Source organism: Geothrix limicola (assembly GCF_030268085.1).
Lineage (GTDB): Bacteria > Acidobacteriota > Holophagae > Holophagales > Holophagaceae > Geothrix > Geothrix limicola.
The window spans coordinates 225699-326319 of record NZ_BSDE01000005.1; the positions used below are offsets into that span (position 1 = coordinate 225699).

A 100621-nucleotide genomic window follows, 5' to 3' on the forward strand; every position below is an offset into this window, starting at 1 on the left:
GGAAAGCAGGTACTCGCGGTAGAGGAGGTTTTCCAGTTCGCGGATGTTCCCCGGCCAGTGGTACTGGTTCATCCAGGCCAGCGAATCCGGGTGGAGGCTTTTCACCCCCAGGCCAAAGCGCTGGTGGCAGGCATCCAGGAACCAAGCCGACAAGGGCTCCAGATCGCCCCGACGTTCCCGGAGCGGAGCCAGCTCAAGGCAGAGGATCCGCAGTCGGTACAGGAGGTCGGAGCGAAAGGCGCCCCGCTCGGCCAGGAGCGGAAGGCTCGCGTTGCTGGCTGCCAGGATGCGGACATTCCCGTGTTCCACCTGGCGCGCGCCCAGGGGCCTGAATTCCTGATCCTGCAGGAAACGCAAAAGGGTGACCTGGCCCTTCGTAGACAGGGCATCCACCTCGTCCAGGAAGAGGGATCCGCCCTCGGCCAGCGTGACCAGGCCCGGCTGATTTTCCTTGGCATCGGTGAAGGCTCCCTTGCGGTGCCCGAACAACTCGCTTTCGATGAGGGAATCCGGGATGGCCCCGCAGTTGACGGGGATGAAGGGACCATTCTGCCGGGCGCTCTGGTAGTGGATGGCCCGCGCGGCCAGTTCCTTCCCCGTGCCCGTTTCACCCTCGATGAGAACCGGCGCATCGCAAGCCGACATGCGGCTCACGAGTCGCAAAATCTGTCGAAAGACTGGTGACTGACCGATCAATTGAGCCCCCCCCCAGAAGCCTCTTGAAATCCCGTGATTTCTTCAGGGTTCCAGGAGGCAATATAGACCCAATGCATTGATACGCAACCCATCTGTAATGCCTTATTTTTATCAACAAACATCAATGGATACTTATGTATTCGATGCATTGATCATTCATTTCGCCCAACTCATGCCTACCACCTCCCACAAGGGGTTCACGAGTGGGTCAAAACAAACCCATAGCGGGTTACTTTAGGTATCATCCCTTAAAACAAACCTTACAGACACTCATGGCCCTTTTAACTGGGTCAACCATTCCGTGGCCCCAAATGGGATAGGCGTTCACATTCCGTGAACAGGCAGCTACTTGGAACAGCGCTAAGACTTTGGCCCATCGATTGCCATTCCCGAGCTGTGGCCACCTCTGGTGCCGAAATGACCTTCCCTGCCAACTCAGACCCGAGTGAACTATGCCAAGGCATCCTGCGGTACCTGCGCGCGCACCCCGAGGCTGCCGACAGCCTGGAGGGCATCGCCTCCTGGTGGCTGCCCGCCTCGGGCTATTCCGCCACCACCGAAGCGGTCCAATTAGCCCTGACTCAGCTGGTGGCAGAGCACCGCATCGCCCGCATCGATCTGGCGGATGGCCGAACCCTCTACCAAAGCGTGGACAAGGTCTCCGGTTCACACCCGGCCTGGAAACCCCACCCCTAGGAGGTGAGATATGAGCAACGTCCTCGACGAGGCCCTGGCCTTCACACTGGGAAACGAGGGGGGTTACACCAACCACCCGGCGGACCCGGGCGGCGCCACCAATTTCGGCATCATCCAGCGGAACCTCGACGCATGGAACGCCGTCCACTCCGACCTGGGTTTCCCCACCGACGTGAAGGACCTGACCCAAAGCCAGGCCGAGGCCATCTATCGAGCCGACTACTGGCGGTGGGATGCCATCACCGATCCGTCCATCGCCATCAAGCTCTTCGACATCGGCGTGAACTGCGGAACGGGAACCTCCATCAAGCTCCTGCAGAAGGCCGTGAACCTGCTCGTGAACCCGCCCATCGCCGTGGACGGGCAACTCGGGCCGACGACCCTCGGAGCCGCCAACGCTCAGCCCCCGGAGGCCTTGATGCAGGCGATCTGCCAGGTGCAACGGGACTACTACCAGGCGATCGTCACCCGCAATCCCAGCCAGTCCGTCTTCCTGAAAGGCTGGCTCAACCGCGCATCCAGGACCCCGGAGGTACCCCATGGCGTTTGATTGGAAAGGGCTCGTCAAGAGCATCGCCCCCACCATCGGGACCGCCCTCGGGGGCCCGCTCGGTGGCATCGCCGGACTGGCGCTCACCAAGGCCCTGGGGGTCAGCGACGATGCGGCGAAGGACGAGTCCACCATGGCCGCCGCGATCCAGGGGGCGAGCCCCGATCAGTTGCTGGCGCTCAAGAAGGCCGATCAGGATTTCGCCGTCCAGATGCAGAAGCTGGGCTTCGAAAACATCGAGGCCCTGGAGGCCATTGCCGCCGGGGACCGCGCCAACGCCCGCGATCGCGAGGTGAAGGTCAAGGACTGGGTGCCCAAGGCCCTGGCGGTCGCCATCACCCTCGGCTTTTTCACCCTCATCTTCTTCCTGTTGCGCCACGAGCCTCCGGAAAGGTCCCGCGACATCCTCAACATCATGCTCGGCAGCCTGGGTTCCGCCTGGGTCGGGGTGGTGACCTACTACTTCGGATCCAGCGCAGGATCTGATCGAAAGACCGAATTGATGGCTCGCAAGACACAGGGGCAGCCATCGTAAAAAATCAACATTAAACATCGGGCCTCAACCAATGGTAAGGTGTCCGCACCAATGCGGATTTCCAAGCCGAGGACCCCATGAAGATTGCCGTTCCCAGAGAGATCAGGGCGGGCGAGACCCGCGTCGCGCTGGATCCCGAATCCTGCAAGAAACTGATCCAGCTCGGCATCGAGGTGGCCGTCGAAGCCGGCGCGGGCGCTGCCGCGCAATATCCGGACGAGGCCTACCGGGCCGCGGGCGCCACCCTAGCGCCCGATGCGGCCTCACTCCTGGACCAGGCGGACTTCGTGCTGAAGGTGAACGCGCCCCAGGAAAGGACGGACGGAACCCACGAGGTGGATCTGATCCGGCCCGGCGCCATGCTGCTCGCGTCGATCTTCCCCACACGGCACCTCGAGGCCGTGAAGCGGATGGCCGCGCGGCCCCTGACGGCCTTCTCCACCGACTGCATCCCGCGCACCACCCGGGCGCAGGCCATGGACACGCTGTCCAGCCAGGCGAACCTCGTGGGCTACAAGGGCGTGCTCCTCGGCGCCATGGAGCTGCCGAAATACTTCCCCATGTTCATGACCGCCGCCGGCACGACGCTGCCCGCCAAGGTCTTCGTCATCGGCGCGGGCGTAGCCGGCCTGCAGGCCATCGCCACCGCCAAGCGCCTGGGCGCCAGCGTCACCGCCACGGATGTGCGCCCGGAAGTGAAGGAACAGATCGAATCCGTCGGCGGCAAGTACGTGGGCATCGACCTGAAGCAGGGCGCCTCGGCGGGCGGCGGCTACGCCGCCGAGCTGTCGGCGGAAGACAAGGCCCTCCAGGCCAAGATGCTCGCAGATCACTGCGCACAGGTGGATGTCGTCATCACCACGGCCCTCATCGGCGGCGTCTTCGCCCCCAAGCTGCTCGATGAAACCATCGTCCGGTCCATGAAGCCGGGATCGGTCATCGTCGACCTGGGCGCCGACGGCGGCGGCAACTGCACGCTGTCCAAGCTGGGCGAAACGGTGGACGTGGGCGGCGTGAAGATCCTCGCGCCCCTCAACCTGCCCGCCACGCTGGCCACCCACGCCAGCATGCTCTTCTCGCGCAACCTGCTGAACTTCATGACGGCCTTCTGGGACAGGTCGGCCGCGCGCTTCAACCTCGATTGGGCCGACGACATCCTGAAGGGCTGCGCCGTCACCCACGAGGGCCAGGTGGTCCACGGCCCCACGCAGAAGGCACTGAATCAGGCACAGGGAGGAGTGGCGTGATGATGCAGACGGCACATTCCGAGGCGGCAGCCGCAGCGACCGGGGGCGGGCACGGGCAGCTCGACTTCATGGGCGCCCTCTTCGTCTTCATGCTGGCCACCTTCATCGGCCTCATGGTCATCCAGCGCGTGTCGCGCCTGCTGCACACGCCGCTCATGAGCCTCACCAATGCGATCTCGGCCATCGCCGTGGTGGGCGCCCTCATCGTATCGGCCGGTGATGGCCACCCCGGCTACATCACGGCCCTGGGCCTCGTGGCCATCTTCTGTTCCACCACCAACATCGTCAGCGGATTCCTCATCACGGACCGCATGCTGAAGATGTTCAAGAAGCAGGAAAAGGGGGCCAAGTGAGCGCCGAGACCCTCGTCCAGCTTCTCTACCTGGTTTCGACCGCCCTCTTCATCCTCTCGCTGCGGTGGATGAGCGACCCCGAAACCGCCCGCAAGGGCGTCTTCTCCGGCGTGGCGGCGATGACGCTCGCCGTGGCCGGCACCCTCGCGGGTGTCATCGCCACCGGCGGCACGCACTACTGGTGGATCCTCGGCGCCTTCGCCCTGGGCGCCGCCGTGGGCTACCCGCTGGCCCAGGTGCCCCTCACGGCCGTTCCCCAGCGGACCGCGCTGTCGCACGCCTTCGGCGGCCTCGCCGCGGGTCTGGTGGGCACGGCGAAATTCTTCCTCTACTTCGGCCAGCGCAACGAGGCGGCCCTCGCCCCCTTCATCGTCGTGGCCCTGGTGGCCGAGGTGCTCCTGGGCTTCCTCACCTTCACCGGCTCCCTCCTCGCTGCCGGAAAACTGCAAGAGGTGAAGTGGATCCCCCAGCGGCCCGTCACCTATCCCCTGCAGAACGTCAGCAACCTGGCCCTCTTCGCCCTGGCCCTCGGCCTAGGCGTGGCCCTGGTGCTGCATCCGCTGGCGCCCTGGGCGCCCTGGGCCTTCGGCGGCATCAGCGTGCTCTCCCTGGCCTTCGGCGTACTGCTGATCATCCCCATCGGCGGTGCGGACATGCCGACGGTGATCTCCATCCTCAACGCCTACGCGGGTCTTTCGGCCGTGGCCATGGGCTTCGTGCTCAACAACAAGCTGCTCATCACGGCCGGCGCGCTTGACGGCAGCTCGGGCCTGATCCTCTCCGTCATCATGTGCAAGGCCATGAACCGCTCCTTCTTCAACGTGCTTTTCGGAGCCTTCGGCCAGGCCCAGACGAAGGCGGCCGACGATGAGCAGAAGGTCTACAAGGCCGACACGACGGAAAGCGCCGCGCAGATCATGGAACAGGCGAGCCTCGTGGTCATCGTGCCCGGCTACGGCATGGCCGTGGCCCAGGCCCAACACAAGGTCCGCGAGCTGTACGACCTGCTCAAGAAGCGCGGCGTCACGGTGAAGTTCGCCATCCATCCCGTGGCGGGCCGCATGCCTGGCCACATGAACGTGCTGCTAGCGGAGGCCGAGATCCCCTACGACGACCTCGTCGAAATGGACGAGATCAACGGCGACATGCCCCAGGCCGACGTGGCCCTCATCATCGGCGCCAACGACGTGGTGAACCCCGCCGCGCGCGCGGACAAGAGCAGCCCGATCTTCGGCATGCCCATCATCGACGCCGACAAGGCCCGGACCGTCTACGCCATCAAGCGCTCGAAGAATCCGGGATTCGCGGGCATCGACAACGAACTCTACTTCCTCGACAAGACCTTCATGCTCTTCGGCGACGCCAAGGCCGTGGTGGGGGAACTGGCCCGGAAGCTGGCGGGAGAAGGCGGGCATTGAAGGCCTTCCCACACACGACCCTTGAAGACCCGGACCAGGAGCCCTGCATGCCCCGTGTACGTTCGCCGCGCATTTCATCCCGCCCCGCCCTGCTCGCCGCCGGGCTGTTGGCCGGCCTGGCCTCGCTCGGCTGCGGCCACGGCAGCTCGGGCCCGAGGGTGACCGTCGAACCGCCGCCCCCTTTCACCGGCAGCGGACCTGCCTGGTACGGCTACGGGCGGGACGCCCAGCACAGTGCCCAGACCAGCGTCGTCGCCCAGCCTCTCACCCGGATCCACTGGCAGATGCCCGTCGATCTGCACCCCCAGTATTCGACCGGCGAGCTGCTCATCCACTACGGCTCCATGGTCATCACGTCCACCAACACCGCCATCGTCCCCGTCAAGACCGGGGCCACGGACGGGTTCAGGGTCGAGGCCCGCAACGGCGCCTCGGGGGTGCTGCTCTGGCAGGCCGACAGCGATTACGTGCTGCCGCAACACGGCTGGGTGCCCAGCTACGGCCCCGCACTGACCGCCGCCAACCGGGTCTACTTCGCGGGTTCGGGTGGCAAGCTCTTCTACCGCGACACCCCCGATTCCGCGCAGGGCAGCATTCAAACCGCCGTCTTCTACGGATCGGGGGAATATGCCACCGCGAAGACCGCCTACGATGCGGCCGTGAAGGTCACGACGCCTCTCACGGCGGACAGCCAGGGAAACATCTTCTTCGGATTCCAGGTCACCGGCCCCACCCGCGCGAACCTGGCGAGCGGCCTGGCGCGCATGGGCGCGGACGGACAGGGCACCTGGATCAGCGCGCTGAACGCCACGGGCGATGCCGCCATGACCCGGGTCGTGATGAACTGCGCACCGGCCCTCTCCAACGACCAGCACACGGTCTACACCGCCGTCAGCGATGGGGCCAGGGGCTACCTCGTCGCCCTGGACAGCACCACCCTGCAACCCGCGGCCAAGGTGGCGCTGACGGATCCCGCCACGGGGCTCCCCTCGCTGCTTGATGACGACGGCAGCGCTTCCCCCACGGTCGGGCCGGACGGGGATGTCTACTACGGCGTGCTGGAATCCAACATGGGCCAGCATAATTTCCGCGGCTGGCTCCTGCACTTCGACGCGACTCTCGCCCACGCGAAAACGCCCGGATCCTTCGGCTGGGACGACACGGCCTCGCTCGTGCCCGCCAGCATGGTGCCCTCGTATACGGGCACCTCTTCCTACCTGCTGATGACGAAGTACAACAACTACCTCGTACTCGGCTACGGGAACGGCTACAACCAGGTCGCGATCCTGGATCCCAACGCCACGCAGGGTGATCCCTACTCGAACGTGCCCGTGATGAAGGAGGTCCTCACCATCCTCGGCCAGACGCCGGACGATCCCGCCCACCCCGGCAGTGTCCACGAATGGTGCATCAACACGGCCGTGGTGGACCCCGCCTCCAAATCGGTCTTCGTCAACAACGAGGACGGCTACCTGTACCGCTGGGATCTCACCACCAACACCTTCCCCGAGCGGATCCGCCTCACGGGCGGGCTCGGAGAGGCCTACACGCCCACGGTCATGGGCCCGGACGGCCACATCTACGCCATCAACAACGCGACCCTCTTCGCCGTCGGCCGCTGAGCCCTACCAGTACTCCTCCACGTGGATCTGCCCGGGCTCCTGCTTGGTGTGCAGCTTGAAGCCTTCGGCCTCCAGCAGGGGCTTCATGGCCTCGATCATGTCGGGATTCCCGCACAGGAAGACATGGGTATCCGCCGGTGACGGGGCGAAGCCCCAGACCGCGTCCAGCACGCGCTCGCCCCAGAAGGCCTGGAGGCGTCCCGTGTGGCCCTTCCATGGGACGAGTTCGGCGGCGGGCCGCGTGATGACGGGAATGTAGGTGAAGTTCGAGGCGAGGTGCTGGAGGTGGAACAGCTCGGCACGGTAGCCCAGGTCCCAGGAGTTTCTGGCCCCCTGGAGCACGGCGATGCGGCGCGTCTGGCTCGGATTCAGGTGCGTGTGGATCATGCTCATGTAGGGGGCCAGTCCCGTGCCCGTGCTGATGAAGATGAGGTTCTGATCCTCGGGCACCTGTTCCAGCGTGAAGAGGCCCGAGGCCTTCGGTGACAGCCAGACGCGGTCCCCCACCTGCAGGGAGAAGAGCCGGGGCGTGAGCGAGCCGCTCTTCACGTGGGCGATGTAGAACTCCAGATACTCCCGTTCCAACGAGGAGGACGCGATGGAATAGGCCCGCCGGATGAAGGCGTCCGGCGCCGGTGCCGGATCCTCCGGTTCTGAATCCGCGCAGCGAGGTGCCGAAGCGGCGAGCCCCAGAACCGCGAATTGGCCGGGCTTGAAGGCGGGCAGCTCCCAACCGTCGGGGGCCACCCGCAGCACCGCCAGGCCCGGCGCGAAATCGATGCGTTGCGTGATGAAGGCATTGAGATCAGGCATGGGACCTTCCTTTGAGGAGGTTGCTCAGGCTTGCGAGATCTTATCCCTTCAGCGGGCCTTCCACCTACGCTCACTTCCCATGCATGCCCATGTTCAGAGGCCCAATTTTTGAAGCTTCCGATACAGGGTGTTCCTGGCCATCCCCAATTCCTGTGCGGCCCTGGTCATGTTGCCCTTCGAGGCGCGCAGGCAGGTCTGGATCTTTTCCCGCTCCTCCGCCATCAACTGTTCGCGAAGGCTGGCGGGTCCCTGAGTCCTGACCGGGCAGGAGAACCCTGGAACCGCCGCGGGTGAGAGGGATTCCGAAGGATGCAGGATTTCCTCGGGAATCTCGCTCATGGAAAGCGCCGTGCCTTGGACAGAATGAATCATGCGCTCGACGACATTCTGGAATTCCCGGATGTTGCCCGGCCAGGCATAGCCCTGCAGGATGTCGATCACACTCGGATCGATGCGCAGGCCAGAGATGCCCCTTCGGGCGGCGAACTTGTGGACGAATGCTTCCAGGAGCTCAGGAATGTCCTCCGGGTGCTCCCGCAGGGGCGGCAACTTGATCATGGAGACGTTGAGCCGGTAGAAGAGGTCCTGCCGAAAAGTCCCTTTCCGGATGTCCTCCCGCAGATCCTTGTGAGTCGCGCAGATGATCCGCACATCCACGAGGAAGGACCGGTCCCCGCCGAGGCGCGTGATGGTCTTGTCCTGTAGCACCCTGAGCAGCGCGATCTGCTGTTCCAGCGGCATGTCCCCGATCTCGTCGAGGAAGATCGTGCCGCCGCTGGCTAGCTCGAATTTCCCGGGGCGTCCCCCTCGGGCGGCCCCAGTGAAAGCCCCATCCTGATAGCCGAACAATTCGCTGGCGATGAGCTCCCTGGGGATGGCCCCGCAGTTCACGGCCACAAAGGGCCCTTTCCTGCGTTCCGATTGGTTGTGGATGGCGTGGGCGAACATTTCCTTGCCCGTTCCGCTCTCCCCGGTCAACAGCACATTGCTTTCGTTGGCCGAGGCCAGCTGACCCAGCTGGACGGCCCGCTGCAGCACCCCGCCCTGACCGAGGATGTCCTCGAAACGGAAGGTGGCCTGGGCTCCGCTGAAGCGGTTGATGAGCCGTTTGATCCGGTTGATGGGATTCACGAAAAGCACGGCCCCCTTGAGCACACCGCCTTCATCCAGGATGGGCTTGCCGCTGACGATGCACTGGATGGCCCCCCGACCGGATTTCAGCTCCAGTTCCCGATCCAGAAATTCCTGGCCCCATTCCAGCAGCTCGCGAATCGGCCCCAGATCCTGAATCAGGTCGGTCATCCGCTTGCCGGCGGCCTGCGGGCTGGAGATCGCCAGAAGGCGTTCGGCCACAGGATTGATCTGGGTGAGCGCACCGTCGACATCCAACACCAGCACCCCGTCCGTGACGGTGAGGAGGATGCTGGAAAGCCGGTTGTTCAGCAGTGTGAGTTCCTGGTTCTTCTGCCCCAGCTCCAGCTCGTGCTGGATGGCTTCCACGGCGGCCATCACGAGTCCGAGCGTGTGGATGTGGGTCTCATCCACGGGCCCACTCATGTCCAGCAGGCCAATGGTCTTTCCCCTGGGATCCACGATGGGCGCCCCTGAGCAGGTCCACCGGTGGTGTTTCTGGCAGTAGTGCTCCGCTCCCGAAACCTGGAAGGGGCGACCCAGGACCAGCGGTGTACCAGCTCCATTGGTTCCCACTTCTCCTTCGGCCCAGAGCGCGCCCTTGTTCAGGTTCAGATCCTGGGAGGCCAGGATCCGGTCCTGATCCCCGACGGCCTCCAGCAGGTACCCTTGCTCATCGAAAAGCAGAACCACGAAACTGGACCCCGCCACCAGGCTGTACAGGTTCTCCATGAAGGGCTTGGCGACCCGGATGAGATCCTGCTTTCGCTCTGCCAGCGCGGCGAACGCAGCCGACCCCAACGCCAGCGTGGAGCGCCCGGCCAGTGGATCCACACCCGCGGCCTTGCAGCGGCGCCAGGACGCTTCCAACTCGAGTCCCAGGGCTCCTGGTTCAATCTTCCCCTCACGGATGAAGCGATCCCAAATCACCCAGCTTTCCGTGCTGCGGCCAGCTTGGTGCGCCATAGCCCCTCCGAAGGCAGGCTCATGCCTGGAATCGATCCACTCTGTTCCATATCGATACAATTCGGAACAAAAATGATCAATAAGCAACACTTTTGCGCAAATAATCACAACCTTTTTCAATGACGCATTGAAACCATTTGAAAATCCTTTCACGTCTTTTTCTACGCTTCGAGAGAAGGGCAGATCTTCATAGACCCATCTATCAAGAATGAACTCCAAGGGCTTTAGGGCTCGGCACAGCTCCTGCCATGACAAGAGACCAACTCATGGCCTTCAAGGAGAACCCCCATGGACAAGATTCTGCGCGTGAATTTGAACGACCTGACCACCAGGGTCGAGGAGGTGCCCTCGGAGTGGGCCGGTCTCGGCGGCCGTGCCCTCACATCCACGATCGTGGCAAAGGAAGTCCCGCCCACCTGCCACGCCCTCGGACCCAACAACAAGCTGGTCTTCGCGCCGGGGCTGCTCTCAGGCACCGCGTCGTCCAACTCGGGGCGTCTCTCTGCCGGCGCGAAGAGTCCGCTGACAGGGGGCATCAAGGAGAGCAACGTCGGCGGAACCGCCGCCCAGATGTTCGCGCGCCTCCGTATCCATGCCCTGATCATCGAAGGCATGCCCAAAGGCGATGGGTGGTACTCCCTCCGGATCAACAAGGAGGGTGTCTCGATCCAGGAAGAAACGGGGCTTCTGGGCCTGGGCAACTTCGCCGTCATCGATGCCCTCCAGTCCCTGCTCGGCAAGAAGACGGGCGTGATCGTCATCGGCCCGGTGGGTGAAATGAGGCTCTCCTCCGCGAACATCTCGGTGAAGGATCCCTCTGGCAAGATCCGCAGCCACGGCCGCGGCGGGCTTGGCGCCGTCATGGGCTCCAAGCGGATCAAGTTCATCTCCATCGATGACGAGGGCGCCCCGGGCATCCAGATCGCCGATCCGGAAAAATTCAAGGCGGCCTCCCGCGTCTTCACCAAGGCCCTGATGGACCATCCCGTGAGCGGCCAGGGCCTTCCCACCTACGGCACGAATGTGCTCGTCAACATCCTCCACGAGGCGGGCGGCCTGCCCACCCGGAACTTCACCTATGGCCAGTTCGACGGGCATGAGCAGATCTGCGGCGAAACGATGCACGACACCATCGTGGCGCGTGGCGGCAAGCCCAGGCACGGCTGCCATGCGGGCTGCGTCATCCAGTGCTCCCAGGTCTACAACGACAAGGACGGTCAGTACCTGACCTCCGGATTCGAGTACGAAACCATCTGGGGCCTGGGCGCCAACTGCCTCATCAAGGAACTGGACGACATCGCCCAGGCGGACAGCGTCATGGATGACCTGGGCATCGATTCCATCGAAACGGCCGTGGCCTTCGGTGTGGCCATGGAGGCGGGCCTCCTGCCCTGGGGTGACGGGAAGGAGGTGGTCCGCATCCTGCGCGACGAGATCGGCAAGGGCACGGCCCTGGGTCGCGTGATCGGTTCCGGCGCGGGGGCCGTGGGGCGTACTTACGGCGTCACGCGAGTCCCCGTGGTGAAGAACCAGGCGATCCCGGCCTACGATCCCCGTTCCGTGAAGGGCATCGGCATCACCTATTGCACCAGCCCCATGGGTGCGGATCACACGGCGGGTTACACCATCGCCACCAACATCCTCAACGTGGGCGGCCAGGTGGATCCGTTGAAAAAGGATGGGCAGATCGAACTCTCAAGAAACCTGCAGATCGCCACTGCCGCCATCGATTCCACGGGCATGTGCATTTTCATCGCCTTCCCGGCCCTCGATATCCCCGAGTGCCTGCCGGCCCTCATCGACATGATCAACGCCCGGTTCGGCGCCAGCCTGACGGGGGATGACGTGGTGAACCTGGGCAAGACCATCCTGAAAACCGAGCGGGCCTTCAACCTGGCCGCGGGACTGACCGCTGCCGACGACCGCCTGCCTGAATTCTTCAAATCCGATCCGGTCGCGCCGCACCAGGCCGTGTGGGATTTCACGAACGAGGAAATCGACGCATTCTGGGATTTCTGACATGGAGCAGATTCACGTCACCATCAAGCTCTTCGCCCATTTCCGGAACGGGCGGTTCAAGGAAGCCAACCATCCGTTCGCCCCAGGTGTGGACTGCCGCCAGATCATTCTCGGGCTGGGCCTCGGGTTGGGCGAAGTGGGCATCGTGATGGTGAATGGCCAGCATGCCTCCCTCGACCAGCGGTTGAAGGAACAAGACACCCTCGCCCTCTTCCCCCTGGTGGGTGGAGGGTGAGGCCGGCAACAAACCCATAACGTTACCTTTCGATGAACCGCGCGAACTCGGACACGGGCGCCCGCTCGGTCACCAGGCTGTTTTCCACGGCCGCGGGATCCGCATAGCCCAGGGCCATGCCGCACACGAGCATCTGATCGGGCCTGAAGCTCAGCTCTTCAGCGATGACGCGGTGAAACTGCGTGAAGGCCGCCTGGGGGCAGGTGTGCAGGCCCCGCGCCCGGGCGGCGATCATGATGTTCTGCAGGAACATGCCGTAGTCCAGCCAACTCCCCAGCTGCAGGGCCCGATCGATGCTGAAGATCAGGCCCACGGGCGCATCGAAGAAGGCGTAGTTCCGCCCGTGCTGACGGTGCATGCCCGCCTTGTCCGTCTTGGCGATGCCCAGCAGGCCATAGAGATCCCAACCCACCTTGCGGCGACGGTCGACATAGGGTGAAAACCATTCCTTCGGGTAGTAGTCGTACTCGCGCTCCTGCAGGGCCAGTTCGGCGGGATCGTCGTAGATGGCGGCGATGCGCTCCGAGAGCCGTTGCTTGGCGGCGCCCGTCAGGACGTGGACCTGCCAGGGTTGCGTGTTCGTGCCCGATGGCGCCCTGGAAGCCACGCGCAGGATGGCCTCCACCGTGTCCCGCGGCACGGGCGTCGGGAGGAAGGCCCGGATCGAACGGCGGCTCGTGATGGCGGCGTCGACGGCCGATGTCTGCGCTTCGGTGGGCTGGTTGAACGGGGTCACGCCATGGCTCCTTCAATCCGGAGGGTGCCTGGATTCCGGAGGCATCCGGATCCAGGGTATCCAGTCTGCCTCTGCGCCCTTCAACGCCGGCATCGAAGCCAAGCACCTTGCCCATGAGGACCTAGGCCCCGACCAGGACCAGAAATACCTGGACAAGGGCCTTTCAATGACGTCATAGTCAGCTCTTCTTTTTCACATTCATCTCGTGCGCCCATCGCACCCTTACGCGAGAGTGGACTTTTCATGTCCAGCATCCAATCCATCACCCATCGCAGGATCCTGAACTCCCATGCGGACTTCACCACGGAGTTCCAGATCGAGTTCGAGGACGGTTCCACGGGGCGTGGCGCCTCGCCCAAGGGTGAAACCATCAGCATCTACGAGGATCAGAACCTCGCCATCAACCCGCAGATCATCCTCGATCAGATGGATCAGGACGGATGCTTCCACAGGCCCTTCGATCAGGAGACCTTCGACGCCTACCTGGCCGGACGGATCGATCGCTTCGGAAGGAACAACGCCTTCAGCCTGTCCCTGGCCTTCTTCAAGGCCACGGAAGCCACTCGCTCTCCCTTCGATCTCTTCGGACGGCAGCCCGGGAAGCTCCAGGCGCCCCGGCTCTGCCTCAACATCCTGAACGGCGGATGGCACGCCTACACCAACCCCGTCCTCAGCGATTTCAGCGAGTTCATGCTCGTCGCCACCGACTCCGATCTGGCCACGGTCCTCGCCAGCCACCAGGCGATCCAGCGCGTGGTCAAGGAAAGGCTGCGCACCCTGGACACCACGGTGATCTCGGGAAACCGCGTGCACACCTTCGCCGCCGCCGACAACCGCGCCGTCATCGAATTCCTGCTTTCGATCCGCGAGGGGCTCGGGTTGACCAAGCAGTTCGATCTGATGATCGACGCCTCGGCCTCCGACCTGTGGAAGGAGGGCCGCTACCGCCTCGCCCTCACGGATGGCTCGGCGCATACGAGCGACAGCTTCCGCGACTACTGGCAGGGCCTCATCCGCGACTACGGCCTCGTCTACCTCGAGGATCCCTTCCATGAAAACGATGAGGCGGCCTGGCGCGCGCTGACGGCGGCCCAGACGACCTGCCGGATCATCGGCGACAATTTCTACTCCTCCGATGCCGAACGAATCGACCGGGGCGCCCAGGCGGCCTGCACCCATGGGGCCATCGTGAAGCCGAACCAGGCGGGTTCAGTCACCGCCGTGCGCCGAGCCATCGATGCGGCCCGCCGCCACGGACAGATCATCATCTCGTCGCACCGGTCCATCAGCACCGAAGAGACCTTCCTCTCGCTCCTGACCTGCATGGAAGGCGTGCCCTACATCAAGATCGGCCCCCTGGAGACGGACTACTCCTCCGTGGTCCGGCTCAACGAGATCGTCCGCCTGACAACTCAAAGCGAAGGACGCGCCTGATGACGAAGACCAGCATCAGCACCCTGCGTCACGCCCGGACGACCTACAACGCGGAGAAGCGCTACGCCGGATCCATCGATGTGCCGCTGTCCGAGCAGGGTCGGCGCGAGGCCGAAGAGGCCGCCACGAAGATGAAGGGCCTCCGCTACGACGCCATCGTCACTTCGCGCCTGCGCCGGGCCCGCGATACCGCCCAGTGCTTCCTCACCGAAGGCATGCCCTTCGTCCAGACCCGCCTCTGCAACGAGCGCTGCTTCGGCATCATGGAAGGTCTCACCTGGGACGATGTCCAGACCCTCGATCCGCCGGTGCTCATGATCTCCGTGGGGGGTGACCTGCACACGGTGAACCCGCTCCATGGCGAGCCCTTCGAGGAGGTCTGGGAGCGGGCCCGCAGGTTCCGCCGCCTGCTCTTTCGCCGCTTCCCGGGCCAGAAGGTGCTCGTCATTTCGCACGGCGTCTTCCTCCAGATGTTCCACGGCGTGCTTCGCGGGTCGAACTGCATCGAATCCCTGGCCCTCTTCCCCGCCAACCTGGAACTGCGTCGCTTCGAGTTCTCGGGAGAGCACCTGATCGAAGAATCCGCCGTCAAGCTGAGCGATGTGAACGAGGTGGCCTGGTGACGGAGACCCGACCCCTGGCCTCCCGCTTTCGGGAGAGCCTGTACCGAGGCACAGGCCTGGCCTCGCTGCATGCCTACATCCGCAAGTGGGAGCCGCCGCCCTACCTGTATCCCATGCTCTACCGCCTCTCTCCAGTCCTGCTGGCCAAGATCCGCTACCGGATCGAGGGCGGGGGCTGGCTCGCGCTCGACCGCCCCCGCACCTTCGACGAGAAGCTGTTCTGGCTCATGCTCTACTGGCGCCATCCCCTGAAGACCCAGTGCGCCGACAAGTTCGAGATGAGGCCCTACGTCGAGAGCCTCGGCTATGGGCGCCTGCTCGTGCCCCTCCTCGGCGTCTACGAACGCAGCTCCGACATCGACTTCGGTGCGCTGCCGGATCAATTCGTCCTGAAGTGCACCCACGGATGCGGCTTCAACCTCATCTGCCGGGACAAGAAGGATCTGGATATCGAGGCCACCCGCCGCCAGCTGGATGCCTGGATGAAGGTGGACTACGCCAAGGTGAATGGGGAGGTCCAGTACGCCCAGATCCAGCCGCGCATCACCTGCGAGCGCTTCCTGGACGGCGGCAACGGCAGCCTGCCCGCCGACTTCAAGCTGCACTGCTTCCATGGGCACCTCCAGTTCACGACGGTCTGCACGGGCCGCGGCGCGGATGGCCACGGGGCCGCCTATGACCACTACGACCGGGATTGGCAGAAGCAGGCGGCGATCTCGCGATCCGGCGTCCATCCGGAACGCTGGAGCGGCCCGCCGGACTGCTATGCGGAGATGCTCGAGGCCGCGGAGGCGCTGTCCCGGCCCTTCCCCTACGTCCGAATGGATTTCTACGCGGTCCGCGGTCAGGCCCTGCTGGGCGAGATGACCTTCACGCCCGCCGGGTGCATCGATACGGGCTACACGGACGAGGCCCAGGCCTACCTGGGGGGGCTCATCCAGCTGCCCGAGCGCTTGACCCGCCCCTAGCGAAGCCCGTGCTGGACCTTGAATCCGGCCCAGCCCTGCTTGGCCTTCAGGAAGGCCTCCACATCCGGACACAGCAGGAAGGGGTTGGTGAGCTTCTCCCAGGCCACGGTGGAACTGGGCCGGGCGCCGTAATCGTGGCCCGGCCAGATCGTGGTGTGCGGCGGCCATTCCTTCATCAACCGCTGGAGGCTGGCCCATTCCGTGCGGCCGTCCGCCTCGCTTTGCGTGCCCCCCACCTTGCCCACGAAGAGCAGGTCGCCGGTGAGGGCCGCGTCCTGTCCTTCCACGAGGAAGGCCAGGTGATCGTGGTAGTGGCCCGGCACGTGCCACACGCGGAGCGCGTAGGCGCCGAAGGGAATCCGGTCGCCGTCGTGCAGGGTGAGATCCACCGGCCCGGGATGCCCGGGGCCGCCCGCCACGCGCGCGCCTGTGAGCGCCTTCGCGGCCTCGTTGCCGTTGGTGTGGTCGGGGTGGCCGTGGGTGTTGAGGATGTGCGAGACCTTCAGACCTTGAACCCGGGCCCGCTCCACCAGCGCCTCGGGCGAGAACGAGGGATCGATCAGCAGGCCCACGCCCACCTCGCGGTCGCCCAGCAGGTAGCCGAAGTTGCGATCACCCCCGACCCGGATCTGCTCGAAGATGAACCGCATGGATCCTCCTGCGCGAGGACGGCCCTGACCCTGGCCGGATCCATTATCGCTTGCGCGCCTACCTCTTGCGAGCGGCGGGACAGCCGCCGGAGCTGCACTTCCCGCAGCTGCTGCCCGAGGAGGCGCTCAGATCCTGATAGGCCCCCCGCAGGAAGTAGAGGGCCGCGAGCCCAGCGGAAGATACGGCGAGAATGCTCTGGAAAGTCATGGCTGCCTCACGCGAATCCAAAGGCGCGGCCCACGGCAACGGTCACCCAGGCCAGCCCCCAGCCGAGCGCCAGTCCGTAGCCCACCGTGAAAGCCGCCCAGCCCCAGCTGCCGGCCTCGCGGCGGATCATCGCGATGGTGCCGAGACAGGGCGTGTAGATGAGGGTGAAGACCATGAAGGCCAGGGCCGTCAGCGGCGTCAGGCCCGATCCGTCACGCAAAGCCACCTGGAGCGGGCTGAGCCGCTCGCCTTCCTTGGGCTCCTCACTGGCCTGGTGGATGACGGCCATGGTCGAGACGACGATCTCCTTGGCAACGAAGCCCGCCGTGAGCGCGATGACGTCCTTCCAGGCCTCGGCGCGCTTGTGATCCGGATCCAGGATGGGGCGGAGGACGGGTTCGACCTTCTGACCCAGCTTGGCGGCGAGGCTCGTGTTCACGATGCGGCTTTCATGGGCGAGCTGGAGGGCCTTGAGGCGATCTTCGGATTCGGCCGCCGGCAGGTTCAGCGCGGCCACGGCCTGACGCTGCTGCTGGTACTCGAGCGTCCACTGGCGGTTGGCGATGCCCGGATAGCGCGACAGGAACCACACCAGCGTCGCGCCCGCGAAGATGGTCGTGCCCGCGCGGGTGAGGAAGATCGAGCCCTTCTCCCACATGTGGATGAGCGTGGCCTTCAGCATGGGCAGGCGGTAGGGCGGCAGCTCCATCACGAAGGGCGAGCTGGGCCCGCTGAACAAAGCGCTGCGCAGGAGCCGGCCCATGAGCACCGCCAGGCCCAGGCCCAGGAAGTGCATGGCGATGATGGCGAGGGCTGCCTTGAAGGGTGTGAAGAAGGTTCCGGCGATGACGATGTAGACCTGCAGGCGCGCCGAGCAGCTCACCAGGGGCGTCACCAGCATGGTGATGAGGCGGTCCTGGGGGCTTTCGATGGTGCGCGCCGCCTGGATGGCCGGCACGTTGCAGCCGCTGCCCATGATGAGGGGGATGAAGCTCTTCCCGTGCAGGCCCATGACGTGCATGAGGCGGTCCATGATGAAGGCCGCCCGGGCCATGTAGCCCGTGTCCTCCAGGAACGCGATGCAGCCCATGAGGATCATGATCACGGGCACGAAGACGATCACCGCGCTCACGCCGGGGATGACGCCATCCACCAGCAGGCTGGTCAGCTCGCCCGCGGGCAGGCGTGATCCCACGAAGGTCGACAGGGCCTTGAACCCGTCGGCGATCCAATCCTGCGGGATCTTCCCGAGGATGAAGGAGAGCGAGTACACCAGGGCCAGGATGCCGACGAAGATGGGGATGCCCAGCCAGCGGTGCGTGAGGATCGCATCCAGCTTGGCCGTGGGCGTCGTCTTCTCGTCGGGCGCCGTGGCCACTTCCTTCACCAGGCCGTGGGCAAATCCGTAGCGCCGCTCGGCCACCAGGGTGGCACCGTCGGCGCCGAGATGCGGTTCGAGGAAGGCGAAACTCTTGGACAGCTGATGTCGAATGGCCTCACTGGCATGGCTTTCGGCCACTAGACGCTTGGCCTCGGCATTGTTCTCCAGCAGCTGCAGGGCCAGCCAGCGCGGCGGCATGGTGGCTTCCAGCTTCTCGTCCCGGCAGATCTCCGTGTGCAGCTTGGCCAGCTCGCCTTCGATATCGTGGCCGTAGTCCACCGTGATGCGGCGGCAGCGGTTGGATTCGCCCAGGGCCATGGAGGCCAGCAGCGTCTTCAGCTCGGTGATGCCCTGCTCCCGGTTGCCTACGGTGGGGATCACCGGGCCGCCCAGCAGCAGCTCCAGGGCGGGCACGTCGATACGGACGCCGCGGTTCTCTGCGTCATCGACCATGTTCAGCACGAAGGCCACGGGCTTGCCCAGCTCCAGCAGCTGGGTGCTGAGGTAGAGGTTGCGCTCCAGGTTCGACGCGTCGAGCACGTTCAGGACCAGGTCCACTTCGGGCGAAGCCAGGAAGGACGCGGCCACCTTCTCGTCTTCGCTGCGGGCGGAGAGCGAGTAGGTGCCGGGAAGGTCGACCACCTCCATGGTGGTGCCGCCATGCTCGAAGGTGCCGCTGCGGCGTTCCACCGTGACGCCGGGCCAGTTACCGACGTGGTGGCGCGCCCCAGTGAGCGCGTTGAACAGCGTGGTCTTCCCGCAGTTGGGGTTGCCTGCGAGGGCAATGGTCAGAGTCATCAGGCCACCGGCTGTACGAGGATGCAGGAGCTTTCCTCGCGCCGGAGCGAGAGGTGGTACCCCTTGATCACGAGTTCCATGGGATCACCCAGCGGCGCAAGCTTCTCCACCCTCAGGCGGGCCCCGCGGATGAAGCCCATCTCCAACAACCGCTGGCGGACCTGCCCCTGAGCCTGCACCTGGATGACCTCCCCCTGATCCCCGGGTTGGAGTTGACTTAAAGGGATCGGAAGATTTTGAGTCATAGTCTCAACTCCATGAACCAGTCTATCTCACACCCAGCATGGAACAAGGTGCGGGTCAGAGGATGTGATCTCCGTCTAAACTGAAGGCAATGAATGCCTCCAGTCCCATCACTCTGCCCAATGCGCTGACCTTGCTGCGGATCCTTGCGATCCCCTTTTTCGCCATTGCGGTCTGGTACGGCCACTACTGGCAGGCCTGCATCCTCTTTGCCGCCGCCGGCTTCACGGATTTGCTGGACGGACTCATCGCCCGCACCTTCAACCAGCGTTCGGACCTCGGCGCCATCCTCGACCCGGCCGCTGACAAGATGCTGATGACCACGGCCTTCATCCTGATGGCCTGGCGCACCCAGGGCATGACGGCGCCGATCCCCGTCTGGGTGGCCATCCTCGCCATCATGCGGGATCTGCTGATCTCCTTCTACGCCTTCGCCTCCGTCGACCGGCTCAGCGACAGCAAGTTCCATCCGAGCCTGCTGGGAAAGCTCAGCACCGCCATGCAGCTCATCGCCCTTTCGCTGGGCCTGCTCTTCAATGCCCTGGGCTACCGCCCTTGGATGGCGTTCCTCCTGCCCCAGATGTACTGGCTGGTGGCCGCGCTGGCGCTCGCGTCGGGCATCCACTATTTCCTGCGGGCCACGCGGACCTCGGCGGCCTGATAGACTGGGTCATCCGCGTCGGGAGACGCCGAAGGAGCCGCCATGAGGAAATTCACCCCGAAGGGGTCAGGATCTGCGTCCACCACCAAGAAGGCCACGCCCGGCCGGTCCTCCGCTCGTCCCGCGGAACGGTTTGAAGCGCGCCCCGCGCGTCGATCTGCGAGCCCTGCCACGGGTCGCCCTGAAACCCGTTCCGAGGAGCGCCCCGTGCGCCGCCCGGCCGCCCGTCCCGAGGAGCGCCCGGACCGCCGCCGGATGGATCCCGCTTCGGCCCGTCCCGCGCGCCGGCCCGCGGATCGCCCGAGTGATCGTCCAGGCACACCTGCGAAGCCCCGGTCCGCTGCCCCGGCAGGCCCCCGCAAGACCGGTCCACGGCCCGGCGGCCCCGGCCAGGAGCGCCTGCAGAAGATCCTCGCCGCCGCGGGCATCGACAGTCGCCGCGCCTGCGAGCAGATCATCCTCGACGGCCGCGTCCAGGTGAACGGCGTCACGGTCACGGAACTCGGCAGCTGCGCGAACCCCCGCCGGGACGAGATCACCGTCGACCTCATCCCCATCCACAAGGAAGATCCGGTCTACATCCTCATGAACAAGCCCAAGGGCTACGTCACCACCGTGAAGGATGACCAGGGCCGCCCGACCGTCATGGCCTTGTTGAAGGGCGTGCCCGGGCGCCTCTACCCCGTGGGCCGCCTCGATTTCAACTCCGAGGGGCTGCTGCTCATGACCAATGACGGCGCCCTGGCCCAGGTGCTGACGGGGCCCGAGCACGAGATCCCCAAGGTCTACCTCGTGAAGGTCCACCGCAATCCGCGCCCCGAGCTGCTGAAGGAATTCCAGGAGGGCTTCCTCCTCAGCGGGCGCCGCCTGAAGCCCTGCCACATCGAGGTCGCCGAGAAGGGCGACAATCCCTGGCTGAAGGTCACCCTCACCGAAGGCAAGAACCAGCAGATCCGCCGCATGTTCGCCGCCGTGGGCCACCCCGTCAGCAAGCTGCGCCGCGTGCAGTTCGGCCCCCTGGCCGATCCCCTGCTGAAGCCCGGCGCCTGGCGCTTCCTGAGCCCCCAGGAGATCGCGGCGATCAAGAGTCTCTGATGTTCTCCGGGGGTTCCTCGCTCCGCTTCGCTGCGCGAATACCCCCGGACCCCCACGCTTAGCCCGGCAAAGCCGTGCTTCGCTGAAAGCCCAGAACCTAGACGAGGTCGAGGCTCCGCAGCCTCTAGTGATCTCCGGGGGTTCCTCGCTCCGCTTCGCTGCGCGAATACCCCCGGACCCCCACGCTTAGCCCGGCAAAGCCGTGCTTCGCTGAAAGCTCAGAACCTGGACGGGGTCGAGGCTCCGCAGCCTCTAATGATCTCCGGGGTTCCTCGCTCCGCTTCGCTGCGCGAATACCCCCGGACCTCCACGCTCAGCCCGGCAAAGCCGTGCTTCGCTGAAAGCCCAGAACCTAGACGAGGTCGAGGCTTCGCACCGCGAGGAAGATCTCCCGCAGGAAGGTCACGAGGGCCGTCACGAAGGCGGCCATGGCCAGGATGAACAGCGAGGCTACGGCCATGGCCACGCCCGCCTTCAGGAGGGCCCCGAGGAACACCGTGGCGATGCTGATGCAGACCAGCAGCGCCGCGATGGTCCCGGCCGTGATGGCCATGTTCACGAGGTGGCGCCGCTGAGAAAGGGTGTGCATCTCCGCGTGGATGAGCGCGGCCTTGGCCTCGCCGGCCATCTCGAGCCGGTCGCTCAGGGCGCGGGCGCGATCCACGATGCGCGCCAACCGCGTGGAAAGTACGCCGAGGATGGTGCCGATGGAGGTGAGCAGGAAGACCGGCGCCACCGACAACTGGATGACGTGGGAGATGTCGTAGATGGTCTGATCAGAGACGGGCGCGTTCATGCTTCACGTTATCAGCCGAGGCCAGACCCCGGTCAAGCCTTGGCCTTTGGCGCCTAGCTTGAGCGAGGATCGGGCTCGGCCCGAGCCGAGCGAGGGGGTCCGGGGGGAGGCTCCGGGTCCACGCGCCAAGAGGCGCGTGGGAGCAACGCATGGCGTTGCGATAGGCGGAGGCGCGCAGCGCGGGACCCCCGGGGAGCATTAGAGCGCCTCTTCCTCGAAATCCAGCATGTGGCCGCTCTTGCGGGCCTTGGTCTTCAGGTAGCGCAGGTTGTGCGGGTTGGAGGCCAGCTGGTGGCGCTCCCGCTCCACCTCGATGCCCGCGGATTCCAGCGCGCCGATCTTGCGGGGATTGTTGGTGAGCAGCTTCACCTTGGTGATGCCGAAGAACTTCAGCATCTCCACGGCGCAGTCGTAGGTGCGCAGATCGTCCGGGAAGCCCAGCGAGTGGTTGGCCTCCACCGTATCCAGCCCCTGCTCCTGCAGGGCGTAGGCCTTGAGCTTGTTCAGCAGGCCGATGCCGCGGCCCTCCTGGCGGAGGTAAAGCACCATGCCGCCGTGCTCGGCCACGTGGCGCAGGCCCTCCTCCAGCTGCTGGCGGCAGTCGCATTTGAGGCTGCCCAGCACGTCGCCGGTCCAGCACTCCGAGTGCACGCGCACGGGGATGCGGCGCCGGGCGTCAATTTCCCCGGCCACGATGGCGAGGTGCTCCTTGCCGGTGGCGTGTTCCAGGAAGCCGTAGACGGTGAACTTCCCGAAGATGGAGGGCACGTTCGCCTTGGCGATGAAGGGCACCTTCTCCGCCTGGAGCTTGCAGAAGAGTTCGAGCTTGGGGGCGCTGCTGGGTTCTTTGGGCGACATGGGTTTCCGGAAAGAGGCGGTCACCTGATTGGATGCCGCTCGAGGAACAAAAAGTCTGAGGCCTGGACCACGTCCGGGCAACCCTTCGGTGCCCGGCATACAACCTAGGCCATATCTTGCCTTATCTGTGCAATGACGCCGGCTTCCACCGCGGCGATGAAGGATTCCAGGGGCTGGGCGGCCTTCGCGCCCGAAGCCAGCCGGTGGCCCCCGCCGCCGAACTGGCGGCAGACCGCGTTCACATCCACCCGCTCGCGGGAGCGCAGACTCACCTTGGCGCGGCCGTCCGCGGCCTCGGAGAACAGGGCCGCTACTTCGACGCCCTTCAGCTTGCGGGGTTCCTCCACCAACTCGTCCAGATCCTCGTGGGTGGCGCCGCAGGCCTCGAGATCCGCCTTCGTCACCGCCACATAGGCGAAGCGGCCCCCTTCGCGCAGCTGCAGACCCCCCATGGCCCGTCCGAAAAGCTTCAGCTTGGCGGGTGTGGCGGTCTGATAGAGGGCGTTGAAGGTGCGCGCCGGATGGACCCCCTGCGCGATGAGATCGGCGGCGGCGTGATGGATCTTCGGCGTGGTGTTGGAGTGCCGGAAGTTGCCCGTGTCGCTCACGAGCCCGGCGTAGATGGCCTGGGCCATAACGGGCGGCAGGTCCCCGCCCACCCGCGGCCGCACCAGGTCGTAGACCAGCTCGGCGCTGGCGCTGGCGGTGGGATCCGTGAACTCGTCGTCGAACCCCTTGGGCTCGTCCTTCAGGTGATGGTCGAGGCAGGCGCGCTCGGCCTGGGTGCCTTCGAAGGCCGCGTACAGCGCGCCCATGCGGTGAGGCTCCGAGGCGTCGATGAGCAGCCACGCATCCGGCCAGGCCGCTAGATCCCTGTGGGCGCCCGCAGGTTCGTAGGCCTCGATCCAACCCTCGGGATCCAGGAATCGCAGGTTTTCGGGCAATGCCGGCGTCACGACGATGCGGGCCGCTTTGCCTGCGCCCTTCAGATGGGCGGCCAGAGCAATGGCGGCGCCCACGCCATCCCCATCCGGGTTTTCATGCGTGGTGAGGAGCACCTTGGCGTGTTGGTCGAGAAAGACGGCGAATCGATCCAGCATGAATCCTGACCTCGACAGTCAGGATATCAGAGCTGTTCCTTTTTACTTTCCAGGCTGCCGGGTTTGAAGGCCTTCAGCTCGTGCACCACTTCCGCCAGCAGGGCGCGCTTGAGGGCGTAGGGCAGGAAGGCGCTCTTGAAGCCCATGATGATGACTTCCTTGATCTCTTCGAGGTTGAAGCCCAGCTCCTCGTGGATGACCTGGAATTCCTTGCTGACGGTCGTATTGGTCACCATGCGGTTGTCCGTGTTCACGGTGACGCGCAGGCCCAGGTCGTAGAAGAGGCGGATGGGATGATCGGCCATCTTCTTCACGGCTTTGGTCTGCACGTTGCTCGAAGGGCAGCATTCCAGCGGGATGCGGTGGTCGTTCACGTAGTTCAGCAGGTCGCCGTCTTCGATGAGCCGCACGCCGTGGCCGATGCGGTGCGCGCCGCAAAGGTGGATGGCCTGGTGGATGCTCTCAGGCCCGTAGGCCTCGCCCGCATGCAGGGTGCAGTTGATGTTGTTCTGGAGCACGCGGCCGAAGGCATCCTTATGGCGCTTGGCGGGGAAGTTCTCCTCCGCGCCCGCCAGATCGAAGCCCACCACGCCCTTGTTCTTGAAGGCCACGGTGAGGTCCGCCAGGCGCAGCGAGATGTCGGGTGAGATGTGGCGCATGCCGCAGAGGATCACGCCGGTCTTGATGTTGTACTGGCGCTCGGCCTGGGCCAAACCCTCGAGCACGGCCTGCACGATGGCGTGGAGCGTGAGGCCCTTCTGCTGATGGAGGATGGGGCTGTAGCGCACCTCCATGTAGCGGACGTTCTCCTTGGCCGCGTCTTCGGCCAGCTCGAAGGCCGTGCGGACCAGACTCTCGTAGGTCTGCATCACGGACAGCGTCACGTCGAAGGCGCGCAGATACTCCACCAGCGACTTGCAGTCATCGCCCACTTCCACGAAGGGGCGCAACCCCTCCGCGGTGTCCGCGGGCAGCTTCACCTTCTGCTCCTCCGCCAGCTGGAGGATGGTCGGGATGCGGAGGCTGCCATCCAGATGCACATGCAGATCCGTCTTCGGAAGACGCTGGAGATCCTGAATCGTCAATTTGGCCATGGCCAAGCCTAGCGCCGTCCCCCTCGGTCCGCTATGGCATGGAAAGCCCCCACCGCAGACCACCAAGGGAGGGACAGAATCAGGAGCGGGTACAAGCGAAAGCCCGGCTCCGCCGGGTTTCTGCGCGGGGGCCCGGGGGGAGGCTCCATGTCCACGAGCCTAGGGCGAGTGGGAGCAACGCAGAGCGTTGCGTCACATGGAGGCGCGCAGCGCGGAACCCCCGGAGAATATTAGGTATTGAGCTGGCTCAGACGGTGGGCGAGGACCGAATCATCCGTCGTCTTGCCCTGGCAGGCCTGGCAGAGGCCGAAGATCTGATGGCTGTGGTGCATCGGCTTGAAGTTGAACTCACGGCAGATCTGCTCCTGGAGGGCCTCCAGATCGGCGCGGAAGAACTCGATGATGGCGTCGCAGTTCAGGCAGATCAGGTGATCGTGATGTTCGTCGCTGCGCACCGCTTCGTAGTGGGCGTACTGATCGCCGAAGCTGCTCTTCCGCACCAGCCCGCACTGCACGAGCAGGTCCAGGGTGCGGTAGACCGTGGCCCGGCTGATGGCCTTGCCCTTCTGCTTGAGGGCCATGTGCAGCTGATCCGCGTCGAAGTGGTGAGGCTGGCCGAACACCTCCTCCACCAGTTCCAGCCGCTCGCCGGTCAGCTTCAGCTGACGGGAGCGCAGAAAGGTCTCGAAGCGCTGCTGTTCCTCAGGCCGTTCGATCTTCGTCTTGCGCATAGGAACCTCGAAGAGTGTGCACGAATGATAATTAAATCAGAAATTTACAAATCCATATTCCAGGTGTAGTATAGCTCTTCCGTATACATATTGGAGTGCCCATGGCCATTGTCGTTATCGAAACTCCCAGTCTTACAGCAGATCAGAAATCCAGAATCGGAGAACGTGTCATCACAGCGCTTCAGCACGAGGGCATGGCTCCTGGTTCGGTGGTTGTGCTCTTCCAGCCCGAACGCGGGGACATCTACCTGGACGGCCTGCTCGTCCAGGCCCAAATGACCGCCCCCCAGGCCGCTGCACCCACCGCCCCCGCCCCCAAGCCGCATGTGCCCATGGTCGAGCAGGAGATGGCTCCGGCCTTCAAGACCAAGGCCCGCCGCTCCAAGCCTGAACTGGAGGATATGAAGGGCCAGCTGATGCGCGCCCTGCAGGACAAGGGATCCCTCAGCAGCTTCGAGGCCCAGGTCGCCCTGGACCTCAAGGATTGCGACTGGGCCCCCGCCACGCTCCGCCGCCTGTTCACCGAACTCGAGGATGCCAAGCTCATCGTCAAGAACGGTCAGAAGCGCGGCACCCGCTATGTCTGGAAGGGCATCGTGAACACCCCCCAGGCCTCGCCGACCGTGAAGCTCGTCAAGGCCGAGAACGAGGAAGGCTGAGGATCCTCGATCCGCATGAAGAAGCCCGGCATGGCCGGGCTTCTTCATGTCTGGGCTTCTTCATGTCTGGGCATCGTTCCGTCCGGCTTTTCCATCGTCGTCCGCGCTCTGCCACACTTTCCCCATGGACTGGTTCATCCGCGATTTCGATCACCCCGCCTACTTCACCATCTACGCAGACAAGGCGGCGGATGCGGCGCATGAAGGCCCGGCTCTGGCGACTCTGCTGGACCTGCCGCCCGGAAGCCGGGTGCTGGATCTCCCCTGCGGCTGGGGCCGCCTGCATCCCTACCTGCGCGCCAGAGGGCTGAAGGTCGCCGGCGGAGACCTGAGCCCCCTGAACCTGGCCAAGCATCGCGCGATCCATCCCGCGCCCCTGGTGCGCCTGGATTTCCGCGCCCTGCCCTTCCGCGCGGCCTGCACGGATGCCGTCTTCTGCGCCTTCACGAGCTGGGGCTATTTCGCGACCGAGGCCGAGAACCTGCGCCAGCTGACGGAATTCGCCCGGGTGATCCGCCCCGGCGGCGTGCTGCTGCTCGATCTCGCGGGCCGCACCTTCCTTCAGTCCGCGATGGTCGGCGTGGAGGGCGAGTGGATGGAGTTCCCGGAAGAGGGCTACCAGGAACGCGCCATGTGGAATCCCGACGGACGGCGGATCCTCACCGAGCGCGTCTGCCAGGGCGAAGCCTTCTGCCACGACATCTGGATCCCCACCGATGCCGAAGTGCGCGCGTGCCTCGATCAGGCCGGGTTCGACGTGGCCCAGGCCTACGGTGGGCTGGACGGGCGTCCCTGGGATGAACGCGAAGAGCGGTGGATCTACCGGTGCATCAGGCGGTGAATCCCCGCGCCGCGAACAGGTAACCGCCGAAGACCAGGCCACACAACCCCAGAGCCACCGGCAGACCCAGGCCCTGCACCAGGAAGCCTCCTACGAGGGGCCCGATCATCAGGCCCACGGAATAGGCTAGGTTGAGGATGGAAAAGGCCGACGCGAAACTCTGGCTGCCCTGGCGTTCCACCTGGTCCGCCACCGCAGGGCTGCAGGGGCTCATGATGAAGCTCGCCGTGCTGCCCAGGCCCATCATCGCCAGCACCACCCACCAGGGCCCCGGCAACAGCGCCGGCAGGGGCAGCAGCACCAGGGCCAACACCAGGCCCATGCGCAGCACCTTCACGCGGCCGATGCGGTCCGACAGCCGGCCCATGAGTGGCGAGGTGAATGTGTGCGCCAGGGCCGAGGCCGCGAAGCACCATCCAATCTGGGACGCGTTGAGCCCAAGCCGCCCGTCCATGTCCAGCGGCAGGGTGGATTCGAGCAGCGCCCAGAGCCCCGATCCCAGGGCCATGGCGCCTGCAAAGAGACGAATGATGGGATTGGACAGTAGTTGTCGAAAGGGCAGGCGAGGCCCACGCTCCGCTTCCACCTCCGGCAGCAGGAAGGCCCGGCCCAAGGCATCGAGCCCCACCAGACCCGCGCCGAAGAGGAAGGGCGCCGAGGGCCCGGCATGCAGGTCGAGAAATCCCGATAACGGCGGGCCGATGAGCACGCCCAGGTTGGCGGCGGCGAAGGCCGTGCCCATGGCCTTCCCCCGAGATTCCGAAGGGAAGTGGTCCGCCAGCAGGGCCATGCCCGGTAGCCAGGTGGCCGCGCCGGCAATGCCCTGGAAGAACCGGGCCAGCACGAGCAGCCAATACTGCTTCGAGACCGCGAACACGAGGGTCGTGAGGGCCAGGCCCGCCAAACCCCAAAGCATGGGGGCCCGGCGCCCGAACCGGTCCGTGAGGATCGCCACGGGGAAGGTCGCCAGCAGCAGCGCGACGGCGTAGCTTCCGAAGAGGATGCCCACCTTCACGGGATTCAGGCCCAGCTCCCGCGCGTACCGCGGCAGCAGCGGCACGAGCAGGTAGTAGAGGAGCATGTCCACGTGGAAGGCGAGGGCCGTCACGAGCAGGGCGGCGGTCTGGGGCGAAGGGCGGCGCATGCTCCATGGAACCACGTGTCGGAACCATGCGCCGCCTGTGGATTCATCGATTCATCCGCGGGCCATCTCCACCTTGGGATAGGCCGCCCGGAAGCCGCAGCATTCGTAGGAGCGCTGACTGGCCGTTCCCGGAGCCGTGGAGGCGCAGGCGATCTCGGCGCCGCGTGACCGGGCCAGGCCGAGCCGCGCCCGGATGAGCGCCTGCTGGAGCCCCCTGCCCCGAAATCGCGGCAGCACGCTCGTACCCGAAAGCAGGGCGATACCGTCCACTAATCCCAACATGCCCCCACCGGCGGGCTGCCCCTCCATGAAGACGAGGAAGCCCCATGCATCTTCCACCTGGAGGGAGGTCCGGAACGGCGGCTCCAGATCCTGCCAGTCATCGCGTTCGAGGAACCCAGCGCAGACAATCCTGTTGTACAGCTCCGCTTCTCCGGCCCCTGCGATCCGGATCTCCGGAGAAAGGCCGGTGGCGTCCTGATCCGTGAGGGCGCGAGTCCAGAGCTGCTGGAACTGATGCAGCCGGTAGCCACGTTGCGCCAACAGCGACCACCACCCTGGATCGGCGCCAGGGCTCAGTTCCAGCACCGTGGGGACGCCGAGGAAGGCTTCGACGGCGACGAGCTCGGCCTCGTCCACGGGCTCGATAAGTCCCAGGGCCTGATTGAGCGGGTGGGCCTCGCCCCGGAAGTGCGCGAAACCGCCGCCCACGGGTAGGCTGCGGCCTCCCGCGGCCTGATTGAATCGTTCGTTCTGCAACGCCTGGGCCCGCTCAAGGCGGCGCGCCAGGGCCTGGATGTCCTGCGCCATGGTGGCTCCGAAGTGTGTGGTGCATTGGCCTGCCTGGCGGATCGCCAGGATCTCTAACCGCGCGCCCATCCGGACGCGCCCATCCCCGCGCCAAGTCCAGGCGCAAGACAGCAAGGTTGGGTCAGAGACGTCAGAGGCCTACTCGGAGAACGGATCCCAGCCTAACCGAAGACAGCGAGGTGGAACAGCAAGCGGAAGCCCGGGGGTATGCGCGCAGCGCGGAACCCCCGGAGAACATAAGCGCGGCCCCTTCGCGGGGGCCGTGGTGGGAGGCTCCATCTCCGCGCGCCGAAGGCGAGTGGGAGCCGTGCACCGCACGGCGATAGATGGAGGGTAAGCCGGCCCGGCTCCGAACCCAGCGCGGCCCCCTTGCGGGGGCCGTGGTGGATCGGTAAGCCGGGTTCTGTCGTGGAGCGTCATTCCTCTGGGATGGATGTCGCCACCCACCTCGTGCGACCTACCCGCCGACTCGGTCGGGTCAACCCTCGCCGCTTGCGCGGTGCGTCGGCCTATTTGGTCTTGCTCCCTGGGGGGTTTGCCGTGCCCGTCCTGTTGCCAGTCCGGCGGTGGGCTCTTACCCCACCGTTTCGCCCTTACCTGATCCGGTCGTGTTTCCACGGGCCGGCCATCGGCGGTTTGTTTTCTGTTGCACTTTCCGTCGGGTCACCCCGCCCTGGTGTTACCAGGCCCAGCACCCTGTGGAGCCCGGACTTTCCTCTGCCCTCGCGGACAGCGACGCCCTGATCCACAAGGGCCAAGCGTAGCACGGTCCTAGGATGCCCCCGCGGTCACCGCCACCCGGGTATCCGGGCAGCGCCCCTTGATTTCATCCAGCACGCGCGTTGGCGCGCTCAGCGGAAGGTCCGGATGCAGCTTCAGCAGGATGCGCTCTGGACGTTGATTGAGGGCCGCGGCCAGGGAGGCCCCGGGCTGTCCCACTACCTCCAGCCCGCCATCGCCCCTCAGGATCAGGCGCAGCAGAGGCACGGAAGGCCCGCCCTGTCCCTGGCCCGGCAGGGCCGCGGAAAGCACCCGAGGAATCGCCGGAACCAGCGTGATGAAGACGATGAGCAGGACGAGAACGATGTCGACGAGGGGTGTGACGTTGATGTCACTGCGCAGCTTGGTGGCCATCACGTCCTCACCTCAGCGCGAACTTCAGGGTGAGGCGGAAGGCGGCGGCCACGGGACGGCCATCCAGGCGCGCGGGCTCGAAGCGCCACTGGCGGGCGGCCTGCAGGGCCGCTTCATGGAAGGCCGGATGCCCTTCCAGCACCTGCACCTGGATGGGCCGACCACCTTCATCCACCGTCATCAGCAGCACCACGGGCCCCTGGATGCGGGCGCGCCGGGCGAACTCGGGATAGACCGGATCCACCCGGTGCAGCACGGTGAGCCCCACCATCGAGAAATCCTGGACGACGCCCGTGCCGGCCCCCACGGAGGGATTGCCTGGAGGCAGTGCGGGGTTGCCACCGATGGCAGGGTTGGCCAGTCCCGGGATCTCGCCGCTTCGATCGGTGGGCGTACCCGCGGAGGCTTCGTCCGGATCCGCCTGATGCGCCGCGCCAGCATTGACGATCTGTGTGGCATCGCCGCTGCCCATGCCGCCTGTGGCGGCCGTGACGCGCTCCACGGGCCGCGGGAGCTGCAGTCTATCGAACACGACGATCCGGTCGGGCACTGTGGGTTGGACCGGCGGTGCGAGGCTCACCGGTGGCGCGAAGGACGCGATGGTCAGGGCCGAGGCTCCGAGCAGGAGGTAGATCAATCCCGACAGGGCCGCGGCACGCACGCGGTCCGAAGGCGGGGCGGAAGCCGCGACGGCACAGGGTTGAAGGGTGGGCGGCAGGTCCGCGTAGGCAGGCCCCCGGCCGCGCGAGAACGCGACATGAAACATAGGATCTCCTGTGAGTGGCGGTCGCTGGCCTTCTACAGCCCGGCCCCCGCCGCAGGCGGAAGCTGGTTGGTGGCGGTCCCGGGCCCTGGATCACACACCGTCTGGGAAGGTCCAAAGATCGCTTGAAACAGGTATCGGCGAGGCTTCACGTCTGTCAACCCTGGTCGAACGAATTTAACTTCAAAGATATGTCACAGATATCTCACGCATGCCCGTGCAGCGGCAGCGGCATCAGCCAGCCCGCCCGCTGCAGGTCATCGAGAATGGCCCAGGCGGCACGATAGGGATCCCCCGTGCAGCCGCCCAGAACCTCGTCGCGCATGCGTACCTGGTAGGGCACGAGCTCCGGGTGGAAGGCGCCCGCGAGGTGGGCATCCGATTGGAACAACCGCAGCAGCAGGGCATCCGGATGCGCGTGACCGATGTCGACGGCGCAGAGAGCCGCCCCTCCGGGACCTTCGATGGCTCCGGCCTGGATCAGCCGATCGCGCATGGGCCCCAGCACCGCCGGGTCGGCTCCCAGGCCGAGGCAGCGCAACGGCAAGGGCGCGGGCAGCCTCTCTTCCACGCCGCTGTCCCCCAGCCATGGGCTGGGCGGACGAGGTCCCTCATAGGGCAGCCAGGACAGGAAGGATTCATGCGGATCGTGACTGCCGATCCACGCATGGGCCAGGCGCATGCACGGGCTCTGGATCCCCCCGCCCTCGCCGGGTCCCAGCCAGATCAACCCCTGGATCCGCGCCTCGACGGGCGCCGCGTCCCGGTAGGCGTGATCCCACAATTCGGGTTCCAGCATCAGTTCGAGCCTGAGTCCCGCCAGGAATCCCGGCAGGCCCGGATAGGGGTGGGGCAGCCGGATGCGCGCGCCTTCCGGCGAAATGCGCAGATCCAGATCCGGGAAGCAGGCCGAGAGCGCGCTTTCCTTGAGCAGGGCCAGCAGGGCCAAACGGTGGCTTTCCGTTCTCAGGGAAGCCATCAGGCTCAGATCCCAGAAACGGCCCGAGGCGTCGCAGGTCCAGCGTTCCAGGGCCGACGGTTCGGGATTGTGCAGCGCATCCTGTCCGAGCAGAAGGAGCCGCAGGCCCCCATTCGGATCCCGGTGGCCCATGGGCGGCAGGAGTCCACCCCCCTCGCCCACCCTGCGCCGGCGCCGCTGGGCGCGGGCCCAGGCCACGCCATTCCATGTGGATTCAGCCGACTCGGCTTCGTCCAGCAGGTGGGGCAACCCCTCCGAGGTCACCTGCTGATAGGCATCCGCCCTGCGAATGGCCTGATGCCGCGCGAGGATATCCCAGATCTCATCGATGTTCTGCTGGCTGATGCGCGAGAGTCCTTCGCCCACATCCGCCAGGCGCGTCCCGAGCCGGGAAAGGCGTTCCCGTTCGGGGCCGATCTTGGCCTCCACCCCCCACTGCCTCACATGGGCTGATTCCAGCGCCATGGCCCGTTCCCCAACCTCATGCAGGGAAAGCTCCGCGCGCTCGGAGGTCTGGCGCACGTGATCCACCAGGCCCAGGTGGGTTTCCAGGACGCGCTCCAGGTCATAGCCCTGCTGGTCCAGATGCCCGGCGGTCCTCAGCAGGTCGTGCACATCCGAAAGCAGGTTCTGCGTGACCTCCTGCAGATCCCATAGGCCGGCCGTTTCCCGCTCCAGACCCCGCTGATATTCATCCAGCATCCGCTCCAGCCCCGACACGCCTCCGGCCGTCTGGTCCGAAAGGATGCGCAGGCGTCCCCCGATGGCCGACAGTCCCGGACTGCCGCCATCCTGCTGGGCGAGGATGGCCGCGTTCACCGCCAGCAACCCGGTCTGCTGGGCCACATGATCGATGTCCTTCAGGTTGCCCTGCGCTCCGCCAAAGTAGTGGATGCGGGACTGGGCCTCTTCGCGAAACGTGTCGAGCCGCCGCGCCAGGGCCTCCGTCTTGTCGCGGACGCCATCGGCGGTCTGACGCAGACGGCGCAGCCATTCCATCCGCGCCTGGGTACCATCCATGAGCCGGGGCGTGTGGGCCACGAGCCCCTTCACGGACAGCGTCAACCGCGATCCCTGCCGAAGGCCCGCGTCCGCCAGGCGCCCGAGGGCATCTTCCTCCCGGCGCAGCCTCGGAAAGGAATCCTGCAACTCCTCCAACAGGTTTTCGAACTGGTCCAGCCCCGCCCGCAGCTGCTCGAGCGTGCCCTGGAAGGCCTGGCCCTGCAGGCGGAACTGGTCCGCCCTCAGGCGATGGTTCAACTCGATCTGATCGAAGCGCAGGGTGCCCTCGATGGCGGCCTTCAGATCCTGGCCGAGGGACTTCAATCGGGCCCCGCCCTGGGCGCGGATCTCGGCTTCGGCCGCATGGTGCTCCTGGATTGATGCCAGCAGCGTATCCAGCTCCCGCCATTCACGGGAGCTGGCCTGCCGGAGCTCCGCCAGGGCCGTGCGTCCGTTTTGGATGTCTTCGAGGACCGCGTTCATGGCCGCAGCCATCAGCGCGTCCCGCCTCCGCAGACCTTCCGGAACCACCATGGGGTGGCGCTCCCCCTGGAGGATGCGCTGCACCCAATCCAGCAGGGGTCCTTCATGGCCGAGCTCACGGTGCCAGTCCCACCAGCGGAAGATCACCCAGTGGAACCCGGCCGCCGCCATGATGAGCAGGGCCCCTTCGGCCGGCCCGACGGTGGCCCCGTAGCGGAACAGCAGGTAGGCCACGACCCCCAGCAACGGGATCCCGGCCAGATCCCTCGGGATCCTGGATCCCGACACCCATCTCCATAAGGACTTCCCGAGTCCCATCCCTTCAGCTTCGATCATGAAATCCCATCGGACGGTCCCCGTGGCGAGGCAAGAATTAGCGTTCCACCCCATCTTGCCCGCTTGCCTTCAGACGGTCCGCCAGAGCACGTCGTAGCTCTTCAGGCCCCCGCCCAGCTCCTGAAGCAGCCGGGCCCGGAGGAGGGCGGTGACCGCCACCTGGGCTTCGTCGGCCGGGTCCAGGCGGGGCGCGACCTCGGCACCTCCCGTCCTCAGGCGCCTGAGGTACTCGCGGCTTCCCGGAGGAAGGGCCTCCACGGGGTCCGCGGGCGTGCAGGAGGCACAGCACCAGCCTTGCTCCGGGCTGAGCAGGACCAGGGGCGCCACGTCGTTGCCGCAACGGCCGCAGACCCTGGGGTGGGGCAGCAGCCCCATGCAATGGAGCAACCAGTGCTCGGCATAGGCCAGGATGCCGAGGGCGTTGCCGGGGTCGGCTTTCAGGGCCCGCCCGCAGGCGCTGAGCAGACGGTAGAGCCGATCATCCTCCACCCCTTCCCGGGCCACCCGGTCGAAGAGATCCGCCAGGCAGGCCATCACCAGGCTGGATTCCAGATGGCCCAGGGTGAGGGGGCTGAAACTCAGTTCGCAGCGCGTGACCCGCTTCAGGTCGGTGTGTTCTTTCCCGAAGAAGCTCACCTTCACCATGCCCATGGGTTCGAAGGCGGCCACCCACTTGGCCGTGGGTTTCTTCACCCCCTTGGCCACGCCGGACAGTCGCTCGCCGTGTTCGCTCAGAAAGGAAACCACCGCCGCCCCCTCGGCATAGGGCGTGGCTTTCAGGACGATGGCCGAGTAGGTGCGGATCACCCATCTAGTCTGCCCGCATTCAACCGCATGTCCCAATCCGGGTCTCAAGAGGTGAGGCAGAAAACAGCCCATCAGGAGTCGCCATGAAATCCCTGCTCCGCTCCACCCTGATCCTGGCCCTCGCGGCGCTGCCCCTGGCCGCCCAGGGTTACCCCGAAGGCCGCCACCGCGCCCAGCGGATCGCCCGGGTCCTCAACCTGACCGACGTTCAGAAGAACAGCATCAAGACCATCCACGAAAAGCACCGCCCCGACATGCTCGTGCGCCGCGACGCCGTGAGGCAGGCCCAGACCGCCCTCCGAGCCGCCATGCAGGATGCCAGCACCTCCGAAGCCCAGCTGCGCACCCTGCACGACAAGGCTTCCTCGGCCCGGTTCGACATGATGCTGGCCCGCCGCGCCGTGCGCCAGGAGGTCCTGGCGGTGCTCACCCCCGAGCAGCGCGCGAAGGCCGCCGAGCTGCGGACCCGGACTCAGGAACGGATGCGCGACCGCATGCACCATCTGCGCCTGGCCGCAGGCCTGGCCCGCTGATTGGATGGCTCGCCGATAGACTGGGGGGATGCGCGCATCCCCCCTTTTCCTGCTCCTGCTCACGGGCCTTTCCCTGCTGGGTCAGACGGCTGAAACCCACACCTTCCGTCAATGGCTGGGTGGCCAGGAAGTGGGCGGTTCCAGCACGGAGACCACGCAGCGCGGAACCACCCGCGAGATCGCCACCCGCGAATGGATGGTGCTCTCCCGCCTGGGTCAGGAGATCCGCCAGGAGATCCGGCAGAGCGCGCAGAAGGCGCCCGATGGCCGTCTCACCTTCACCTGGCGCCTGCAGCTCTCCGCTGAACCTTTCGAGGGAAGGGCCGAGTGGTCCCCCCGGGATCCCGACGGTCTCTCCATCCAGCCGGCGAACGGTCCCGCGGTGCGCAAGACCGTGCCGACGGGCGCCATCCTTTGGCCCGAGGAGCTGGATGCCAAGTTGATGGAAGCCGCGAGAACGCGGCGATCCGTTCAGGCCGTCACCTTCTCCTTTCCCATCCAGCAGTGGAGCTCCATCGAGCTGGAGCCCAAGGGCGCCGCGCCCCTGCCCGGATTCCCCGATGCCGTGCGATTCGCCGGACAGGAGAGCGAAGGCGCGGCCACGGCCACGGTCGAAGTCTGGATCTCCCCCACCGCCGGGGAACTGCGCCACCGCACGGAGCTGGGCGGCCTGGAAGTCCTGACGCAAAGGTCTGAACTGCCCGCACCCGTGCCTTCGAAGGAGGCAGGCGCCGGATTCTTCGAACAGACGCTCCAGAAGCTGCCACCCCATCCCTTTCAGCCCTGGATGCCCGAATGGACCCTGCGCGCCGAGGGGGCCCGGCCGGAGCTTCCCGAGGATGCCCAGCAGAGCCAGGTCGCCAAGGGCCGCTGGCGTTTCAAGCGGGCCGCGCCACCCACAGCATCCGAAGCGGCCCAGCCTCCGGTGACGGGAATACCGGGCACCGACGAGGCCCGCTTCCTGGCCCCGACGCCCCTCGTGCCCTTTCGGGATCCGGCCTTCGACGGGCTCCTCCGCCGCCTGGGCCTGCCGCCGGGTCTGTCGCGCTGGGACATCGCCCGGCGGGTGAACGCTTTCGTCTTCGACTGGATCACCGAGAAGGATTTCACCGTCGGTTTCGCCTCGGCCCTGGAGGTCGCCCACCATCCGCGGGGCGACTGCACGGAGCACGGCGTGCTGGCGGTGGCCCTGCTCCGGCGCCTGGGCGTACCCGCCCGCGGCGTCACGGGCTGGGTGGGCCTCGGCGAGATGCTCGGCCTTCATTTCTGGGTGGAGGTGCGCCTGCGGGATCGCTGGGTGCCCATCGATCCCACCTTCGACCAGGCACCGGCCTCCGCCCTGCGCATCAAGTTGGGCGACACGGATCTGGCCGATCTGGGAAGCGTGGGCTGGGACACCGCCGCCACAGCGCTTTCGGGTGTGCAGTGGATCCTGGACCAGGAAGCGCCCCTTCACATCCAAGGCGACGTGGTGTCAGGCCCTGGGGGCCTCCGCCTGCGGGCCAGGGACGGCCGCTGGAGCCTGCATCAGGGCGTGCTGCAGCTGCGCCGCGCCTCGGGCGGCCCCTGGCGCCTACAGGCCGTCACACGACCCAGCGAGGCCCAGCTCAAGGGCGCCTCGCACCTCGCCGGTCCGCGCACCCTCCGCCAGGGTTGGTGGCAACCGGGCTCCCGCCTCTTGTGGATGGACCTCGGCGAAGGCCGGTGGGTCCAGCTGGAAGATGTGTCCGAATCCGAAGCCTACGATCTGCTGGATCAGCTGGCGACGCCTGCAGGAACGTCCTGACAGACTTCCTGCTGGACGCAATGCTCGCGCAGCCGCTCCAGGCTGTGGCCCATGGCCAGGCATTCGTCCTCGCTGCAGCAGCTGGTGAGGCGCGTGGCCATGGCCTGAACGGGCTCGTCCAGCCGTTCCATGAGGCGGCGTCCCTTGGGTGTGAGCACCACTCGACTCACGCGGCGGTCCTTGGGATCGGCCACGCGCTTGAGCAGGCCCTGCACTTCCAGCCGGTCCACCAGGCGCGTCACGTTGGCGAAGCGGTAGATCATGCGCCGTTCGATCTCGTAGATCGGGTGCCCTTTGACGGGGCCGCCGCGCACGATGCGCAGCACGTTGTACTGCTGGATCGTCAGGCCATGGTTTTCGAACAACCGCTCCTGCACACGCACGACGGCTTCGCGCGTCAGCATGAGCTGCAGCATGAGCTGCACGCCCGGCGCGGGTAACTTGGACATTTGGAGTTCTTCCTGAAGGGTCATGGGAGCCTCGGATGACTTTCGGGGCAAGGATCAACCCATCCATGGGATTCTGGAAGGTCCGAGGAGCCATTCTTGCCGTCCATCGCCCTGAGTTTGATCAATGTCACGAAACGTTATGGCGCGACAGCCATCTTGGATGGACTGAGTTTCGGTCTCTTTCAGGGCGAGAAGGTCGGCCTCATCGGCCGCAACGGCGCAGGGAAAAGCACGCTTTTCCGTCTGCTCACCGGCGACGAGATTCCCGATTCAGGCGAGGTCGTCATCACCCAGGGCCTGCGCATCGCCCGGCTCAGCCAGGAGCCGCACTTCACGCCGGGTGCCAGCGTGCGTCAGGCCCTCGAAGCCGCCCTGGCGGATCATGCGGCCCTGCTGGCACGGCATCAGGAGATCCACGATCGGCTTCACGGCTCGAACGCCGAGGCCGAGGCGCGCCTCTTTGACGAACTGCAAACCATCGAACACCTCCTCGATCACTGGGGCTGGGACCTCAGCCCGCGCCTCAAGGCCGCCGCCACGGTCTGGGGCCTGGCGGATCTCGATGTGGAGGTGGAATCGCTTTCCGGTGGATGGCGCAAGCGCGTGGCCCTGGCCCAGGCTTGGCTCAAGGAACCGGACGTGCTCGTGCTGGACGAGCCCACCAACCACCTCGACCCCGAACAGGTGGAACGCCTTGAAGCCTGGCTGCAGGGATATGAAGGCGCCCTCCTCCTCATCACCCATGACCGCCACCTGCTGGATGCCGTGGTCACGCGGATGCTGGAGCTGGAGGACGGCGCACTGCGCAGCTACGAGGGCGGCTACAGCGACTACCTGCTCGAGAAATCCGATCGCGAATTCCGCGAGGCCCGCCTGACGGAACACATGCAGAATCGGTTGCGCCGGGAGATGGCATGGCTGCGCCGCGGCGCCAAGGCCCGCACCCGCAAATCCAAGCTCCGCATCCAGGAGGTGCTGGACCTCAAGGGCAGCGTGGAGGACCGCACGCGCCTGGAGGTCCGCCAGGGACTGACCTTCGCGAAGGGCGGCAACCGCAGCGATGCGCTGATCCGCGCCGAGGGCCTGCACTTCGCCTACCCCGGCGGCGCGGAACTGATGGGCAACCTGGATCTCAGCCTCCAGCGCGGCATGCGCATCGCCCTGCTGGGGCCCAACGGCTGCGGGAAATCCACCCTCTTGAAGGTGCTGCTCGGCGAATTGGAGCCCACCGCCGGCGAGGTGGTCCGCCATCCCAAATTCGCCGTCACCGCCATTTCCCAGGGACGGGGCGAACTGGACGGCGCGCGCACGATCCTCGACAACCTCGCGGATCGCGCGGCCATCGTCGATACGGGCAACGGCACCGTGCTCGCTCACGTCTACCTCACGCGGTTCGGCTTCCCCGTGGATCAGCAGAACCGCCCGGCCTCGACCCTCAGCGGCGGCGAGCGCAATCGCCTGCTCCTGGCCAAGGCCATGCTCAGTCCCGCGGACCTGCTGGTGCTGGACGAACCCACCAACGATCTGGACATCCCCACCCTCCAGAACCTCGAAGAGGCCCTGATCGGCTTCGGCGGCACCCTCGTCCTCGTGAGCCACGACCGATTCTTCCTCGACCAGGTGGCCACCCACACCCTGGCCTGGAACGGAACCGGGTCGCCCCGATGGGAACTCTACGAAGGACCGCCCTCCACTGTGGGAAGCCTCCGCGAGGCCCGCGCCCAGACCGCGCAACCGACAAAGGCCGAGCCGACCAAGGGGGCCACCCGCGCTGAAACGCCCAAACCGCGGAAGCCCGGACTCTCCCAGAAGGAGCAGCGCCGGCTCGCCGAAGTCGAGCAGGCCCTGGCCGACCTTCACGCACGCATCGCCGGGCAGGACGCCATCCTGGCGGATCCCGCCGCCTTCCTCCGCTCCGACAGCCCGGGGCATCTGGCCATGCGGGAGCGGGAGGCCCATCAGACCGAGCTGGATCTCCTGGAACTGGAATGGCTTGAACTCGAAGAGAAAAGGACCGGTGATTGATCCGGTCACAATTCGGCAAGGGGCCATCCCCCTCCCTGGCCTTTTCGCTACCCTGGAGCCTTGACCTTTCTGGAGTGCCCATGCGCCCGATGCCCTTCATGCTCTTTTCCGCCGTGGCCCTGGTTGCCCAGGCGCCCGCGAACGTCGACCTCGCCCAGAGGTTCAATCAGGAACTTCCCGGCATCACCCAGATGCTGAAGGAGCTCAAGGCCCAGGAAGCCCTCACCAAGGTCCAGGCACTGATCCCGGCCGAGCGCCCCGTCTTCGACGCCTCTTCGCCTAAGGCCATTGGCCAGAGCCTGGACAACGCCCAGGGCCTGATGTCCTTGTACCGCCTCTACGCCAATGTGGCTGCCGAGGCAGGCCAGTGGGAAAAGGCCACTGAGATCCACGAGAAGCGCGCCCAGGCCGCCCGCGCCACCCTGGCCGACCTCGACAAGGCCCAAGCTCCTATTGTCGCCCAGTGGAAGAAGGCGTCCGAGGATTCGGCGGCCTACATCGCCAAGAACACGCCTCGCCAGCAGGAGCTGCAGCTCTTCCTGCAGACCCTGAAGGATGACGTGGCGGCCGTGAACTCCAAGCAGAAGAAGCTCGAAGCCAAAGAGATGGACGAACTCAAGGCGCGCATCGCCCAGGCCCCGGCCAACGAGCAGGAACTCGCCCAGATCAACGCGGCCCTGCCCGTGCACAAGCAGAACCTGGCCAATGCCCCCAAGGTCACCAAGACACTGGGCGACAACCGCAAGGAAGTCGAAGGCATGATCAAGTCCGCTGACGAGGCCGTCACCAAGGCCAAGAAGACCGTGGCAGATCAGAATCAGGAGATCACCGACTTCAACACGCAGCAGACGATCAAGAAGGTGAAGGTCGTTGGAAAGAAGAACTGGGTGGATGCCGTGATGCGGGCCCCTGAAAACATCACCAAGCTCGGCACCCCTCAGGCCCAGGTGGCTTTCCTGAACCGCCTACTGGTGCTGGACCCCGGCAACAAGCTCGCCCAGAAGGCCCTGGACAACCTGCTGGCTGGCAAGGATGCCTTTGCCAAGCCCGCAAAAAAGGGCGGCGCGAAAAAGAAGTAGGATCATTCCATTCCCGAATGACTGAAGGAGCCTCATGACCCGCTTCGGATTCCTGCTTGCCTGCGCCCTGGTCACCAGCCTCGGCGCCCAGAGCCTCACCGACCGCTTCAAGGAAGTCCGCGGCCCCTGGGAACTCCAGCTGGAGCGGGGAGAGGCCACTACCGTCCGCAAGGGCGTAGAGGCCCTGCTCGGCCGCGAGGGGCTCACGGTGAACCCATCCGACTACAACGACATGCATGCCCTCGTGGCACTGCGCGGCCTGGCTGCGCGCGCCTGTCTTGCGGAGGGCAGCTGGGAAGAAGCCATCGCGCACTTCCAGAAGGCCCAGTCGGCCGCCGAGGAGAACCTCGCCACCGCCGAACCCTTCCTCGCCAAGACGCGGATGGAGCATGAGCTGAAGCTCAAGGAATGCCGGGAGGCCGTCACCAAGCAGGCCCCCCGTCTCAAGGAACTCGAAGAGGCTCCCGGGCTTTCCCAGGAGCAGATGAAAATCCGCCAGCAGCTGAAGATCTTCATGGACGAGCAGCAGGCGGCCATCACGCACAGCGAGCGGTCCCTGAAGGACATCGAAAGCATCCTCGTCCGGCTGCGCCAGGCCAAGGAAACGACCGCCAAGACTGCGGCCGACTGGCAGGCCTTCCTCGTCACCGAGAAGGCCGAGATCTCCGAAGCCGGCGGAACCGCACCCTTCGTGGCCGCCAAGCTCGAGCAGGTGAAGGCCAACGACACGCACCCGAAACAGGAACGCCTCATCTACGCGCGCCGGCTGCAGAAGCTCGATCCGACCAACAAGGATGTCGTCCGCTTCCTTACTCTCCTGCTGGGCAAGGAGGACGAACCCGAGCCCGTGAAGCCGAAGAAGAAGGCGAAGGCGGCCCCCAAGAAGAAAGCCTGATCAAGGTCCCACCCCATCAGAAACGGCCCCTCGCGGGGCCGTTTCTGTCGTGGCAGGCCTGCTTAGAACACGAATCCAAACCCCAGCTTCACGTAGTCGGAACTGGGAGGATCTCCGGCGTCGACGTTGTTCCCCGTGAGGGTCTTGTGGAAGGTGCCTTCGAGGGTGAAACGCATTCCCGAATCGTACCCGAAGCTGTGGCCGAGACCGACCGTGCCGCCCAGGCGGCTCTTGTGCGTGGTGTCCACCGGATAGTCGTTGTAGTAACCGTAGGTGATGTCGCCATAGCTGCGGTCGAACTGCTCGAAATCCGCCGAGAGCCCCACGACGAAGTAGAGGCCGCGGTGACGGAAGGCCGTGCCGTTGGGGAAGATCTGCAGGTCGCCACCCACGTTGAACTCGGAATGCCTCAGGTTGATGGTGTCTTCCCCGTAGGCGCGGTTCGTGCCGCTCTCGGAGGAGCCGCCCAGGTTCAACCGGATCGCAAGGTTGCGATCCACGGGGAAGCTGACCGTGAAACTCCCCCCAAGGCCCACATCGTAGGTTTCCTTCTGGGGAGGAATGATGCGGCCTGCGCTGGTGCTGAAGTACTCGGGGTAGGTCTTGCTGGCGAATTCCCCGGTCGGGGCCAGGAGGTTCAGGCTAAAGCCCAGATGCGGTGTCTGGGCCATGAGGGCGGGCCCTGAAGCCAGGATCAGGGGCAGTGCGAACAGGGATGCGGAGCGGCGCATGGGGCCTCCAGGTTGGATGATGGGGATACGAGCGAAGGGTGTGCCAGCTTACGCCAAACGCCGTCAATCCTTGGATCCGCGAGGAAAGTCCAGGGTTGAAGCCGGACAACCCGCGGCGTTTTGCCTCAGTTTATGTGTGGGATTGCAACGGCGGGCTTTGGGCATCGCCGCGGATGGCCTACTCTGGACAAGACGAGGATGGTTCATGGCCTGGAAGCAGGATCTGGCAAAACTGAAACAGCAATTGGATCCGGAGCCCGCCGCGGCCCCCAAGCCACCCCCCAAACCAGCGCCGAAACCGGCCACGCCGGTGGTGCTGGATGACGAAGACGCGGTCTTCCTGTCCGCCATGGGCCTGAAGCGCAGCGCACCAAAGCCGGCCCAGGCCGCGAGCCTGCCTGCAGCTCAGGGACCGATATCCGAAGCTCCAGCCGCGGTTGAACCGACGGCCCCGGAGACTTTCCAGGAAGCCCTCAAGGATCTGAAGGGCCTCAAGCCGCTGTCGAAGGGCCTTCCGGATCGCGCGGCGTCTACCCCTGCCCGCGCCGTCGCTGTCCCCAAGCCCTCGCCGGCCCCGGTACCCGTGCCCGTGCAGGCATCCAAGCCCGCGACCCCCACGCTCCCTGAGCCTGAATCTTCGGCTCATCCTGTCGTGCCCCTGCGCTTCCAGCTGGCCGCCGGGATGGCCATCGAGGTGGACGCCTCCCTCGATCTCCGGGGACATTCTCTCGCCGATGCCATTGAACGATTGAAGGATCGCCTGGGGGACGGCTTGGTCCTCGGCTGGCGCAGCCTCCAGGTGACCCTCGGACCGGACCCGACCCTACACGAAGGTCTGCTCGCCCTGCTGGCCTCTGGACAGGCGCCGATGGTGGCCCGCTACGCCCAGGCCCCGGTGCCCATGGGCGGAACCCAGGCCTGGTTGCTGTATTTCGGACCGCCGCCCGCCCAGCCCTGATTTTCGAACATGGAGCCCTGAATATGAGTCTTCTGGTAGTCGGAAGCGTGGCCTTCGATGACCTCGAAACCCCCTTCGGCACGAGAGAGCACGCCCTCGGCGGATCAGCCACCTACTTCTCGCTGAGCGCAAGCCGGTTTCATCCCGTGCGGATCGTGGCCGTGGTCGGAGAGGATTTCGGCCCCGAGCAGATGCGCGTCTTCGATCAGCGCCCCATCGACCTTTCCGGCCTTTCCAAGGTGAAGGGTCTGAGCTTCCACTGGAAGGGCGCCTACGGCTATGACCTGAACGAGGCCAAGACCCTCGCGACGGATCTGAACGTGTTCGCGGACTTCAAGCCGGACCTTCCTCCCACCTACAGGGAATCGCCCTACCTCTTCCTCGGAAACATCGACCCCACCCTCCAGCTCGATGTCGTGCGCCAGATGACCACGCGTCCCAAGTGGATCGCCCTGGACACGATGAACTACTGGATTCGCGGGGCGCGCCCCGCCCTGGAGGCCGTGCTGAAGGAGGTCGACATCCTCCTGGTCAACGATGCGGAAGTGCGCGAACTGACCCAGGAACACAGCCTCATCAAGGCCTACCGGAAGATCCAGGCCCTCGGTCCCAGGATCCTGGTGGTGAAGCGCGGCGAATACGGCGTGGCCCTCTTCACCCCGGAAGGCATCTTCGCCGCGCCGGCCTATCCGCTCGAGAACGTGTTCGATCCCACGGGCGCAGGAGACACCTTCGCGGGTGGTTTCCTGGGCTACCTGGCCTGGATCGAGCGCATGGATGTGACGGCTTTGAAGCACGCCACGTTGGTGGGTTCGGTCATGGCCAGTTTCACCGTGGAGCAGTTCTCTACGGAACGGCTGGAGCAGATCAGCCAGGATGAAGTTCGCAACCGACTGTCATTATTTTCAGATATGATTCGCGTCGAAGATCTATAATCACCGCTATCCAATCCTGACTGGGGGTTCCTGATGCACCAGCCCACTCGCCTGCATGTCGGCCGGATGCCCCACTTTGCGGTGGCATCTGGGCTCTTCGCAGCACTGGCGCTCGCGGTACCTGGCCTGAAGGCCCAGGAAACGACTTCCGCCGAGGCCCTGAAAGTCGAGGCCCATACGTCCAAATGGGACTATCCCAAGGAACTCAAGGTTCCCGAAGGATCCAGGACCCATCTGGTCCAGAAGGGCGACACCCTCTGGGATCTGGCTGGAAAATATCTTGGCAATCCCTACGCCTGGCCCCAGATCTGGGAACTGAACCAATGGGTGAAGGATCCTCACTGGATCTACCCAGGGGATCCCCTCGTCATCGACCTGGCCCGGGCCGTGGCCACGGCGGGTTCGGTGCCCGAGGCCGTCACCAACCTGCAGCCCGATCAGCAGCGCCGAATCGATTCCTCGGTCGTTCGCCGTCCCGAGCTTGGATTCTCCTTCCAGGACTTCATCCAACTTCCCTTCTTCGCCCCCCAGGGCGCCGAAGCCTACTACAAGAGCCAGGGCGCCTTCACCATCACCTCGAACAAGCGTGAAGACCGCCAGTATCTCGGCGAAGGCGAAGTGGTCTATCTCAACGGAGGTGTTGACCAGGGCGTGAAGGTCAATGACCGCTTCCTCATCCTGAAGACCGTGGCCCGCAAGCAGATGCATCCCACCGTTGCCAAGAAGGCGCTGGGTGACGTGATCCAGCAGGTGGGCGTCGTGCGCGTGATCACGACTCAGTCCAAGGGGTCGGTGGCCATCATCGAACGCTCCCTTGATGCCGTGGAAATCGGGGATCATCTGGTGAAGTTCATCGAGCCCGCGAACATCCCCACCCAGCTGCGGACGGACACCGCCGAGCCTGTCAAGATCGCCCCGAACGCCGGCGTGGTGGTCTACACCCGCGATGCCAAGCTTCATGCGGGCGGCGGGGACATGGTCCTCATCGACCGCGGGGCCAACGACGGCCTCAAGGTCGGCGAAGTGCTCCTGGTGTCCCGCCTCCGGAACTACCCCGTGGGCTCGGACACCGACAAGCATCCGTCCACGGAAAGCACCACCTACTACCTCGGGCAGGCGCTCGTCGTGAGGACGGACGCCCAGACCGCCACCTGCCGCGTGCTTCGCTCCACGGAGGAAATCCGCAGCGGAGACACGGTTACGCCCTGATCGGCACCGTAGCCAAACAAGGGCCCCCATCCGGGGGCTTTTGTTTGGTCCTCAGGCGCCGGGTGAATCCGGCTTGAGCGCCACCACCACCCGCTGGCCCCGTGTCGGCAATGAATAGGGGTGGGGTGTGGCCGTCCATCCGGAGGGAACGCGCTCTTCGGCCCAGTCCGGCCCCTTCAGCGCGAAGAAGGGGCTTCCAGGCCGCCCGTGCCGAGCCCACCAGCCCAGCAGCATGTCAAGGGAACCCAGAGCTTTGGCCGTGCCCCAGTCGGCCTCCAGGGCCGGAAGGTCCTCCATGCGTCCGTGAAGCGGTTTCAGGTTGGGAATGGACAGTTCCAAAGCCACCTGACGCAGGAAGGCCATCTTCTTGCTGGAGGCGTCCACACCGAACACCTCCAGGTCGGGCCGTGCCAGGGCCAGCACCACGGCCGGAGAGCCCATGCCCGTGCCGAGATCGGCCACTCTCGAACCCGGCGGCAGTGGGGCGAGAAAAGGAAGCAGAGCCGCCGCATCCTGAAGCAGCTCTTCCCGACGTGCCCCGGGAGGCAGGGCCGTCAGGGCGTGGGTCCGGTTCCATTTGTCCAGGAGGACCAGGTACCGGCCCAGGGCGGGATTGAGTTCGGAAGGAAGGCGAGGCTCCATCCATCCAGAATGGCAGGGCCGCCCCTTTCAGACCTGCATTTCCTTCATGTGCAATGCTTGTCTTTTTATTTTCAACACTTCAAGCATATATTGAATAACTATAAATTCACCCTGAATCTATCGGCTTCACGTCGAACACCGATACAATTATTGCAACTAGAACTGAGACATTGACAAATGCCTCAAAACGAAACACAATAGGCCCTCTTTGATTGATCTTGTGGAAGGAATCGGCCATGGCACAGACTCGCCCCCCTTTCATGATCGATTGGTCCAGCCGCAGCAAAATGCGGGGCCCAGGCGAACAGTCGCTTGGCAAACTGCTTCATGATCTGAGAGATCGGCTCGCGCCAGATGCTCAGGGCATCTCTCTGACCTATGTCGATGATCGCGGCATGAGAAAACTCAATCGTGAACATCGCGGAAAAAACATGACAACCGACGTGCTCAGTTTTCCGTCAAGCGCGGAAAAGGGAGCGTTTCCGCATCTCGGCGACATCGTCATAAGCCTTCCCACCGCGGAAAAAATGGCCAAGAAATTCGGCGTGAGCCGGCGCCGTGAAGTCGAGACACTCGTCATCCACGGATTCCTTCATCTCTGCGGCCATGACCACGAGGTGGACCGCGGAGAAATGATGGCCTTGCAGGCCCAGCTAGAGCGGGAGCTGCTCGATGAGGAACCGCTGGCCATGAGCCTCAAGCGGGGACGCAAACCCGGGAGCAAGGTCAAGAAGCTGAAGGACGGCTCCCGCGTGGTCGTGACCGGGCGCGCGGCCGCCGCGCTGGTCCGCCGCGAACGCGTAAAGAAGGACAAGAAGGTCAAGGTCCGCAAGGTCGTGAAGGCGAAGGACCCCCTTCCCAAGCGCGGGCCAGGACGTCCCCGGAAGGAAGCCACTTCCCCCGCGCCGCCCCGGCGCATCGTGCGTCGCCGCCGCCCGAGCCCTTCGCGCAGCGGCGTGATCGGATAGACAAACCTCCACATGGCAAATGGGGCCGAAGGCCGATAAAATGGCCCTTTGGCCCGGCTTCGGGCCGTGCCATCCGGAGTTTCCGTGATCAACCTCCTCCTCGGCCTGGGCGCTGCCCTTGCCGTGATCCTGCTCTCCAGCCTGCTGCGGATCAGCCTGTGGATCAGCGTCCCCATCGGCATCCTCGCGGGCGGCGCCCTCTTCATCTGGCAGGGCCGCAAGGTGCAGCAGGAACTGGAGAAGATCTTCGGCCGCGCCGGTGAACTTCTTAAAAAGCAGCAGTTCGAAAAAGCCATCGAGGCCATGAAGGAGGGTTACCGGTTCTCCTCCCGCCAGTTCCTCGTGAAGGGCAGCATCGACGGCCAGATCGGCGTGGTGCAATACCTCCGCAAGAAGAACGACGAGGCCGAGCCTCTGCTCGCTTCCGCCTCCATGCAGCACTACATCGCCAAGGCCATGCTCGGCATCCTCCAGTGGAAGCGCGGCGAGAAGAAGAAGGCCAAGGAGACCTTCGACCTGGCCCTCAAGACGGGCAAGAAGGAGAGCCTTCTCTACGCTGTCTACGCCTACACCCTGGTGGAGATGGGAGAGCGCGACAAGGCCATCGAGATCCTCAACAAGGGCCTGGGTGTCTGCAAGGGGGATGAGCGCCTCATCACCAACCGCAACCTGCTGCAGAACGGCAAGCCGCTCAAGATGAAGGTCTACGGCGAACAGTGGTACCAGTTCCTGCTGGAGCGCCCCATGATCCGCCAGGAGGCGCCGCCCTTCGCCCGGATCTCCCGCCGCGCCCTGCGCGGCTGAACCGACTCGAACCCATCCCTACCGTTATTTCTGGAGCAAGCCATGTCAGGCCACAATAAATGGTCCACCATCAAGCACAAGAAGGGCGCCGCGGATGCCAAGCGGGGCAAGCTCTTCACCAAGATCCTGAAGGAAATCACCGTGGCGGCCCGCCTGGGTGGCGGCGACATCGGCAGCAACCCCCGCCTCCGCCTGGCCGTGGATCAGGCCAAGGGCAGCAACATGCCCAAGGACAACTGGGAACGTGCCATCAAGAAGGGCACCGGCGAACTCGAGGGCGTGACCTATGAGGAAGTCGTCTACGAGGGCTACGGCCCCGGCGGCGTCGCCATCCTCATCGAGGCCATGACCGACAACAAGAACCGCACCACGCCCGAGGTCCGCAGCTACTTCGCCAAGTTCGGCGGCGACCTCGGCGCCCAGGGCTCCGTGGCCTACCTGTTCAGCAAGCAGGGCCAGATTGTGGTGGAACCCGAGGTCTCCGAAGACAAGATCATGGAAGTGGCCCTGGAAGCCGGCGCCGACGACGTGATCAACGAGGGCGAAGCCTGGGTCATCAAGACCAGCCCCGAGGCCTACCAGGCCGTGAAGGATGCCGTGGACGCCGCCAAGCTCCCCGTCCTCGAAGCCAAGCTCATCATGGACCCCAGCACCAGCACCGCCCTCGAAGGCAGCAAGCTCACCAGCTTCCTCAAGCTCGTGGATCTGCTCGAGGACAACGACGACGTGCAGAACGTGTGGCACAACGGCGACTACGAGGAACCCGAAGACTGAGGTCCCGTGCCACACGCCCTCCGGCCGCACGCGTTTCTGGCTGCCCCCGATCGCACGCCGCACTGCGGCGCGCTCCCACTCCCCGCTGCGCGGGCTCGCGGAGGGGGGCCCCCGGCACAACGGCGACTACGAGGAACCCGAAGACTGAGGTCCCACTCAATCCTCTTGGCAAGCTCAGGGCGCCTTTCGGCGCCCTGAGTTATTCCTGCGCCTTGGGTTCGGGCCGGGTCGTAACCAAGGCTGCCACGGATTCCCCACGCCCCAGGGCCAGGATGGGGAACCTGGGCGGCTCGCCCCACATGCCGTCGCCCCGGATGAGGGCGCTGTGGAAGACCCCCCAGAAGACGAGGCTGTCCGTGCTGCGCGGATCCAACAGGTAGAAGGCCAGACGGCCGAGGGGCTGGTCGAGGGGGATGTAGAGTGCCTGGTCCAGGTCCGCGGAGGTCCAAGGCATCTGCATCTTCTTCGAGGGGGGTTCGGCTTTCCAGGCGCCCTGCAGTTCGAGCGTGAACACGCCCTGGTAGGCGGAGGGCGATACCTTGCGGTTCGTCTCCTGGAAGTTCAGGATCGCGAGGCTGCGCGGCCGGGCGCTGCCCTTCATCACCTTCAGGCCATGAGCCTGGAGCCTAGGCAGCACGGTGGGTGCGAAGGCCGGATCCACAAGGTACCCCGCCGGAGCCTCCACAAAATCCTGCCCCTCGAAGCCCACGAAACTCGGCAGGTTCAGGTGGGTGCGACTCTTCTCGCTGACGAGGCGCCCCTTCTCATCCCGGATCGGATCCACCCAGTCGAAGGCGGCCCGCTCGACCTCCTTCAGCTTCGCTGAAAGGGGCAGAAATACGGGGCCATGGTTCCATCCCGTGGTCCAGCGGGTCTGGGCATCGCGGATCTGGCTGCGGATCTCGACACGGTGCTCCGCCATCCAGGCGAGGCAGCTCAGCACAAAGCGACGGGTGTCCGAGATGCGGTCGGGCCAGCTGCGGTAGACGTAGCTTTCCGAAAGCACCGCCAGGCGGTTGCGCAGCGCCGGGTAATTGGTCAGCAGCCGCGGATGGGCGTCGTAGGTTTCCCAGGCCGTGGGCGGCTTTTCCGGCGTGGGCTTGTAGGGCACGAAGTTGCCGTAGTCGTACGTGGGCATGCCCTCGGCCTTCAGCCGCTCGCGGATGTCCACCAGCATCTTGCGGTTGAAGGCGAGCAGAGCTTCGTCGGCGCCCAGGGTGCAGGCGGGGCCGTGGGTGAGGTGGAAGCCGTGCGTGCTGCCGTTGGTCGTGTGCAGATCCAGCACCGCCGCGGGATCGAAATCGCCGAGCATGGCGAGCAGCCAGCGCGTGTTGGGCGCCGCCACCTTCATGAGGTCGCGGTTGAGGTCGAGGCCCAGCGCGTTCTCGCGCCGTCCCACGCCGCTTTCCGATGGATTGGGCTGCCAGGGCCGGATGGCCGGGTCCAACGCATCGGTGCCGTCGGCGTTGTAGGCGGGCATCACCACCAGATCGAGGTTCCTTCGCAGCAGCGGGTACTTCCCCTGCAACAGTTCCCGCAGGACCTGCTGGATCGCCTCCTTGCCTTCGACTTCGCCCGCGTGGATGTTGGCGTTCACGTAGACGCGCAGCGGGTCCGGGCCCGTACCCTTCAGGCGCCAGGCCAGCAGCGGCTTGCCCGTTTCCGTGGCGCGCGGCGCGCCCTTGGGCTGGTAGGGCTCCAGGCCTGGGGCCTCTTTGCGCAGGGCCTCCATGAAGGCGCGGACCTCGGCCACGGTCGAGGTCCGCCGAAGGTCCGTGCGTTCAGGCGTGGTTTGTGGCCACCCGGCGAAGAGGGAACTCCCCGCCAGGAACAGCGCGAGCGCACGCATGGATCAGTGGGTCTGGGAGGTGACCACGGCCGCGGCGGGAAGCTCCGGAGTGGTCTTCAGGCGGCTGCCGAACAGGCCCTTGTTGTAGACCGTGAAACTGGCGGCGAGGAAGAGCACCAGGGCCAGCAAGGCCGAACCGCGCTTGCCCGCGGCGAGGGCCTTGGGGGTCATTTCAGACAGGCCCACGAGCACGAAGACCAACAGCAGTTTGATGTGGAAATAATGGCCGTTCTTCAGGGGATTCTGACCGCCCTGAATGAGCATCACCAACAGCACGATGCCGACGATGAGCGCGAGCCGGAAGGGCCAGGCCACGAACTTCGCCCAGACCGTCGCCGCGAGGCCCCTGAGTTCCTCCTTGCCTTCCTCGAAGCCCGACAGCAGAAGGGCCACCACGGCAGCGCCACCTCCCGCTGCCAGGACGACGAAGTGCAGCCAGCGAAGGACATTCACAGCTTCGAGCTTCAGATTCATGATCACCTCGGGAAGAAGGCTTCAGGGTATCAGAGCGTCTGATCGGAATGAGTGGGGAGACCGCCCACTCGTCTTCGCTCGCGCTTCGTCCCCCCTTTGACCCCCACGTGAGGCCTGGGCCGAGCCCAGACCTCACGTCTGATAGGCTGGGTCTGTCAGGAGGATGTCATGTCCAAGCTTCGCGTGGCCGTCGTCGGTGTGGGGCATTTGGGCCAACACCATGCCCGGATCGCCGCCTCGGCCCCCGACGCCATCCTGAGGGCCGTGGTGGATCCCGATCCCGCGCGCGGCCCGGAGATCGCCGCCAAGTTCGATGCGCCCTGGGCCGCCTCCCTGGATCAGGTGCTGGCCGAGGTGGACGCGGTGCAGATCGCCGCGCCGACGGGCTTCCACCATGCCCTCGGGCTCCAGGCCCTGAAGGCCGGCAAGCACGTGCTGATGGAAAAGCCCCTCGCCGCCACCCTCGACGAAGGCGTCGCCCTGCTGAAGGCCCTGGCCGAAACCCGCGCCACCAAGCCCGGCCTCGTGGCACAGGTGGGCCATCTGGAACGCTTCAACCCGGCGGTCGCCGCCCTACGCAGCCGCGGCTTCAAGCCCCGCTTCCTCGAGGCGGTCCGCGTCTCGCCCTTCCCCGCCCGCAGCCTCGAAGTCGACGTGGTGATGGACGTGATGATCCACGACCTGGACCTGCTGCGCGCCCTCGTCGGCCGCCCGGTCATCGATGTGGAAGCCGTGGGCATCCCGGTGCTCACGCCCTACGCCGATCTCGTGAACGCGCGCCTGAAGTTCGAAGGCGGCGCCTTCGCGACGGTCACCGCCAGCCGGGTGGCGCGCAAGAAGGAGCGCACGCTGCGTGCCTTCGGCGACAAGGAATACGCCAGCCTCGATTTCGCGGCCCAGAAGCTCGAACTGCTGCGCCTCGTCATGGGCCCGGACGGCCCCCAGGTGCAGCCAGAGACCGCCGACATCGAGGAGGGCGAACCCCTGCGCCTGGAAATCGAGGCCTTCCACGCCGCCTGCCTCGGCCGCAGCCAGGAGGGCGTCACCTGGGAAGAAGGCCAGGAGGCCATGCGCGTGGCGGATCAGGTGCAGAAGGCCGTCGCCAAAAGCCTGGCGGACATCGGCAGGTCGTGAGCTGGTTCTACGACCTCGCCTCGCTCACCAAGCCCCTGGTGACGGCGCCGCTGGCGCTGGCCTTCCTGGATCTGGAGGCCGATCGGCGCTGGGCCCTCGGCTTCCATGACCGCGAGGCACCGCTCACCGTCCGGCAGTTGCTTTCGCATAGCTCGGGCCTGCCGCCCTGGCGGCCCTTCACGGGTGAACCCGTGGCCGAACAGCTGCGCCGCGATGTGCCCGAACACGCGCTCCTGCGCCCCGCCACACCGGGCCTCGCGACCTATTCGGACCTGAACTACCGCCTGCTGGCCGAACTGCTGGAAGCGGAGAGCGGGCTTCCCTTCGCGCGGCTCGGCACGACCAGCGGCCTCAACCCTGCGCCCTGGTCGGCGGCTCCCATCGAGGTTCCGGATGGACCTGACGCCGCAGCCTGGGCCCTGGCCACCAACGAGCCGCTTCCGCCCCGAAGGCCCGACCTGCCCCATGACGCCAATGCCCGCGCGGGCATGCGCGGCCACGCGGGGTTCGGCACCACCGCCGATCAGCTTCGCGTCGCCCTGGCTCGCTGGGTCGCTGCGGGCTGGCCCGCACACATGGCCGTGGAAGAAGCCGAAGGGGAGGGCGGCACCCGGTGGGGCCTGGGCCTCCAGGTGGCCTTCAAGGGCGGGGGAAGATTTGGACAGTTGTTGTCGAGAATTCCTGCTGGCTCCGGAATCCATGTCCTGGAGGATTCCACCCAGGACGCGCCGCCCGAGGCCCCGCCCCTCGAAGCGGAAGCCGGACCGCCCTCAGGGTGGTGGTTCCACCTGGGCTACACGGGGCCGGCCCTCTTCTTCCGTCCGGATGGATGCTGCCTGGCCTTGCTCTGCCATCGGCTGGGCCCGGGAGGCAGCCTGCTGGATGCCGAATCCCTCCGCCGTCGGCGCTGGGCGGCCCTGGCGCGATTCGTGGGACAATCCGGCGGATGAAGCGCCTTCCCGTTCCCGCCCTGGTTCTGACCATCGTCTCCGCCGCCCCTGCGCTCGTCGCCGCCCAGCCTCCTCTGCGGATCGGCCTCGACACCCAGGCCACCGAATGGATCGTCTCGCTTGAGGGTGGTGGCCAGATCTGCGACCGGTCGGGAAAACCGCTGATGAAGCTGGCGCCCGACGAGAAGCTGCGCATCTGGTGGGACAGCCGGGGCCTGTCGGATCCCACCGCCGAATATCGCATCCAGGTCGGCAAGCCCCACACGGCCGCGGAGGCCGCCACGCTGATGAAGCGCCTGAAAGAGTTGGGCGAGGCGCCCGACCGGCTGAAGATCCCGGATGCCGACACCTGGCGGGTCGTCACGGGTCATTTCCGGGAAGCCCGCGAGGCCGAGCCCGTGCTCCAGAAGCTTCAGGACCTGGGCTTCGAGGAACTCTGGGTGGCCACCGAACCGCGCCCCAACCAGCCCCACAAGGGCCGCGCCCTCTACGCCGTCACCGACCGTTACGAGCGCCGGGCCCTGCCGCTGGAGGGCGTGTGGCTGAAGCCCACCGGAGATCTGACCGCACTGCAGGGCAAGGGACGCTACCGCGGCAAGGTCGAGATCTTTCCCAACGCCCAGGGCCGGCTTACCGTCGTGAACACCCTGGATCTGGAGACCTACCTTCGGGGCGTGGTGCCGAAGGAAATGGGCGCCTGGGAATTCCCGAACCTCGAGGCGCTGAAGGCCCAGGCCGTGGCGGCGCGCACCTATGCCGTCGCCAACCGCGGCAAGCGCGCGGCGGACGGCTTCGACATGGGCGATACCGTGGCGGACCAGGTCTACGGCGGCCGAGACGGCGAGCAGTCCCTCACGGACCGCGCCGTCCAGGAGACCGAGGGCCTCTTCGCCACCTACGGCGGCAAGCCCATCCAGGCCCTCTTCATGGCCAACTGCGGCGGCCACACCACGGATGTCAGCCAGGTCTTCGGCGGCGAGGCGCCCTACCTCCGCGCCGTTCCCTGCTACCCGGCCAAACCCCTCACCCTGCCCTACAGCTCGGGCCAGCCCACCACCTCCGAAATCCAACAGCCCTGGCTGAGCTGGGAGCTGCTGCGCCTCGCCTCGGTGGCCATTCCGGCCTCCTGGCTGTCCGGCGAGCGCCTGGCCAAACCGGCGAGCCAGGGCGATCTGGCCGAACCCGTGCGGCTCCTCCAGCAGCGCCTCGGCGTGGAGGCCCAGCCCCTGGCGCGGGAGGGGAACCTCTACCTCGGCCTGGCCCGGGCCTTCGGCTTCCAGCGCCTGGTGGAAGGCCAGGAGCGGCCCCAGGACGCCGCCTACTTCCTGCCGGCGGCCCTCCCCGAGGATCGGCTGCTGGCGACCTTCCTCACCCGCCGCGGCATCGTGCCGGCCTCGGCCTGGGCCGCTTCTGAACCCGTCCCGCTCCGCCAGGCCCTCCAGGTGCTCGGGCGTCTGTGGCAGGAGTTGGAAGCTTTCGCACCCGGCGAAGGCTCCCTGCTCGCGGATCGCCAGGTGCGCCGCAAGCGGGGCGGACCCGAGCCCCTGGCCCTCGCCTCCAGCCTGCTGCTGGCCGAAGAGGGCCCCGACGGCAGCTTGCGCCTCGTACCCAACGCCGAGATCCAGGTGGGCGACCGCCTGAAGTGGATTCCCGGCGAAGGGGGTCCCGCCCAGGTGCTGGTGCGGCGCCTCGATCCCGACGGCGCAGCCTGGGACCGCTACAACCCCACGGCCCACTGGCGGGTGGAATACACCGAGGCCGACCTGTTGGACACGGTGCGCAAGCGCATCAAGGTCCCGGGCATCCGCGAACTGAAGGCCGACTACAACGATCAGGGCCGGGTGCAGGATCTGACCCTCGTCGACACCCAGGGCCGGCCTCACCGGGTGCACGGCATGCACATCCGCGGCCTGCTCGGCCTCAAGGACAACGTCTTCCGCTGGCTTACGGTGGGCCAGGGAGCCAGCCGCCGCTGGATCTTCTACGGCCGGGGCTGGGGCCACGGCCTGGGCATGTGCCAGACCGGCGCCTATGGCATGGCTCTGGAAGGCGCCTCCTTCCAGCAGATCCTTCAGCATTACTACCCCGGCATGAACCTCCAGCGGGTCGATTGACTTTTTGTCGTCAATTCCCATCCAGGGATTGACGGGGAGGGTGAACCGCCCCAGGTTTCCCTTCCATCGGGAGACTGGGTATGGCTATGGACGCTTGGATCCTCAGTGCGCCGCTGAAGGTGCTGCGGCAGGAGGATCATCCGTACCACGAAACCACCCTGGCCACCCTGGGGCGCCACGAGCTCGGCCTCTGCCGCTGCGAAACGGCGGCAGGCATGGGCAGCGAACTCTTCCTGGACGGCCAATCCATCTTCCTGCCCGGGGCTTCCGCCCCCGGCCGCCCCTGGTTCGACCTCTGCCGGGAACTCGGCTACGAGCCCGCCCGGCACTGGGACTGGGATCCGGCGCTCATCCTCTTCCATCAGGTCATTCCCGCCCTAGCGGCGGACTGGCACGAACCGCCCCTGAGCCTGAACGCCCAGGGCCTGCCCGATGGCGTGCTCAGCCTCGCCGGGCTGCGGCAGACTTTCGTCGAGGCCGTGGCCCGGCTCCGGCGTGAACTCACAGGCCCCGTGGGTGCCAAGGTGGCCGAGACCTTCGAATGGCTGCCCCTGCGGGCCGTGGTCTTCCATGACGACGCCCAGCTGCCGCTGGATTTCGAAGGCACGGGCCCCTGCGGCCGGGTCTCGCTCTGGCTGGGCATCCACCGGGATCGCCCCGTGGTCATCGATGGGCAGTCCCCCGCCTCGGTGTCGCGCCGCTGGGTCGTCGAGGATCTGGGGGATCGCTCCGCGGCGGAGGCCTTCCTGCAGGCCGCGGGCCTGGAACCCGAGCCCCCGAAGGGCTTCGAGGCCATCCTCCAGTCCGCGCTGAAAGATCTCTGCCACTGGATGGAGGGCCCGCTGGATGCCTACCGGCGCACCTATCCCGTGGGCATCCCCTGGCACCACGGCCGACGGGAACGGCTGCTGGGCCGCACGATCATCGATGTCCGCTTCGGCGACCACCCCATGCTCATCCTCGACGACGGCACCGAGGTCGCCATCAGCCCGGATCCCGTGCCCACCTGGGAGCATGGCGGGATCTGAACGGCCGCTCACGCTTCGTCGAGCTGTTCCCAGCGCACACCGAAGTGATCGAGGATGCCCTGGCGTTCGGCGCGCTCCTGATCGGCGATGCTGCTGTAGGGGTGCCGGAACACCACGCGCCGCACACCGCGACGCACGAGGGCGCGGCAGCAGGTGAGGCAGGGCTCGTGGGTGACGTAGGCCGTGGCCACGGGCCCGTCGCAGAAGCCCAGGGCGTTTTCTTCGGCGTGGCTGGTGTGCAGGCAGCGCTGGCCGGGCTTGCAGGTATCGGGCGTGCAGTGGGCCATGCCCGGCAGCGCGCCGTTGAAACCCGCCGCCGCGATGCCGCCGTCTGTGCGGAGCAGCACCGCACCGACCTTCAGGCGGCAGCAGGTCCCGAGCCGGCTCAGCTCCAGCGCCATGTTCATGAAGACTTCGTCCTTGAGCTGAGCGCGCGACATGGAATCCCCGGAATCCTCTCCATCATCGCAAGAACCGGCCAACCGCGGCTATTCAATGGATGTGAAGATCCATGGTCTGTGTCGTGCTCTCGATCACAGCCCTAAAGATTCAACTCAAGTCTCACATGCTCATACTTGGATATAAGCAGGTGATAAATGAGTCATCAATTATTAATCTCTCTTGCGTGGCTCACCCTGGCCACCGCCTTGCCGATTCAAGGACAGACCTGGGACGCCACCCGACAAGCCTCTGGCTGGGCCTTCCAGGAAGTGGATGGTTCCCTGGTCTTCTTCGATCGGACGGCCCAGTCGCTTCGGACCTGGACGAAAGAGAGCGGGCTGATCACCTCTCTTCCGGTGTCCCTGCCTCACATCCGGAAACCCTCGCAGATAGAACGACCTGCCGCTTCGCCCGCGACCAAAGTCGCCTCCGATTATGATGCCGCGGGCGCCATGCTCTACGGAACCGCCCCGGCTCAGCGAATCCAGCCCCCGCCATCGGCCACCACAGAGGGGACAACGATGCGGACGTTCGCGCCTGAGCGTTGGATCCTGGATGCCTACGACCGAATTTGGATGGCCTGCGGTGATCGCCTGGTCATTCTCGGCAAGGACGGAAAACCCGAGAGCACCCATGCCCTCCCAGCGCTCGTGGAGGACATGGCCACGGGAAAAGACGGCATCCTCCTCCTTTACCGCACCATCAAACCCTACTTGGAAAAGCGCGACCTCAGGACCGGCGCGGTGATTTGGTCGTTCGGCGACAGGAACCAGGCGAAGGACGCCCTGGCTCAACCGCTGCTGGTACCCTTGAACCACATGGCCCTCGGCCTGGACGGCACCGTCTACATTGCGGAAGGTGCCAGCCTAGCCTTCACAACCCTCGATCCTGCCAAGGGCCCCAGGGAAGCCGGCCAGACCTTCTTCACCTGCCGGGAGGCCATCCCCGCCCGCGCCGCGCTGGGGCGCGTGGGCCGCGGGCCCATGCTCTCGTGGCCGGGAAAGGACATCATTTTCAGCGTATTCACCCCGAACCAGGTCAAAGCTTGTGGCGCACCGGAATCTCAGGGTCTGCTGTTGGCCCGCTTCGACCTCACCAGAGGGACGTTGGAATGGATCACCACCCCCCTGGCTGAAGGTCATCGGCTGGTGGGACTCCTCGACACCGAGGCCATCTTCCTTGCGCCAAATGGTGGGTTGGCCTTCGCCCCCATCCATTAGGTTCCAAGCGAGCCTTCTCCGAGCCCGGCCAAAAAGGGGTCGGGGTGGTAAAATCGCTTCTGTACAACTGGGCGCGCCGCGACGTGTTGCAGGGACTGAGAGGGATACCTTGATGGACTCTACGCTTCCGGGCCGAATCGCCTTCCTCGGCGGGTATCTTCCCCGTCTGTGCGGAATCGCGACCTTCACCAGTGACATCTGCGAGGCGGTGGCCAGTGCGGCCCCCGAATCCCTCTGCTTCGCCGGCGCGGTGAATGATCGTCTGGACGCCTACAACTACCCTCCTCGCGTGCGTTTCGAGCTGGAGGAAAAGGATCTGGACTCCTACCGGCGTGCCGCGGATTTTCTGAACTTCAGCAATGTGGACGTCCTGTGCGTCCAGCACGAATTCGGGATCTACGGCGGCCCCGCGGGAAGTCACCTGCTGACCCTGCTGAGGGAAGTCCGGATGCCCGTGGTGACCACGCTTCACACCATCCTCCGCGAGCCGAATCCCGCCCAACGGAAGGTCATGGAAGAGCTGGTGCGCCGCAGCGACCGCCTGATCGTGATGGCCCACAAGGGCGCCGAGATCCTGCGCGAAACCTACGGCGTTCCGGACACCAAGGTGGACCTCATCCCGCACGGCATCCCCAACCTTCCCTTCATCGACTCCAGCTTCTACAAGGCGGAGCTGGGCGTGGAAGGCCGCATGGTCCTGCTGACCTTCGGGCTGCTGGGCCCGGGAAAGGGCATCGAGAACGTCATCGAGGCCCTGCCGGAGATCGTGAAGCGGCATCCCAACGTCGTCTACCTCGTGCTCGGCGCGACGCATCCCCATCTCGTCGCCCGCGACGGCGAAAGCTACCGCCTGGGCCTGGAGCGCCTGGCCGAAGATCGCGGCGTCAAGGAACACGTGATCTTCTACAACCGCTTCGTCGCGCTCGAGGACCTCAAGGAGTTCATCGGCGCCACGGATATCTACCTCACACCCTATCTCAACGAAGCGCAGATCACCTCGGGCACCCTGGCCTACGTGTTCGGCGCGGGCAAGGCCGTCGTTTCCACGCCCTACTGGCATGCGCAGGAACTGCTGGCCGAAGGGCGAGGCATCCTCGTGCCCTTCCGGAATCCCCAAGCCATCGCGGAAGGCGTGTGCGCCTACCTGGATGATCCCGCCCTCCTGCAGGTCACGCGAGAGCGGGCCTACGAGGTGGGCCGGGAGATGATCTGGCCTTCCGTGGCCCAGCGCTACCTCGAGTCCTTCCAGCGCGCCGGGTCCGACCGGAAAGCCTGGCCGCGCAAGGCCTTCGCCGAATGGACGCTGGCCAGCCGCCCCTATGACTTGCCACCTCTCCGGCTCAACCACATCGTGCGCATGAGCGACGGAACCGGCATCTTCCAGCACGCCACGTTCAATGTTCCGAATTTCCAGGAGGGCTACTGCACCGATGACAATGCCCGGGCCCTGATCCTTTGCAACCTGCTGGATGAACTGGGCGGCCGTCCTCCCGAGGAGAACCTCGATCGCCTGGCCACGAGCTACCTCGCCTTCCTTTCCGCGGCCCTCAACCGAGAGACCAACCGGTTCCGGAATTTCATGAGCCACGGGCGCCAATGGCTGGAGGATTCGGGAAGCGAGGACAGCCATGCCCGGGCACTCTGGGCCCTGGGCACCTGTGTGGGGCGTTCGCGCAATGAAGGCCACCAGCGGCTTTCGGCGCAGCTCTTCGAGCGCGGCCTGCCCGTGGTGGAAGCCTTCCGCTCACCGCGAGCCTGGGCCTTCACCCTGCTCGGCATCCACGAATACCTGCGACGTTTCCCCGGCCATCCCGAAATGGTCGAAGCCTGTGATCGGCTCACCCATCAGCTCGTCAGACTCTGGCATGTCTGCGCCACCGAGGATTGGCCCTGGTTCGAACCCATCGCCTCGTACGACAACGCGCGGCTGTGCCAGGCCCTCCTTCTGAGTGGCCAATGGATGCCCCACCCCGAAGCTCTGGAGATCGGCCTCAAGGCCCTCAGTTGGTTGGCCTCGCTGCAGAAGACCCAGGCGGGCCACTTCCGCCCCATCGGTAGCAACGGTTTCTGCGAGCGGGGCGGCGCCCGCGCGGACTTCGATCAACAGCCCGTGGAGGCCCAGGCCATGGTGGCCGCCTGTCTCGAAGCCTTCCGCGCCACCCAGGATGCGACCTGGTCCCGCGAGGCGAAACGGGCCTTCGAGTGGTTCCTGGGCCGGAACGACCTCGGCCTGCCCTTGTATGACTCCCGGAGTGGCGGCTGCAGTGACGGCCTCCATGAGGATCGCATCAGCGAAAACCAGGGTGCCGAATCGACCCTGGCTTTCCATCTCTCCCTGGCCGAAATGAATTTTGCGGAGCACCTCATCGCACATCCCCTGATCACCCTCCCCCTGATCGCCACCCCATGAGCGTCATCGAACTCCGCCACCATCAGACAACCCTCCTGCCTGAAAGCGCGCGGGTCATCCTCCGCCCCTTCATCCCCGGCAGCACCCACCGAATCACCACCATCATCGGCCGAGCCCTCGCCATGAGCGAGGAGGAAGCGTTGCGGGACCTGGAGGCCGTACTCAAAGACTTCGATTCGCGACACGTCGATATCGAATCCGTGCTCATGGCGAACTTCCAGAAGGTGCTTCCGCACGTCTTCACCCAGCGCCCGCTGTCCAAGGTGCGCAAGCTCCTGATCGGCGCGCTCTTCTCGGGGGAATACGCGCTGGAATCTGCGGCGCTCTTCAATCCCTCCATCGTCGCCCATCCCGACCAGAACGGCGTTCCCGAAGGGGCCCTGCGCTTCATCATGAGCCTTCGGGCCACGGGCGAAGGCCACATCTCCTCCATCGAATTCCGCTCGGGGCTCATCTCTTCCGGCGGTGGCATTCAGATCGATCCGGTCTCGCGTTTCGTCACCGTGCCCGAGCTCGACCCCAATCCCAGCTACAAGAAGACCCTCTTCATCGTGAAACTCCATGAGATGGGTTTCGATAACGGGGCCTCCGCCGACGTGATGGAACCCCTCTCCGAGGCCTTCACGCGAAGCGAGCTGAACCGCAGCGTGCTGCGCGTCCGGCGGGAGACCCAGCCCTCCACGCAGGGCCTCTCCAACACGCTCACCTGCATCCAATGGCTCGCCGATTCGAATTACGAGCTGCACTTCTCGCCGAAGCTCGCCCTGAGCGAGCGCATCATCTTCCCCGTGTCGGCCAACGAGAGCAACGGCATCGAGGATGCACGGTTCGTCCGCTTCGTGGAAGACGATGGCGCTGTGATGTACTACGCCACCTACACGGCCTATAACGGGCACGCCATCCTTCCCCAGCTCATCGAGACGCAGGATTTCCTGAATTTCCGAGTGCTGACCCTCAATGGTGCCGCCGTGCAGAACAAGGGCATGGCGCTCTTCCCCCGGCGCATCAACGGCAACTACGCCATGCTCTCCCGGCAGGATGACGAAAACCTCTTCATCATGTTTTCGGATAATCCCCACTACTGGAGCGACCCGGTAATCCTCCTGCATCCCGCTGAAAACTGGGAGACCGTGAAGATCGGCAATTGCGGATCGCCCATCGAAACCCCCGCGGGCTGGCTGGTGATCACACACGGCGTCGGCGCCATGCGGAAATACTGCATCGGCGCGGCCCTGCTTGACCTGGACGATCCGACGAAGGTCATCGGACGCCTGCGGGAGCCGCTGCTCGTGCCCGAGGGCGATGGCCGGGAGGGCTACGTGCCCAACGTGGTCTACAGCTGCGGCTCCATGGTCCACCAGGGCAACCTGATCCTTCCCTATGCCATGAGCGATCGGGCGACAGCCATCGTCAGCATGTCCCTGGACGACCTGCTGCACGAGCTGGGAGCCTGAAGGCCCCTTCAACCACCCATGATTGGCCCTTCAGACGCCCCTCCACGGAGGGTGCGACTTGACGCTAGAATGAGTGCTGCCGCGAACGGTCCCGTAGCTCAGCGGATAGAGCGACCGCCTCCTAAGCGGTAGGTCGTGGGTTCAATTCCCGCCGGGACCACCAATCTTTCAAAGCCCATGCGCACCCTCTTCGACGCCCATAGCCACCTCTCGGCGGTTCCGACTCCGAACCATCCCCGGGTGGTATGCGGCACCCGTGAGGCCGACTGGGAGGCCGTGCTGGCCCAGGTGGCCTCGGATCCCCACGCCCTCCCCATGCTCGGCCTGCACCCCTGGTTCGCCGCGGAGGCCTCGCCCGAATGGGCGGCACGCCTGGAATCGCTGCTGCGGTTGCACCGTGCGGGGGTCGGGGAATGCGGGCTGGATTTCGCGCGCAAGGAGGATTCGGACCGGGTCGCCCAGGAGGCGGCCTTCCGGGTCCAGCTGCAGCTGGCACACCGCCTTCATCGGCCCATGGCGATGCACGCCGTCCGCGCCTGGGGGCCCCTTATCGATCTGCTGCGCGAAGAAGGCGTGCCTGCGGCGGGAGCCATGGTCCACGCCTATTCGGGCAGCCCCGAAACGGCGCGGTCCCTCCAGGCCATGGGCGTCTTTCTGTCCTTTTCCGGCGAGCTCTTGAACCCGGAGCGGGTCAAGGTACGTGAATCCCTCCTCTCTGTGGACAGCCGGCTTCTGCTGCTGGAGACCGACGGCACGGCGGACCTGGTCCAGGTGGTACACGCGGCCTCCCAGATCCGTGGGGTCCACGCCGACGACCTGGCGGCGCAGGCCTGGGAGAATGGCCGGCGGTGTTTCAAGGAGCTGATGGCATGAGGTGGTATTCCCGCAGTGAGCTTCTGCTCGGAGAAGCGGCCCTGGACCGGTTGCGCGCATCGCGGGTGACGGTCTTCGGCCTGGGCGGTGTGGGATCGTTCGCCGTGGAGGCCCTGGCCCGCGCGGGCGTGGGCCATCTGCGCCTGGTGGATCACGATGTCGTCGGCCCCAGCAACCTCAACCGCCAACTCTTCGCGCTGCGCTCCACGATCGGACAGCACAAGGCCGAGGTGGCGGCGGCGCGGGTCCGTGACATCAATCCCGACTGCGACGTGGATCCCCGCGTCACCTTCATCCATACGGACACGCTGCCGGACCTGCTGGAACCGCGTCCCGACGTCATCATCGACGCCATCGACTCCATGACTTGCAAGGTGGCGCTCATGCGCACGGCCCACGAGCAGGGGATCCCCATCATCACCGCCATGGGCGCCGGCGGCCGGACCGACAGCAGCCAGCTCTTCGTGGGCGACCTCAGCCACACCCGCATCTGTCCGCTGGCCGCGCGGGTGCGCAAGGAGCTGCGGAAGGTCGGCATCACCAAGGGCATCCGCTGCGTCTATTCGCTTGAACCCGCCGACAACAAGCGCCCCGCCAACCCGCTCGACATCGAAGCCCACCGCGGCCCCGGGCGCGCGCGCAGGCCCGTGGGCACCATCTCGTACATGCCCGCCATCGTCGGGCTGAAGGTGGCCGAGGAGGTGCTCAGGATGTTGCTGGCCGTGCCGGTTGAAAACGACTAGGCGCCCGTCAGGGCGGCCTGGAGGATCTTGAGGAACTGGCTGCTCTGGTAGGGCTTGGCCAGGAAGCCCGCAAGGCCCTTGCCCATGAATTCCGCAAGGATCTCCTGCTCGCTGTACCCGCTGGTCAGCACGACGGGAACCTTGGGGTCCACCTCGTGCATGAGCAGGAAGGCCTGGCCGCCATCCATGTTGGGCATGGTGAGATCCATCAGGACCACGCTGATTTCCGAGTGGCGCAGTTCGAACAGGGAAAGCGCTTCCGCGCCGTCCGAGGCCTCCATGACCTGGAACCCGAGCCGCTCTCCCAGCCCCCGGGCGACGGCGCGGGCCGTGGGTTCATCGTCGACCACCAGCAGGATTCCATGCCCCTGCCACTCCGTACCGGTCGGAGCCGGCGGGGGGATGGCCTCGTCTTCCCGATGGAGCGCAGGCAGGAACAGCTTGAAGACCGAGCCGTGTCCCGGTTCGCTGTAGACCTTGAGACTGCCGTGATGGCTGCGGAGGATGCCCAGCATGGCGGACAGGCCCAGGCCGCGGCCCGTGAACTTGGTAGTGAAGAAGGGATCGAAGATCCGCTCCCGCACCTCGGGTGTCATGCCGCAGCCGGTGTCGCTCACCTCGAGCGTGACGTAGCTTCCGGAAGCCAGAGGCAGGGTGGGAAGCAGGCCGGCGGCATAGGCCTCGTCGACCGTCTGGACACCCGTCCGCACCGTGATCAGGCCGCTGTTCTCATCCCCGATGGCCTCCGAGGCGTTGGTGACGAGGTTCATCACGAGCTGCTGCACCTGGGAGGGGTCGGCGGTGATGGCGGGCAGCTCGGGCGCCAGGTCGTAGCGCACCACCGCTTTTTTGGAGATCGACACCGTGAGGAGCTGGGTCATCTCCAGCACCAGGCGGTTCAGGTTCACTTCGATGACCTGCAGGCGGCCCTTCCCCGCGTACGCCAGCAACTGGCGGGTCAGATCCGCGGCCCGCAGCGTGGCCTGCTCGATCTGCTGCAGGAAGGGCTGGGCCGGGCTTTCCGGCGGAAGCCGCATGGCTCCGAGGTTCGCGTTGCCCAGGATGGTGGTGAGCAGATTGTTGAAGTCGTGGGCGATGCCACCGGAAAGCACGCCCAGGCTTTCCAGTTTCTGGGACTGGCGCAGGGCCTCTTCCGCTTCTTTCCGCTGGGTGATGTCCGCGCGGATGGCGACGAACTGCACGGGCTTCCCGTCCTCCCCGAGGAAGGGAACGATGGTGGTGTCCACCCAGTAGAAGCTGCCGTCCTTCGCGCGGTTCTGGATCTCGCCCTTCCAGACCTTGCCACTGAGAATCGTGCGCCACAACAGCGTCATGAACGCCTTCGGGTGATAGCCCGAGTTGATGATCCGGTGATCCTGGCCCAGCAGCTCTTCCCGGCTGTACTTGGAAATCGCGCAGAACTTTTCGTTCACGTAGGTGATGCGCCCGCGCGCATCGGTGACGGCCACGATGGCGTGTTCGTCGAGCGCGCGCTTGAAATCCTCCAATTCCCGGATGGCCTTGGCCACGCGCGAAAGGGGCCTGGAGTGCTTATCGGAGCCGAGCGATTCCTCCGAGGAGGCCTCCTTGGTTCCATGCCGCAGCGTCACGGATCGCTCGCTTTCCGGGTTTGAATACAGACAGACCCGGACTCAATATAGATTGTTCTTTCCACTAGGCAAGAACTGCAAATAAGTTGTTAAAAACAAACACCTAACTAGCCTTGCACCTGCTGATCCGCGGGCAGACAAACCCTGACCCGCAAGTCGGGGGATGCGGTCCCCTACGACCCGGTGGGGACTTCAGCGTCCCGTGGGCGCGTTGTATTCGGCGTACGTGCCCTTGAAATCCTCGATGCCGTCATCCGTGAGGTGCCAGATGCGGGTAGCAACTTCGTCGATGATGTCCTCGTCGTGGGTCACCAGCAGGATGGTTCCCTCGTAGCGCTGCAGGGCGTCGTTGAGGGCGATGACGGCTTCCAGATCCAGGTGGTTGGTGGGTTCGTCCAGCACGAGGATGTTGGGCTTCTGCAGCATCAGCTTGCAGAAGAGCAGACGGCAGGACTCGCCGCCGCTCAGCACGTCGGTCATCTTGTTGCCTTCTTCGCCGCGGAAGAGCATCTGCCCCATGACGCCGCGGATCTGCTCCTTGGTGGCGTCGGGATCGAACTGGTGCAGCCAGGTGACGAGCTCGTAGCCCTTGGGGATGCTTTCCGCGAAATCCTGGGAGAAGTAGCCCACGTTGGCTTCGTGGCCCCACTTCACCTCGCCCGCATCGAGCTTCAGGCCGGCTTCGGTCACCTGGGGCGCGTTGGCCAGCAGGGCGTTGAGCAGCGTGGTCTTGCCAATGCCGTTGCGGCCCATGAGGGCCACCTTCTCGCCACGCTGCACCATGGCCGAGAAGCCCTTGATGACTTCGTGACGCCCCCCTGTCCCATCTTTATCGGTGTCGTAGCCCTTCTTCACGCCTTCGAATTCCAGCGCGTAGCGGCCGCCGGGCTTCGCCTGGTTGAACTTGATGAAGGGGCGCTGGATGTTGCTGCGGGCCAGGTCGCTGGGCTGGAGGCGTTCGACTTCCTTCCGGCGGCTGTTCACCTGACTGCTGCGCGTGCCTGCGGCGAAGCGCTGGATGAACTCGTTCAGCTGGGCGATCTTCTTTTCGCGCTGGGCGTTCTCGGATTCGATGCGGCTGCGCACCTGGATCTTGGCCATGACCATGTCGTCGTAGCCGCCGGTGTACTGGATGATCGTCTGGTAGTCGATGTCGGCGATGTGGGTGCAGACGTTGTTCAGGAAGTGGCGGTCGTGGGAGATGACCACCACGGTGCCCTTGTAGCGGCTGAGGAATTCCTCCAGCCAGTGGATGGAGTCCAGATCCAGGTGGTTGGTGGGCTCGTCCAGCAGCAGGGCCTCGGGGTTGCCGAAGAGGGCCTGGGACAGCAGCACGCGCACCTTCTGGCCGCCCTGCAGCTCGCTCATCTTGCGCTCGTGCAGCGCCTCGGGAATGCCCAGGCCATCGAGCAGCACGGCCGCATCGCTTTCTGCGGTATAGCCATCCTCGTCGGCCACGATGCCCTCGAGCTCGGCCACGCGCATGCCGTCCTCGTCAGTCATCTCGGCCTTTTCGTAGATGGCGTCGCGCTCCTGCAGCGCCTTCCAGAGCCCCGCATTGCCCATGATCACCGTGTCGATGACGCGGAACTGATCGAAGGCAAACTGGTCCTGACGGAGGATGCCCATCTTGCGGGGGCGGATCACATTGCCCTGCTGCTGCTCCAGTTCACCCGCGAGGATCTTCATGAACGTGGATTTTCCCGCCCCGTTCGGACCCGTCAGGCCGTAGCGCCGGCCCGGGTTGAAGGTGGTGGTGACATCCTCGAAAAGGATCTTCGCGCCGTAGCGCATGGTGACATTTTGAACTGCGAGCATGGCTTCTCCGGAACCCTCCATGTTACCGCATGGCGCCGGTCCGCCCCAGGACGAAGCCGCGCTCGCACCATTGCTCTCTTCTTAGAGGGCTGAATACTCATCAGCAGCTCTATCACTCTTTTTTCTTGACGACCCAGTTGTAGCAACAGCATCCTTTCAGCACTCCAAATCCACCAAGTCGCTTCACCGCCACCTTCCACAGGAGGAACCATGCGGATGCGCACCCCCCTTCCCTTCGTCCTCGCGGGCCTTCAGATCCTCGCCGCGGGCGAGACCAAGGCCCCCGAAGCCGCCGTCCTCAAGGCCCAGTTCCAGAAGGCCCACACCGCCTTCGCCAAGGCCTTCGACCACAAGGATCTGGATGGCTTCATGTCTCATTTCACGGCGGATATCGCCTACCAGGAAAAGGACGGCACGAAGCGCGACTTCGCCGGACTCAAAACCTTCATGAAGGGCCTCATGGACTGTCTCGAGAAGACCCACAAGCACGTCCACACCGTGCACAGCGTGACGGTGGATGGCGCGGAGGCCCATGCGAAGGTCAGTGAAACCTGGTCTTTCGACATCGTGGACCGCATCTCGATGTTCGGGCCCAAGGACGCACCCCACAAGATCGCCGGGGAAGAGGCTTACGACGAGACCTGGGTGAAAGACGGGAATGACTGGAAGGTGAAGGCCACCACCATGACCCAGGAGAAGATGATGGTGGACGGCAAGCCAGCCCAGTAAGGCCGGGAAGCCCACGCAGAAACGGCGCCGAACGGCGCCGTTTCTGCGTGGTGGGGAGGCCGATCAGAACGGGATGTCGTCATCCGGGAAGCTGCCGCCGCCCGCGGGGCTGGGGGCGCCGTGATCCTCGAAATCCTGGGAACCACCACCGGAGGCGCGGCCACCGTAACCACCCGAATCACGCCCACCGCCGCCCTCATCCATGCGGCCAAGCATGACAAAGTTGTCGCAGCGGATGTCGCAAGCGGTCTTCTTCACGCCGGCCTGGTCGGTGTACTCGCGGTACTGGATGCGGCCCTCGATCATCACCTGCTTGCCCTTGCGCAGGTACTTCTCGGCGATCTCAGCCTGCTTGCCCCACACGACGATGTTGTGCCACTCGGTCTTGCTCTGCTTCTCGCCGGACTGGTTCTTCCAGGTCTCGGTGGTGGCGACAGAGAAGCGGGCGACGCTCTGGCCCGAGGGCGTGGCCTTCAGTTCTGGGTCGCGGCCCAGATTCCCGATGAGCATGACTTTGTTCAATGAACCGGACATGACGTCCTCCTTATGTATCGGCGGAGCTCTCCGCCTCACCGTCGACTCAGACCATCTGAGGGGGTGGTAGGGTGTTGAGGATTCCGCCGAGGGAAAGTCATGTCAAGCGGCAACTCAAAGCTCCTCCTTAGCTGCAAAAACAAGTCCGGTGCAGAGAAGCATTACCTTCCCGCCCTCGGCATGGCCGGCTGGACCGGCCCCATCCACCTGGTGGCCCCCGGGGATCCCCTCCCCGACCTGGCTGAGGTCGCGGGCCTCCTGCTCACGGGCGGCTACGACATCCATCCCTGCCATTGGAACGGAGACGAGCCCCTGCATCCCAAGGCCGAGGTGGACGCGGATCGCGATGCCTTCGAAATTCCCCTCGTGCGCGCCGCCTGGGAGCGGGACCTGCCGATCCTCGGCATCTGCCGCGGCGAGCAGGTGCTCAACGTGGCCCTGGGCGGAAGCCTGATCCAGGACATTCCCGACCACTACGGATGCGAGCCGACGCGCCATCAGCATGGCACCTCCGACGTTCCAGAGATGCACCATCGCGTCCAGTTGGCTCCCGGTTCCCGCCTGCGAAGCCTGCTGGGCGAGGATGTCTTCCTCGTGAACAGCCGCCACCACCAGGCCGTGAAGCATGTGGCGCCGCCCCTCGCGGCCGTGGGTTGGCACCTGGATACCACCCACACGGAAACCGGCCCCATCGTCGAGGCCATCGAAGCCATCGATCCCAGGCGCTGGGTCTTCGGCGTGCAGTGGCACCCGGAGAACCTCGTCACGCTCAAGGGCCCCGCCGGAGACGCCGCGCGCGATCTGTTCCGGGCCTTCATCCGCGAGGCCGCGGGCCGCCCGTAGCCTTCAACGCACCGTCATCGGAACGCTTGCGCGAAGACCCGCGCCAGCACTGTAGATAACGCATATATCTTCAATGAAGAACGGGTCTCATTTTTTATTCCTTCTTTCTGGAAATGTGATCTAATCACGCACCACTACCCCCTTGTTCTTCTTTCCCACTCGGAGGCCTGAGGCCGATATCGATGGGCTTTGACTCCCGCTCCTGCTGGGCTCCCCCGGGCCCGGGATCGCGGAGGAAACCTGGTTCCCACTTGCGCGGTTCTAGCCGCGCCATGACAGGAGTCTACCTATGAGGTTCTCTTTCTCGAAGCTGACGGCCGTCGCCGTCCTCTTGGCGAGCGGCGCGACCATCTCCTACGCCCAGACGGCCACCACGGGCGCCTTCCAGGGCGTCGTGACCGACACCTCGGGAGCACCCCTCGCCGGGGCCATCATCCGGATGACCTCCTTCCAGGTCACCCGGACCGCGACGACCGATGCGGAGGGAAAGTTCCACGCCGGGCTCATGAACGCGGGCACCTGGCAGGTCACGGTGACCAAGGCCGGCTACACCTCGGGCACCCAATCCGTCGTCCTCGGCATCAATGAATCCCGGGTGCTGAACTTCAAGCTGCCCAAGGAAGGCGGCGCCACCGTCGAAGTGGTGGGAACCGCCTCCATCGTCGACGCCAACAGCACGACCACCGGCCTCAACGTCAGCATTGATGAACTCTCCGCCATTCCCGCAGGCCGCACGGCCAATGAACTCGCCTTCCTCTCCCCGGGCGTCGCCAGCGGCGGCACCACGTTCGGCAGCAGCGTGCCGGGCCTCGGCATCTCCATCAACGGCGCTTCCGGTGCTGAAAACTCCTTCATCGTCGACGGCCTCGTCACGAACGATTTCCGCTACGGCGGCACGGCCACCAACCTGCCCACGGAATTCATCGAATCCATCGACGTGCAGACCGGCGGCTACAAGCCGGAATTCAGCGCCCTTGGCGGCGTGTTCAGCGTCGTCACCAAGTCGGGCTCCAACGATTTCCGGGGCTCTGCCTGGACGAGCTTCGAACCCCTCAGCATGCAGGCCGTGAACAAGAAAAACGGCTACTTCACACAGGCCGCCCTCTTTGCGGGCCCACCCGTGCGCGATCCCATCAACAACGGCGACAGCGCCGCCCGGGAACGCACCGAGATCGGTGCTACTGCCGGTGGCGCCTTCATCAAGGACAAGCTCTTCTACTTCGTGGGCCTCAATTCCATCGGCAGCAAGTCCGACCCCTTCAAAAACTTCACCGATGTCGAAGTGGGCCAGCGCAAGGAGACCGACACCAGCGTCACCGCCAAGGTCAACTACTTCCTGAACACGGACCAGCAGCTGACCTTCAGCTACTTCGGCAACACGGTCACGGACGATGCGCCCAATGACCGCACGGCGCAGTTCGGCGACGCGGATACCTCCTTCAAGCACACCATCACGTCGAGCAACTACAGCCTCGTCTACGACTGGACCATCCAGAGCAATCTGGTGATGAGCGTGAAAGGTGGTCTGGCCAAAATCCATGACACGGTGGACCTCGGCAGCCCCAACCTCGGTCAGATTCTGGATAGCCACTGGTACAACGGCGGCGGCGGCGGAACCGGCACTCCCCTCCAACAGCAGAACCCTTACATCCGGGGGGGCTTCGGCCGCTACAACCCGAACGAGGAAGGCAAGACCACCCAGTTCAAGGCCGATCTCAGCTGGATCCTGGGCAGCCATAGCCTCAAGTTCGGCGCCTCCACGTTGCAATCCGACTACCACCGCACGGCGGCCACTTCTGGAGGCGGCTGGTACATCATCCGGGCCGCGGGAGACCGCATCGACAAGCGCTGGCAGACCGACGATTCCACCGTCAAGGCCGAGTTCAACGCCTACTACATCCAGGACACCTGGGACCTCACGCCCAACCTCAAGGTCTTCTACGGAGTCCGCTACGAGACCCAGGCCCAGAAGGATCCCCATGGCGTGACCTTCATGAAGTTCGACAACTTCTCGGACTACACCCAGCCCCGCATCGGCTTCACCTGGGATCCCGAAAAGGATGGCAAGACCAAGGTGAGCGGCAGCTTCGCGCGCTACTTCGAGCAGGTTCCCCAGCGCCTGGCGGCCCGCGTCTACGGCAACGAAGTCTACCTTCGGAACCGCTACACCAACGGCTCGGGCAATCAGACCTTCGTCTACAGCTCGACTGGCGTTGGCACCTACTCGGGCACGCCAGGCGTCACGGACTTCGCCACGCCCTACTCGCGCGATCCCATCGCCGAAGGGACCAAGCTGCCCCGCCGCACGGAGTACACCCTCGGCTACGAGCGGACCATCCAGGAAGGCCTGACGGTAGGCATCCATGGCAAACACCGCACCATGGACAACATCCTGGAAGACAGCACCATCCGCGGCCCCCTCGGCGACCCCGGCACCAATTACGCCTACGATCTGCAGGAACGCGCCATCCTCTGGAACCCCGGCCGGAACGTCTCCTGGACCGACCAGAGCGGCCAGCACTACTCGAACGTGCCCACCTACTTCGATCCCGCGAAGAACACCTATGATTCGCTGGACTTCACCCTCGTCAAGCAGACCAAGCGTTCCTACCTGAGCTTCAGCTACACCTGGAGCCGCTCCGAAGGCAACTACGAGGGACTGGTCACCTCCAGCAACGGCCAGGCCGACGCCAGCATCACGGCCTCCTTCGACGAATGGCCGTACGTGGGCTACGGTCCCCTGCCCCTGGACCGCACCCACATCGCCAAACTCTTCGCCTCCCGGAACTGGGATCTGGGCCCCGGCGTCTTCACCTGCGGCATCAACTGGTCCTATCAGACCGGCACGCCCATCAGCCGCTTCGACGACGGTTCCTCCAGCAACCCGCCCCTCCCCGACGTGGGCGGCTACGGCAATGCCACGCCTGAGAACATGATCCTCGGTCAGTACGGCCGCACCCCAGCCACGAACAACATCGACCTGAAGCTGGACTACTCCTGGAACATCGTGCCCAAGGTCAAGGTCAGTCCTACGGTGGATGTCTACAACCTGGCCAACTCCCGCATGGCCACCCGGGTCCTGCAGCAGGCGACGGATTCGGGCGGCAACCCCGATCCACGCTACGGCTACGCCACGGATTGGCAGCGCGGCCGGCGGGTGCGCTTCGGCGTGAAGGTCACCTTCTAAATCCCACCTGTCGTACCCTTGAGAACGCCCCGGCTCGCGCTGGGGCGTTCTTTCATGTGCTGGAGTGACCATGTCCATCCGCTTCGAGATCCACGGCCGCATCGCCACGCTGACGCTGGACCGCCCGGACAAACTGAACGCCCTGGTGCCCGAGATGAAGGCGGGCTTCGAGGATGCCCTCGCCCGGGCCGCCGAACCCGACGTGAAAGTGCTGCTGCTGCGGGGTGCGGGGCGGGCCTTCTGCGCGGGCGGCGACATCGGCTGGATGGCCCAGGCGCTATCCGAAGGCCGCTGGGAGGAAATGGAAACCCTGCTGGATCTGGGCGCTTCCGTGGCCCACGGCCTGGCCACGCTGCCCAAGCCTGTGGTGGCCGTCGTGCAGGGGCCTGCGGCCGGCGCGGGCATGAGCCTGGCGCTCGATGCGGACCTGCGCATCGCCACACCGGAAGCCAAATTCAGCATGGCCTTCGTGAAGATCGGCCTGCACCCCGACTGGGGCGGGAGCGTCGGCCTTTCGCGTCTGGTGAATCCCGCCATCGCCGCCGAACTGATGATGACGGGCGACACCCTCGACGCCTCCCAGGCCAAAGCCCTCGGCCTCGTAAACCAGGTCGTGCCCGCGGACCAGCTGGAGGGCGCCGTGGAAAGCCTGGCCCGCCGCCTCGCCGCAGGGCCCGCCGAAACCTTCGCCCGCATCAAGACCACCCTGCTGCGCAACCAGGGCCTGGATGCGGACAGCCTCCGCCGCCGCCTCGAAGCCGAGGGCGCCCAGATGAAAGCCGCCATGCGCCATCCGGACGCCAAGGAAGGCTTGGCGGCCTTCCTCGAAAAGCGGGCGCCGCACTTCGAGTGAGTCAGGCCCGGGCGGATCGCATCACCATGAAAAAACATTCAAAGATGCGATATCTTTGTATCTATGCCCCCCACCCTCACCATCTGCGCCGACTGCGAACGCCATGCCCTTCGACGACCCCGGCTGGGCAAGGCGATGACCGAGGCCCTGGTCTGCCTGACACGCCTGCTCCTGAGCCGCAAGCGACTTCAGGGACTGGAGGTCGTACGGGAATCCTGCCTCCTGAACTGTCCCCTCGGAAGGATCTGCGTGGCCATGAAGCGCGGCGACGTGGAGGTGCGTCACCACCTGTCGCCGGATGATGACCTGAAGGCTGTGGCGGCGAAACTGGCGGGCACCGCCAAGGGCTGAAATCCGGGCTGATCAGCGGGCGGGCTTCGCCAGGAAGAAGGCCCGGGTCTGATCGAGTTCGGCGCGGATCTCGGGGGCCTGCCGCTGGGGATCCGCCATGGCCTGCTCCAGCTCGGTCAGGGCCGCATCGCGCAGGCCAGACTGGAAGGCGAACCAGGCCTTGGCTCGGTGGACATAGGGCGAGGCGTCATATTCAGACCCGAGGCCCTCCAGCTGTTTCGCGGCTTCTTTCAGGTCGGGCCGAGGCTTGAGGATGAGGCACTCTGCCAGTGCGGCCTGAGCATTGGCGCGGACCTCGGGCGTCACGCCCTCCGGCAGGAGCTCGATCACCCTCTGGTAGCCCCCTCGGGCCTGGACGAAACGACGCTGGAGCCGATCCAGCTCCGCGACGTAGAACTGGCATTCGGCTTCAATGGTGCGGAGTCCCAGCTTCTGCGCCAGTTCCATGGCACGCGTGTGAAAGGCGGCCGATTCTGCCAGCCGATCCTTCATCAGGGCCAGAATGCCGAGGTTTCTCAGGCAGGTGGCCTGCCCGGCCTTGTCGCCCACGGCCTCCCGCGCGGAAAGGGCCTTGGTGAGCAGGGCCTCGGCATCTGGAAGGTTGCGCGCGGTCAGTGCCACCACGCCCAGGTTGTTCAACGCGAGCCCTTCGCCCCAGCGGTTGCCGAGGGCCTGCTGCAGCTTCAGGTTGGTGCGGTAGAGCCTTTCGGCGGTGCCCAGGTCGCCGCGCTTCAGGGCCAGGTTGGCGAGGTTGTTCTGCGCGAGCGATTCGTACACCTTGTCGCCGGTCGCCTGGCTCAACTGGAGCGATTGTCCGTAGAACCGGTCGGCCTCCGCGTAGCGGCCACGCTCGGCGGCGATGAGGCCCAGGTGGTTGTAGGCGATGGTCTCGCCATCGCGGTCGCCGATGGACTGGGCCAGGGCGAGGGAGGCCTCGCGAAGCCGCTGGGCCTCGTCGAGCTGGCCCAGATCCTTCGCCAGGTAGGCTTTCAGACCCAGGGTGCGTCCTTCAGCCCAGCGGTCCCCCGTGGCCTTCGCCGACATGAGGGCCCAGTTGGTGACGATGGCGGCCTGCTCACGGCCGAGGCGGCGAAGGCAGGCGGCATAGCCCGAGACGGCGCTGGAAAAGGCCGGCGCCTTCATGGCCGCCTCCTTCAGGTAGGCTTCGCTGCCCTTGAAATCCCCCTTGAGGAAGAGGGCCTTCCCGTTGGCGTAGATGGCGAACACCTCCGGTGGAACCGGCGCACTCTGGGTGGCGGCGGACCGCAGCGGATCCACCTTCCGCAGCAGGTCATGGGCGGCGGGATCCACCAGCGCGTAGGGCGCGAAGGAGGCCTGGCGCGGCGCGCGGGCGAGGCCCGAGGCGCGCACCTTGCCGGTGCCGTCCACCAGTTCGTAGCTGAGCACATCGACCGCCCCCCCGGCCTCCTGGCGGAGCGTGCCGCGCAGCAGCAGCCGCGCGCCGAGGGCCTGGGCGATCCGGGCCTGACCCGCGGGTTCCAGCGCTTCGGATGCGTTCATCCGCAGGCCCGTGAGCACGCGGCCCACGGCCTCGGGTTCCATCACCACCATGCTGGGCGACCCATGCAGCGCGATGGACAGCAGTTCCGTCATGCCCACGCCCACGAGGGCGTCGAGGTTCGGATCTCCCGTGGCATTGCGGATGGGCATGACCGCCAGCCTGGGCACCTGCTCCTTGCCCAGGTCCGCGATGATGCTGCGGCCGAACAGGTAGTAGCCCGGGCCCATCACCAGCGCGAGGGCGGCGGCGCCCATCGCCCATCGGGCCGCCGGATTCCGGTTCAGCTGTTTGCTGAGCGCCGTGGCCACCTGCGGGCTCGTGGGACGCAACCGGGCATCCCCTTGAAGCATCGACCGCAACAGAGCCGCCAGACGCCGGGGGAGCTTCCGCCCCCGCAGCGATTTCAGTTCCCCGTGAACCGTCGCGGTCATCCGGACGCGCCCCTCCCCCGGGAAGGGGTGATCGCCCAGCAGCAGTTCCCAGGCCACGACGCCCAGAGAGAAGACATCGCTGGGTGGGCCCACCCGCTTGCCGCCCATCTGCTCGGGAGAGGCGTAGATGGGGCTGCCCATGAAGACCCCGACCTCGGTCATCTCCCCCCAGCTCGATACGAAAGAGTCGGGCTTCCCCACGCTGCCCTGGCTGGTCTTGTCGCCATCCTCGGGCGCGGCGGATTCCACCAGGGTGGCCCCATCGCCTCCAGGCAGGGCCAGCAGAGAGAGGTTGGGCACATCCTTTCCCGTAGGAAGGTCACCCTTGGCCGAGGCCGAATCCACCAGCCGCGCGAGGCCGAAATCCAGCACCTTGATCTGCCCGGCCCCGTCGATCATCACGTTGCTGGGTTTCAGGTCCCGGTGGACGATGCCCTTGGCGTGGGCCGCCTCGAGAGCGTAGGCGATGGCGCGCAGGGCCAGGAGCTTCTGGCGCAGGTCCATCTTCGGGGCCGCGGCTGCGAGCGTCTCACCCTCGACGAACTCCATGGCGATGTAGGCGCTGCCCCCCGATTCGACCCAATCGTGCACCTGGCAGACGTGCCGGTGGTTGAGCTGGGCGAGGGCCATGGCTTCGCGCCGGAAGCGGCCCGCCGTCGCGGCCTTTCCATCCTCGCCCAGCCGGATGGACTTGAGGGCGACCTTGCGTTCCAGCACCGGATCCCAGGCGAGGTAGACGGCCCCCATGCCACCCTGACCCAGGAGGGTTCGGATCTGGAAACGACCGATCTCGGTGCCCGGAGCCAGCACGCCAGGACCAGGGTTTCCCGGCGTCTCCGCACCTGGCGGCCCTGGTGTCGCTGCCTGCATGGTCATGCCTGTAAGGGAAATCCGAGGGACCCCCTCTGATCGGTCGATCCCGGGCGAAGTAAAGAACCGCGCGCTTGGCCGTTTATTCCCCAATCCCCGTTCACTTCAGCCGCCGGTCATTTCATCTGGCGGCTTTGGGCGGTCTCGATGAGCTCCTTGATGCGGCGCGCATCGGCCTTCGAATGTCCATGGCTGGTGAGGGGATCGCTGCCACCCGTGCTTTCCACGAGGATGTCAGACCAGAACAGGCCCGTATCGATGCGGATGCTGGCCACCTTCGAGAGGTGGATGCTGATCTCGTTGACCGTGAACCAGGATCGCTTCCGCCGCACCACCGCCGAATCCGTGACCTCTATGACGGTCCTGAACACATGGTTGCCCTTGGTCCAGCGGCTGGCGCGGAAGGTCTCCGTAGCCATCAGAGGGCGGCCTTGGCGGCGGCGACCACGGCCTTGGGCGTGACGCCGTAGGCTTCCAGCAGCTTGTCGGGCTTGCCGCTCTGGCCGAACTGGTCGTTCACACCCACGCGGCGCACGGGCATGGGATGGGCCTCGGAGAGGATCTCCGCCACGATGCCACCCAGGCCGCCGTGGATCTGGTGTTCCTCGCAGGTGACGACGGCCTTGTGCCTCTTGGCCAGGGCCAGCAGCGTCTCACGGTCGAAGGGCTTGAGGGTGGGCATGTGCAGCACGGTGGCCTCGATGCCCTCGGCCGCCAGCAGCTCGGCACCGTCCAGACAGATGGAGGTGCCCAGGCCGCAACCCACCAGCAGCACATCCTTGCCCTCGCGCATCACGACGCCCTTGCCGATCTGGAACTGGTAGTCCTCGGCGTGGATGCGGGGGAACTTGTCGCGGGTGAGGCGGACGTAGACGGGGCCCTGGTGCGCGTAGGCCGCGCGGATGGCCTGCTTGGTCTCGATGGCGTCGGCGGGCGACAGCACGGTGAGGCCGGGGATCATGCACATGAGGGCCAGATCCTCAAGGCACTGGTGGGTGCCGCCGTCCTCGCCCACCGTGAGGCCCGCGTGGGTGGCGACGATCTTCACGTTCTGATGGCCCACGCCCACGGCCTGGCGCACGAACTCATAGGCACGGCCCGTGGCGAACATGGCGAAGGTGCTGAGGAAGGGCACCACACCCGTGGTGGCGGCCCCGGCGGCGGCGGCCACCATGCCCTGCTCGGCGGCGCCCATGTTGAAGAAGCGCTCGGGGAAGGCCTTGGCGAACTTGCTTGTGCGGGTCGACCCGGCCAGATCCGCGTCGAACACGATGATGTTGGCGCCTTCGTTGCCCAGCTCCACCAGGGTGTCGCCGTAGGCATCCCGCAGGCTATCCATCACGGTGCCCACCTTGCCGCCCACGCCCGCCGTTTCCGCGCCTGCCATGACCACTCCCGTCCAAACTTCACATTGTACGCCATTGCACGGGAAAGCGGCGCCGCCATGCGGCACCGATAGGCAGATCGCCAAAGGCGATCTGCCTGATCCGGTAGGCTGAATGGATGCGTCCGCCCCTTCCCATCGACCCCCTGCTGCCGCAGATCGCGCAAAGCCTGCGCGACAACCCCAATCTGGTGCTGCAGGCCGATCCCGGAGCAGGAAAAACCACGCGCGTGCCCCCGGCCCTGCTGGAATCGGGCCTGCTGGATGGCGGGGGTGACCAAGGGGCGGCCGAATGCTGGATCCTCGAGCCCCGGCGTCTCGCCGCGCGCCTGGCCGCCACCCGCGTGGCCGAGGAACTGGGCGAACCCCTGGGCCAGCGGGCAGGCTATGCCGTGCGCTTCGAGCAGAAGGTCTCCCGGGCCACGCGGCTGCGCTTCGTCACCGAGGGCCTGCTGCTGCGTCGCCTCCACGGCGATCCCACCCTGCGCGGCATCTCGGCCGTGGTGCTGGACGAATTCCACGAACGGCACCTGCACACGGACCTGGGCATCACCCTGCTGCGCCGCCTGCAGCACGCATCCCGGCCCGACCTCAGGCTGCTGGTCATGTCCGCCACGCTGGACGCGGGCCCCGTGGCGGCCTACCTCGATGCGCCGGTGATGAAGAGCGAGGGCCGGGCCTATCCGGTGGAGACGACCTTCCTGTCCCGCCCCGATGACCGCCCCCTCGAACTGCAGGTGGCCGATGCGCTGGACACCCTCTACGGCGCGGGTCTGGGCAAGGATGCATCAGGCAAGCACACCCTCGTCTTCCTGCCCGGCGCCGCCGAGATCCGCGCCTGCCTGAAGGGCTGCGAAGCCGTCGCGTCGCGGCGCGGTCTCAGCCTGCGCCCCCTTCACGGCGAGCTGTCGCCCGAGGCCCAGGCCCACGCGCTCGAGGCCAGCGACTCGCCCAAGGTCATCCTCAGCACCAATGTGGCCGAGAGTTCAGTCACCCTAGACGCCATCGGCGCCGTGGTGGATTCGGGCCTGGGTCGCGAGGCCTCCCATTCGCCCTGGTCGGGCCTCTCGGGCCTGCGCACCGTGCGCATCAGCCAGGCCCGATGCGTGCAGCGCACGGGCCGCGCGGGCCGCACGGGGCCCGGCCGCTGCCTGCGGCTCTACACCGAGGCCGATTTCCAGGCGCGCCCGGCCTTCGACACGCCCGAACTGCAGCGCTCGGATCTGGCGGAACCGCTGCTGACCCTGCACGGCATGGGCATCACCGATCCCGCGGGCCTGGACTGGTTCGAGGCGCCCCCCGAAGCCGCCATGACCTCGGCGGAAGCCCTGCTCACGCGGCTCGGCGCCTTGGAGAACGGCGCCCTCAGCCCCGCGGGACGGCGCATGGCGGACCTGCCCCTGCATCCGCGTCTCGCCCGGCTCGCCGTGGCGGGCGAGGATCTCGGCATCCCCCAGCTGGCGCTGCGCGCGGCGGCCCTGTTGGAGACGGGCAACCTGTCGGCGCGCCAAGGCCTGGAGCGCACGCCCGCCAAGACGGGCCACGGCGCGGATTCGGACCTGCTGCTGCGCCTCGATCAGTTCGAGGAGGCCGAGGCCGCGGGCTTCGCACCCGGCGCCTGCCGGGCCGCCGGACTCGACACCGCCGCCCTCCACCGCGCCAAGCGCGCCGTGCAATCCCTCGCGCGACTGCTGCCCTCGCCCGCGGAACCCGCGGATGCGGAAACGCGGCTGCTGAAAGCCCTGCTCAGGGCCTACCCCGATCGCGTGGGCCAGCTGTCCGCCAACGGAACCTGCGCTTTCGCGGGCGGCGGGGGCGCCAAGCTGGATCCCTCCAGCCGCGTGCGGCGGCCGGGCCTGATCCTGGCCCTGGAGGCCGAGGCCGTGAAGCAGGGCACGGGTGGCCAGACACTCATCCGGCAGGCCTCCCGCTGCGAGGCGGACTGGCTGCTGGATGCCTTCCCTGAGCGCCTGGAGGATGTGGACGAGCTGACCTTCAACCCTTCGGCGGGCCGCGTGGAACGGCGCTCGGAGATCCGCTACGACGGCCTCAGCATCGACGCCAGCCGGGGACCCGCGGATCCCTCCGATCCCCGCGTGGCGGCTTTGCTGGCCGAAGCCCTGCGGGACCGCCCGCTGGATGAGGTGCCCGCGCGGTTCCTGGCGCGACTCGGTTTCCTTCGAAGGCACCGGCCCGAGCTGGACCTGCCTGAAGATCTGCTCGGCCCGCTGCTGGCGGGCGCCTGCGCGGGGCGCACGACCCTGCGCGAGGTGCAGGATGTGGACTGGCCCGCGGCCCTGCGCCAGGCCTTTCCGGCCGAGACATTGCGCCTGCTGGATGCCTGGGCCCCCGAGGCCATCCAACTGCCCAAGGGGCGCCCCACCAAGGTCCACTACGAGGACGATCCGCCGTGGATCGCCTCGCGCCTGCAGGATTTCTGGGGCCTGAAGAAATCTCCCGCCGTGGCCGGTGGCGCCGTGCCGCTCGTGCTGCACCTGCTGGCCCCCAACATGCGCGCCGTCCAGGTCACCACCGACCTCGCGGGCTTCTGGCAGCGGGCCTACAAAGAACTTCGGCCGGGCCTGTCGCGGCGCTATCCCAAGCATCACTGGCCGGAGTAGGTTCAGGCCCGCAATTCCTCCATTACGGCTCGCGCCCCGGCCTCCAGCAGGGTGCCGTCCAGGCCCACGGCCAGCAGGGTGAAGCCTTCCGCCTCGTGAGGCCGCATCTCCGCCGCGCTCATGCGGAAGATGCCGAGGGGCATGCGCGCCTCGCGGCAGGTGCGGGCGATCTCGGCCACCGCCTCACGGAAGACGGGATGGTGGAATTGTTCCGGGATGCCCAGGCTTTCGCTCAGGTCGTAGGGGCCGATGAAGACCACATCCACGCCGGACACGCGGGCGATGGCGCCGATGTTCAGCAACGCTTCCCCGGATTCGGCCTGCACCACCACGAGGCCGCGGCCCCGGATGATCCGCACCGCCGCCTCGGCCTGTGCCGGTTCGTCCACGTGAGGCAGGATCAGGCCTGCGACGCCACAGCCCGCGGCTGCCTCGAGCACCTCGGGATCCAGGGAGGGCACCCGCAGCAGACAGGGCACGGACCCGCCCAGGGCCGCCAGGGTGGCTGCAGCCTCCGGGGGTCCGTAGCCACCGTGCTCACCATCCAGGAAGAGCCAGTCGAAACCCTGGCGCGCCAGCCTCAGCGCCACTTCGGGGTGGGGAATCTGCACCAGCGTGCCGAGCAGGCGCGCCCCGGACCGGAGACGATCTGCAAAGAGGAGCGGGGCCATGGGCACCTCCAGCCTCCAGCTTGGCCTGGATCGCGCCGGGATGCGCCGGTTTGGGTAACCTGGAACCCATGCTCACCTTCAGGCCCATCCACTCCGAAGACGATGCCGCCGTGGCGGCGATCATCCGCGCCGTCATGCCCGAGTTCGGCGCCGACGGCCCGGGCTTCGCCCTGCACGATCCCGAAGTGGATCACATGAGCGCGGCCTACGCCGGTCCCGGCGCCGCCTACTTCGTCGTGACCAACGCCGAAGGCCGCGTGGTGGGTGGCGGTGGCGTCGCCGCCCTCGAAGGCGGTGATCCCGGCATCTGCGAGCTGCGGAAGATGTACTTCCTGCCCGAGACCCGCGGTCAGGGCATGGGCGAAACGCTGCTGAAGCATTGCCTCGTAGTGGCCAAGGATCTGGGTTACCGCACCTGCTACCTGGAGACCCTCACGGGCATGGATCAGGCGATCCGGCTCTACACGAAGCTCGGCTTCAAACCCCTCTGCTCGCCCCTGGGCCAGACCGGCCACGGGGGCTGCGACCACTGGTTCGCGCGGGAACTTTGAAAAAACACCCACAGCCATTCCAGTCTCATCACTGTCCATCACCGTTCATCACTGGTTCCTGTTTTTGAGCTTTGATGCTTGGATGTGCCCCAAAAGAGGACAAAGAAAGTGAAACCGGTGATGGACGGCGATAAAGACAACGGCCACACGAGGGCGGATGACTCTGGTTTCAACCGCCGCTTCGTCCATGGAACAGGAGCCTGACATGATTCTTGGCATGGGTACGGATCTCTGCCCGCCCAGCCGCTGGCGCCACATGGTGGACCGCTTCGGCGCGGATAAGTCCGCCCGGCGCATCCTGCATCCGGATGAGGCCGACTACCTGCTGAGCGGAAACCGCGAACGCCTTCCCGAACGCCTCGCGGGCCGGTGGGCCCTGCGGGAAGCCTTCGGCAAGGCCCTGGGTACGGGCCTGGACGGGTGGTCCTGGAAGGAGCTGCGCTACGTGAACGGCCGCCTCTGGGCCGTGGGTGCCCTGGCGGATCTGCTGGCGGCCCGGAACATCAGCCACCTGCATGGCAGCGTCAGCCATGACGGGGACTTGGCCCTGGCGGTGGTGATCCTGGAAGGCTAATCGGCGGAAATTCAAGCCCTGGAATCCCCGGCCGATCCCGCAGACAGGATGACCCGATGGATCCACTCCAGGCCAAGCAGCAGATGACCCTCGCCGAGTTCCGGAGCCTCCGGGACTTCATCTACGCCAAGTCGGGCATTTTCTTCAGCGAATCCAAGCAGTACTTCCTGGAAAACCGGCTGAGCAAGCGGATCGCGGAGCTGAAGCTGAAGTCCTACGCGGACTACCTGTCCCTGCTCCAGGGCAGCCAGGGACCCACCGAACTGAAGCGCCTCTTCGTGGAAATCACGACCAACGAAACGAGTTTCTGGCGCAACCCGCCCCAGATCGAGGCCTTCCAGAACATCGTGCTGCCCGACGCCGTCAAGCAGGCGCGGGAGCGGGGCCAGAGCCGCCTGCGCATCTGGTCGGCGGCCTGTTCCAGCGGCGAGGAGCCCTACACCCTGGCCATGATCTGCCAGGACCTGCGGGACACGGTGCTGCGCGGCTTCACGGTGGAGATCCTCGGCACCGACATCAGTGAGAAGGTGCTGGCCCAGGCGCAGGACGGCGTCTACAACAGCTACACCCTGCGGAACCTGACGCCGGAACAGCTGCAGCGGCACTTCATTCCGCTGGGCAAGGACCTCTTCCAGGTCAAGCCTGAGGTGCAGCGTCTCACGAGCCTCCGCCACTTCAACCTGGTGGACTACCCCGCCTACCGGCAGCTGGGGACCTATGATGTGATCTTCTGCCGGAACGTCCTCATCTACTTCGACGAGAACGTGAAAACGCAGGTCCTCAAGGGCTTCCACGGCCAGCTTCACCCCAAGGCTTACCTGCTGGTCGGGCACAGCGAAAGCATCCACTCTTTCAACACCGGTTTCGAGCTGTTGCACTTCAGCAAAGCCATGGGTTACCGGAAGCGGATTTAGAGGTCAGACCATGCCCATCACCCCCCAAGAACTCATCGCCAACCTCGGAGACCTGCCGCCTCTTCCGCAGGTGGCCTCCCAGGTGCTGAGGGTGTCCGCCGATCCCGACGCCAACGCCGAGGATCTGCGCAAGGTCATCGCCATGGATCAGGCGCTCACCAGCCAGATCCTGAAGATCTCGAACTCCGCCATGTTCGGCATGGTCCGCGAGGTCACCACCCTCACTCAGGCGATCATGACCCTCGGGTTTTCCACCATCAAGAGCGTGGTCATCGCCAGTTCGGCCAAGAACCTCTACCACCGCGGCACCGTGGGGCTGCAGGAGCGCCTCATCTGGGAGCACGCCCTGGTCTCGGCCGTGGCCAGCCGCGCCTTCGCCAAGAGCCTGCGCTTCCCGCGCATGGAGGAGGCCTTCATCGGCGGCCTGCTGCATGACATCGGGAAATCCGTCATGGGCGTGAAGTTCCCCGAGCGCTACGGCGCGCTGCTGCGCTCCGTCTACAACGAGAACACCGTCTGCCTCGACCTCGAACTCGACACCTTCGGCTTCGACCATGCCATGGTGGGCGAGGCGCTGGTGAGCCAGTGGAACCTGGCCCCCAGCCTGCAGGCGGCCGTGCGTTCGCACCACGACCCCATCCACGCGCCGGAGGCTCACCGCGAACTGGCCGCCATCGTCGCCCTGGCCAACCACCTGGCCCTGGAGGAGAAGGTCGGCATCGGGGATCCCCACCACCTGGAGGGCGCCTCCATGCAGGCCATGGAGATCCTGCAGCTGGGCCCCGAAGCCCTGGACGGCCTGAAGGAAGGCGTGCGGCAGGCCATCGAGCAGGACAAGTCGATGATCGCGGAGTTCTGAAGATGATTTCCAAGGAGCAGTTCACCTCGCGCCTGAAGGCCAAGACCCTTCCGAGCCTCCCCCTGACGGTGGTGGCCCTGGGTGAGGCCGTGCAGGACGAGCGCTGCACCGTGGACCGCATCCTGGGCATCCTTTCGAAGGATCCCTCCCTTTCCGCCACCCTGCTGCGTCTCGCCAACTCGGCGCTCTACGCCGGCGGGGCCGTGATGGACCTGCGCACCGCCGTGCTGCGCCTGGGTTTCGATGCCGTGGCCAACCTCGGCACCGGCGCCGCGGTGATCAAGACCCTGAGGGGCGGCGCCCACCTCGACGCGCTGAAGCTGTGGCAGCACAGCGTCGCCGTGGGTCTCACGGCCAAGGGCGTCTGCGTCCTCGCCAAGCGGCACGGCCAGGCCGAGACCGCCTTCCTCACGGGCCTGCTCCACGACATCGGCAAGATCGCGCTCGACACCTGCTATCCCGAAGCCTACGCCGGCGTGATGCAGAAGGTCGCGGAAGGCGCCTACTTCGTGGATGCCGAGCGCGAGGTGCTCGGCCTGGACCACGCCGAGGCGGGATCCCTCCTCGCGGCGGAATGGTCCTTCCCCGAAGCCATCGTCGAAGTGATCCGCGATCATCACACGCCCAAGGCCGACGACTTCCTGCCCAACCTGATCCACCTCTGCGACCTGCTCGTCCGCACCCGCATCCCCATGGGGCCCGCCGACGAACGCCTGCTCTTCTCGCTCGACGAACTGCCTTCCTTCAAGGCGGTGCTCGCCGGCGCCCTCCACAAGGACCTGGACGTGGAACGACTCACCTTCTCCATCGACGATGAAGTGGACCACGCCCTGGCCTTCGTCGAAGTGGCTTTCCAGGCCTAGGGAGACCGACCATGACGATCCGAATCCTGGTGGTGGACGACAGCCCCTTCATGCGGAAGTCCCTCCAGAAGATGCTGGAGGACGCCCCCGACCTGCGCGTGATCGCCACCGCGCGGGACGGCATCGACGCCCTCGAGAAGATCCAGGAGCACAAGCCCGACATCGTCACCCTCGATATCGAAATGCCGCGCATGGATGGGCTCACCTGCCTGAAGAAGATCATGGCGGACCATCCCATGCCGGTGCTGATGGTCTCGAGCCTCACGCAGGAGGGCGCCCAGGCCACGCTGGATGCGCTTTCCCTCGGCGCCCTCGACTTCATCCCCAAGGAGAGCGGCTTCGCCAGCCTGAGCATCCTGCAGATCCAGCAGGATCTTCAGGAGAAGGTGCGGCGCCTCGCCACGAGCCCGCGCTTCCATCGGCCCTCTGCCACGCCTGCGCCCGCCCCCACCACCCACCCGACGCCAAGCACGCCCGCCCGTCCGGTTGCGCCGGCCAAGCCCGCGGCCCCGACGGGTACGGGCCTGGCCGGCTCGCCCCAGGCCGAGCTGCTCGTGCTGGGCAGTTCCACCGGCGGCCCCAAGGCCCTTCAGGACATCCTGCCCACCCTTCCGGCCAGCCTGCCGGTGCCCTGCCTCATCGTCCAGCACATGCCGAGCACCTTTACCAAGCCCTTCGCCGACCGCCTCAACGGCCTCTGCCAGGTGCACGTGAAGGAGGCCGAACAGGGCGAGCCCCTCAAGGCCGGCACGGTCTACATCGCCCCCGGCGGCATCCACATGACCTACGGCGCCCGCGGACCCAAGGGCTGCGTCGAATTGAGCCCCGAGCCCGTGTCCTCCCTGCACCGCCCCAGCGTCGACGTACTCTTCCTCAGCGTGGCCGAAGTCTTCAAGGGCCAGGTGCTCGCCACCATCCTCACGGGCATGGGCGCCGACGGCGCCAAGGGCATGGAGCAACTGAAGCGCAAGGGCGCCCACACGATCGCCGAATCCGAAGAGACCTGTGTCGTCTACGGCATGCCGCGCGCCGCCGTGGAACGGGGCTGCGTGGATGTCATCGCCCCCCTGACGGACATCCCGGGCCACCTCCGCCGGCACTTCCGCATCTGATGGAAACCCCCGCGATCCTGGGATCCCTGAGGATTCCGGTCTCCGCGGCCCTGTCCGCCCCGGCCTTATCAAGCGCCTTGTCCAACGCGTTGGCCGGCCAGGTCATCGAGGCCACGCTGGAGGCCGTGCTGCCCGAGGGCCTGCTGCTTCGCACCGCCGATGGCAAGCAGCTGCAGGCCCAGGGCAGCCTGCCCTTCCCGCCGGGCAGCACGCTGGCCCTGAAGGCCCTTCCCCTGCCCGAGGGCGCAGGCGTGCGCCTGCAGGTGATCCGCGCCACCCCTCCGCCCAGCCCGGCCCTGCTCGCCCCGCTGGCTCAGGGCGAAGCGGCGCCGCTCATGGCGCGCCTGCAGACGGGCGCCGCACAGACGCCCCTCGCGGACCTGCTCCGCAACCTGCTGCGGGCCGGTGCCACCGTGGCCGAACAGCCCGAGACCTGGTCCACCTGGATGAAGGAGGCCATGAAGACGCTGTCCGACCCCACGGCCTCCCCCGCGGAATCGGCCTTCCACCGCCTTCAGGCCAAGGAGGGCACCGCCTGGTTCGAAGTTCCCCTGCCCTGGGCTCCCGGCGCCGAGCCCATGCGGATCTGGATCGAGGGCGAGGGGGAGGCCTCGGGGCGGGAGGCCGACGCCGTCCACCGCGTCTTTCTCAGCGTGCCCTTCAGCACCCTCGGCGAGGTCCGTCTCGGTCTGGAACAGCGCAGCGCCGGACTGCGCGCGCGCCTCTGGCTCGCACATCCAGATGAGATCGCGGCCCTGCGTCCCGAACTGGAGGCGGAACTGGCATCCCTCGGGCGGCCTGTGGACCTCCAGATTCTCGCCCTTCCCCCGGACTCGCCGGACCTGCGGGCCCTGGCCGGGGCCCAGCCCATCCAGGCCCTGGGGTAGGCCATGAGCGACTTTCCCCTTCAGCAGTCGCCTTCGCAGGGAACGCCCCTGGTGCTGCGTGGACGGCACCCGCGGCGACCGGCCCTCTGGATGGTGCTCGCCGGGTACTGGGTGGCCTACGCGCTGCTCCAGCTCAGCGCCCGCGGCCTGAACTCGCCCGAACCCGTCTACCTCTGGTACTGCCCGGCGGCCCTGAGCGTCGCGCTGCTGCTGTACTACGGGCCGAAGGTATGGCCCGCGGTGATCCTCGCGCCCCTGCCCGTCGACCTGGTGCTCCGTCCCTTGGGCCTGGGACCCCTGCCCCTCATGGCCATCGCCGTGTTCTACGCGTCGGGGTATGCGGTGGCCGCCCTGGCCTTCCGCCGGGCGAGGCTCTCGCCGCGCCTCCGCCACACCTCCGACGTGGCGGGATTCCTCGGCCTCGCCCTCCTGGGGCCCCTGCTCGCGTCGCTTCCCGTCTACGCCCTGCTTCGCGCCATCGGCGCCCAGCAGGGGTTCCACCTGGCAGGCGGTCTCCGGGCCTTCCTCCTGAGCGGCTCCCTGGGCATCCTCACACTGGGGCCCGCCCTGCTCCTGTGGCTCCGGCCCCTGCTCAGCCTGGGATGGATCCCGCCCCGTTCCTGGGTCACGGCCATCAGGGCCAGGGCCTTCCTAATCCAGGCCCTCGCCCTGTCGCTGGGCGCGGCCGTGGTGGTGCGGTTCAGCGAGCCGGGCACCCTCCACCTGAAATACCTGCTTTTCCTCCCCATGGCCTGGGTGGCCGTGAGCGGCGGCTTGCGGGCGATCAGCCTCGCTTTCCCGATCCTGAGCCTGGCCCTGAGCCTGTTCATCCTCCAGACGAACCTGCCGACCGGGGCGCAGCTGGGGATCCAATCCTTCCTCTGCATCCTCTTCGGAACCTCGCTGTTCCTCGGCTCCGCCCTGGATTCCCAGAAGCTAGCCCTGCAGGTCCGCGACCGCCGGAGCCGGCGCCTGAACCAGCTCATGGACGTCACCGGCGCCATCCCCTGGGAGATGGACCTGGAGACGGGCCGTTGCCTCTACCTGGGCCGCGCCGTGGAGCCGCTGCTCGGCTACGGGCTGGACGTGTGGCAGGGCAAGCCCTTCTGGGGCGAGGTGGTCCATCCCGAAGACCAGCTCGGATTCCTCCGCTTCCTCCTCGAGGTGAGCCGCAACAGCGGCGTGCACCAGTTCGAATTCCGGCTGCGCACGGCCGAAGGGGAGGAGCGCTGGGTGCGGGCCGCGGGCGGAGTGGAATCCGCCCAGGGCAAGGGTCGGGTCAACGCCCGGGTGATGGGCTTCCTCTTCGACATCCACGCTCACAAGAACGCGGAGGAGAACGCGCTCCGAACCACCCTCAAGGAGAAGGACCTCCTCTTGCGCGAGATCCACCACCGCGTGAAGAACAACCTGCAGGTGGTCTCCAGCCTGCTGCGGCTGCAAGCCTCCACCTCGGAGGACCCGGCCCTCCAGCGGGCCCTGCAGGAGGCCCAGGAGCGTGTGCAGGCCATCGCGCTGATCCATCAGAAGCTCAAGCACGCGCCGGATTTCTCGCAGCTCGACCTGCCGGGCTACGTGCGCACCCTGGCCGAACGCCTGGTGCGCACCTACGCCAGCGTGCCCGCCCTCATCGACCTGCGCGTCGACGTGGCTCCGGTGGACATCGGCCCCGACGCGCCCGTCCCCCTCGGCCTCATCCTGAACGAGCTGGTGGCCAATGCCCTCCAGCATGCCTTCCCACCCGGCGAGGGCGGCAGCCTGGACATCCAGCTCGAACGGGATGCCAGGGGCTGGATCTCCCTGCGGGTGACCGATTCGGGCCGTGGCCTGCCAGAATCGGTGGAGCTGGATCGCGGCGGGCTGGGATTCCAGTTGGTACAGGCCCTGACCGATCAGCTGGGCGGCGCCCTTGAACTGGAGCGCCGCCGCGGAGCCTCCTTCCACCTGAGCTTTCCACCCGTCCGCCAGCCATGAGCCAACCGCAGATCCTGATCGTCGAGGACGAGGCCATCGTGGCCATGGACCTCAAGCTGCACCTGCAGGATCTGGGTTACGGCGTCGCGGGCCTCGCCTCCACGGGCGAAGACGCCATCGTCCAGGCGGCCAGGCTGAGGCCGACGCTCGTGCTCATGGACATCTCCCTGGGCGCGGGTATGGATGGCATCGAGGCCGCCCGTCAGGTGCAGGCCTTGGGCATGCCCGTCGTCTTCCTCACGGCCTTCGCCGACGAGACCACCCTGGCCCGTGCCAAGGACAGCGCGCCCTACGGCTACCTGCTCAAGCCCTTCGACGAACGCTCCCTCCATTCCACCATCGAAATGGCCCTCTACCGCCACCGCATGGAGCAGGAGCTGAAGGCCAGCGAATCCCGCATGCGGGCCATCATCGAGCACGCCCTCGACCTGGTGGTGATCCTCGACCTGTCGGGCCGGGTGATCTACAGCAGCCCCGCCGCGGTGCACATCCTTGGGTACCAGGAGGGCGAAAAGATCGGCACGCCCGTGGTGGACCTGATCTACCCCGAAGACCGGGGCAAGTACGCCGCCATCATGGGTGAACTGGCCAAGGCACCGGGCACCTCGCTGACCCTCGAGATCCGCGTCCTCCACAAGGACGGCACGCCGCGGCTCATCGAGGCGGTCTCCCACAACGCCCTCGACGTCCCCGGCGTGCACGGCATCGTCGTCAACGCCCGCGACATCACGGAACGGCGGCAGGCCGAGCTCGACCGCCAGCTCATGGAATCGAAGGTGCAGCAGTCCCAGAAACTGGAGAGCCTGGGCGTGCTGGCGGGGGGGATCGCGCACGACTTCAACAACCTGCTCATGGGCATCATGGGCCACGCAGGGCTGGCCCTCATGGAGCTGCCCGCGGACAACCCCATCCGGCGCCGCCTGCACCAGATCGAGGTGGCTGCCACCCGCGCGGCGGACCTCACCAACCAGTTGCTGGCCTATTCGGGCCGCGGCAAGTTCCAGATCGAGCCCATCTCCCTGTCGCGCCTCGTCGATGAAATGGAGAGCCTGCTGGAGACCGTCATCTCCAAGAAGGCCCACCTGGAGCACCACTTCGAGCCGGGCCTGCCCCTGATCGAAGGCGACGCCACCCAGATCCGCCAGGTGATCATGAACCTCATCACCAACGCCTCGGACGCGCTGGGCGACCGCACGGGCCGGATCAGCATCAGCATCGGCACCATGGAGACGGGCCCCCTTACGCCCTGCCTGGCGGGCACGCCGCCCGAGGGCCTGTCCGTCTACCTCGATGTCACGGACACGGGCGCGGGCATGGAGCCCGACACCCTCGACAAGATCTTCGATCCCTTCTTCACCACCAAGTTCACGGGACGCGGCCTGGGCCTGGCCGCCGTGCTCGGCATCATGCGCGGTCATCACGGGGCCATCCAGGTGACGAGCCGGCCCAATGAGGGCACCTCCTTCCGCCTGCTCTTCCCGCGCTCGAGCCAGACCAGCGTGCGCAACACCTGGGAGGAATCACCGGACCAGGCCTACCAGGGCCAGGGGCTGATCCTCGTGGTGGACGACGAGGAGGCCGTGCGCAGCGTCGCCTCCGCCACCCTGGAACGCTATGGCTTCACGGTGCAGACCGCCAACAACGGGCGGGACGGGCTGCGGGCCTTCTACGACCAGGCCGCCCGCGTCCGGCTGGTGGTGCTGGACCTGACCATGCCCATCCTGAGCGGCGAGGAAGTGCTCGCCGAACTGCGCGCCGGAAAGGGCCCCGGCGCCACCGTGCCCGTCCTGCTGTCCAGCGGCTACAGCAGCTCCGACGTGGCCGGCAACCTGCACCGCTACGGCCCGATCTCCTTCCTCCAGAAGCCCTACAATCCTGGCGACCTCGTCCAGAAAGTCAGGGTCTGCCTGGGCGAGTGAAGCCGAATCTCGAAGTCGAGATCAGAAAGAACAATGAAAACCACGAATCACGCGAATCGCCCTTCGGGCGCGCGAATGAAACATGGCAAATCATTCCCGTGCTTTTCCATTCGCGTCCATTCGCGTCATTCGCGGTTTCAATTGATCTTCGTTCACCCCTTCCGCAACTGCTTCATGAGGCGCGGCAGACGGTTCAGGGCGGCCTGGGCTTCGGTCCATTCGCGGTGGGGGCGCGCAGGGAAGCCCGTCACGAAGCTGCCCTCGGGAAGGCTCTTGGCGACGACGCTGTTGCCGCCCACCACGCTGCGGCTGCCGATCTCGATATGGCCCACCACGCCCACCTTGCCCGCCAGCGTGACGTAGTCGCCGAGCCTGGTGGAGCCGCTGATGCCCGACTGGGCCACCAACAGACAGTGGTTGCCGACCTGCACGTTGTGCGCCACCTGAACCTGGTTGTCGATCTTGGTGCCCGTGCCGATGCGCGTGGGGCCCAGCACGCCGCGGTCGATGCAGACGCAGGCGCCGATCTCCACATCGTCGCCCGCCTCCACCCAGCCCACCTGGGGGATCTTGGCGTGGCGGCCCTCGACGAGCACGTAGCCGTAGCCGTCGCTGCCCACCACGGAGTTGGCGTGGACCGTCACGCGGTTGCCGAAGCGGGTGCGGCGATAGAGTACGACGCCCGAGAAGAGCTCACAGCCCTCGCCCAGCACGCAGTCGTCCCCCACGTGGACGCCCGGGTGCAGCACGCAGCCCTTCCCCAGCACCGTGCGCGCGCCCACGGTGGCACCGGGTGCGATGCGACAGGCCTCTCCCACCTTGGCGGTGGGATGCACGGACTCGTGGCCCCAGGCGGGCGTCGGTTCCGGATGCAGCCAGCCGATGGCCTGGGCGAAGGCCCAGTAGGGATGCTTCACCCGCAGCAGCGGGCGGTCGCCCATGTCCACCGTGGCGTCGACGAAGATCAGGCCCGCGGCGCTCTCCTTGGCCTTGGCCGCGTACTTGGGGTTGGCCAGGAAGGACACGGACGAGGCCCCCGCCTCTTCCAGGGGCTTCACTTCGGAAATCGGGCGATCCGGGGGACAATGCTCCAAGGTGCCGCCCAGACGTTCGGCCAGTTCCTGCGCGGTCAGGGTCGTCACGGTCTTGGACATGGGGCCTCCTCTTCAGTCTTCTAGTGTCACTCATCCGTTCGGATTCCAGCATGCATCCTGTCCTCTTCGAGATCGGCTCCTTCCCCCTGGGCACCTACGGGCTGCTGCTGGCCATCGCCTTCTTCGCCGGCACGGGGCTCGCCAAGCGCCAGGCCAGGCTGGATGACCTGAACCCTCACGGCATCACGGACCTGGCCGTGGCCATGCTCATCTCGGCCATCGTGGGCTCCAAGCTCCTGATGGTCATCGTGGATCTCATCAACGGCGCGCCCCTGCGCGAGGTCTTCTCCTTCGCCACCCTGCGGGCCGGCGGCGCCATCCACGGCGGCATCATCGCCGCCACGGCCGTCTTCTTCTGGAAGCTGCGCAAGGGCCAGGGACTGCCGCTGCGTCTCACGGGCGACGCCCTGGTGCCCGGCGTGGCCCTGGGCCAGGCCATCGGCCGCCTGGGCTGCTTCTCGGCGGGCTGCTGCTACGGCACCGAAAGCCACCTGCCCTGGGCCACCACCTTCACCGATCCCATCGCCCACGCCTTCAGCGGCACGCCCCTCGGCATCCCGCTCCATCCCGTGCAGCTCTACAACACCTTCGCCAACCTCGCGGTGATGGCGGTCCTCCTCCTGGCCCGGCCCAAGCGGGTCTTCCAGGGGCAGATCTTCGCCCTCTACTTCCTGGTGGAGGGTCTGGGCCGCGTCGTCACCGAAACCTGGCGCGGCGACGTGGACCGCGGCACGGGCTGGCTCAACTGGGCCTGGCTCAGCACGGGCCGGCTCACGGGCCTGGGCTTCATGATGCTGGGCCTCGGCCTCTGGCTGTTCTGGAGCCGCCGCAAGGAAGCCACGGCCCCCCTCAAGGAGTCTCGATGATCAGCTTGCGTGCCGAGGACGGCGCCCCCCGATTGGACCGCTTCCTGGCCGACCGCTTTCCCGAGATCCCCCGCGCCCGCTGGGATGCCCACGTCCGCACGGGCGAGATCAAGGTGAACGGGGAAGCCGTGACCAAGGGCGGCGTGAGGCTGCGCCCCGGCGACCTGGTGGAAACGGAACTCCCGGTCATCGCCGCGCCCGCGGCCCACCTGGAGGCCGAGGCCATCGACCTGCCCACGCTCTTCGAGGACACGCAGCTGTGGATCGTGGACAAGCCCGCGGGCATGGTCGTGCATCCGGGCCCGGGCCACGCGGGCGGCACCATCGTCAACGCCCTCCTGCACCGGCTCAAGACGCCGGTGGTCGTGGAGGTCGCCCCCGAAGCGAATGCCGACGCGGATGGCGACGAAATTTCCGAAGACACGGAAGAGCTCGCATCAGGATGGCCCGGCCTCGTGCACCGCCTCGACCGCTACACGACGGGCTGCCTCTGCCTCGCCAAGACCGCCGAAGCCCAGCGCGCCATCCAGGAGCAGTTCAAGGCCCGCACCGTGGAGAAGCGCTACCTGGCCCTCGTGCGCCATTCGCCCAAGCTCCCCCAGCTCGGCAGCCTGCTCATCGACGAGCCCATCGCGCGGCACAAGCGCGACCGCCTGCGCATGGTCGTGGCCGAGGGCGGACGCTCCGCCCAGACGCGCATCCGCGTGCTGGCCCGCACGACGAGCGCCGCCCTGGTGGAATGCGAACTGCTGACGGGGCGCACCCACCAGATCCGCGTGCACCTCGCCCACCTCCGCGCGCCGCTCATGGGCGATCCGCTCTACGGCGGCCCCGGCCGCTGGAAGGACGTGGACGGCCAGGCCCTGCTGCTGCCCCACCCCGCCCTCCATGCTTGGAAGCTGTCGGTGGACCACCCGCTCACGGGCGCGCGCATCGACGCCGAGGCGCCCATTCCCGAGGCCTTCCGCGCCCTCGCGGCCTCCTTGGGCTTGCCCGGATTCTGAGGCGGGCGCATCATCCCCGCAGGGCTTCCGCCCCGGGGGATCCATGATCGCTGCGATCCACACGCCCACCACCCTGGAAGGCTGGATGAAGGCCTACCCCTTCCTGCCAGGCGCCCTCTTCGCCGCGCTCTGCCTGGTGATCCTCCTCCTCGTGGCCCTGCCCCGCCTCGCCTCCTGGAAACGCGCCAAGGGAAGGCCCGTGCTGGACCCGTTGCAGGTGGACGAACTGCTCCTGGGCTCGGGCGCCCTGGTGGTGGATCTGCGGAGCGCCGAGGCCTTCAAGACGGGCCACATCCGCGGCTGCCTCCACGTGCCCTTCGAGGAACTCGCCGCACGATTCCCCACCCCCGACCCCAAGGCCCGCCGGGCCATGATCCTCGTGGACGAAACGGATCAGATCTCCCACCAGGCCTACGACCAACTGGTCGCCCGCGGGTTCCATTGGATCTACGTGATGAAGGGCGGCATGGGAGCCTGGCGCCGCGCCAGCCGGCCCATGGCGAAGTAGACGGGCCCGCTCGCTTTCAAAAAAGAAGAACCGCGAATGACGCCAATGGGCGCGAATAAAGAAGAAACGGGGCCGTAGTCGCGGCGCAGGCAGTCATTCGGCTTTCATTCGCGTGAATTCGCGCCATTCGCGGTTCACATCTTTTTCTGCCGAGTACGATCAGGCCTCGGGCTCCGGCAGTCCCCACCGGTCGTAGAGCAGCAGCATCAGCAGGCCGGGGATGGCGGCGGCGGCGCAGACGGGGAAGTAGAGCTTCCATCCGTAGGTCTCGGCCATGAAGCCGGTGAGGCCTCCGAAGAGCGTGCGGGGCAGCGCCATCAGGGCGCTGAAGAGGGCGTACTGGGTGCCCGTGTACGAGCGGTTGCAGCTGCCCATGAGCAGGGCCGCGAAGGCGCTGCCGCCCATGCCATAGGCCAGGTTCTCCAGGCTGTTCGCCGCCACGAGCAGGGGCAGGTGGCGGCCCAGCAGCGAGATCATCCAGAAGCCCAGGATGCTGCCGGCCTGCACGAAGCCGCAGATCCACAGGGCCTTGCGCAGGCTCATGCGCAGGAGCATCCAGCCCCCGATGAGGCCGCCCAGGATGATGGCCGCCATGGCGGTGGTCTTCTGCACGGTGCCGATCTGCAGCTTCGTGAAGCCCATGCCCCGCAGCAGGAAGGGCATGGTCATGGCTTCGGCCAGCCAGTCCCCCAGCTTGTAGAACACGGCGAAGGCCAGGAGGTAGGCGATGCCCTTGCGCTGGAAGAGATCCTTCAACGGCCCGGCGATGGCCTCCTGCAATGATCGCGGCGCCGGAGCCGTCGCGTCGGTGTTCATGGCCATCCAGGTCCCGATCATGCCCAGCAGCGCCAGGAAGGCCATGACGAGATAGGTCGTTCGCCATCCGAAGGTCTGGGCGAGGATCAGCGCCAGGCCACCGCTCACCAGCATGGCCACGCGGTAGGCGGCGATGTGCAGGCTGTTGCCCAGGCCCAGGTGCTTCTGATCGAGGGCCTCGGCCCGCCAGGCGTCCACGGCGATGTCGAAGGTGGCGCTGGCGAAGGCGACGACCAGGGCCAGCCAGATCACGCGCATCAGGCTCAGGCTCGCGTCCGTGCGCGCCAGCAGCACGAGGGCTAGTACCAGGAGCCCCTGCATGAGGAGCATCCAGCCCCGGCGGCGTCCCAGCTTCGGCAGGGCGTAGCGATCCAGGAAGGGCGCCCAGAAGACCTTCAGGCTGTAGGGCAGGGTCGCGAAGCTCAGCAGGCCGATGGAGACGAGGCTCCACTTCGCGTCGGTCATCCAGGCCTTCAGCGTCGACCCCGTGAGGTAGAGCGGCAGCCCCGAGGCGAAGCCCAGAAGCAGGAGGACGGTGTACTGGCGCGGCTTCATCCCACCAGATTGACAGGAACGAGGGGGGACCGCCCGGGTGCTACGCCTCCTCTGCGTCCCCCCTCGTGCACCCCCACGTGGTGTCCGGGCCAAGCCCGGCCGCCACGTCTGGCTGGAACGGCCGAGGCCCGAATCAGGGACCTTCGCCGCCGTGGGTGTGCAGCTCATGGACCATGCGGCCCCCGGCATGGCCCGTGAGGATGAGGGTGACGACGCCGCAGGCGCTGAGCAACATCCAGAGGATGAAGAGGCTCCGGCCCAGGGCCGGCGGCAGTTCCCGCCGCCGCAGCCGGATCAGGCCCAAATAAAGGCACCAGGTCGCCGCCAGGGCGCCAAAGATCCCCATGGTGCCCTGGGCCAGATCCTCGTGGTGATCGAGGGCAGCCCTCAGCTCCGGGGTGCGGCGGGCGAAGATCTGTGCGGCCTCGCCCGTGATCAGGGCCGCCAGGCCCCCCAGCACGCCCAGCAGCAGCAGGCCCAGCGCCACCGCGTGGATCCCCCGCCGCTGAGCCGGCCACAGGGCCCCCAGCAGGAAGATCGCCGGAGCCACCATCAGCAGGGCGATGGGAAAGTGCACGATGGCGGGGTGGAGGTGATTGAAGGGCGGCACAGGGACTCCTCGAAAGCCGGGCACTGAGATGAGGATGCGCGATTCCGGCCCGGAGGCCAGACCGGAGGGGTGGGTTTCTCGAATCCGGATCTGGGACCGGAGGGGGCCGGAGTCCATGTTGGCTTCTGCAGCCCCTCCTGCCAGGCGCCCATCCAGGCAGCAAGCTCACCCACCGGAGGCCCCATGTCCCAGCCCGAACCGCTCCCCCCGACCGAAGCCTCCAGCGGCTTCGACCGTCGCAGCTTCTGCGCCTGCGCCCTCGCCGTGGCGGCCGCTTCCGCGGTCAGCGCCTGCGGTGGTGGCGGGGGCGGAGGCTATTCGTCCTCGGCTCCGCCGCCTCCGCCCCCGCCGCCGCCCAGCCCCGTCAGCACCACCGAGACCAAGGCCGGGCTGCTGGGCCAGCCTGACGGCACCGTGCGGGACTACACCATCTCGACGAACGGGGCTTGCCCCCTGCAGGCCGGGGCCGCCCAGGGCTACTACCTCGTTCGCGACGGCACCGGCATCTACGCCATCAGCGCCAGCTGCCTGCACCAGGGCGGGCACATCGATCCCACCTCGGGTGGATTCGGCTGCCCCTGCCACGGCAGCCAGTACAACCTGAACGGCACCGTGACCGTGGGGCCAGCCACCGTCGGCGCCACGCTTCAGCATTACGAGGTGAGCGAATCCACGCCGGGCGGCACCCTGGTGATCGATCCCAGCAAGCCCGTCTCCGCCACGACCCGGCTGAGCTGATCCGGCCCCATGCGCGTCCCCTCGTTTCGCAAGCCCTCCTCCTGGTGGTTGTCCGTCCTGCTGGCCCTGAGCCCTGCCTCCCTGCTCCGGGGGCAGGAATCCGAGCTTCCCCTGGGCCTCAACCTGCCCACGGCGGAGCATCTGCAGGGTTGGCAACCCGCCATCCGCTTCACGCACCGCTTCACCGAGGCGGCCCGCAACCACTCCAAGGATCTCTACGGCCTGGACGGCGGCAACTACCCGGGCTTCGGCCTCGACCTCGGCATCGCCGCGGTGCCGGGCCTCAACGCCCAGGTCTACCGGACCTCGGATGACAAGACCCTGATCCTGGCGCTCCAGGAGCAGCTGGTGGACGCCCCGCACCTGCGCCTCGCGGTGCGGGGCGAACGATTCGACGAAACGGTGCAGCGAACCACGTACGCCTTCGGCACGGTGGGGATCAGCGGCGCGGCCTTCCAACTGCCCGTGGAACTCCTCGCGGGGCCCCTCAGCTTCAGCCTCGTGCCCACCTGGCTGTCCCGCACCACCGCGCGGGATCAGGGCCTCTTCACGGCCGGCGCGGGCTTCCGGTGGCGCATCACGGAGGGCCAATCCATCCTCGCGGAAGTCTATCCCCGCCCTTCCCGCCTGGACGCCGCCACCTACGAACAGGGCTACGCCCTCGGCTACCGGTTCCAGACCAAGGGGCACCGCTTCACCCTCCTGGCCACCAACGTCTCAGGCACCACCACGCACCAGGTGCTGGGCGGCGACTACGCCGGCGGCCCCAGACCCGCAGGCCAGTGGGCCCTGGGGTTCAACCTCGTGCGGATGTTCTGATTCCAACTTAAAAACATGAAACCGCGAATGACGCGAATCGCCCTTCGGGCGCGCGAATAAAGGAAAGGCAGCGGAGAGCCTTGCTTTTCATTCGCGCTCATTCGCGTCATTCGCGGTTCCAGTTTTTTGATCAGGTTTCTCTCAATCCGCGAGGGTGCTGAGATCGCCGGGATCCTGGCCCAGGGCTTCGGCCTTGAGGGCGCGACGGACGATCTTGCCCGAGCGGGTCTTGGGGAGGCTGGCGCGGATCTGGATCTCGCTGGGCATGGCGATGCCGCCCAGATCCTCGCGCACATGATCCTTGAGGCTGGCGATGAGGCCCGGACCCGTGGCAACCCCCGCCCGTACCACGACGAAGGCCATGATGCGCTCGCCCTTGATGGGATCGGGCAGGCCCACCACGGCGCTTTCGGCGACCGCCGGATGGCGGATGAGCGAGCCTTCCACATCCGAGGTGCCGATGCGGTGGCCCGCCACGTTGAGCACGTCGTCCGAGCGGCCCAGCACGGCGATGTAGCCGTCGGCATCCATCACCGCCACGTCGCCCACCGTGTAGCAGCCGGGGATCTCCCGCCAGTAGTCTTCGTAGCGTTTGTGGTCGTTCCACACGGTGCGCAGCATGTAGGGCAGCGGGAACTTGATGACCAGCAGGCCGCCCTGGCCCTCCGGCACGGGAGATCCATCCTTGTTCACCACGGCCAATTGGGCCCCCGGCAGGGCCTTGCCTGCCTTGCCCGGACGCGCCTCGAAAGTGGGCAGGGTGCCGATGACGGGGCCCGCGATTTCCGTCTGCCACCAGTTGTCCACGACCATGCCGTTGCCCTGGCCCACCAGGTGCTTCTGGGCCCAGCGGTGGGCCTCGGGGTTGAGCGGCTCGCCCGCGCAGGCCATCAGCCGCAGCTTGCTCAGGTCGAACTTCCCGGGGGCCTCGGCGCCGTGGCTCATCCACATGCGCACGGCGGTCGGTGCCGTGAACATGACATTCACGCCGAAGCGCTCACAGATTTCCCAGGTGACGTCGGGGCTCGGATAATCCGGCGCCCCTTCGCGGCAAAGCACCGTCGCGCCGATGCTGAGGGGACCGTAGACGATGAAGCTGTGGCCCACGATCCAGCCGATGTCCGACGTGCTCCAGTAGATGTCTCGCTCCTGGATCTGATAGAAGGCCTTGCTCAGGTAGTTCACGCCCACGAGGTAGCCGCCCGTGGCATGCACGACGCCCTTGGGTTTGCCCGTCGTCCCGCTGGTGTAGAGGATGAAGAGCGGATGCTCGGCGTCCACCATCTCGGGCTCGCAGTGGATCTCGCGGCCCTGCTGGATGTCGTAGAAGTCCTTTTCACGCTCGCTGGCGAACGTGAAGGGCGCGTCGCCGGGCCGCGAACCGCGCCGGTGGACGATCACGTGATCGACCGAGGCCAGGTCGCGCACGGCCTCGTCCACGATGGGCTTCAGGGGGATGGCTTTCCCGCGGCGGTAGGTGAAATCGGAGCAGACCACCACCTTGGCGCCGGCATCCTCGATGCGCGTGCGCAGGGCCGCCTGGCCCATGCCCGCGTAGACCACGCTGTGGATGGCGCCGATGCGCGCGCAGGCCAGCATGGAGATGATGCCTTCGGGGGTGAGCGGCATGTAGAGGATCACGCGGTCACCCTTCTTCACGCCCAGGCGCTTGAGGGTGTTGGCGAAGCGGTTCATCTCGCGGTAGAGGCGGTTGTAGGTGTAGGCGCGCTCCTCGCCATCCTCGCCCACCCACAGCAGGGCCGCCTTGTTGCGGCGGTCGCTGTGCACGTGGCGGTCGATGCAGTTCACCGTGGCGTTGAGCTTGCCGCCCAGGAACCAGGCGTGGTTGGGCGCCTGGAATTCGAAGACCTTGTGCCAAGGCTCGGCCCAGTCCAGGCCCTTGGCCTTCTCCCCCCAGAAGGCTCCGGGATCCTCCTGGGCCAGGGCCCGCTCCACTTCGTAGTTGATGGCCGCCTGCTTGGCCAGCCAGCCACGCATGGGAATGGGCGCCTCGCCCTTCTGCAGCGCCTGGATGGTCTTCTGCTGGGTGATGCTGATTTCCACTTCGCTCATGGAAGACTCCGAGAACGGGTGCGGTGGAGAGATGGGATTGGTTGGGAGGGAAGGTAGCACATCACCCTTGGGATGGCGGGGAATCGATGACGGTCATCACAGATGTGATGCCAGGGCTCTGCCCAGGCATCACATGGGGGTCAAAGGGGGGACAGAGGCTCCATCTCCGCGCCTGAATGGGCGCGGGAGCAGGCTCTAGTTGTCGTTGCCAACGAGGTTGTTCAGCCTTGTGACTGGGGGCTGACCGCCTAAGGCCGAATGAGGCCTATGGTGATTGTAGAAGTGGAGCCAGGCGCTGAGTGCTTGGTTTCGTTCATTTGAACTCTGCCAGGTAGGGCCGTAGGCCCACTCCCGTAGGGCGGTCTGGATCAGACGCTCGGCCTTGCCGTTGGTTCTCGGACGGTAAGGCCGAGTCCGGCTGTGCTTGAGGCCATAGGACTCGCGCATGGCCTTGAACTCCTTAGACCGGTAAGGTGACCCGTTGTCGGTCAGTAGCTTGCGGGCCGTAATGCCCTGGGCCTGGAAGTGCAAAAGCGCCCTCNCGGTCTGGATCAGACGCTCGGCCTTGCCGTTGGTTCTCGGACGGTAAGGCCGAGTCCGGCTGTGCTTGAGGCCATAGGACTCGCGCATGGCCTTGAACTCCTTAGACCGGTAAGGTGACCCGTTGTCGGTCAGTAGCTTGCGGGCCGTAATGCCCTGGGCCTGGAAGTGCAAAAGCGCCCTCTGGAGGAAAGCAGCTGTGGTGCCCTTCTTCTCGTCCGGCAGCACCTCCATGTAACAGGCCCTGGAGTGGTCGTCGCTGCAGACGTGTAGCACCTGGTAACCCGCCTTGCGATTCTTGTGGTGGCGGATGCCCGTGGCGCGGTGGCCCACCTCGTGGAAGTTCGCCAGTTTCTTCGTGTCCAGGTGGAGCAAGTCACCTGGGGCATCGTGCTCGTAACGGTTGGGTGGCTCCTTTCCCTGGAGATCTGAAACGCGGGAGATCCCGGCCTTTCGCAGCCAGAACCCCACCGTTGAACGCGGAACGCCCAACTCCGAGGCGATCCGGACTGCCGCCTGGCCACGCCGTCTTCGACCTACGGCCTCGACGACGAGCCCAAGCTCGTGGCTTCGCGCCAGACGATGGGGCTGACTGGAGCGATCCTGGAGGCCCACGGCACCTTCGGCCTTGAATCGAGCCAACCACGCATAGGCTCGGCGTGGACTGAGGCCAATCGAATTGGCGGCAGCCTTGACCGTCCAACCCTCATCCAGGACTCGTCGGATCAATAAGGCTCGACTGGCAGGGCATGTTTTTGCTGAACTGTG

Annotated in this window: 92 protein-coding genes, 1 tRNA gene, 1 other RNA gene and 2 pseudogenes (1 of these 96 running past the window's edge); 57 read left to right on the forward strand and 39 right to left on the reverse strand. The window is 66.2% G+C overall.

The features are described 5' to 3' along the window. Positions 1 to 696 carry the 5' portion of a sigma 54-interacting transcriptional regulator gene (locus tag QSJ34_RS13645; protein WP_285576158.1) on the reverse strand. It extends 294 nt beyond the left edge of the window, so 696 of the gene's 990 nt are visible here — the first part of the coding sequence; it begins with the start codon at positions 694 to 696; its stop codon lies beyond the left edge, outside the window. Between the two features lie 417 nt (positions 697 to 1113). Between QSJ34_RS13645 and QSJ34_RS13650 the strand changes: the two genes are divergently transcribed. The 7 genes from QSJ34_RS13650 to QSJ34_RS13680 all read left to right on the forward strand — a co-directional run bounded on the left by QSJ34_RS13650 (position 1114) and on the right by QSJ34_RS13680 (position 7117). After that, on the forward strand, positions 1114 to 1392 hold the full coding sequence (locus QSJ34_RS13650) for a hypothetical protein (protein WP_285576160.1): 279 nt from the start codon (positions 1114 to 1116) through the stop codon (positions 1390 to 1392). Between the two features lie 10 nt (positions 1393 to 1402). Continuing rightward, complete coding sequence (locus tag QSJ34_RS13655) at positions 1403 to 1942, forward strand: glycoside hydrolase family 108 protein (RefSeq protein WP_285576162.1); 540 nt, start codon at positions 1403 to 1405, stop codon at positions 1940 to 1942. Further along, the gene (locus QSJ34_RS13660; protein ID WP_285576164.1) at positions 1932 to 2477 is read left to right on the forward strand and encodes a hypothetical protein; all 546 of its coding nucleotides are present in this window, start codon (positions 1932 to 1934) and stop codon (positions 2475 to 2477) included. The genes QSJ34_RS13655 and QSJ34_RS13660 overlap by 11 nt, the downstream gene beginning before the upstream one ends. A 77-nt stretch (positions 2478 to 2554) precedes the next feature. Next, the gene (locus QSJ34_RS13665; RefSeq protein WP_285576166.1) at positions 2555 to 3724 is read left to right on the forward strand and encodes a Re/Si-specific NAD(P)(+) transhydrogenase subunit alpha; all 1170 of its coding nucleotides are present in this window, start codon (positions 2555 to 2557) and stop codon (positions 3722 to 3724) included. A gap of 68 nt (positions 3725 to 3792) precedes the next feature. After that, on the forward strand, positions 3793 to 4077 hold the full coding sequence (locus QSJ34_RS13670; protein ID WP_420798861.1) for an NAD(P) transhydrogenase subunit alpha part 2: 285 nt from the start codon (positions 3793 to 3795) through the stop codon (positions 4075 to 4077). Next, positions 4074 to 5495, forward strand: a complete 1422-nt coding sequence (locus tag QSJ34_RS13675) for an NAD(P)(+) transhydrogenase (Re/Si-specific) subunit beta (protein WP_285576170.1) — start codon at positions 4074 to 4076, stop codon at positions 5493 to 5495. The genes QSJ34_RS13670 and QSJ34_RS13675 overlap by 4 nt, the downstream gene beginning before the upstream one ends. Before the next feature lie 47 nt (positions 5496 to 5542). After that, complete coding sequence (locus tag QSJ34_RS13680) at positions 5543 to 7117, forward strand: hypothetical protein (RefSeq protein WP_285576172.1); 1575 nt, start codon at positions 5543 to 5545, stop codon at positions 7115 to 7117. 3 nt (positions 7118 to 7120) lie between these two features. On the opposite strand, the gene QSJ34_RS13685 is transcribed toward QSJ34_RS13680, so the two are convergent. Then, positions 7121 to 7930, reverse strand: a complete 810-nt coding sequence (locus QSJ34_RS13685) for a ferredoxin--NADP reductase (protein WP_285576174.1) — start codon at positions 7928 to 7930, stop codon at positions 7121 to 7123. Between the two features lie 93 nt (positions 7931 to 8023). After that, a complete protein-coding gene (locus QSJ34_RS13690) occupies positions 8024 to 10027 on the reverse strand; it encodes a sigma-54-dependent Fis family transcriptional regulator (protein ID WP_285576176.1) in 2004 nt (667 codons plus the stop codon). 288 nt (positions 10028 to 10315) lie between these two features. Between QSJ34_RS13690 and QSJ34_RS13695 the strand changes: the two genes are divergently transcribed. Together QSJ34_RS13695 and QSJ34_RS13700 are read left to right on the forward strand one after the other, a co-directional pair. Further along, positions 10316 to 12046 carry an aldehyde ferredoxin oxidoreductase family protein gene (locus tag QSJ34_RS13695; protein ID WP_285576178.1) on the forward strand — a complete coding sequence of 577 codons (1731 nt, stop codon included), beginning with the start codon at positions 10316 to 10318 and terminating at the stop codon, positions 12044 to 12046. A 1-nt stretch (position 12047) separates the two neighbouring features. Next, on the forward strand, positions 12048 to 12281 hold the full coding sequence (locus tag QSJ34_RS13700) for a MoaD/ThiS family protein (RefSeq protein ID WP_285576180.1): 234 nt from the start codon (positions 12048 to 12050) through the stop codon (positions 12279 to 12281). Positions 12282 to 12303: 22 nt separating this feature from the next. Here QSJ34_RS13700 and QSJ34_RS13705 read toward each other — a convergent pair whose 3' ends face one another. Further along, a complete protein-coding gene (locus tag QSJ34_RS13705) occupies positions 12304 to 13017 on the reverse strand; it encodes a nitroreductase (protein WP_285576182.1) in 714 nt (237 codons plus the stop codon). 243 nt (positions 13018 to 13260) lie between these two features. Here QSJ34_RS13705 and QSJ34_RS13710 point away from each other — a divergent pair, with 243 nt between their 5' ends. The 3 genes from QSJ34_RS13710 to QSJ34_RS13720 are packed head-to-tail and all read left to right on the forward strand — an operon-like array spanning position 13261 to position 16042. Beyond that, complete coding sequence (locus QSJ34_RS13710) at positions 13261 to 14451, forward strand: enolase-like domain-containing protein (protein ID WP_285576184.1); 1191 nt, start codon at positions 13261 to 13263, stop codon at positions 14449 to 14451. Then, positions 14451 to 15074: a histidine phosphatase family protein gene (locus QSJ34_RS13715; protein ID WP_285576186.1), complete on the forward strand. Its 624-nt coding sequence runs from the start codon at positions 14451 to 14453 to the stop codon at positions 15072 to 15074. The genes QSJ34_RS13710 and QSJ34_RS13715 overlap by 1 nt, the downstream gene beginning before the upstream one ends. Continuing rightward, on the forward strand, positions 15071 to 16042 hold the full coding sequence (locus QSJ34_RS13720; RefSeq protein WP_285576188.1) for an ATP-grasp fold amidoligase family protein: 972 nt from the start codon (positions 15071 to 15073) through the stop codon (positions 16040 to 16042). Before QSJ34_RS13715 ends, QSJ34_RS13720 begins: the two co-directional genes overlap by 4 nt. On the opposite strand, the gene QSJ34_RS13725 is transcribed toward QSJ34_RS13720, so the two are convergent. The 4 genes from QSJ34_RS13725 to QSJ34_RS13740 are packed head-to-tail and all read right to left on the reverse strand — an operon-like array spanning position 16039 to position 19324. Next, positions 16039 to 16692: a hydroxyacylglutathione hydrolase family protein gene (locus tag QSJ34_RS13725; protein ID WP_285576190.1), complete on the reverse strand. Its 654-nt coding sequence runs from the start codon at positions 16690 to 16692 to the stop codon at positions 16039 to 16041. The two genes, QSJ34_RS13720 and QSJ34_RS13725, sit on opposite strands and share 4 nt — an antisense overlap. A 58-nt stretch (positions 16693 to 16750) precedes the next feature. After that, complete coding sequence (locus QSJ34_RS13730) at positions 16751 to 16900, reverse strand: hypothetical protein (protein WP_285576192.1); 150 nt, start codon at positions 16898 to 16900, stop codon at positions 16751 to 16753. Positions 16901 to 16907: 7 nt separating this feature from the next. Beyond that, on the reverse strand, positions 16908 to 19079 hold the full coding sequence (gene feoB / locus QSJ34_RS13735) for a ferrous iron transport protein B (RefSeq protein ID WP_285576195.1): 2172 nt from the start codon (positions 19077 to 19079) through the stop codon (positions 16908 to 16910). Continuing rightward, positions 19079 to 19324: a FeoA family protein gene (locus QSJ34_RS13740; protein WP_285576197.1), complete on the reverse strand. Its 246-nt coding sequence runs from the start codon at positions 19322 to 19324 to the stop codon at positions 19079 to 19081. Before QSJ34_RS13740 ends, feoB begins: the two co-directional genes overlap by 1 nt. An 89-nt stretch (positions 19325 to 19413) precedes the next feature. Between QSJ34_RS13740 and pgsA the strand changes: the two genes are divergently transcribed. Both pgsA and QSJ34_RS13750 read left to right on the forward strand, forming a co-directional pair. Beyond that, positions 19414 to 19983 carry a CDP-diacylglycerol--glycerol-3-phosphate 3-phosphatidyltransferase gene (gene pgsA, locus QSJ34_RS13745; protein WP_285576199.1) on the forward strand — a complete coding sequence of 190 codons (570 nt, stop codon included), beginning with the start codon at positions 19414 to 19416 and terminating at the stop codon, positions 19981 to 19983. A 207-nt stretch (positions 19984 to 20190) separates the two neighbouring features. Further along, the gene (locus QSJ34_RS13750) at positions 20191 to 21078 is read left to right on the forward strand and encodes a pseudouridine synthase (RefSeq protein WP_285576201.1); all 888 of its coding nucleotides are present in this window, start codon (positions 20191 to 20193) and stop codon (positions 21076 to 21078) included. A gap of 352 nt (positions 21079 to 21430) precedes the next feature. Here the strand turns inward: QSJ34_RS13750 and QSJ34_RS13755 are convergent, their stop codons facing one another. From QSJ34_RS13755 to QSJ34_RS13775, 5 genes are all read right to left on the reverse strand, one after another. Further along, a complete protein-coding gene (locus QSJ34_RS13755) occupies positions 21431 to 21874 on the reverse strand; it encodes a DUF2721 domain-containing protein (RefSeq protein WP_285576203.1) in 444 nt (147 codons plus the stop codon). A gap of 198 nt (positions 21875 to 22072) precedes the next feature. Then, positions 22073 to 22732: a GTP cyclohydrolase II gene (ribA, locus tag QSJ34_RS13760; protein ID WP_285576204.1), complete on the reverse strand. Its 660-nt coding sequence runs from the start codon at positions 22730 to 22732 to the stop codon at positions 22073 to 22075. A gap of 104 nt (positions 22733 to 22836) precedes the next feature. Next, positions 22837 to 23832, reverse strand: coding sequence for a DHH family phosphoesterase (locus QSJ34_RS13765; RefSeq protein WP_285576206.1), 996 nt, complete (start codon positions 23830 to 23832; stop codon positions 22837 to 22839). Between the two features lie 26 nt (positions 23833 to 23858). Further along, complete coding sequence (gene add, locus QSJ34_RS13770) at positions 23859 to 24926, reverse strand: adenosine deaminase (protein ID WP_285576208.1); 1068 nt, start codon at positions 24924 to 24926, stop codon at positions 23859 to 23861. A 230-nt stretch (positions 24927 to 25156) separates the two neighbouring features. Next, on the reverse strand, positions 25157 to 25657 hold the full coding sequence (locus tag QSJ34_RS13775) for a Fur family transcriptional regulator (RefSeq protein WP_285576210.1): 501 nt from the start codon (positions 25655 to 25657) through the stop codon (positions 25157 to 25159). Positions 25658 to 25851: 194 nt separating this feature from the next. Here QSJ34_RS13775 and QSJ34_RS13780 point away from each other — a divergent pair, with 194 nt between their 5' ends. Together QSJ34_RS13780 and QSJ34_RS13785 are read left to right on the forward strand one after the other, a co-directional pair. Next, the gene (locus tag QSJ34_RS13780) at positions 25852 to 26316 is read left to right on the forward strand and encodes a hypothetical protein (protein ID WP_285576211.1); all 465 of its coding nucleotides are present in this window, start codon (positions 25852 to 25854) and stop codon (positions 26314 to 26316) included. 124 nt (positions 26317 to 26440) lie between these two features. After that, the gene (locus QSJ34_RS13785; protein ID WP_285576213.1) at positions 26441 to 27157 is read left to right on the forward strand and encodes a class I SAM-dependent methyltransferase; all 717 of its coding nucleotides are present in this window, start codon (positions 26441 to 26443) and stop codon (positions 27155 to 27157) included. Here the strand turns inward: QSJ34_RS13785 and QSJ34_RS13790 are convergent. From QSJ34_RS13790 to recO, 7 genes are all read right to left on the reverse strand, one after another. Further along, complete coding sequence (locus QSJ34_RS13790; protein WP_285576215.1) at positions 27147 to 28301, reverse strand: MFS transporter; 1155 nt, start codon at positions 28299 to 28301, stop codon at positions 27147 to 27149. The genes QSJ34_RS13785 and QSJ34_RS13790 overlap by 11 nt on opposite strands. Before the next feature lie 51 nt (positions 28302 to 28352). After that, entirely contained in the window at positions 28353 to 29111 is a 759-nt protein-coding gene (locus QSJ34_RS13795; RefSeq protein ID WP_285576216.1) for a GNAT family N-acetyltransferase, read from the reverse strand. Between the two features lie 376 nt (positions 29112 to 29487). Then, positions 29488 to 29863, reverse strand: an RNA gene (gene rnpB / locus QSJ34_RS13800) — RNase P RNA component class A. A 19-nt stretch (positions 29864 to 29882) separates the two neighbouring features. Then, entirely contained in the window at positions 29883 to 30245 is a 363-nt protein-coding gene (locus tag QSJ34_RS13805) for an ExbD/TolR family protein (protein WP_285576218.1), read from the reverse strand. A gap of 7 nt (positions 30246 to 30252) precedes the next feature. Next, complete coding sequence (locus tag QSJ34_RS13810; protein ID WP_285576220.1) at positions 30253 to 31011, reverse strand: energy transducer TonB; 759 nt, start codon at positions 31009 to 31011, stop codon at positions 30253 to 30255. Positions 31012 to 31213: 202 nt separating this feature from the next. After that, the gene (locus QSJ34_RS13815) at positions 31214 to 33760 is read right to left on the reverse strand and encodes a coiled-coil domain-containing protein (protein ID WP_285576222.1); all 2547 of its coding nucleotides are present in this window, start codon (positions 33758 to 33760) and stop codon (positions 31214 to 31216) included. A gap of 117 nt (positions 33761 to 33877) precedes the next feature. Next, positions 33878 to 34615, reverse strand: coding sequence for a DNA repair protein RecO (gene recO / locus QSJ34_RS13820; protein ID WP_285576224.1), 738 nt, complete (start codon positions 34613 to 34615; stop codon positions 33878 to 33880). A gap of 83 nt (positions 34616 to 34698) precedes the next feature. Between recO and QSJ34_RS13825 the strand changes: the two genes are divergently transcribed. Together QSJ34_RS13825 and QSJ34_RS13830 are read left to right on the forward strand one after the other, a co-directional pair. Beyond that, positions 34699 to 35148 carry a Spy/CpxP family protein refolding chaperone gene (locus tag QSJ34_RS13825; RefSeq protein ID WP_285576226.1) on the forward strand — a complete coding sequence of 150 codons (450 nt, stop codon included), beginning with the start codon at positions 34699 to 34701 and terminating at the stop codon, positions 35146 to 35148. 28 nt (positions 35149 to 35176) lie between these two features. Beyond that, positions 35177 to 36934, forward strand: a complete 1758-nt coding sequence (locus QSJ34_RS13830; protein WP_285576228.1) for a transglutaminase-like domain-containing protein — start codon at positions 35177 to 35179, stop codon at positions 36932 to 36934. Here QSJ34_RS13830 and QSJ34_RS13835 read toward each other — a convergent pair. After that, positions 36904 to 37383: a MarR family winged helix-turn-helix transcriptional regulator gene (locus QSJ34_RS13835; RefSeq protein ID WP_285576230.1), complete on the reverse strand. Its 480-nt coding sequence runs from the start codon at positions 37381 to 37383 to the stop codon at positions 36904 to 36906. The genes QSJ34_RS13830 and QSJ34_RS13835 overlap by 31 nt on opposite strands. A gap of 96 nt (positions 37384 to 37479) precedes the next feature. Between QSJ34_RS13835 and QSJ34_RS13840 the strand changes: the two genes are divergently transcribed. The 3 genes from QSJ34_RS13840 (at position 37480) to QSJ34_RS13850 (ending at position 41382) form a co-directional block, all read left to right on the forward strand. Then, positions 37480 to 39408: an ABC-F family ATP-binding cassette domain-containing protein gene (locus QSJ34_RS13840; protein WP_285576232.1), complete on the forward strand. Its 1929-nt coding sequence runs from the start codon at positions 37480 to 37482 to the stop codon at positions 39406 to 39408. 80 nt (positions 39409 to 39488) lie between these two features. Beyond that, on the forward strand, positions 39489 to 40487 hold the full coding sequence (locus QSJ34_RS13845; RefSeq protein WP_285576234.1) for a hypothetical protein: 999 nt from the start codon (positions 39489 to 39491) through the stop codon (positions 40485 to 40487). A gap of 34 nt (positions 40488 to 40521) precedes the next feature. Continuing rightward, positions 40522 to 41382, forward strand: a complete 861-nt coding sequence (locus QSJ34_RS13850) for a hypothetical protein (protein WP_285576236.1) — start codon at positions 40522 to 40524, stop codon at positions 41380 to 41382. A 62-nt stretch (positions 41383 to 41444) separates the two neighbouring features. Here QSJ34_RS13850 and QSJ34_RS13855 read toward each other — a convergent pair whose 3' ends face one another. Next, positions 41445 to 42113, reverse strand: a complete 669-nt coding sequence (locus tag QSJ34_RS13855) for a hypothetical protein (RefSeq protein WP_285576239.1) — start codon at positions 42111 to 42113, stop codon at positions 41445 to 41447. Positions 42114 to 42318: 205 nt separating this feature from the next. On the opposite strand from QSJ34_RS13855, the gene QSJ34_RS13860 reads away from it, so the two are divergent. Genes QSJ34_RS13860 through QSJ34_RS13870 form a run of 3 tightly spaced genes read left to right on the forward strand, consistent with a single transcriptional unit; the run spans position 42319 to position 45215 of the window. After that, on the forward strand, positions 42319 to 43071 hold the full coding sequence (locus QSJ34_RS13860) for a Smr/MutS family protein (protein ID WP_285576241.1): 753 nt from the start codon (positions 42319 to 42321) through the stop codon (positions 43069 to 43071). Between the two features lie 23 nt (positions 43072 to 43094). After that, complete coding sequence (locus QSJ34_RS13865) at positions 43095 to 44006, forward strand: PfkB family carbohydrate kinase (RefSeq protein WP_285576242.1); 912 nt, start codon at positions 43095 to 43097, stop codon at positions 44004 to 44006. Between the two features lie 33 nt (positions 44007 to 44039). Further along, entirely contained in the window at positions 44040 to 45215 is a 1176-nt protein-coding gene (locus tag QSJ34_RS13870; protein WP_285576243.1) for a LysM peptidoglycan-binding domain-containing protein, read from the forward strand. Between the two features lie 51 nt (positions 45216 to 45266). On the opposite strand, the gene QSJ34_RS13875 is transcribed toward QSJ34_RS13870, so the two are convergent. Continuing rightward, entirely contained in the window at positions 45267 to 45857 is a 591-nt protein-coding gene (locus QSJ34_RS13875; protein ID WP_285576245.1) for a 16S rRNA (guanine(527)-N(7))-methyltransferase RsmG, read from the reverse strand. 236 nt (positions 45858 to 46093) lie between these two features. Between QSJ34_RS13875 and ybeY the strand changes: the two genes are divergently transcribed. The 3 genes from ybeY to QSJ34_RS13890 all read left to right on the forward strand — a co-directional run bounded on the left by ybeY (position 46094) and on the right by QSJ34_RS13890 (position 48403). Further along, positions 46094 to 46825, forward strand: a complete 732-nt coding sequence (gene ybeY / locus QSJ34_RS13880; protein ID WP_285576248.1) for an rRNA maturation RNase YbeY — start codon at positions 46094 to 46096, stop codon at positions 46823 to 46825. Between the two features lie 84 nt (positions 46826 to 46909). Then, positions 46910 to 47629, forward strand: a complete 720-nt coding sequence (locus QSJ34_RS13885) for a tetratricopeptide repeat protein (protein WP_285576249.1) — start codon at positions 46910 to 46912, stop codon at positions 47627 to 47629. Between the two features lie 42 nt (positions 47630 to 47671). Then, entirely contained in the window at positions 47672 to 48403 is a 732-nt protein-coding gene (locus QSJ34_RS13890) for a YebC/PmpR family DNA-binding transcriptional regulator (RefSeq protein WP_285576250.1), read from the forward strand. A 199-nt stretch (positions 48404 to 48602) separates the two neighbouring features. On the opposite strand, the gene QSJ34_RS13895 is transcribed toward QSJ34_RS13890, so the two are convergent. Beyond that, positions 48603 to 50252 carry a M14 family zinc carboxypeptidase gene (locus QSJ34_RS13895; RefSeq protein ID WP_285576251.1) on the reverse strand — a complete coding sequence of 550 codons (1650 nt, stop codon included), beginning with the start codon at positions 50250 to 50252 and terminating at the stop codon, positions 48603 to 48605. A 3-nt stretch (positions 50253 to 50255) separates the two neighbouring features. After that, complete coding sequence (locus tag QSJ34_RS13900) at positions 50256 to 50726, reverse strand: hypothetical protein (protein ID WP_285576252.1); 471 nt, start codon at positions 50724 to 50726, stop codon at positions 50256 to 50258. 168 nt (positions 50727 to 50894) lie between these two features. Here QSJ34_RS13900 and QSJ34_RS13905 point away from each other — a divergent pair, with 168 nt between their 5' ends. The 4 genes from QSJ34_RS13905 (at position 50895) to QSJ34_RS13920 (ending at position 55952) form a co-directional block, all read left to right on the forward strand. Beyond that, complete coding sequence (locus QSJ34_RS13905; protein WP_285576253.1) at positions 50895 to 51860, forward strand: Gfo/Idh/MocA family protein; 966 nt, start codon at positions 50895 to 50897, stop codon at positions 51858 to 51860. After that, positions 51857 to 52810, forward strand: a complete 954-nt coding sequence (locus tag QSJ34_RS13910) for a serine hydrolase domain-containing protein (protein ID WP_285576255.1) — start codon at positions 51857 to 51859, stop codon at positions 52808 to 52810. Before QSJ34_RS13905 ends, QSJ34_RS13910 begins: the two co-directional genes overlap by 4 nt. Continuing rightward, the gene (locus QSJ34_RS13915) at positions 52807 to 54924 is read left to right on the forward strand and encodes a SpoIID/LytB domain-containing protein (protein ID WP_285576258.1); all 2118 of its coding nucleotides are present in this window, start codon (positions 52807 to 52809) and stop codon (positions 54922 to 54924) included. The genes QSJ34_RS13910 and QSJ34_RS13915 overlap by 4 nt, the downstream gene beginning before the upstream one ends. A gap of 80 nt (positions 54925 to 55004) precedes the next feature. Further along, a complete protein-coding gene (locus QSJ34_RS13920; RefSeq protein WP_285576260.1) occupies positions 55005 to 55952 on the forward strand; it encodes a hypothetical protein in 948 nt (315 codons plus the stop codon). Positions 55953 to 55960: 8 nt separating this feature from the next. Here QSJ34_RS13920 and QSJ34_RS13925 read toward each other — a convergent pair whose 3' ends face one another. Next, positions 55961 to 56392, reverse strand: coding sequence for a deoxycytidylate deaminase (locus tag QSJ34_RS13925; RefSeq protein WP_285576262.1), 432 nt, complete (start codon positions 56390 to 56392; stop codon positions 55961 to 55963). Between the two features lie 156 nt (positions 56393 to 56548). Here QSJ34_RS13925 and QSJ34_RS13930 point away from each other — a divergent pair, with 156 nt between their 5' ends. From QSJ34_RS13930 to QSJ34_RS13955, 6 genes are all read left to right on the forward strand, one after another. Further along, a complete protein-coding gene (locus tag QSJ34_RS13930) occupies positions 56549 to 57613 on the forward strand; it encodes a hypothetical protein (protein WP_285576264.1) in 1065 nt (354 codons plus the stop codon). Between the two features lie 112 nt (positions 57614 to 57725). Then, positions 57726 to 60023, forward strand: coding sequence for a glycosyltransferase family 4 protein (locus tag QSJ34_RS13935; protein ID WP_285576266.1), 2298 nt, complete (start codon positions 57726 to 57728; stop codon positions 60021 to 60023). Beyond that, on the forward strand, positions 60020 to 61477 hold the full coding sequence (locus tag QSJ34_RS13940) for a glycoside hydrolase family 130 protein (RefSeq protein WP_285576268.1): 1458 nt from the start codon (positions 60020 to 60022) through the stop codon (positions 61475 to 61477). The genes QSJ34_RS13935 and QSJ34_RS13940 overlap by 4 nt, the downstream gene beginning before the upstream one ends. A gap of 87 nt (positions 61478 to 61564) precedes the next feature. Further along, positions 61565 to 61640, forward strand: a tRNA-Arg gene (locus QSJ34_RS13945). A gap of 14 nt (positions 61641 to 61654) precedes the next feature. Further along, on the forward strand, positions 61655 to 62350 hold the full coding sequence (locus tag QSJ34_RS13950) for a TatD family hydrolase (protein WP_285576270.1): 696 nt from the start codon (positions 61655 to 61657) through the stop codon (positions 62348 to 62350). Continuing rightward, positions 62347 to 63093, forward strand: coding sequence for a tRNA threonylcarbamoyladenosine dehydratase (locus tag QSJ34_RS13955; protein ID WP_285576272.1), 747 nt, complete (start codon positions 62347 to 62349; stop codon positions 63091 to 63093). The genes QSJ34_RS13950 and QSJ34_RS13955 overlap by 4 nt, the downstream gene beginning before the upstream one ends. On the opposite strand, the gene QSJ34_RS13960 is transcribed toward QSJ34_RS13955, so the two are convergent. Together QSJ34_RS13960 and QSJ34_RS13965 are read right to left on the reverse strand one after the other, a co-directional pair. Continuing rightward, positions 63090 to 64703 (reverse strand): hybrid sensor histidine kinase/response regulator, encoded by a 1614-nt coding sequence (locus QSJ34_RS13960; protein WP_285576274.1) that lies wholly within the window; start codon positions 64701 to 64703, stop codon positions 63090 to 63092. The two genes, QSJ34_RS13955 and QSJ34_RS13960, sit on opposite strands and share 4 nt — an antisense overlap. 192 nt (positions 64704 to 64895) lie before the next feature. After that, positions 64896 to 66521: an ATP-binding cassette domain-containing protein gene (locus tag QSJ34_RS13965; RefSeq protein ID WP_285576276.1), complete on the reverse strand. Its 1626-nt coding sequence runs from the start codon at positions 66519 to 66521 to the stop codon at positions 64896 to 64898. Positions 66522 to 66731: 210 nt separating this feature from the next. Between QSJ34_RS13965 and QSJ34_RS13970 the strand changes: the two genes are divergently transcribed. Next, positions 66732 to 67250, forward strand: a complete 519-nt coding sequence (locus QSJ34_RS13970; RefSeq protein WP_285576278.1) for a nuclear transport factor 2 family protein — start codon at positions 66732 to 66734, stop codon at positions 67248 to 67250. A gap of 63 nt (positions 67251 to 67313) precedes the next feature. On the opposite strand, the gene QSJ34_RS13975 is transcribed toward QSJ34_RS13970, so the two are convergent. Continuing rightward, positions 67314 to 67784 (reverse strand): single-stranded DNA-binding protein, encoded by a 471-nt coding sequence (locus QSJ34_RS13975; RefSeq protein ID WP_285576280.1) that lies wholly within the window; start codon positions 67782 to 67784, stop codon positions 67314 to 67316. Between the two features lie 99 nt (positions 67785 to 67883). On the opposite strand from QSJ34_RS13975, the gene QSJ34_RS13980 reads away from it, so the two are divergent. From QSJ34_RS13980 to QSJ34_RS13995, 4 genes are all read left to right on the forward strand, one after another. Further along, positions 67884 to 68627 (forward strand): gamma-glutamyl-gamma-aminobutyrate hydrolase family protein, encoded by a 744-nt coding sequence (locus tag QSJ34_RS13980; protein WP_285576282.1) that lies wholly within the window; start codon positions 67884 to 67886, stop codon positions 68625 to 68627. A 289-nt stretch (positions 68628 to 68916) separates the two neighbouring features. Then, the gene (locus QSJ34_RS13985; protein ID WP_285576285.1) at positions 68917 to 71814 is read left to right on the forward strand and encodes a TonB-dependent receptor; all 2898 of its coding nucleotides are present in this window, start codon (positions 68917 to 68919) and stop codon (positions 71812 to 71814) included. A gap of 70 nt (positions 71815 to 71884) precedes the next feature. After that, the gene (locus QSJ34_RS13990) at positions 71885 to 72667 is read left to right on the forward strand and encodes an enoyl-CoA hydratase/isomerase family protein (RefSeq protein WP_285576287.1); all 783 of its coding nucleotides are present in this window, start codon (positions 71885 to 71887) and stop codon (positions 72665 to 72667) included. Between the two features lie 63 nt (positions 72668 to 72730). Continuing rightward, on the forward strand, positions 72731 to 73018 hold the full coding sequence (locus QSJ34_RS13995; RefSeq protein WP_285576289.1) for a hypothetical protein: 288 nt from the start codon (positions 72731 to 72733) through the stop codon (positions 73016 to 73018). A 12-nt stretch (positions 73019 to 73030) separates the two neighbouring features. Here QSJ34_RS13995 and QSJ34_RS14000 read toward each other — a convergent pair whose 3' ends face one another. The 3 genes from QSJ34_RS14000 to QSJ34_RS14010 form a co-directional block, all read right to left on the reverse strand. Further along, positions 73031 to 75847: a protein kinase domain-containing protein gene (locus QSJ34_RS14000; protein ID WP_285576291.1), complete on the reverse strand. Its 2817-nt coding sequence runs from the start codon at positions 75845 to 75847 to the stop codon at positions 73031 to 73033. Between the two features lie 110 nt (positions 75848 to 75957). Next, positions 75958 to 76260, reverse strand: a complete 303-nt coding sequence (locus QSJ34_RS14005) for a PH domain-containing protein (protein ID WP_285576293.1) — start codon at positions 76258 to 76260, stop codon at positions 75958 to 75960. Continuing rightward, positions 76260 to 77228, reverse strand: coding sequence for a transketolase family protein (locus tag QSJ34_RS14010; RefSeq protein ID WP_285576296.1), 969 nt, complete (start codon positions 77226 to 77228; stop codon positions 76260 to 76262). Before QSJ34_RS14010 ends, QSJ34_RS14005 begins: the two co-directional genes overlap by 1 nt. Positions 77229 to 77344: 116 nt before the next feature. Here QSJ34_RS14010 and hrpB point away from each other — a divergent pair, with 116 nt between their 5' ends. Continuing rightward, complete coding sequence (gene hrpB, locus QSJ34_RS14015; protein WP_285576298.1) at positions 77345 to 79846, forward strand: ATP-dependent helicase HrpB; 2502 nt, start codon at positions 77345 to 77347, stop codon at positions 79844 to 79846. A 2-nt stretch (positions 79847 to 79848) separates the two neighbouring features. Here the strand turns inward: hrpB and QSJ34_RS14020 are convergent, their stop codons facing one another. Next, on the reverse strand, positions 79849 to 80517 hold the full coding sequence (locus QSJ34_RS14020; protein WP_285576300.1) for an HpcH/HpaI aldolase family protein: 669 nt from the start codon (positions 80515 to 80517) through the stop codon (positions 79849 to 79851). Between the two features lie 68 nt (positions 80518 to 80585). On the opposite strand from QSJ34_RS14020, the gene QSJ34_RS14025 reads away from it, so the two are divergent. The 9 genes from QSJ34_RS14025 to QSJ34_RS14065 all read left to right on the forward strand — a co-directional run bounded on the left by QSJ34_RS14025 (position 80586) and on the right by QSJ34_RS14065 (position 90170). Then, positions 80586 to 81068, forward strand: a complete 483-nt coding sequence (locus tag QSJ34_RS14025) for a GNAT family N-acetyltransferase (protein ID WP_285576302.1) — start codon at positions 80586 to 80588, stop codon at positions 81066 to 81068. 205 nt (positions 81069 to 81273) lie between these two features. Further along, positions 81274 to 81642 carry a holo-ACP synthase gene (locus tag QSJ34_RS14030; RefSeq protein ID WP_285576305.1) on the forward strand — a complete coding sequence of 123 codons (369 nt, stop codon included), beginning with the start codon at positions 81274 to 81276 and terminating at the stop codon, positions 81640 to 81642. A 56-nt stretch (positions 81643 to 81698) separates the two neighbouring features. After that, on the forward strand, positions 81699 to 82556 hold the full coding sequence (locus tag QSJ34_RS14035) for a CheR family methyltransferase (protein ID WP_285576308.1): 858 nt from the start codon (positions 81699 to 81701) through the stop codon (positions 82554 to 82556). A gap of 10 nt (positions 82557 to 82566) precedes the next feature. Next, the gene (locus QSJ34_RS14040; protein ID WP_285576310.1) at positions 82567 to 83415 is read left to right on the forward strand and encodes an HDOD domain-containing protein; all 849 of its coding nucleotides are present in this window, start codon (positions 82567 to 82569) and stop codon (positions 83413 to 83415) included. A gap of 2 nt (positions 83416 to 83417) precedes the next feature. After that, positions 83418 to 84278 carry an HDOD domain-containing protein gene (locus tag QSJ34_RS14045; RefSeq protein ID WP_285576312.1) on the forward strand — a complete coding sequence of 287 codons (861 nt, stop codon included), beginning with the start codon at positions 83418 to 83420 and terminating at the stop codon, positions 84276 to 84278. A gap of 11 nt (positions 84279 to 84289) precedes the next feature. Further along, positions 84290 to 85390, forward strand: a complete 1101-nt coding sequence (locus QSJ34_RS14050) for a protein-glutamate methylesterase/protein-glutamine glutaminase (protein WP_285576314.1) — start codon at positions 84290 to 84292, stop codon at positions 85388 to 85390. Further along, positions 85390 to 86277: a hypothetical protein gene (locus QSJ34_RS14055; protein ID WP_285576316.1), complete on the forward strand. Its 888-nt coding sequence runs from the start codon at positions 85390 to 85392 to the stop codon at positions 86275 to 86277. The genes QSJ34_RS14050 and QSJ34_RS14055 overlap by 1 nt, the downstream gene beginning before the upstream one ends. A gap of 3 nt (positions 86278 to 86280) precedes the next feature. Then, positions 86281 to 88251 (forward strand): sensor histidine kinase, encoded by a 1971-nt coding sequence (locus QSJ34_RS14060; protein WP_285576319.1) that lies wholly within the window; start codon positions 86281 to 86283, stop codon positions 88249 to 88251. Further along, on the forward strand, positions 88248 to 90170 hold the full coding sequence (locus QSJ34_RS14065; protein WP_285576320.1) for an ATP-binding response regulator: 1923 nt from the start codon (positions 88248 to 88250) through the stop codon (positions 90168 to 90170). Before QSJ34_RS14060 ends, QSJ34_RS14065 begins: the two co-directional genes overlap by 4 nt. A gap of 152 nt (positions 90171 to 90322) precedes the next feature. Here QSJ34_RS14065 and lpxD read toward each other — a convergent pair whose 3' ends face one another. Further along, positions 90323 to 91324, reverse strand: a complete 1002-nt coding sequence (lpxD, locus tag QSJ34_RS14070; protein WP_285576322.1) for a UDP-3-O-(3-hydroxymyristoyl)glucosamine N-acyltransferase — start codon at positions 91322 to 91324, stop codon at positions 90323 to 90325. 50 nt (positions 91325 to 91374) lie between these two features. On the opposite strand from lpxD, the gene QSJ34_RS14075 reads away from it, so the two are divergent. Genes QSJ34_RS14075 through QSJ34_RS14085 form a run of 3 tightly spaced genes read left to right on the forward strand, consistent with a single transcriptional unit; the run spans position 91375 to position 93702 of the window. Continuing rightward, positions 91375 to 92190 carry a prolipoprotein diacylglyceryl transferase gene (locus tag QSJ34_RS14075; protein WP_285576324.1) on the forward strand — a complete coding sequence of 272 codons (816 nt, stop codon included), beginning with the start codon at positions 91375 to 91377 and terminating at the stop codon, positions 92188 to 92190. Further along, positions 92187 to 93194 (forward strand): RluA family pseudouridine synthase, encoded by a 1008-nt coding sequence (locus QSJ34_RS14080; protein ID WP_285576326.1) that lies wholly within the window; start codon positions 92187 to 92189, stop codon positions 93192 to 93194. The genes QSJ34_RS14075 and QSJ34_RS14080 overlap by 4 nt, the downstream gene beginning before the upstream one ends. Before the next feature lie 43 nt (positions 93195 to 93237). Next, complete coding sequence (locus tag QSJ34_RS14085) at positions 93238 to 93702, forward strand: rhodanese-like domain-containing protein (protein WP_285576328.1); 465 nt, start codon at positions 93238 to 93240, stop codon at positions 93700 to 93702. Positions 93703 to 93861: 159 nt separating this feature from the next. Here QSJ34_RS14085 and QSJ34_RS14090 read toward each other — a convergent pair whose 3' ends face one another. Both QSJ34_RS14090 and QSJ34_RS14095 read right to left on the reverse strand, forming a co-directional pair. Next, on the reverse strand, positions 93862 to 95073 hold the full coding sequence (locus tag QSJ34_RS14090; RefSeq protein WP_285576331.1) for an AmpG family muropeptide MFS transporter: 1212 nt from the start codon (positions 95071 to 95073) through the stop codon (positions 93862 to 93864). Between the two features lie 133 nt (positions 95074 to 95206). Beyond that, positions 95207 to 95683, reverse strand: a complete 477-nt coding sequence (locus QSJ34_RS14095; RefSeq protein ID WP_285576332.1) for a DUF2231 domain-containing protein — start codon at positions 95681 to 95683, stop codon at positions 95207 to 95209. A gap of 183 nt (positions 95684 to 95866) precedes the next feature. On the opposite strand from QSJ34_RS14095, the gene QSJ34_RS14100 reads away from it, so the two are divergent. Further along, positions 95867 to 96421 carry a QcrA and Rieske domain-containing protein gene (locus QSJ34_RS14100; protein ID WP_285576334.1) on the forward strand — a complete coding sequence of 185 codons (555 nt, stop codon included), beginning with the start codon at positions 95867 to 95869 and terminating at the stop codon, positions 96419 to 96421. A gap of 9 nt (positions 96422 to 96430) precedes the next feature. Next, entirely contained in the window at positions 96431 to 97240 is an 810-nt protein-coding gene (locus QSJ34_RS14105; RefSeq protein ID WP_285576336.1) for a DUF5777 family beta-barrel protein, read from the forward strand. A gap of 141 nt (positions 97241 to 97381) precedes the next feature. On the opposite strand, the gene acs is transcribed toward QSJ34_RS14105, so the two are convergent. The 3 genes and pseudogenes from acs to QSJ34_RS18585 all read right to left on the reverse strand — a co-directional run. Next, on the reverse strand, positions 97382 to 99313 hold the full coding sequence (gene acs, locus QSJ34_RS14110; RefSeq protein WP_285576338.1) for an acetate--CoA ligase: 1932 nt from the start codon (positions 99311 to 99313) through the stop codon (positions 97382 to 97384). Positions 99314 to 99508: 195 nt separating this feature from the next. Further along, positions 99509 to 99820, reverse strand: a pseudogene (locus tag QSJ34_RS18580) (integrase core domain-containing protein); the annotation flags it as partial. A gap of 84 nt (positions 99821 to 99904) precedes the next feature. Continuing rightward, a pseudogene (locus tag QSJ34_RS18585) lies at positions 99905 to 100621 on the reverse strand (leucine zipper domain-containing protein); the annotation flags it as partial.

Excerpts from the sequence above, each read along its gene's own strand:
- QSJ34_RS13650 (WP_285576160.1), top strand. The coding sequence starts at position 1,114 with ATGACCTTCCCTGCCAACTCAGACCCGAGTGAACTATGCCAAGGCATC.
- QSJ34_RS13655 (WP_285576162.1), top strand. The coding sequence starts at position 1,403 with ATGAGCAACGTCCTCGACGAGGCCCTGGCCTTCACACTGGGAAACGAG.
- QSJ34_RS13660 (WP_285576164.1), top strand. The coding sequence starts at position 1,932 with ATGGCGTTTGATTGGAAAGGGCTCGTCAAGAGCATCGCCCCCACCATC.
- QSJ34_RS13665 (WP_285576166.1), top strand. The coding sequence starts at position 2,555 with ATGAAGATTGCCGTTCCCAGAGAGATCAGGGCGGGCGAGACCCGCGTC.
- QSJ34_RS13670 (WP_420798861.1), top strand. The coding sequence starts at position 3,793 with ATGGGCGCCCTCTTCGTCTTCATGCTGGCCACCTTCATCGGCCTCATG.
- QSJ34_RS13680 (WP_285576172.1), top strand. The coding sequence starts at position 5,543 with ATGCCCCGTGTACGTTCGCCGCGCATTTCATCCCGCCCCGCCCTGCTC.
- QSJ34_RS13685 (WP_285576174.1), bottom strand. The coding sequence starts at position 7,930 with ATGCCTGATCTCAATGCCTTCATCACGCAACGCATCGATTTCGCGCCG.
- QSJ34_RS13690 (WP_285576176.1), bottom strand. The coding sequence starts at position 10,027 with ATGGCGCACCAAGCTGGCCGCAGCACGGAAAGCTGGGTGATTTGGGAT.
- QSJ34_RS13695 (WP_285576178.1), top strand. The coding sequence starts at position 10,316 with ATGGACAAGATTCTGCGCGTGAATTTGAACGACCTGACCACCAGGGTC.
- QSJ34_RS13700 (WP_285576180.1), top strand. The coding sequence starts at position 12,048 with ATGGAGCAGATTCACGTCACCATCAAGCTCTTCGCCCATTTCCGGAAC.
- QSJ34_RS13710 (WP_285576184.1), top strand. The coding sequence starts at position 13,261 with ATGTCCAGCATCCAATCCATCACCCATCGCAGGATCCTGAACTCCCAT.
- QSJ34_RS13715 (WP_285576186.1), top strand. The coding sequence starts at position 14,451 with ATGACGAAGACCAGCATCAGCACCCTGCGTCACGCCCGGACGACCTAC.
- QSJ34_RS13725 (WP_285576190.1), bottom strand. The coding sequence starts at position 16,692 with ATGCGGTTCATCTTCGAGCAGATCCGGGTCGGGGGTGATCGCAACTTC.
- QSJ34_RS13730 (WP_285576192.1), bottom strand. The coding sequence starts at position 16,900 with ATGACTTTCCAGAGCATTCTCGCCGTATCTTCCGCTGGGCTCGCGGCC.
- feoB (WP_285576195.1), bottom strand. The coding sequence starts at position 19,079 with ATGACTCTGACCATTGCCCTCGCAGGCAACCCCAACTGCGGGAAGACC.
- QSJ34_RS13740 (WP_285576197.1), bottom strand. The coding sequence starts at position 19,324 with ATGACTCAAAATCTTCCGATCCCTTTAAGTCAACTCCAACCCGGGGAT.
- pgsA (WP_285576199.1), top strand. The coding sequence starts at position 19,414 with ATGAATGCCTCCAGTCCCATCACTCTGCCCAATGCGCTGACCTTGCTG.
- QSJ34_RS13755 (WP_285576203.1), bottom strand. The coding sequence starts at position 21,874 with ATGAACGCGCCCGTCTCTGATCAGACCATCTACGACATCTCCCACGTC.
- ribA (WP_285576204.1), bottom strand. The coding sequence starts at position 22,732 with ATGTCGCCCAAAGAACCCAGCAGCGCCCCCAAGCTCGAACTCTTCTGC.
- QSJ34_RS13765 (WP_285576206.1), bottom strand. The coding sequence starts at position 23,832 with ATGCTGGATCGATTCGCCGTCTTTCTCGACCAACACGCCAAGGTGCTC.
- add (WP_285576208.1), bottom strand. The coding sequence starts at position 24,926 with ATGGCCAAATTGACGATTCAGGATCTCCAGCGTCTTCCGAAGACGGAT.
- QSJ34_RS13775 (WP_285576210.1), bottom strand. The coding sequence starts at position 25,657 with ATGCGCAAGACGAAGATCGAACGGCCTGAGGAACAGCAGCGCTTCGAG.
- QSJ34_RS13780 (WP_285576211.1), top strand. The coding sequence starts at position 25,852 with ATGGCTCCTGGTTCGGTGGTTGTGCTCTTCCAGCCCGAACGCGGGGAC.
- QSJ34_RS13785 (WP_285576213.1), top strand. The coding sequence starts at position 26,441 with ATGGACTGGTTCATCCGCGATTTCGATCACCCCGCCTACTTCACCATC.
- QSJ34_RS13790 (WP_285576215.1), bottom strand. The coding sequence starts at position 28,301 with ATGCGCCGCCCTTCGCCCCAGACCGCCGCCCTGCTCGTGACGGCCCTC.
- QSJ34_RS13795 (WP_285576216.1), bottom strand. The coding sequence starts at position 29,111 with ATGGCGCAGGACATCCAGGCCCTGGCGCGCCGCCTTGAGCGGGCCCAG.
- QSJ34_RS13805 (WP_285576218.1), bottom strand. The coding sequence starts at position 30,245 with ATGGCCACCAAGCTGCGCAGTGACATCAACGTCACACCCCTCGTCGAC.
- QSJ34_RS13810 (WP_285576220.1), bottom strand. The coding sequence starts at position 31,011 with ATGTTTCATGTCGCGTTCTCGCGCGGCCGGGGGCCTGCCTACGCGGAC.
- QSJ34_RS13825 (WP_285576226.1), top strand. The coding sequence starts at position 34,699 with ATGAAATCCCTGCTCCGCTCCACCCTGATCCTGGCCCTCGCGGCGCTG.
- QSJ34_RS13830 (WP_285576228.1), top strand. The coding sequence starts at position 35,177 with ATGCGCGCATCCCCCCTTTTCCTGCTCCTGCTCACGGGCCTTTCCCTG.
- QSJ34_RS13835 (WP_285576230.1), bottom strand. The coding sequence starts at position 37,383 with ATGTCCAAGTTACCCGCGCCGGGCGTGCAGCTCATGCTGCAGCTCATG.
- QSJ34_RS13845 (WP_285576234.1), top strand. The coding sequence starts at position 39,489 with ATGCGCCCGATGCCCTTCATGCTCTTTTCCGCCGTGGCCCTGGTTGCC.
- QSJ34_RS13850 (WP_285576236.1), top strand. The coding sequence starts at position 40,522 with ATGACCCGCTTCGGATTCCTGCTTGCCTGCGCCCTGGTCACCAGCCTC.
- QSJ34_RS13855 (WP_285576239.1), bottom strand. The coding sequence starts at position 42,113 with ATGCGCCGCTCCGCATCCCTGTTCGCACTGCCCCTGATCCTGGCTTCA.
- QSJ34_RS13860 (WP_285576241.1), top strand. The coding sequence starts at position 42,319 with ATGGCCTGGAAGCAGGATCTGGCAAAACTGAAACAGCAATTGGATCCG.
- QSJ34_RS13865 (WP_285576242.1), top strand. The coding sequence starts at position 43,095 with ATGAGTCTTCTGGTAGTCGGAAGCGTGGCCTTCGATGACCTCGAAACC.
- QSJ34_RS13870 (WP_285576243.1), top strand. The coding sequence starts at position 44,040 with ATGCACCAGCCCACTCGCCTGCATGTCGGCCGGATGCCCCACTTTGCG.
- QSJ34_RS13875 (WP_285576245.1), bottom strand. The coding sequence starts at position 45,857 with ATGGAGCCTCGCCTTCCTTCCGAACTCAATCCCGCCCTGGGCCGGTAC.
- ybeY (WP_285576248.1), top strand. The coding sequence starts at position 46,094 with ATGGCACAGACTCGCCCCCCTTTCATGATCGATTGGTCCAGCCGCAGC.
- QSJ34_RS13890 (WP_285576250.1), top strand. The coding sequence starts at position 47,672 with ATGTCAGGCCACAATAAATGGTCCACCATCAAGCACAAGAAGGGCGCC.
- QSJ34_RS13895 (WP_285576251.1), bottom strand. The coding sequence starts at position 50,252 with ATGCGTGCGCTCGCGCTGTTCCTGGCGGGGAGTTCCCTCTTCGCCGGG.
- QSJ34_RS13900 (WP_285576252.1), bottom strand. The coding sequence starts at position 50,726 with ATGAATCTGAAGCTCGAAGCTGTGAATGTCCTTCGCTGGCTGCACTTC.
- QSJ34_RS13905 (WP_285576253.1), top strand. The coding sequence starts at position 50,895 with ATGTCCAAGCTTCGCGTGGCCGTCGTCGGTGTGGGGCATTTGGGCCAA.
- QSJ34_RS13915 (WP_285576258.1), top strand. The coding sequence starts at position 52,807 with ATGAAGCGCCTTCCCGTTCCCGCCCTGGTTCTGACCATCGTCTCCGCC.
- QSJ34_RS13920 (WP_285576260.1), top strand. The coding sequence starts at position 55,005 with ATGGCTATGGACGCTTGGATCCTCAGTGCGCCGCTGAAGGTGCTGCGG.
- QSJ34_RS13925 (WP_285576262.1), bottom strand. The coding sequence starts at position 56,392 with ATGTCGCGCGCTCAGCTCAAGGACGAAGTCTTCATGAACATGGCGCTG.
- QSJ34_RS13930 (WP_285576264.1), top strand. The coding sequence starts at position 56,549 with ATGAGTCATCAATTATTAATCTCTCTTGCGTGGCTCACCCTGGCCACC.
- QSJ34_RS13935 (WP_285576266.1), top strand. The coding sequence starts at position 57,726 with ATGGACTCTACGCTTCCGGGCCGAATCGCCTTCCTCGGCGGGTATCTT.
- QSJ34_RS13940 (WP_285576268.1), top strand. The coding sequence starts at position 60,020 with ATGAGCGTCATCGAACTCCGCCACCATCAGACAACCCTCCTGCCTGAA.
- QSJ34_RS13950 (WP_285576270.1), top strand. The coding sequence starts at position 61,655 with ATGCGCACCCTCTTCGACGCCCATAGCCACCTCTCGGCGGTTCCGACT.
- QSJ34_RS13955 (WP_285576272.1), top strand. The coding sequence starts at position 62,347 with ATGAGGTGGTATTCCCGCAGTGAGCTTCTGCTCGGAGAAGCGGCCCTG.
- QSJ34_RS13965 (WP_285576276.1), bottom strand. The coding sequence starts at position 66,521 with ATGCTCGCAGTTCAAAATGTCACCATGCGCTACGGCGCGAAGATCCTT.
- QSJ34_RS13970 (WP_285576278.1), top strand. The coding sequence starts at position 66,732 with ATGCGGATGCGCACCCCCCTTCCCTTCGTCCTCGCGGGCCTTCAGATC.
- QSJ34_RS13975 (WP_285576280.1), bottom strand. The coding sequence starts at position 67,784 with ATGTCCGGTTCATTGAACAAAGTCATGCTCATCGGGAATCTGGGCCGC.
- QSJ34_RS13980 (WP_285576282.1), top strand. The coding sequence starts at position 67,884 with ATGTCAAGCGGCAACTCAAAGCTCCTCCTTAGCTGCAAAAACAAGTCC.
- QSJ34_RS13985 (WP_285576285.1), top strand. The coding sequence starts at position 68,917 with ATGAGGTTCTCTTTCTCGAAGCTGACGGCCGTCGCCGTCCTCTTGGCG.
- QSJ34_RS13990 (WP_285576287.1), top strand. The coding sequence starts at position 71,885 with ATGTCCATCCGCTTCGAGATCCACGGCCGCATCGCCACGCTGACGCTG.
- QSJ34_RS13995 (WP_285576289.1), top strand. The coding sequence starts at position 72,731 with ATGCCCCCCACCCTCACCATCTGCGCCGACTGCGAACGCCATGCCCTT.
- QSJ34_RS14000 (WP_285576291.1), bottom strand. The coding sequence starts at position 75,847 with ATGACCATGCAGGCAGCGACACCAGGGCCGCCAGGTGCGGAGACGCCG.
- QSJ34_RS14005 (WP_285576293.1), bottom strand. The coding sequence starts at position 76,260 with ATGGCTACGGAGACCTTCCGCGCCAGCCGCTGGACCAAGGGCAACCAT.
- QSJ34_RS14010 (WP_285576296.1), bottom strand. The coding sequence starts at position 77,228 with ATGGCAGGCGCGGAAACGGCGGGCGTGGGCGGCAAGGTGGGCACCGTG.
- hrpB (WP_285576298.1), top strand. The coding sequence starts at position 77,345 with ATGCGTCCGCCCCTTCCCATCGACCCCCTGCTGCCGCAGATCGCGCAA.
- QSJ34_RS14020 (WP_285576300.1), bottom strand. The coding sequence starts at position 80,517 with ATGGCCCCGCTCCTCTTTGCAGATCGTCTCCGGTCCGGGGCGCGCCTG.
- QSJ34_RS14025 (WP_285576302.1), top strand. The coding sequence starts at position 80,586 with ATGCTCACCTTCAGGCCCATCCACTCCGAAGACGATGCCGCCGTGGCG.
- QSJ34_RS14030 (WP_285576305.1), top strand. The coding sequence starts at position 81,274 with ATGATTCTTGGCATGGGTACGGATCTCTGCCCGCCCAGCCGCTGGCGC.
- QSJ34_RS14035 (WP_285576308.1), top strand. The coding sequence starts at position 81,699 with ATGGATCCACTCCAGGCCAAGCAGCAGATGACCCTCGCCGAGTTCCGG.
- QSJ34_RS14040 (WP_285576310.1), top strand. The coding sequence starts at position 82,567 with ATGCCCATCACCCCCCAAGAACTCATCGCCAACCTCGGAGACCTGCCG.
- QSJ34_RS14045 (WP_285576312.1), top strand. The coding sequence starts at position 83,418 with ATGATTTCCAAGGAGCAGTTCACCTCGCGCCTGAAGGCCAAGACCCTT.
- QSJ34_RS14050 (WP_285576314.1), top strand. The coding sequence starts at position 84,290 with ATGACGATCCGAATCCTGGTGGTGGACGACAGCCCCTTCATGCGGAAG.
- QSJ34_RS14055 (WP_285576316.1), top strand. The coding sequence starts at position 85,390 with ATGGAAACCCCCGCGATCCTGGGATCCCTGAGGATTCCGGTCTCCGCG.
- QSJ34_RS14060 (WP_285576319.1), top strand. The coding sequence starts at position 86,281 with ATGAGCGACTTTCCCCTTCAGCAGTCGCCTTCGCAGGGAACGCCCCTG.
- QSJ34_RS14065 (WP_285576320.1), top strand. The coding sequence starts at position 88,248 with ATGAGCCAACCGCAGATCCTGATCGTCGAGGACGAGGCCATCGTGGCC.
- lpxD (WP_285576322.1), bottom strand. The coding sequence starts at position 91,324 with ATGTCCAAGACCGTGACGACCCTGACCGCGCAGGAACTGGCCGAACGT.
- QSJ34_RS14075 (WP_285576324.1), top strand. The coding sequence starts at position 91,375 with ATGCATCCTGTCCTCTTCGAGATCGGCTCCTTCCCCCTGGGCACCTAC.
- QSJ34_RS14080 (WP_285576326.1), top strand. The coding sequence starts at position 92,187 with ATGATCAGCTTGCGTGCCGAGGACGGCGCCCCCCGATTGGACCGCTTC.
- QSJ34_RS14085 (WP_285576328.1), top strand. The coding sequence starts at position 93,238 with ATGATCGCTGCGATCCACACGCCCACCACCCTGGAAGGCTGGATGAAG.
- QSJ34_RS14090 (WP_285576331.1), bottom strand. The coding sequence starts at position 95,073 with ATGAAGCCGCGCCAGTACACCGTCCTCCTGCTTCTGGGCTTCGCCTCG.
- QSJ34_RS14100 (WP_285576334.1), top strand. The coding sequence starts at position 95,867 with ATGTCCCAGCCCGAACCGCTCCCCCCGACCGAAGCCTCCAGCGGCTTC.
- QSJ34_RS14105 (WP_285576336.1), top strand. The coding sequence starts at position 96,431 with ATGCGCGTCCCCTCGTTTCGCAAGCCCTCCTCCTGGTGGTTGTCCGTC.
- acs (WP_285576338.1), bottom strand. The coding sequence starts at position 99,313 with ATGAGCGAAGTGGAAATCAGCATCACCCAGCAGAAGACCATCCAGGCG.